This window comes from Streptomyces sp. NPDC018833 (genome assembly GCF_044390825.1).
In the GTDB taxonomy this organism is placed as follows: Bacteria; Actinomycetota; Actinomycetes; order Streptomycetales; family Streptomycetaceae; genus Streptomyces.
The window spans coordinates 55544-168582 of sequence record NZ_JBIRZM010000009.1 but is presented as its reverse complement, the minus strand read 5'-3'; the positions used below and the strand labels follow the sequence as shown (position 1 = coordinate 168582).

Here is a 113039-nt window from a genome sequence, read left to right as displayed (position 1 = left end):
GCGCGACCGGGTCCAGAAGAGGCTCGCCTCCGCCCCGTCGAAGCAGCCCCCGGCCCCGCCGCAGCCGGCCGCCCCGCGCTACCAGCGCTTCCCCGGCACGGCGTTCTTCAAGAGCAACCCCAGCTCCCCGATCGTCACCGCGATGGGCCGCCGGCTGGTCGCCGAGGGCTGCGGCCGCTACAAGGTCGGCCCGGGCCCCCGCTGGTCCGAGTCCGACCGCCAGTCGTACGCCGCCTGGCAGCGCAAGCTCGGCTTCCGCGGCGCCGACGCCGACGGCTGGCCGGGCGCCATCTCCTGGAACGCGCTCAAAGTCCCCCACACCCTCTGAGGAGCCCCCATGGCCCTGTCCGAGAACACCAAGCGGACCGCCCGCACCGTCGTGCAGACCGCGGTCGGCATCGCCGTCGTGCTTCCCGCGATCGTGGACGCCGCCGGCGTTCCGGCGACCCTCCCCTGGGTCGTCGGAGCGCTCGCCGTCGCCGGCGCGCTCACCCGGGTGATGGCCCTCCCGGCCGTCCAGCGCCTGCTCCCTGGCTGGCTGCGCACCACCCCGGGGGCGGCCGATGACCGAGTCTGATCCGAACGACCCGGTGGCGGTGGCGCTGGAACTGGAACGGCTGCGAGGCACGTTGGAGGCCGGGTTCGCCCGGGTCGACGGCTCACTCGCGCTGCTCGTCCAGCGCAGCGATCAGACCGACAAGCAGCTCGCCGACCACGAGGCCCGGCTCGACGCGCTGGAACGCGCCCGATGGCCGCTGGCCTCGATCGCCGCGCTCACCGCCACCTCCGGGCTCGGCCTCGCCCTGTGGGAGATGGCGAGCCGATGAAAGACCGAAGGGCGGTCACCCGTACGGGTGACCGCCCTTCGTTCGTCCTACTTACTGGTTGTACGGACCGTAGTCGTAGTCCTCCAGCGGAACGGCCTGGCCGGAGCCCGTGCCGAACGGCGAGTAGTCGATGTCGTCGTAGCCGACGGCCGAGTACATCGCGGCCTTGGCCTCCTCGGTCGGCTCGACCCGGATGTTGCGGTAGCGGGACAGGCCCGTACCGGCCGGGATGAGCTTACCGATGATGACGTTCTCCTTGAGGCCGATCAGGGAGTCCGACTTGGCGTTGATCGCCGCGTCGGTCAGGACCCTGGTCGTCTCCTGGAAGGACGCCGCCGACAGCCACGACTCGGTCGCCAGCGAGGCCTTGGTGATACCCATCAGCTGCGGACGGCCGGAGGCGGGGTGACCGCCCTCGGTGACCACACGACGGTTCTCGGTCTCGAACTTCGAGCGCTCGACCAGCTCGCCCGGCAGCAGCTCCGCGTCGCCGGACTCGATGATCGTCACACGGCGCAGCATCTGCCGGATGATGATCTCGATGTGCTTGTCGTGGATCGACACACCCTGCGAGTTGTAGACCTTCTGGACCTCGCCGACCAGGTGGACCTGGACGGCGCGCTGGCCGAGGATGCGCAGCACGTCGTGCGGGTTGGTGGCACCCACGGTGAGCTTCTGGCCCACCTCGACGTGGTCGCCCTCGCCGACCAGCAGACGGGCACGCTTGGAGATCGGGAACGCCGTCTCGTCGCTGCCGTCGTCCGGGGTGACGACGAGCTTCTTGGTCTTCTCGGTCTCCTCGATACGGACGCGGCCGGCCGCCTCCGAGATCGGGGCGACACCCTTGGGGGTACGAGCCTCGAAGAGCTCGACGACACGGGGCAGACCCTGGGTGATGTCGTCACCGGCCACACCACCGGTGTGGAAGGTACGCATCGTCAGCTGCGTGCCGGGCTCACCGATGGACTGGGCGGCGATGATGCCGACCGCCTCACCGATGTCGACCAGCTTGCCGGTCGCGAGCGAACGGCCGTAGCAGTACGCACAGGTGCCGACCGCGGACTCACAGGTCAGGACCGAGCGGGTCTTGACCTCCTCCACACCGGCCGCGACCAGCGCGTCGATGAGCACGTCACCGAGGTCGACGTTGGCAGGCGCGATGACCTTGCCGTCGACGACGACGTCCTCGGCGAGCATCCGGGCGTAGACGGAGGTCTCGACGTCCTCGGTCTTGCGCAGGCTGCCGTCGGCGCCACGCTCCGCGATCTTGAGCTTGAGGCCGCGGTCGGTGCCGCAGTCCTCTTCGCGGATGATGACGTCCTGCGAGACGTCCACCAGACGACGGGTCAGGTAACCCGAGTCGGCGGTACGCAGGGCGGTGTCCGCCAGACCCTTGCGGGCACCGTGCGTGGAGATGAAGTACTCCAGCACGGACAGACCCTCGCGGAACGACGCCTTGATCGGACGCGGGATCGTCTCGTTCTTGGCGTTGGACACCAGACCACGCATACCGGCGATCTGACGCATCTGCATCATGTTTCCACGAGCACCCGAGTTGACCATCATGAAGATGGGGTTGGTCTTCGGGAAGTTCTCGTTCATGGCCTCGGCAACCTCGTTGGTCGCCTTGGTCCAGATCGCGATGAGCTCCTGGGTGCGCTCGTCCTTGGTGATCAGACCGCGCTCGTACTGCTTCTGGACCTTCTCGTCCTGCTCCTCGTAACCCCTGACGATCGCCTTCTTCGCCTCGGGCACGACGACGTCGGAGATGGCCACGGTGACACCGGAACGGGTCGCCCAGTGGAAGCCCGCCGCCTTCAGGTTGTCGAGCGTCGCCGCCACGATGACCTTGGGGTAGCGCTCGGCCAGGTCGTTGACGATCTCGGAGAGCTGCTTCTTGCCCACCGAGTAGTCGACGAACGGGTAGTCCTCGGGAAGCAGCTCGTTGAAGAGCGCACGACCCAGGGTCGTCCGCAGGCGGAAGCTGTCACCCTGCTGCCACTCCGGCTCACCCTCCTCCGCGACCGGGGGAACCCAGCCGCGCGGCGGGATGGTGCCGACCGGGAAGCGGATGTCGACCTTCGCCTGGAGCGAGAGCTCCCGGGCGTCGAAGGCCATGACCGCCTCGGCGGTGGAGTTGAACGCACGGCCCTCGCCGCGCACCTCGCGCTCCTCCTCGTCCGTGGTGAGGAAGAAGAGGCCCAGCACCATGTCCTGGGTCGGCATGGTGACCGGACGGCCGTCGGCCGGCTTGAGGATGTTGTTCGAGGACAGCATCAGGATGCGGGCCTCGGCCTGCGCCTCCGCGGAGAGCGGCAGGTGCACGGCCATCTGGTCACCGTCGAAGTCCGCGTTGAACGCGGTGCAGACGAGCGGGTGGATCTGGATGGCCTTGCCCTCGACCAGCTGCGGCTCGAAGGCCTGGATGCCGAGGCGGTGCAGCGTGGGCGCACGGTTCAGCAGCACCGGGTGCTCGGCGATGACCTCTTCGAGGACGTCGTACACGACGGTGCGGCCGCGCTCGACCATGCGCTTGGCCGACTTGATGTTCTGCGCGTGGTTCAGGTCGACCAGGCGCTTCATCACGAACGGCTTGAAGAGTTCCAGCGCCATGGCCTTGGGCAGACCGCACTGGTGCAGCTTCAGCTGCGGGCCGACGACGATGACGGAACGCGCCGAGTAGTCGACTCGCTTGCCGAGCAGGTTCTGACGGAAGCGGCCCTGCTTGCCCTTGAGCATGTCGGACAGCGACTTCAGCGGACGGTTGCCGGGGCCCGTGACCGGGCGACCACGACGGCCGTTGTCGAAGAGCGCGTCCACGGCCTCCTGGAGCATGCGCTTCTCGTTGTTCACGATGATCTCGGGCGCGCCGAGGTCGAGAAGCCGCTTCAGGCGGTTGTTGCGGTTGATGACACGGCGGTACAGGTCGTTCAGGTCGGAGGTCGCGAAGCGGCCACCGTCCAGCTGCACCATCGGACGCAGGTCCGGCGGGATGACCGGCACGCAGTCGAGCACCATGCCCTTGGGGCTGTTGGACGTCTGCAGGAAGGCGGAGACGACCTTGAGGCGCTTGAGCGCACGGGTCTTCTTCTGGCCCTTGCCGGTGCGGATGATCTCGCGGAGGCGCTCGGCCTCCTCCTCGAGGTCGAAGGACTCCAGGCGCTTCTGCAGCGCCGCGGCACCCATCGAGCCGTCGAAGTACGTGCCGAAGCGGTCGCGCAGCTCGCGGTAGAGCAGCTCGTCGCCCTCGAGGTCCTGGACCTTGAGGTTCTTGAAGCGGTTCCACACCTCGTCGAGACGGTCGATCTCGCGCTGGGCGCGGTCGCGCAGCTGCTTCATCTCGCGCTCGGCGCCCTCGCGCACCTTGCGGCGCACGTCGGCCTTGGCGCCCTCGGCCTCGAGCTCGGCCAGGTCGGTCTCGAGCTTCTTGGCGCGGGCCTCGAGGTCGGCGTCGCGGCGGTTCTCGATCTGCTGGCGCTCGACGGAGACGTGGGCCTCCAGCGACGGCAGGTCGCGCGTGCGGCGCTCCTCGTCCACGAACGTGATCATGTACGCGGCGAAGTAGATGACCTTCTCGAGGTCCTTCGGCGCCAGGTCCAGCAGGTAGCCCAGTCGCGACGGGACGCCCTTGAAGTACCAGATGTGGGTGACGGGAGCGGCAAGCTCGATGTGGCCCATCCGCTCACGGCGCACCTTGGCGCGCGTGACCTCTACGCCACAGCGCTCACAGATGATGCCCTTGAAGCGGACACGCTTGTACTTGCCGCAGTAGCACTCCCAGTCCCGGGTCGGACCGAAGATCTTCTCGCAGAAGAGTCCGTCCTTCTCGGGCTTGAGCGTGCGGTAGTTGATGGTCTCCGGCTTCTTGACCTCGCCGTGGGACCAGGTCCGGATGTCGTCCGCGGTGGCGAGGCCGATCCGCAGCTCGTCGAAGAAGTTGACGTCGAGCACTTTTTCGTCAATCCCTCTTTCGGGGTTGTGCCCTCCGCGTCAGCGGAAAACGGGCTCTGTATCAGTGGTCTGTACGGTCCCGGGGGTCGGTGGGGGGCTCGTTGTGAGAGCCCCCCACCGGGCCCGTCAGACCTCTTCGACGCTGCTCGGCTCGCGCCGGGACAGGTCGATACCGAGCTCCTCCGCAGCGCGGAAGACGTCCTCGTCCGTGTCGCGCATCTCGATGGACATGCCGTCCGAGGACAGCACCTCCACGTTGAGGCAGAGCGACTGCATTTCCTTGATGAGCACCTTGAAGGACTCGGGAATGCCGGGCTCGGGGATGTTCTCGCCCTTGACGATGGCCTCGTAGACCTTCACGCGGCCGGTCACGTCGTCGGACTTGATCGTCAGCAGCTCCTGGAGCGCGTAGGCGGCGCCGTACGCCTCCAGCGCCCACACCTCCATCTCACCGAATCGCTGGCCACCGAACTGGGCCTTACCACCCAGCGGCTGCTGGGTGATCATCGAGTACGGACCGGTCGAACGGGCGTGGAGCTTGTCGTCGACCAGGTGGTGGAGCTTGAGGATGTACATGTACCCGACCGAGATCGGGTCCGGGAACGGCTCGCCGGAGCGGCCGTCGAACAGGCGCGCCTTACCGGTCGGGAGCACCATGCGCTCGCCGTCCCGGTTCGGGATCGTGTGCTGCAGCAGGCCGGCCAGCTCGTCCTCGCGGGCACCGTCGAAGACCGGGGTCGCGACGTTGGTGCCGGGCGCGACGTCGTCGGCGCCGATGGCCTGCAGACGCTGGGCCCACTCCTCGCTCAGGCCGGAGACGTCCCAGCCGCGGCTGGCGAGCCAGCCGAGGTGGATCTCCAGGACCTGTCCCGGGTTCATTCGGGACGGGACACCCAGCGGGTTGAGGATGATGTCGACCGGGGTGCCGTCCTCCAGGAACGGCATGTCCTCGATCGGCAGGATCTTGGAGATGACACCCTTGTTGCCGTGACGGCCGGCGAGCTTGTCACCGTCGGTGATCTTTCGCTTCTGGGCCACGTAGACGCGGACCAGCTGGTTGACGCCCGGGGGAAGCTCGTCGCCCTCCTCGCGATCGAAGACGCGCACGCCGATGACCTTGCCGGTCTCGCCGTGCGGCACCTTCAGCGAGGTGTCGCGCACCTCACGCGCCTTCTCACCGAAGATCGCGCGGAGCAGCCGCTCCTCCGGGGTCAGCTCGGTCTCACCCTTGGGCGTGACCTTGCCGACCAGGATGTCGCCGGCGACGACCTCGGCACCGATACGGATGATGCCGCGCTCGTCGAGGTCGGCGAGGACCTCCTCGGAGACGTTCGGGATGTCCCGGGTGATCTCCTCGGGGCCGAGCTTGGTGTCACGGGCGTCGACCTCGTGCTCCTCGATGTGGATCGAGGAGAGGACGTCGTCCTGCACGAGGCGCTGCGACAGGATGATCGCGTCCTCGTAGTTGTGACCCTCCCACGGCATGAACGCCACGAGCAGGTTCTTGCCGAGCGCCATCTCGCCGTTCTCCGTGGCGGGACCGTCGGCGAGGACCTGGCCCTCGATGACGCGGTCGCCCTCGGAGACGACGACCTTCTGGTTGACCGAGGTGCCCTGGTTGGAGCGGGAGAACTTCGCGACGCGGTACGTGGTGTACGTGCCGTCGTCGTTCGCCACGGTGACGTAGTCGGCCGAGACCTCCTGGATGACACCGTCCTTCTCGGCCTTGATGACGTCGCCGGCGTCGGTGGCACAGCGGTACTCCATGCCGGTGCCGACGAGCGGGGCCTCCGCCTTGATGAGCGGAACGGCCTGGCGCATCATGTTCGCGCCCATGAGGGCACGGTTGGCGTCGTCGTGCTCGAGGAACGGAATCATGGCGGTCGCGACCGACACCATCTGGCGCGGCGAGACGTCCATGTAGTCGACCTCGGTCGGCGGAACGTAGTCGACCTCGCCGCCACGACGGCGGACCAGCACGCGGGCCTCGGTGAAGCGCAGGTCCTCGGAGAGGGTCGCGTTCGCCTGCGCGATGACGAAGCGGTCCTCCTCGTCGGCGGTCAGGTAGTCCACCTCGTCGGTGACCTGGCCGTCGGTGACCTTGCGGTACGGGGTCTCAACGAAGCCGAACGCGTTGACGCGGCCGTAGGAGGCGAGCGAGCCGATCAGACCGATGTTCGGGCCTTCAGGGGTCTCGATCGGGCACATGCGGCCGTAGTGCGACGGGTGCACGTCACGGACCTCGAAGCCGGCCCGCTCACGGGAGAGACCACCCGGACCGAGCGCCGACAGACGGCGCTTGTGGGTGAGACCCGACAGCGGGTTGTTCTGGTCCATGAACTGCGACAGCTGGCTGGTGCCGAAGAACTCCTTGATGGAGGCGACGACCGGCCGGATGTTGATCAGGGTCTGCGGCGTGATCGCCTCGACGTCCTGAGTCGTCATGCGCTCGCGCACGACGCGCTCCATACGAGCCAGACCCGTACGGACCTGGTTCTGGATGAGCTCGCCGACGTTGCGCAGACGACGGTTGCCGAAGTGGTCGATGTCGTCGGTCTCGACGACGATCTGCGTGCCGTTCTCGCCGACCGTCTCGGTCTCGCCGGCGTGCAGCTTGACCAGGTACTTGATGGTGGCGATGACGTCGTCGGTGGTGAGGACACCCGCGTCCAGCGGCTCGTCGGCGCCGAGCTTCTTGTTCACCTTGTAGCGGCCGACCTTGGCGAGGTCGTAGCGCTTGGGGTTGAAGTAGAGGTTCTCGAGCAGCGTCTGAGCGGCCTCACGCGTCGGCGGCTCACCCGGGCGGAGCTTGCGGTAGATGTCGAGCAGCGCGTCGTCCTGGCCCTGGGTGTGGTCCTTCTCCAGGGTGGCGCGCATGGACTCGTACTCGCCGAACTCCTCGAGGATCTGCTCGGTGGTCCACCCGAGCGCCTTGAGCAGGACGGTCACGGACTGCTTGCGCTTGCGGTCGATGCGGACACCGACCATGTCGCGCTTGTCGATCTCCATCTCCAGCCAGGCACCCCGGGACGGGATGATCTTGGCCGTGAAGATGTCCTTGTCGGACGTCTTGTCGATGGAGGAGTCGAAGTAGACACCCGGCGAGCGCACCAGCTGCGACACGACGACACGCTCGGTGCCGTTGATGACGAAGGTGCCCTTGTTGGTCATGAGCGGGAAATCGCCCATGAAGACCGTCTGGGACTTGATCTCGCCGGTCTCGTTGTTGGTGAACTCGGCGGTGACGAAGAGCGGGGCGGCGTACGTGAAGTCGCGCTCCTTGCACTCGTCGATCGAGTTCTTCGGAGGCTCGAAGCGGTGGTCGCGGAAGGTCAGCGACATCGACCCGGAGAAGTCCTCGATCGGCGAGATCTCCTCGAAGATCTCTTCCAGACCGGACTTGGTGGGGACGTCCTGTCCGCTTTCGAGAGCCGCCTCGACACGAGCCTTCCACGCGGCATTGCCGAGCAGCCAGTCAAAGCTCTCGGTCTGCAGCGCGAGGAGGTTCGGAACCTCGAGGGGCTCCTTGATCTTTGCAAAGGAGATGCGCAGCGGGGCAGTGCTGGCGCCGTTGTTCGTATTCGCGGTCGAGGCGTTGCGCGAGGCGGCCAAGAGGGGGTCCTTCCGAGGGCTCGGACTCACTACGCGCGTACCGGTCCCATGCTGTGCACGGAGAGAGAAAGCCTGGTTAAGGGCGGATCTTCAACCGATGCTCAGGTATGGGCATGCCCCTGGTGACGGGCAGGGGGCAGCTAACAGGCAGCGCAAAGGGTCAGTGTAGCCACTTGGCACACTGATGTCCAGTGCGGGTTTTCGAGACCCTCGAGACCCTCGTTTTTCTCATCTCCGCGAACCCCATGCGCCGTGAGGCGCACATCGATACTGCCCGTTCGGTCGTCGATCCATGCCTCGGATACGGATCGTTGTGACGACGCGTCCTGAGAATTGCGCGCTGCGTGCGGTTCGTCAAGGCCCCCTGTCCCTGAGCTGCTGCTCCGGGTGCCGCACAGACCGCCGTGAGGGGGCGCACGGCGAAGATCACCATACTCGCCGGGAGGGGAAGAGCAAGGCAGCCGTCCCGCGCATGCCGAAGGGCGACCACCCAGTTGGGTGATCGCCCTTCAGTGTGCGTGCGTTACACGCGAAGAGTCAGCGACTCTACGAGGTCACTTGACCTCGACGGAGGCGCCGGCGCCCTTGAGGGCCTCAGCGGCCTTCTCAGCGGCGTCCTTGGCGACCTTCTCGAGGACCGGCTTCGGGGTGCCGTCGACGAGGTCCTTGGCCTCCTTCAGACCCAGGGAGGTCAGCTCACGCACGACCTTGATGACCTGGATCTTCTTCTCACCGGCGCCGGTGAGGATGACGTCGAACTCGTCCTGCTCGGCCTCGGCCTCGGCCGGGGCGGCAGCGGCGCCACCGGCGGCAACGGCGACCGGGGCAGCGGCGGTGACGTCGAACTTCGTCTCGAAGGCCTTCACGAACTCGGAGAGCTCGATGAGGGTCATCTCCTCGAACTGCGCAAGCAGGTCGTCCTGGGACAGCTTCGCCATGATGGCGTCCTTCCACTCATTCGGCGGGTGCCGTGTGTACATGTGAGGCGGGCGTACGTTCGGCCCGCTGCGACCGTCGCCTCAGGCGGCGGTCAATGCGCGAGCCGAATTACTCGGCACCGCCCTGCTCGGCCTGCTTGGCACGAAGCGCCTCCGCGGTGCGGACGAACTTCGAGGGAAGCGCCTGGAAGAGCGCGGCAGCCTGGGACTGCTTGCCCTTCATGGCACCCGCCAGCTTGGCGAGCAGAACCTCGCGGGACTCGAGGTCCGCAAGCTTCTTGATCTCATCGGCGGACAGCGCCTTGCCATCAAGGACACCGCCCTTGATGATCAGGTTCGGGTTGTCCTTGGCGAAGTCACGAAGACCCTTCGCCGACTCCACCGGGTCACCGGTGATGAAGGCAACCGCCGTCGGACCGGTGAACTGGTCGTCGAGCGAGTTGATCCCGGCCTCGTTGGCCGCAATCTTGGTCAGCGTGTTCTTCACCACGGCGTACTGGGCGTTCTCACCGAGCGAACGGCGCAGCTGCTTGAGCTGAGCCACGGTGAGACCCCGGTACTCGGTCAGCACGGCGGCGTTCGAGCTGCGGAACTGCTCCGCGAGCTCGGCTACCGCGGCAGCCTTGTCGGGCCTTGCCATGAGCATCGGCCTCCTTCCGGGTGATGAGGACCGCTCAGAAGGGGCTGAACAAAACGAAACGCCCCGGCGCAGGCGCACGGGGCGTAGCTCGACCGGAACGGAATCCGACCCGGGAGCTTTCCACAGTCACCTGCGCAGGACGTCCGCTGCTGAGCGGATCCTTCGGCCACCGGACCCTCGGAAGGAGAGCACGGCAACGACCAGCGGTCTTTGGCTTCTGTGGAAGAGTACGGGAACGGCTCGCGGTCAGGCAAATCGGGTCATCGTCGGCCGGGAGCCCGCCCGAACGGACGGGCCCGCAAGGCCGGTGCCGCGAGGCGTGCCCGGCGGCAGGTCGGACACGCGGCGCTGCCCCGCCGCAAGGCCAGGTGCCGCGAGGCGTGCCCGGCGCGACGTGACCGGCTAGGACGCGGCGGCGTCCGTCCCTTCGGCGTCGCCGGCTCCCGCGTCCTCTCCGAGGCCCTTGAGCATCTCCATCAGGTCCACGGTCTCGCTCGCCGGCGGTGCCTGGACGGACGCCTTGGCGCCGTAGTCCGAGTAGTCGGCGACCATCTTGACGGCACCCTGCGGGGTGTCCATGCCGACATCCATGCGTGCCGGGTAGCCGTCCTCGTTGACCCAGACCTCGATGTCGTAGCTCTCGATGCCGGACTTCTCGACCCCGGCGAGGAGATCCTTGCGCTCCTTGTCGGAGAGCACGTCCAGGGCCTTGTTGGCGTCCATCATCTCGGCCACGGTGAGCGAGCCCTTGTAGTGCTGGGTCGCGACCCCGTCGATCTTCTCGGCGCCGACGTGCTTCAGGTTCGGCGAGTCCAGCAGGATGGCGAGCTGCTGGGCCGGGTCCTGGTTCATGTTCTCCAGGCCGCCGGTCATCTGCTTCTGGAGGGCCTTGTCGCCGGACATCTCCGCGATGGCACCGAGGTCCATCTTCATCCAGCGCTTGCCGTCCATCTCCGCCGCCCGCTCGGCACCCACGTCCATGTACATGACGTTGTCGAGCCAGACCATGCGCATCTGCTCAGGAGAGTCGGGAGCGCTCTGGAACGCCTCGCCCTTCATCGTCATGTCCATCATCGTGGGGTCCCACCCCATGACCCCGGTCATCTCCATGTCGCCGCCGCCCTCGGCTCCGGCGGGCATCGACAAGGTCATCTGGACCTTGGCCGATTTGGCCTCGGCGGTCTTCTTGTAAGTGGCGGTGAGCACCTTCGTGACATCCGAGCGGGACGGCGACTTCGGCGCGTCCCCCGCCTTCGGCTCCCCGCCCTGACAGCCGGCCGCACCCACGAGTACGGCAACCGCCGTCACCGAAACGCCCACGCGCCTGATTGTGGACATGGTCATTCCCCACCCCTGTTGTCGTTCTGCGATCTCTGGAACCGTAACGCACAGCGCCGACAGGCCACCCACGAAAAAACCGGCCCCCGGGGCTCCGAAGAGCGCCGGGGGCCGGATTCAGACGCGAGACCCGCGACTGCCGTCAGACTCAGACGGCGGCCGGGTCCTCCTCGACGAGGAGGTTGCGGGTGCGGTTCGAGTCCAGCGGGATGCCGGGGCCCATCGTGGTGGTCAGGGTCGCCTTCTTGATGTAGCGGCCCTTCGCGGCGGACGGCTTCAGACGGAGGATCTCCTCCAGAGCCGCGGCGTAGTTCTCGACCAGCTTCGTCTCGTCGAAGGAGATCTTGCCGATGATGAAGTGCAGGTTCGAGTGCTTGTCGACGCGGAACTCGATCTTGCCGCCCTTGATCTCGTTGACGGCCTTGGCGACGTCCATCGTGACGGTGCCGGTCTTCGGGTTCGGCATCAGACCACGCGGACCGAGCACGCGGCCGAGGCGGCCGACCTTGCCCATGAGGTCCGGGGTGGCGACAACGGCGTCGAACTCGTTCAGGCGCTGGCCCTTGGAGATCTCGTCGATGAGCTCGTCGGAGCCGACGATGTCGGCGCCCGCGGCACGCGCGGCCTCGGCACGGTCACCGGTCGCGAAGACCAGGACCCGGGCGGTCTTACCGGTGCCGTGCGGAAGGTTCACGGTGCCACGGACCATCTGGTCGGCCTTGCGCGGGTCAACGCCCAGACGGAAGGCGACCTCGACAGTGCCGTCGAACTTGGTGGCGGCGGTGTCCTTGGCGAGACGGACGGCCTCGAGCGGGGCGTAGTTGCGCTCCCGGTCGATCTTGGCGTCCGCAGCGCGGAGAGTCTTGCTGCGCTTCACTTCTGCTCCTGATGTGTTGAGCGTGGAGTCGTGGTGCGGGCCAGCGCTTGGCCCTACCACTGAGGTCAGACGGGGACTGTCAGCCCTCGACCGTGATGCCCATGGAACGGGCGGTACCGGCGATGATCTTCTCGGCGGCGTCCAGGTCGTTGGCGTTCAGGTCGGGCATCTTGGTGGTGGCGATGTCACGGACCTGGTCGCGCGTCAGCTTGGCGACCTTGGTCTTGTGCGGCTCGCCGGAGCCCTTGTCCACACCCGCGGCCTTGAGGATCAGCTTGGCGGCCGGCGGAGTCTTGGTGACGAAGGTGAAGGAACGGTCCTCGTAGACCGTGATCTCCACCGGCACGACCATGCCACGCTGCGACTCGGTCGCGGCGTTGTAGGCCTTGCAGAACTCCATGATGTTGACGCCGTGCTGGCCCAGGGCGGGGCCGACCGGCGGAGCCGGGTTGGCCGCACCGGCCTGGATCTGGAGCTTGATAAGCCCCGTGACCTTCTTCTTCTTGGGAGGCATTGCTCTCTCCGGGTCCTAGTGAGAGTTTTCAGCACCCCAACCGATCATCCGGATGGAGGCATACCGCACAACGATAACGGGTATCTATGCGCGGCCAAAAACCGAGCAGGTCAGACAGCCTGCGAGAGGCGGTCTGACCTGTTCGGAAGCGGTGAGTCCGAAAAACGTCAGTTCTTCTGGATCTGGTCGAAGCTGAGCTCGACCGGCGTCTCGCGGCCGAAGATCTCGACAAGGCCCTTGACCTTCTTCGAGTCGGCGTTGATCTCGTTGATCGTGGCCTGCAGCGTGGCGAACGGGCCGTCGGTGACGGTGACCGAGTCGCCGACCTCGAAGTCCAGCACCTGGACCTCGACCTTGCGGGCCGGAGCGGGCTTGCCCTCGGCCTCGGCGGCCTCGCGGGCGGCCTTCTCCTCGGCCTCCGGGGCGAGCATCTTGACGATCTCGTCCAGGGTCAGCGGGTACGGGTCGTAGGCGTTGCCCACGAAGCCGGTGACGCCGGGGGTGTTGCGGACGACGCCCCAGGACTCGTTCGTCAGGTCCATGCGGACGAGCACATAGCCGGGCAGCTTGTTCTGCCGGACGTTCTTGCGCTCGCCGTTCTTGATCTGGACGATCTCTTCCTCGGGGACCTCGGCCTGGTAGATGAAGTCCTCGACGTTCAGCGAGACGGCGCGCTGCTCCAGGTTGGCCTTCACGCGCTTCTCGTAGCCCGCGTAGGTGTGGATGACGTACCACTCGCCGGGCAGGCCGCGCAGCTCGTCGCGCAGAGCGGCGACCGGGTCCGCGGGAGCCTCGGGCTCGGCCTCTTCGGCGTCCTCGGTCTCTTCGTCGGTCGCGACCTCGTCCGCAGCCTCGGCGTCGGTCTCGTCCTCCGTGTGCAGCGCGGCTTCCTCGGCCGGCTCGCCGGCGGTGTCGTCGGCAGCTTCGGCCTCGTCCGGGTCCACACCGTCTGCCGCCTCGACGATGTCGAGCTCGTCCTCGGCGGACTCGAAGCTCTCGCCGGACGTGGCGGAGTCGTTCAGGTTCGGGTCAGACACGGTGGCTGCTTCTTCCTGGATACAGATGGGGTGGAACAATGCGAAAGGGGCGCCGAGTCCGGCGCCCTCCGCGGATCAGCCGAAGACGTACTTGACTGCTTCCTGGAAGCCATAGTCAATCACGGTCACGAGGCCGATCATGATGACGACGAAGACGATCACCACGGTGGTGTAGGTCGTCAGCTGATTGCGCGTCGGCCAGACGACCTTGCGCAGCTCAGCGATGATCTGGCGATAGAAAAGCCCGAGACGGCCCAGCGGGCCCTTCTTGCCGCGCTTTCCGCCCTTACGGGACTTCTTCTTCGACTCCGGCGACTCGTCCTCGGCATCAGGCATGTCGATGGAGCCCACGGCGTCCGTCACGATCTCTCACCTGATTCCGGGTCGTGGCCGTGCCGCGCCCGGTGGAGCCGCACGGCGGTGCATAGAAGTACGTACATGCGCACACAGCCTGGCGAAGGTGTGTGTAGCAGGGCCGGAGGGACTTGAACCCCCAACCGCTGGTTTTGGAGACCAGTGCTCTACCAATTGAGCTACGACCCTTTGTGGTTCCCCCAACCTACCGCATCCGGCCGGGTGCACTAAGTGCCCGGTGCGGACGTGGCTGGTGAAGGCCAACGACGAGTGAGTGTACGTGTTCCCAGGCCCGTCGTCGAACACAATGCCCTCGGGTCCACTTCTGACCACTGTTGTCCGCTCCGCGAAACCTGTGTGCCGCCTCCGTACGCCGTCTGCGAGCATGGGCGCCATGAGCGCTGCAACCCCTCCCACCGAGCGCCGGGTCTCCGCCCGCATCGGCGCGATCTCCGAGTCCGCGACCCTCGCCGTCGACGCCAAGGCCAAGGCCCTCAAGGCCGCCGGGCGTCCGGTGATCGGCTTCGGCGCGGGTGAGCCCGACTTCCCGACGCCCGACTACATCGTCGAGGCCGCCGTCGAGGCCTGCCGCAACCCGAAGTACCACCGCTACACGCCGGCCGGCGGTCTGCCCGAGCTGAAGAAGGCCATCGCCGCCAAGACGCTGCGCGACTCCGGCTATGAGGTCGACCCCGCCGAGATCCTGGTGACCAACGGCGGCAAGCAGGCCATCTACGAGGCCTTCGCCGCGATCCTGGACCCGGGTGACGAGGTCATCGTCCCGGCGCCGTACTGGACGACGTACCCCGAGTCCATCCGCCTCGCGGGCGGCGTCCCGGTCGAGGTCGTCGCCGACGAGACCACCGGCTACCGCGTCTCGGTCGAGCAGCTGGAGGCCGCGCGTACGGAGCGGACCAAGGTCGTCCTCTTCGTCTCGCCGTCCAACCCGACCGGGGCCGTCTACAGCGAGGCCGACGCCCGCGCGATCGGCGAGTGGGCCGCCGAGCACGGCCTGTGGGTACTGACCGACGAGATCTACGAGCACCTGGTCTACGGCGACGCGACGTTCACCTCGCTCCCCCAGCTCGTGCCGGCGCTCCGCGAGAAGTGCATCGTCGTCAACGGTGTCGCCAAGACGTACGCCATGACCGGCTGGCGCGTCGGGTGGATCATCGGCCCGAAGGACGTCGTCAAGGCCGCGACCAATCTGCAGTCGCACGCCACGTCGAACGTCTCCAACGTGGCTCAGGTGGCCGCCCTCGCCGCCGTCTCCGGTGACCTGGACGCCGTCGCGGAGATGCGCAAGGCCTTCGACCGCCGCCGCCAGACCATCGTGAAGATGCTCAACGAGATCGACGGCGTGCTCTGTCCGACCCCGGAGGGCGCGTTCTACGCGTACCCGTCGATCAAGGGGCTGCTGGGCAAGGAGATCCGCGGGCGGCGTCCGCAGACCTCGGTGGAGCTCGCCGCTCTGATCCTCGACGAGGTCGAGGTCGCGGTCGTCCCGGGCGAGGCCTTCGGCACACCCGGCTACCTGCGTCTTTCGTACGCCCTCGGCGACGAGGACCTGGTCGAGGGCGTGTCCCGGATCCAGAAGCTGCTGGCCGAGGCCCGCGACTGACCCGGCCCCGCGCGGTACGGGCCCCCGGCTTCGGCCGCGGGCCCGTTTCTGTGTTCGGGCAAGAACCCGATCGGGGAAAAGGGCTGCCCAGGACCGGTTTCGTGCGGCAGGATCCCCGAATGGAGCACGTACGAGACGTCAGCCTGCTGCCCAAAGCCCATCTGCACCTGCACTTCACCGGGTCGATGCGGCACGCCACCCTCCTCGAACTCGCCGACAAGTACGGCGTGCACCTGCCCGAGGCGCTGACCGGCGGCGAGCCGCCCAAACTGCGCGCCACGGACGAGCGGGGCTGGTTCCGCTTCCAGCGGCTGTACGACATGGCCCGCTCCTGCCTGCGTGAGCCGGAGGACATCCGGCGGCTGGTGCGCGAGGCGGCCGAGGAGGACATCAGGGACGGCTCCGGCTGGCTGGAGATCCAGGTCGACCCGACGTCGTACGCGCCCCGGCTGGGGGGCCTGATCCCGGCGCTGGAGATCATCCTCGATGCGGTGGACAGCGCGTCGCGGGAGACCGGTCTGGGGATGCGCGTCCTGGTCGCGGCGAACCGGATGAAGCACCCGCTGGACGCCCGCACCCTCGCACGGCTCGCCGTTCGCTACGCGGACCGGGGCATCGTCGGGTTCGGGCTGTCCAACGACGAGCGCCGGGGCATGGCGCGGGACTTCGACCGCGCCTTCGCCATCGCCCGCGAGGGCGGCCTGCTGGCGGCCCCGCACGGCGGTGAGCTGACGGGTCCCGCCTCGGTACGGGACTGCCTCGACGATCTCCACGCCACCCGCATCGGCCACGGCGTGCGCGCGGCGGAGGACCCGCGGCTGCTGCGCAAGCTGGCCGAGCGCCGAGTGACCTGCGAGGTATGCCCGGCGTCGAACGTGGCGCTGGGCGTGTACGAGAAGCCGGAGGACGTACCGCTGCGGACGCTGTACGACGCCGGGGTCCCCATGGCGCTGGGTGCGGACGACCCGCTGCTGTTCGGCTCGCGGCTGGCGGACCAGTACGAGCTTGCGCGCCGCCATCACGGCTTCACGGACGCGGAGCTCGCGGAGCTGGCCCGCCAGTCCGTGCGCGGCTCGGCGGCGCCGGAGGAGGTCAAGGAGAAGCTGCTCGCCGGGATCGACGACTGGCTGGCCGGCCCCGGGGGGCTGAAGTCGCGGTAGGACGGGTACGCCTGGCAGCCGACGTCGACCTCGGTGGGCCGCCAGGTCCGTTTCGGTTCGAGGTCCAGATGCCCCCAAGAGGGTCGCGCCACGCGCCCCTTGCCGGCCCGAAGCCCCGCCGCGTACGAGGGGACGTGGAGGCGTACGCGAGGGCATCACGGCTGCCGAAGAGGAACAGGGTGTCCGCGTGAACGGCCGGGAGCAGCCGGCTGGGACCGGCCGTCGTGGCCGGGTAGAGGTCCCCGTCACGGCGCGAACGGGATCGGGGGCACACCCCCCACGCCGGAGGCCGTGGGGGGGAAGGCGTCGCGGCCAGGCGACACTTCGCGGGACACGGCCTGGCTAGAGGCTCACGCCGACCGTCACGGGCTCGTTGACGAGGGTCACACCGAAGGCGTCCCGCACCCCGGCCACCACTTCGCGGGCCAGCGCCAGCAGGTCCTCGGTGGTGGCCTCGCCCCGGTTGGTGAGCGCGAGGGCGTGCTTGGTGGAGATCCGCGCCGGGCCGGAGCCGTAGCCCTTGGTGAAGCCCGCCCGGTCGATCAGCCAGGCGGCGGAGGTCTTGGTGCGGCCGTCGCCCACCGGGTAGGCGGGCGGGGCGACGCCGTCGCCGAGCCGGTCGCGTACGCGGCCGAGGAAGGTCTCGTACTCGGCCGCCGTGAGGATCGGGTTGGTGAAGAACGAGCCCGCCGACCAGGTGTCGTGGTCCTCCGGGTCCAGCACCATGCCCTTGCCGGCGCGCAGCCGCAGCACGGTCTCACGGGCGTGCGCCGCGGGGACCCGGTCACCGACCTCGACGCCGAGGGCCTTGGCGGTCTCGGCGTACCTGACGGGGGCGGACAGGCCGGCCGCGTCCTCCAGCGCGAACCGTACGCGCAGCACCACGTAGCGCTCCGGGTGCTGCTTGAAGCGGCTGTGCCGGTAGGAGAAGGCGCACTCGTCGTTGGCGAGCGTCACGGTCTGCCCGGTGGTGCGGTCGTAGGCGACGACCTCGGTGATCGTGCCGGACACCTCCTGGCCGTACGCGCCGACGTTCTGGATCGGGGTGGCGCCCGCCGATCCGGGGATTCCGGCGAGGCACTCGATCCCGGCGAGACCCGCTTCGACGGTGCGGGCGACCGCGTCGGTCCAGACCTCGCCCGCGGCCAGCTCCAGCCGCGTCCCGTCGAGCGCGAAGCCTCGGGTGGCGATGCGCAGGGCGGTGCCGTCGAAGCCCTTGTCGCCGATGACCAGATTGCTGCCGCCGCCGATGATCAGCAGCGGGGTGCCGCTGTCGTCGGCCTCGCGGACGGCGGCGATCACCTCGTCGTCGGTGGTGGCCACCACCAGGCGGGTCGCGGGACCGCCGAGCCGGAAGGTGGTCAGGGGGGCGAGGGGGGCGTCATGAAGTTCCTGCACGGGCACAAGGGTACGGTCCGTGGCCGCGGCGCTCGGGCGGGGCCACGGACCGGGGGCGTGCGGGACGGGGTCGTAGCAGGCGGGGCGGGGCGCGGTCAGACGACGATCCGCTCCGGCTCGGCGACCGCGGCGCTCTTGGCCGGAGGCTCACTCTCCGGGGAGTCGCTTCCTGGTGAGTCGGGCGTCGTCCGACCGCGCGGGATCATCAGCGCGACGAGGGCGGCCACGGCCACCACCGCAGCGCCGATCCAGAGCGCGGGAACGGTGCCGTCGGTGAACGCTTGGGCCGACTCATAGCCTCCTCGGGCCGCGAAGACCGCGCCGAGCACGGCGATGCCGAGGGCGCCGCCGACCTCGCGCAGCGCGTTGTTGGCACCTGAGGCAATGCCCTGTTCGGCGGGCCGGACGCTGGACATCACGACGCTGGCGGCCGGGGCGAAGTACAGGGCCATGCCGACGCCGCCGAGGACCAGTGCCGGCAACTGCGCCACGTACGAGACCCCGGGCTCGACGACCAGGGCGAACAGCCCGAGGCCCACGGCCTGCAGTGCGAGGCCGGCGGCGACGACGGGGCGGCCGCCGATCCGGTCGGACAGGTAGCCCGCGACGGGTGCGACGAGCAGCGGCATCCCCGTCCAGGGCAGCATCCGCAGGCCCGCCTCGGTGGGCGAGTAGCCCACGACGCTCTGCAGGAACTGGCTGAGGAGGAAGATCGACCCGAACATGCCCAGGAACATCAGCAGACTCGCGATGTTGATCCCGAAGAAGGCACGGTTGCGGAACAGCCGCATCGGGAGCATGGGCTTGGCGGCCGCATGACCGTGCCACACGAAGGAGACCAGCAGCACGGTGCCGGCTATCAGGCCGAACAGGACGCGGGTACTGGTCCAGCCGTGGGCGTTGCCGTTGACGAGGCCGTAGACGATGCCGAAGAGGCCGCCGCTGACCAGCAGCGTGCCGGGGACGTCCAGGCGGGCGTCGGGGGCGTACGACTCGGCGAGCCGCAGACGGGCGAGGGGCAGCAGGGCCAGGCCGATCGGCACGTTCAGCCAGAAGATCCACTGCCAGGCGATGTGTTCGGTGAGGCCGCCGCCGATGAGCGGACCGCTGGCGACGGCGAGGCCAGTGACGGCGCCGAAGATCCCGAGTGCCGCGCCTCTGCGGGCGGCCGGTACGGCGGCGGTCAGGATGGTCAGCGTGAGCGGCATCATGATCGCGGCCCCGACGCCCTGGACCGCGCGGGCGGCGACGAGGGCATCGATGCCCGGGGCGAGTGCGGCGGCGGCGGACGCGCCGGTGAAGATCGTCAGGCCCGCGAGGAACATCCTGCGCCGGCCGAAGCGGTCGCCGAGGGCGGCGCCCAGCATCAGCAGGACGGCGAAGGTGAGCGTGTAGGCGTTCACCGTCCATTCCAGGTCTTCGAGCGCGCCGCCCAGGTCCTCCCGGATGGAGGGGAGGGCGGTGGTGACGACGAGGTTGTCCAGGGCCGCCATGAAGCCGGCGACGCTGGTGATCACGAGGGCCCAGGCGGCACTGCCGCGGGATACGGACGGATTCTGGTTCACTGCTCCCCCATAGGGTTAGTTATCGATGACTAACTTTCACGGGCAGAGAAGAGCGCTGATCGCGCTTGGTGCGGATCACTCCCCGGCAGGGCGTGCGATGTGGAAACCCGACCAGATGCGGTGATCGGCGGGAAAGCCCATGGACACCAGAACGTTGATCAGCATCCCGTAGGCCATGAACGTGGTCGTCTCCTTCACGTCCGCACCGAGGTGCAGGTGAACCGCGTCCCACAGCTCCAGCCACCCGGCCCGCACCTGCTCACCGAACGCGTGGTCACCGGCGGCCTCGGCCGCCGCCACCGCGACGTGCGTCTGCATCTGCATCAGCAGCTTGTCGGGGTCGTCGGCGATCAGATGCCGATAGGCACCCGCCATCGCGTCCAGGGCCTCCTCCCCCGCGAGCCCCTCGGCGGCCTCGTCGAAGACACGGCGGGTGTCGGCGAGGCACCGCGCGGACGCCGCGAGGAAGATCGCCTGCTTGTTCGGGAAGAGACGGAACAGATAGGGCTGGGACACACCGACCCGCTTGGCGATGACCTCGGTCGACGTCCCCTGGTAACCGGAGCGGGCGAACTCGGTGATCGCCGCCTGCACGACGCTCTCGCGCCGCTCCTCCGCACTCATCCTGACCATGAAAGCTAAGTTAGTGACCAATTACTAATCGGGTCAACCCGGAGGCACGTACCACCGGAGGCACATACAAAAGGGGCGCTCCCAGGAGGGGCGCCCCTGCCGTAAGGGGCGCCCTCCACGGAGAAGCGCCCCTTACCTCTGTTGTGCCGCTCAGGCGAGCTGGACCACCGCGCGGGACATGCCGAGCACCTTCTGCCCACCGCTCGTGGCCGTCAGGTCGACCCGCACCCGCTTGTCGTCCAGGAGCGCCGCGACCTTGCCGCTGACCTCGATGACCGCACCCTCGTCGTCGTTCGGCACGACGACCGGCTTGGTGAAGCGCACTCCGTACTCCACCACCGCGCCCGGATCGCCCAGCCAGTCCGTCACCACACGGGCCGCCTCGGCCATCGTGAACATGCCGTGCGCGATCACGTCCGGCAGCCCGACCTCGACGGCGAACTTCTCGTTCCAGTGGATCGGGTTGAAGTCGCCGGAGGCACCCGCGTACTGCACGAGCGTGGCACGGGTCACGGGGAAGCTCTGCGCCGGCAACTCCGTGCCGACCTCGACGTCCGCGTAAGCGATCTTCGCTGCCATCACGCCTCCTCGGCGGCGCGCGCCACCAGCTTGGTCCAGGCGGTCACGACGTGCTCGCCCGTCTCGTCGTACACCTCGCCGCGGATGTCGAGAACGTCGTTGCCCGCGAGGGACTTGATCGACTCGATGGTCGAGGTGACCGTCAGCCGGTCCCCCGCCCGCACGGGGCGCCGGTAGGCGAACTTCTGGTCGCCGTGCACCACTCGGCTGTAGTCCAGTCCGAGCTGCGGGTCCTGCACGACGTCGCCGGCCGCCTTGAACGTGATGGCGAACACGAAGGTCGGCGGGGCGATCACATCGGCGTGCCCGAGCGCGGCGGCCGCCTCCCGGTCGGTGTACACGGGGTTCGCGTCACCCACCGCCTCGGCGAACTCACGGATCTTCTCCCGGCCCACCTCGTACGGCGCGGTGGGCGGATAGGTCCGCCCGACAAAGGACTGGTCGAGCGCCATGGACTGGCTCCCTCCTACTTCGATCCCACTACTGGTGATCCCACTACTACGTGACCGCCGCGTGATCCCGCTGAGCTGCTGCGTGATCCCACTGCCGGAGTGCCGACGTGACGGCGACAAACGACACGAGGCCGCCCCCAGCGGGGACGGCCTCGTGTACGAGCCTGATTCAGCGCGTTTCGCGGTGCGCCGTGTGCGAGTTGCAGCGCGGGCAGTGCTTCTTCATCTCAAGACGGTCCGGGTTGTTGCGCCGGTTCTTCTTGGTGATGTAGTTCCGCTCCTTGCACTCCACGCAGGCCAGCGTGATCTTCGGGCGGACGTCGGTGGCAGCCACGTGAGTGCTCCTTGACGGACGGATGGACGGATGAACGCAGAAAAGAGTAGCCGATCGAAGGACCGACCCCACAATCGGCTACTGTGTGTAGCGGTGACCGGACTTGAACCGGTGACACAGCGATTATGAGCCGCTTGCTCTACCGACTGAGCTACACCGCTTTGATACGGAGTCCCTCACCCGAAGGTGAGGGCTACCGCACCAGAGCCCCAATACGGAATCGAACCGTAGACCTTCTCCTTACCATGGAGACGCTCTGCCGACTGAGCTATTGGGGCGAGCGATGAAGACATTACACGGTCGCCCGCCGATCGCCCAAATCCGTTTCCCGGGCCTCTGTCCGGGCCCTCGGCCGCGCGGTGCCTCCGGTCGGCACTCCCGCCCCACGCCTCACCGACGTCCCCTGTCCACCCGGCCGGCACCCCGGGGCCACGCCCGCGTTGCCCCGCTTGCCCCTCCGCGGCACACGCCCCGGTTGCCCCCGCTTGCTCCCCAGCGCCCCGGACGTCCCGTACGACACTTGCGACCACACCGGTACGACTATTGCGCTCTTCCTCGAAGCCCACTGCGAGCCGCCCTAGGCTCGACTCACGCTGCGTGATCCTCTCCGTTCCTCCGGCCCCGGTCCCCGGCCCCGACCCCTGGAAAAGCCGATCCCCGCCGGTGCCTACGCCCAGAGCCCGACCGCCCCCCACAGGAGCGCGATGCCCGACAGCCAGCCGCAGCCCCCCGACGGCGCGACCGCGGACTCCACAGCGCTGCTGCTCTGCGGCGCCCGGCTCACGGACGGCCGCACCGTCGACGTACGGCTCGGCGGCGGCCTCATCGAGGCGGTGGGCACCGCCGGCAGCCTGCCCCTTCACGCCGCCCGCCTCGACCTGCGGGGCTTCCTGCTGCTCCCGGCGCCCGCCGAGCCGCACACCCACGGCGACACAGCGCTCAGTGCGGAGCACCCGGGCCCCGTTTCGTACGACCCCGACGACATCCAGCGGCGCGCCACCGAGGCCGCTCTGCTGCAACTCGGGCACGGGGCGACCGCGCTGCGCTCCCATGTGCGTATCGGGGACGTGCAGGGGCTCGGCGCCCTGGAGGCGGTGCTGCAGGCGAGGTCTTCGCTGCGTGGCCTCGCCGATCTGACCACGGTCGCCGTGCCCCGGCTGCTGACGGGCGTCGCGGGCTCCGAGGGCCTGGCCGTGCTGCGCGACGCGATGAAGATGGGCGCCGGGGTCGTCGGCGGCTGCCCGGACGCCGATCCCGACCCCACCGGCTACACCGAGACGGTCCTGGAGGTCGCCGCCGAACACGGCTGCCCGGTCGACCTGCACACCCATGGCGACGACCCGGCCCGCCTCGCCCGGCTGGCCGCCATGGCCGGCGGGCTGCGCCCGGGAGTGACGATCGGCCCCTGCGCCGGACTCGCCAGGCTGCCGCGCGACGTCGCCGCCCGTGCCGCCGACCAATTGGCCGCCGCCGGCGTCACGGTGGTCTCACTCCCCCAGGGCGGCTGCGCGGGCGTCGAACAGCGGGGCAACGCGCCCGTGCGGCTGCTGCGCGCCGCCGGCGTCACCGTCGCCGCGGGCAGCGGCGCCCTGCGCGACATCGTCGCCAACCCGGTGGGGCGGGGAGATCCGCTGGAAGCCGCCTACCTGCTCGCCTCACAGGGCGGGATGCGGCCGACGGACGCGTACGACCGCGTGGCCGGCACCGCCCGCAGGGTGATGGGCCTGCCCGAGGTACGGGTCGAGGCGGGATTCCCCGCGGAGCTGCTCGCCGTGCGCGGTGAGCGGATCTCGGGCGTGCTGTCCCTCGCGTACAGCCGGATCGTCATCCACCGCGGCCGCGTGGTGGCCCGCACCAGCGCCGTACGCGAGTACTGCGACTCGGCGGCGGCCGTCGCGCTCGAACTGCCGCGTCAGGGGCGGCCGGACGGCTGTCCCTGAGCGCAGGCCGCGTTTCGGACGTACGGTCGTAGGCATGCGCATTGTCATCGCTGGTGGACACGGTCAGATCGCGCGCCGGCTCGAGCGGCTGCTCGCCGCGGGCGGTCACGAGGTGGCGGGCATCATCCGCAACCGGGAGCAGGGCGACGACCTGCGGGAAGCGGGAGCCGAACCGGTACTGCTCGATCTGGAGTCGGCTTCCGTCGAAGAGGCCGCCGCGGTGCTCCAGGGCGCCGGCGCGGCGGTCTTCGCGGCCGGCGCGGGCCCCGGCAGCGGCGCCGCACGCAAGGACACGGTGGACCGCGGCGCCGCGGTACTCTTCGCCGACGCGGCGGAACGGGCAGGCGTACGGCGGTACATCGTCGTCTCCACGATGGGCGCGGACGCGCGACACGAGGGCGACGAGGTGTTCGACGCGTATCTGCGGGCCAAGGGCGCCGCGGACGACTACGTACGCGCCAAGGCCGGCCTCGACTGGACGATCCTGCGCCCCGGAACGCTCACGAACGACGCCGGCAAGGGGCTGGTGCGACTGGAGGCGTCCACGGGACGGGGCTCGGTACCGCGGGACGATGTCGCGGCGGTGCTCGCCGAGATGACGGAGTCGGCGGCAACGGCGGGGCTGACGCTCGAACTCGTCAGCGGCTCGGTCCCGGTGACGGTGGCCGTGAAGGACGTCGCCGGCAACTGACGCACTATCTACCGGTCCCGGCCGATGAATTCCCTCCAACCGCAAGGTGATTGAAGTCATGGGTCGGCAGACACCAGAGATCAGCCCCACGATCGTCGAACGCGGCGAACAGCTCTACGCCTACATCCGCGGTGCCGTCCGGATGGACGACTTCGCCGTGATCGCCGACCGCCTGCCCGAACTGGTCGGCTGGTTGAGCGCCCGGGGGGCCGGCTTCGCGGGCGCGCCGTTCTTCCGCTTCGACACCGTCGCCATGGATGCGGAGTCGGTGGTGGAGGCGGGCATGCCGGTCACCTCGATGCCGGAGCCGGAGGGCGACATCGGCATGGCCCTGCTCCCGGCGGGCCGCTATGCGACGGTCCACCACCTCGGCCACCCGGACCAGCTGTTCGACGTGGTCACGGCCCTGCGCGCGTGGGCGGCCCGGGAGGGCCTGACCTGGGACATGACCGAGGTCGACGGCGTGGAGCACTGGGCGTGCCGCCTGGAGTCGTACCTGACCGATCCCCGTGTGGAGCCGGACCCGTCGAAGTGGGAGATCGAACTGGCCTTCCGCCTGGCGGACAGCGCGGACCAGGGGGACGGCGCGGACCAGGGGGACGGCGCGGACTGAGTGGGCGGAGTGCACCGAGCCGGGGCGGCGTCTGCATGCGCGGCCGCCGCCGGCGAGACGGCCAGAGCCCGGTTCACGAACCCGGCCCCTGGCCGAGCTGCGCTCCCAGCGCTCCCACTCGGCCGCGAGCCGCGCCCGGAGGCCATCCGTCGTGTCGGGGTCGTCGACGGGCGGCAGCCGCGGACCCTGCGGCCCGGCGCAGTACCCCATGCCGGCGCTCGCTTCACAGGGCACCGCGCGGTACACGTGAACGTGCACCACGCGCGAGGGCCGACCGTGCGGGAGTGTCATGGAGCGGCGTTGCCGCCTCGGCCGAGATCGTTCAGGAACTGTCGCTGGTCGTCCAGGAATCCGTCCGCGAAGAGCGAGCGGGGGGAGAAGAGCGCGGTGAGCGTGGTCTTGGCGTCCGAGTGCTCGATGGACTGTTTGAGCAGTGAATGGGTCGCGTCCGGGTAGCGCATGACTTTCAGAGCACCGCCTGCGTCCAGCACCTTGCGGTAGACGCGCTCCGTGTCGGCGGTGTCCACGTTGACGTCATGGCCCGCGAGGGTCAGCAGCACTGGTACCCCGCGCAGGGTGCGGAGGTCCTGCGTGGCGTCCGCGGTGTAGTTCCTGGAGATGAAGCCCCAGCGGCCGGCGGTCATGCCGTCCGCGTCGCCGCGCATGGCCTCGACGTACTCCTCGAAGGTCGCGCGGCGTGCCAGCAGCCGGCGGGTGGTGTCGCTCTTGGCGATCTCGGCCTTGGTCCGGGCCGGCGACGCGCCGTCGGCGCGCAGCTCGGCGAGCAGGTTGTAGCGGCTCTGCTGGAGCCAGTTGATCGCGGGCGAGACGGCGATGACGAAGCTCACCGGCGTCTTGGCGGCGACCTTCGGCAGGACCCAGCCCGCCTGGCTCGCGCCCCAGAGCCCGATCCGCTCGCCGTCGATGTCCTGGCGGGCGCGCGCCCAGGCGATGGCGGCGGATGCCTCGTCGGCCCGGTCGTCCATGGACTGGTCGAGCCAGTCGCCGGGTGCGCCGGCGACGCCGGGCTTGTCCCAGGACAGGGAGGCGTACCCGGCCTTGGCATTCGCTTCCCACAGGGGCTTGTAGCCGTCGTCGTGGGTGGCGTCGACGGGGCCGTCACCGTGGACGTACACGACCAGGCCGTGGCGCTCGCGGCCGTCCTTGGGGGTGGCCAGTACGCCGTTGAGGGTATGGCCGCCGTGGCGGATCGAGACCCGCTGCTCGTGCATGTCGTAGGAGTGCTGCCACAGCACCACACCGATGAGGCCGGCGGCCACGACCAGGGCGGTGACGAGTGCCCACACGGCGATCGCGAGCCCCCGCCGACGGGGCTGGGTCTTTGGACACATGGAATCTGACCGCCTCTGCTCGGGTCTACGCCACACTAAAACTATCATTGATTGAACGGTCGTTGCGAGAGTGATAGTTTTGGAGGAAGGTTGCAGCGAGAAGGGGGCACGGCATGGGACTGGACGTGACGGGTATCGGCACGGGACCGGTGACGGTCCGGCGGGGCGTTCCGGTCGGCGCCGAGCGGCAGGCGGCCGAGCTGTACTGGGGCGCCTTCGGCCGCAAACTCGGCCCCGCCCTGAACCCGCCGGACAAGGCGGTGTCCTTCATCGCCGCCCACCTGAACGCCGACCGCGCGGTCTGCGCGCTCCTCGGCGGACAGCTCGTCGGCCTCGCCGGCTACCAGCTCGACGGCCGGGCCCTCACCGGCGGATCGGCCTCTGCCGTGCTGCGCGCGTACGGACACCTGCGAGGACTGCACCGACTCCTGCTCCTCGCCCTGTTCGAACGCCACCCGGCCACCGGGCAACTCGTCATGGACGGCATCGCGGTGGACGCGTGCCTGCGCGGCCGCGGCGTCGGGAGTCTGCTCATCGAGGAAGTGGCCGCCGTCGCGGCGGAGCAGGACTGCCGGGAGATCAGACTGGACGTGATCGACACCAATCCGCGTGCCAAAGCCCTCTACGAGCGGCGCGGCTTCACGGCCGTACGGACCGAGCACACGCCCTACCTGCGCAGGCTGCTGGGATTCGGCGCGGTGACCACCATGCACCGCCCCGTCGAGACGAAGGGGCCGAGAGGACTGAGCACACCGTGAGCGACCACATCGAGATCCCCACCCGCATGCTCGTCCACGCACTGATCCGCGAGGACGGCACGGTCAGCGCGGACGAGCTCTACACCGTCGCCGCGACCCTCGGCATGAGCGACCAGCAGGTGCGGCTGTGCGTCAAACGCCTCGTGGCCGAGAGCCGGTTCACCCACGAAGGCCGCGGCCGCAAAGCGCTGCTGCACGCCACCGAAGACACCACACACGCCCTGACCCCCAACGCGGACTTCCTGCGGCACGCATTCCGCCAGGACGCCGGGCTCGCCCCTTGGGACGGCGTCTGGCACCTGGCCGCCTTCGCCGTGCCCGAATCGGCACGCACGGCCCGCGACGCCCTGCGCGAGACGCTCGTCCACCTCGGCGGCGCCCCGCTCCAGGGCGGACTGTACGTCTGCGCCAACACCTGGGAACCGTACGTCGAAGACGCGGCCCACCGCCTCGGCGCTCACGGCGCGCTCACCCTCCTCACCACGACGGACCTGCGCAGGGGCGGCATCCGAGAGCCTGCCGAACTGGCCCGCCACCTGTGGCCCCTGCAGGAGATCGCCGACCGCTACCACCGCCTCAGCGGCATCGCCCAGCCCCGCCTCGACCGGCTCACCGACGGCGCCGGACTCTGCCCGTCCGCACTCCTCACCATCGCGGTCGAGCTGGCCGCCGAACTCACCCGCGCCATGGAGCCCGACCCGCTGCTGCCGCCTCAGCTCCTGCCCCAGCCCTGGCCCGGCACCGAGGCCCGGGAGCTCATCGCCCGGTGCTGGGCGGCCCTGCACGAACGCGACCATGGCGAAGCCCGCCCGGCCCTCTTCCGCCTCTACGCCGACATCACCCGCGAAGCGGCGGACCGGGCCACGCGCTGAGGACGGAACGCAAGGCGCAGGTCACACCTGCGGGGCGAAGGTACCGAAATCTTGTTGCACAGGGCATGTTCGGCATGCCAGTCATGATCCGGCGGCCACCCGGGGGCGACACCGGGTGCACCGGGACGAACGCCGGCGGTTCGAGCGCCCTATGCGCGTGCACCTGGCGCGCGCTCTCGCTTCCTGGGCGCCTACCAGGCGCGACGGCCGCGCATCGGGGCCTGGGTGCTCAACGCGGAACGCCGCCGCGCCGACTCAAGCCCTCGCATCGGGCATTGGGCTACTGAATTAAATCGAACAGGCGTATGATTGTGGTCATGGCCGGAACCGACTTCCCCGACGACCTGCGCGCTGCGCAGATCCGCCTTCACCAGGCGACTTCCGAGCTGGCCACCCTCTGCCGCACTCTGCCGTGGAGCGTGGAACCCATGGCCGGCTGGCCCGGCACCGAGCACCCGCACACCGGCGAGGTCACGGGCGGCCGGGAGAGCAGCCCCGGCTGGAGCAAGGAGCAGAAGCAGGCGGTGAAGCGGCTGCGGATGGAGTGCACCGACCTGTCGATCCGGATCGCCGCCCATCCGTACTGGCAGACGGTGGACGGCGAGGAGCGGGTGAAGGCCCGCAGCGTACTCAGGGCCGAGACACGGCCGTCGGCGGTGCCGACGGTCGACGTCGACACCGCCGCCTGACCGCGCGTCTGCTGGTAACGGCCATGTCGGATCTGCCGCCTGATCTGCCCCGGCTACGCACCTTGGAGACGTGGCTCGTCATGACTCTCCAGCGGGTGCGAGAGCGGATCACCGCGGTCGAGCAGCATGAGAGCGAGCGGCAGCGTGGTGCCACTCACCGGCCAAGGCCACCGGACTGGGCCCTCGAGATGGGCATCGGCCGCGATCACCTGCCCGTATACGTGCACGTCGGCGGCTGCCACATGACGGGCGGGCGCAGCACAGGCGTGCCGCGGCAGACGGCGGTACGGGCGCTCACCGAGGGTGTCGAGGCCTGCCCGCACTGCCGACCGGACACGGAACTCGGCGTACTGGACTAGGACGCAGACTTCCGCCGGCTGCTCGTCTTCTTGGCCGCGGTCTTCTTCACCGCCGCGGTCTTCTTCACCGCCGCGGTCTTCTTCGCGGCCGTCTTCTGCGCGGGGGCCTTCGTCGTCTTCTTCGCCGCCTTCTTCTTGGGCATGTCGTGCACCGTGGCGTCCTCGCCCCTCGACTCCCGTGCCGCCTTCACGCTCGCGTTCAGGGCGGCCATCAGGTCGACGACCTGCCCGCCCGCCGCCGGCACCTCCTCGGGCTGCGGCGGCTTCTTCCCCTCCGCCTTCGCGGAGATGACGTCTTCGAGGGCCTGGCGGTATTGGTCGGTGTAGGCGGGCATGTGGTCCTCGGACATCGCGTCCATGAGTCTCATCGCCTCGTCGACCTCCAAGTCACCCAGTTCGACGGGCGGCGGAGCGACCTCGCCGGAGTCCCGGATCTCGTCGGGCCAGTGCATGGAGTGCAGAACGAGCGCGTCCTCTTTGACCCGCAGGAGCCCCAGCCGCTCGCGGCCGCGGAGCGCGAACTTCGCGACGGCCACCTTGGAGCTGCGCTGGAGTGCCTGGCGCAGGAGCTTGTACGGCTTGGCCGCGACCTGCCCGTCGCCGGCCAGGTAGTAGCTGTCGCCGATCCGTACGGGGTCGATCGATTCAGCGGGTACGAACGCCACGATCTCGATCGCCTTCGCGGTCGGCAGCGGCATCTCCTCGAGGTCCTCGTCCCGCACGGGCACGAGGGTGTCCTTGGAGACCTCGTAACCGCGGATGATCTCCTCGTCGGACAGCTGCTTGCCGTCCAGCTCGCAGATCTTCCGGTAGCGGATGCGGCCGCCGTCTTCGAGGTGGATCTGCCGGAAGGAGATGTTGTGGCTCTCGGTGGCGGGCACGACCTTGATCGGGATGGTGACCAACCCGAAGCTGATCGCGCCGGTCCAGATGGGACGGGGCATGACGAGACCTCCACGATGAGCCCCGAGCATGGCCAGACTACGATGATCGGCAGCGCGAGGCAGGCCATCGGACCGTGGTGATCGGACACGTGGCAGACGCGCGGGGTGTGCGACGCGTGGCTCTCCCGCCCTCGGACACCCCGGCACTGTCCGGCGCCGACCGTGCTCTGGCAGCCACCATTCCATCCGCTACGGGGCTTCGAGTCGGCGTCTCCACCACGGGTCTCGAGGCGAGGCGAACGGGTCGTTGAGCGTGCGGGCGAGGAAGCGCTCATCGAGCGGCTTGAGCAGCGTGCGGAACTCACGTGCCGAACTCCGGGAGAGGCTGGCGCACAGCTCTTCCAGGAACGCGCGGACGTCGGCGCCGGTGAAGGGATCACAGCACTCGCAGCCGTCGCCCTCCGGCGCGGCATACATCACCCACGGCCCGGGCTTGTACGCCATGGCCCGCCATCGCACCCAAGCTCGGTGCGCATCACCGGACCAGTACCGGCGCCGCTCGATCAGGACAATTTCCGCGAGCGCCCGGGCGGAGAGCCCAGGTATCACCGCTCTGCGGTCCCACGGCCGTGGAGCGCGTGGCAGGTCCAGTCTGACCTGTGAGGGAGCCCTACGCGGCATAGGCCTTTCGTGCGTTGGTCATGCGGCAATCATGCACGGCTCAGCGCCTCCTGCCCATCCAATTTCCGCCGGCACTCCCATCTGGCCTGGGCTGAGGTGGATGGACGTGGCCTCATGGGGGCGATCGACCGCATGGCGAGGAGACGAGGCAAGACGAGGGGTGAAGACGGAGGCCGGCCGCCCGGTCGACATCGAGCTTCCGCGGATTCTGATCGCTCTCCAACTCAACGTGTATTGCGCTCGCTTGAAGCTGGCCGGGCATGTTCGCGAGAACGGCGCCGTATCTGATCCGAGTGGAGCTCTGACGCCGATGCTGAGGCGGCCGGACTGCAGCTGGCTTGTGAGGCAGGTAAGGCAGCACTTCGCAAAGCGATCGATGAGAGCGGCCTGAGCGAGAGCATGGCCGGCGTGCGCTTCGCCGAGCGCTCATGGCAGGAGCCTCGCGAGAGATGTCAGGTCCGCGACCCTAACGGCCACCAGGAGAGGGGAATCCCGCGCGACTCCGCCAATACGAGGGGTCGCACGGTTCCTCGCGCCAAAACGACATCTGCTCGACCGCCCTCTCGAAAGCGGCTCCTAGAGAGACATCGGTACCGACAACCAGGTCGAGCGAGTCCGTGTCATGCGTCGCGTGATCCACTTCGCACCAGCAGGCAGCGTTGACCGCCGCGGTCACCCGCAGGCGACCCTCCGGCCCCCAGGCGACGTCAAGGACCAGCGACAGGGAGTCACCCGCCTCATCGTGCTGCACCATCTCAGCCAGCAGGATCTGAGCGATACCTACGACCTGCCGCCCTGGGAACCCGGCATGCTGAGGAAACCAGTACCACGCTGGCCCACGGCGGTTCCCCTCGGAGCTGTCCAGCGAGCGGCCAGCCTCGCGAATCCGATCTATCTCGGCAATGCCAACGTGGTGAAACAGCGCAGCGAGAGGAACGTCTGCCAGGGACCCGGTACTCCCGATCATGCTCAGGATCCTGACTGAACTGGGGGACACCGACAAGGCCCTGCGCCCTGGCGGGAAGCCCGAAATCCCGTCCACGTCTCGTCCAGAACGGCTGGTGGAGAGCGGGACAGAGCGAGACGGTCGGCCCGCCCGACGGCTCAAACGACGATGGCCCCTGAGCCTGCGTTTCCGCAGATCAGGGGCCATCGTCATCGCGTGGCGGCGCCAGGATTCGAACCTGGGTAGGCTAAGCCGACGGATTTACAGTCCGCTCCCATTGGCCACTCGGGCACACCGCCATGGGATGTCGCCCGGAAGTCTCCGCTGTGGGGCGGGTGCTCCGTGGCAACGACGTAAACGATACCTGATGCGCAGGGGTGCTCCGCCACTGGATTGATCAGCGTTCGGGCGGGCGCGGATGGCTAGGCTTGGCGGAGCGGTCCGGGCCGTTCCGGACACGCTCCACGCACCCGATACAAGGAGCCACAGGACATGGCCGACTCCAGTTTCGACATCGTCTCGAAGGTCGAGCGGCAGGAGGTCGACAACGCCCTCAACCAGGCCGCCAAGGAGATCTCCCAGCGCTACGACTTCAAGAACGTCGGCGCCTCGATCGCCTGGTCCGGCGAGAAGATCCTGATGCAGGCGAACTCCGAGGACCGCGTCGCCGCGATCCTGGACGTCTTCCAGACGAAGCTGGTCAAGCGCGGAATCTCTCTGAAGGCGCTGGACGCGGGGGAGCCGCAGCTCTCCGGCAAGGAGTACAAGATCTTCGCCTCGATCCAGGAGGGCATCTCCCAGGAGAACGCCAAGAAGGTGGCGAAGATCATCCGTGATGAGGGCCCGAAGGGCGTCAAGGCGCAGGTCCAGGGCGAGGAGCTGCGCGTGAGCTCCAAGAGCCGCGACGACCTGCAGGCCGTGCAGGCGCTGCTCAAGGGGCAGGACTTCGACTTCGCGCTGCAGTTCGTGAACTACCGGTGACCACCTGATAGGGCAGTGCGCCCAGGCCGGGCGACAGGGGGTGTAGCGGCTAGGCCACTGCGCCCCCGCCCCGTTGAAGGGCCGCGTCCGATTTCCGCCAGCAGCGGGCGGCTCCGGGTCGCAGACTCGTAGAGGAACGGAGGCAGGGGCCCCCGCGAGGACCCCGCACCGACATCCCGCAAGGAGGGACGCGCGTCATGATCACCCTGTACGAGGTCGTCGACAGCCCGCTCGGCGATCTGCTGCTGGTCGGCGAGTTCTCGGCCACGGCGGAGGGCGGCACCGCGCTCGCTTCGCTGTCGTTGCCCGGCCAGAAGGGCGGCGCGGTCGTCCAGGACGGCTGGCGGCGCGACCCGGCGGCCTTCGAGGAGATCGGCAGCCAGCTGTCCGCGTACTTCGCCGGGCGGCTGACCCGCTTCGAGATCGAGTACGCCGACAGCGGGACCGCCTTCCAGCGTCGGGTCTGGCGCGCACTGGAGAGCGTCCCGTACGGGCGGACGACGACCTACAAGGAGATCGCCGAGCAGGTCGGCACCTCGGCGGTCGGGGTACGCGCCGTCGGGACGGCGATCGGACGCAATCCGCTGCTCGTCGTCCGCCCGTGTCATCGCGTGATCGGTGCGGACGGTGCCCTGCGGGGGTACGCCGGCGGCCTGGAGTCCAAGGAGCGGCTCCTCGGTCTCGAGGGCGCACTCGTGTCGTGAACGACACGCTGTTCCCGCGGGATCGGACCGTCGTGGCCCCCGGTGCCGTCCATGTGCCCGGCTGGCTGTCGCCGGCCGGGCAGCGGGAACTGGTCGAGGCCTGCCGGTCCTGGGCCCGCGGCCCGGTGACCCTACGGCACACCGCGCTCCCGGGCGGAGGCGTGATGTCCGTGCGGACGGTGTGCCTGGGCTGGCACTGGCAGCCGTACCGCTACTCCCGCACCGCGGACGACGTGAACGGCCAACGTGTCGCCCCGTTCCCCGAGTGGCTGGTCGACCTGGGCCGGGAGGCGCTGGTCGCGGCGTACGGGGAGGGCCGGACGTACGGCGATGCCACCGCGTACACCCCGGACGCGGCGCTGATCAACTTCTACGACGGCGCGGCGCGGATGGGCATGCACCAGGACAAGGAGGAGCGCTCCGGCGCTCCCGTGGTGTCGCTGAGCATCGGTGACACCTGTGTGTTCCGCCTCGGGAACACCGAGAACCGTGGGCGGCCCTACACGGATGTGGAACTGCTCTCCGGAGACCTGTTCGTCTTCGGCGGTCCCTCCCGCTTCGCGTACCACGGCGTGCCCCGGGTCCAGGCGGGCACCGCCGACCCGGCGTCCGGGATGGCCACCGGGCGGCTGAACATCACGCTGCGGGAGACCGGCCTCTAGCGGGTGCCGCTCATCGCCGCGTCCGACCGCGTGGTGCTCAGCGCGAGCGGGAGTGGCCGAACAGGATGCGGTAGGCGATCAGCAGCACGAGCGATCCGCCGATGGCCGCCGCCCAGGTCGGACCGTCGTAGAAGTCGTTGGTGATCGGCCGGTCCAGAAATCGCGCCGACAGCCACCCTCCGGTGAACGCGCCGGCGATGCCGATGACCGTGGTGCCGATCAGCCCGCCCGGGTCCCTGCCTGGCAGCAGGATCTTGGCTATGGCGCCGGCGAGCAGCCCGAGGACGATCCAGCTGATGACGCTCATGCCATGAACCTGCCTTTCGTTCGCTGTTGTGTCCGAGGACGAACCGGAGGCGGGCGCGGTTGCGCCGATCAGTAAGGTGCGACGCATGACATGGGAGTTGCGGCGCTCGCTCGGGGTGTTCGACGCGGTGGTGATCGGTCTGGGATCGATGATCGGCGCAGGCGTTTTCGCGGCACTCGCGCCCGCCGCGCGCGCGGCCGGTACGGGGCTGCTGATCGGCCTGGCGCTGGCTGCCGCGGTCGCCTACTGCAACGCCATGTCGTCGGCGCGGCTCGCCGCGCTGTATCCGGCGTCGGGCGGCACCTATGTGTACGGCCGGGAGCGGCTGGGCGATTTCTGGGGCTACTTGGCGGGGTGGGCGTTCGTCGTCGGCAAGACCGCCTCGTGCGCTGCGATGGCGCTGACCGTCGGGGCGTACGCCTGGCCGGATCAGGCGCATGCCGTCGCGGTCGCCGCGGTGGTGGCGCTGACCGCCGTGAACTACGGAGGCGTTCATAAGTCGGCACTGCTGACCAGGGCGATCGTGGCCGTGGTGCTGGCTGTGCTTGTCGCGGTGGTGGTCTCCTCTCTGGTGTCGCGGGAAGCGGATCCGGGGCGGCTGGCATTCGGCGGGGACGTCTCGGCGGGCGGAGTGCTGGAAGCCGCCGGCCTGTTGTTCTTCGCGTTCGCGGGGTACGCCCGGATCGCGACGCTGGGCGAGGAGGTGCGGGATCCCGCCCGTACGATCCCTCGGGCCGTACCACTGGCCCTCGGTATCGCGCTCGTCGTCTATGTGTGTGTCGCCGTCGCCGTCCTTTCGGTGCTGGGCGCCGACGAGTTGGGCAGGGCCGCGGCTCCGCTGGCCGATGCCGTGGAGGCGGCGGGGGCCGGCGGGCTCGGGCCCGTCGTGCGGGTGGGCGCCGTCGTGGCGGCGCTCGGCTCGCTGCTCGCGCTGATTCTCGGCGTCTCGCGGACGACGCTGGCGATGGCCCGGGACGGCCATCTGCCGGGAGCACTGGCCGCCGTACATCCGCGGTTCCAGGTGCCGCACCGCGCGGAGCTGGTCGTGGGGGCCGTCGTCGCGGTGGTGGCGGCGACGGTGGACCTGCGCGGGGCGATCGGCTTCTCGTCGTTCGGAGTGCTGGTGTACTACGCCATTGCCAACGTCTCGGCCTGGACGCTGAGTTCCCGTCCGGCGCAATGGACGGCGGCGTGTGGTGTGGTGGGCTGTCTGGCCCTCGCCCTCTCACTTCCCGCGGTGTCGGCGATCGCGGGACTGGGCGTACTGGCCGTGGGGGCCGTGCTCTACGCGCTGCGCCGGCCGGGGCGGAACGGATCGGCCGATGGCTGAGCCGCGTACGCGCCTGCCCGTGGCACAGCGGTGAGCGCAAGCCGGACGGTCCCTAGCTGCTCGCGAACGGCCGGTCCGTCGGGACGATTTCCCGGCCGAGCGGCATCAGCGAGACGGGAATCAGCTTGAAGTTCGCGACACCGAACGGGATCCCGATGATCGTCAGGCAGAGCGCGATACCCGTGAGGATGTGGCCGAGCGCCAGCCACCAGCCGGCCAGGATCACCCACAGCACGTTGCCGACCAGCGACGGCGCCCCGGAGTCGCGGCGGTCGACGGTCGTGTAACCGAAGGGCCAGAGGGCGTAGACGCCGATGCGGAAGGCCGCGAGGCCGAACGGGATGCCAATGATCGTGATGCAGAGGATGAGGCCCGCGACCAGGTATCCCAGGAAGAGCCAGAGGCCGCTCAGGACCAGCCATATGACATTCAGAACTGTCTTCACGGGCGGTAACCTGCCATCTGTTCGAGTCGGGTGATTCGTTCCGCCATGGGCGGGTGGGTGGAGAACATCTTGGAGAGGCCGCGGCCCGGTCCGAACGGGTTCGCGATCATCATGTGACTCGCCGTCTCCAGCCGGGGCTCCGGGGGCAGCGGCAGTTGCTTGGTGCCGGCGTCCAGCTTCCGCAGGGCGCTCGCCAGTGCCAGCGGGTCGCCGGTGAGCTGGGCTCCCGAAGCGTCCGCCTCGTACTCCCGCGAGCGGCTGACCGCGAGCTGGATCACCGAGGCCGCCAGCGGCCCCAGGATCATGATCAGCAGCATACCGACGAGGCCGGGGCCGTCGTCGTCGTCCGAGCGGCCGACGGGGACGAGCCAGGCGAAGTTGACCAGGAACATCACGACCGAGGCCAGGGCTCCGGCGACCGACGAGATCAGGATGTCACGGTTGTAGACATGGCTCAGCTCGTGGCCGATGACGCCGCGCAACTCCTGCTCGTTGAGGATGCGCAGGATCCCTTCGGTGCAGCACACGGCCGCGTTGCGCGGGTTGCGGCCGGTGGCAAAGGCGTTGGGCGCCTGGGTCGGGGAGATGTAGAGGCGCGGCATGGGTTGGCGGGCGGCGGTGGAGAGCTCGCGGACCATGCGGTACAGCGCCGGCGCCTCGAACTCGCTGACCGGGCGGGCGCGCATCGCACGCAGCGCCAGCTTGTCGCTGTTCCAGTAGGCGTAGGCATTGGTGCCGAGGGCGACGACGAGCGCGACGAACAGCCCCGTCCGGCCGAAGAAGCTGCCGATGACGAGGATGAGTGCGGACAGTCCGCCGAGGAGTACGGCGGTCTTCAGCCCGTTGTGCCGGCGGTGCACGGTACGCCCTCCAAGCGGTGCGGCAGGGGAACCCTGTGCGTGGTGGTGCTCCACTCACCAGTGGACCCTTCTGTACTGGTCAACGCCAGGCGAAGGACGCTGGTTCCCTGGTGCCTCCGGCCCCGCCGTGGGCCGTTCGGGTGGCGCTCAGAACAGGGTGTCCGCTGCGAAGCGCAGCACCAGTTGGGGGTAGCCGGACAGGACGGCACCGCCGGCGGCCGTCAGAGCGATGGCCACGGTGACGGGCGCGGGGGCGCGCCGGCGCACCGGCTCGGCCTCCGCACCTGTCACGGCACCTTCGGGGGCGGCGCGGAAGAGGAGCGCCGTCCACTGGAGGTAGTAGTAGAGCGCGATCACGACATTGACGCCCATGACGACGGCGAGCCAGCCCAGACCGGCGTCCACGGCCGACGAGAACACGGTCACCTTGGCGAACAGACCGATGATGCCGGGCGGCAGGCCGGCGAGGCAGAGCAGGAAGAAACCCATGGCGAGGGCTGCGGCCGGGCGGGTCGCGTACAAGCCGCGGTAGTCCGAGATCCGGTTCTGCGGGTGGGTCCGTGCGACGAGCGCCGCGACCGCGAAGGCTCCGAGGTTCACGACGGCGTACATCAGGGCGTAGGCGACGGTGGCGCCGATCTGGTCGTCGCTGGAGTACGCGGCGGCGGCGATCGGCACCAGGAGGTATCCGGCCTGTCCGACGGAGGACCAGGCCAGCAGTCGTACCGCGCTCCACGCGCGCGTGGCCTGCTGTCGCAGGGCCGCGACGTTTCCGGCGGTCATGGTCAGAGCGGCGAGGACGGCGAGCGCCGGGCCCCAGATGTCGGCGTACCCGGGGAAGGCGATGACCGTCACCAGGATGAGGCCGGTGAATCCGACGGCCTTGCCGACGACCGAGAGGTAGCCGGCGATCGGCAGCGGCGCGCCCACGTAGGTGTCGGGGACCCAGAAGTGGAACGGCACGGCAGCGGTCTTGAACGCGAAGCCGACGAGCGTCAGGGCGACGCCCGCCTTCGCGAGCGTGTCCAGCTGGCCGGGGACGTTCTCCAGGCCTGCGGCGACCTGGGTCAGGTGCAGGGTGCCGGTCGCGGCGTAGACGAAGCTGACGCCGAGCAGCGTGACGGCCGTCGCCGCCACGGAGGACAGGAAGAACTTCAGGGCCGCTTCGCTGGAGAGCCGGTCCCCGCGCCTGAGGCCCACGAGGGCGAACGCGGGCAGCGAGGCGACCTCGAGCGCGACGACGAGGGTGGCGAGGTCGCGGGAGGCCGGCAGCAGGGCGGCGCCCGCCGCCGAGGACAGGAGCAGGAACCAGAACTCTCCGGCGGGAAGCTCCTTGCGGGTGTAGGTGAGCGAGAGCACCGCGGTCAGCAGCGCACCACCGAGGACCAGGAACTGGATGGCCAGGGTGAAGTGGTCGGCGGTGTAGCTGCACGCGTCCGTGCCGTTCGTCAGGCAGAACGTCGAACGGTCGCCCTTGCGCAGCGGAAGGAGAGACACGATCGCGGCGGCCAGACCGGCGATCGCGAGGGCGCCCAGCAGCGGCTTGCGCCGCTCCTCGATGAAGAGGTCCACCACCAGGATGATCAGCCCCACGACGGCCGTGATGGTCGGGGGCGCGATCGCGAGCCAGTCGACCGACTGGACCAGGCTGGTGACGCTGTCGGCTGCCACGGTCACGACTTGCCTCCTGCGAGGAGCTTCTGCACTGCTGGGTCGGTGAGGCCGAGGAGGACCGCGGGCCACAGTCCGGCGATGACGGTGAGGGCCACGAGCGGTGTCCAGGCGGCGAACTCGTATCCGCGGACATCGGTGAGCGGGGCGAACCGCGGCCCGTCCGGATCGCTCACGCCGCCCTGTCGCGGTGCCCCCATGCAGACGCGGCGCACGACGACCAGCAGATACGCGGCGGTCAGCAGCGTGCCGAAAGCGGCGATCGCCATGAAGGTGAGGAACGCGGGGCGGCTGAGCCCGTCGGCGGGGTCGAAGGCGGCGAACAGCGCGAGCATCTCTCCCCAGAAACCGGCCAGACCCGGCAGTCCGAGGGACGCGACGGCCGCGAAGGCGAGCAGACCGCCGAGGCGGGGGGCGCGTCCGTACAGCGCCGCGCCGGTGGCTCCGGCGAGGGTGTCGATATCCGCGGTGCCGTAGCGGTCTTTGATCGCGCCGACCAGGAAGAACAGCAGGCCGGTGATGAGGCCGTGGGCGACGTTGGCGAAGAGCGCACCGTTGATGCCGGTGGGCGTCATGGTCGCGATGCCGAGCAGGACGAAGCCCATGTGGCCCACGGACGAGTAGGCGATCAGGCGCTTCAGGTCACCGCCCGCTCCCTGCCGGGCGAGGGCGAGACAGGCGAGCGATCCGTAGACGATGCCGGCGACGGCGAACGCGGCGAGGTACGGGGCGAACGTCTGCATGCCGTCGGGCGCGATCGGCACCACGATGCGGACCAGGCCGTACGTGCCCATCTTGAGCAGGACACCGGCGAGCAGCACCGAGCCGATGGTCGGGGCCGCGGTGTGGGCGTCGGGCAGCCAGCTGTGCAGCGGCCACATGGGCGTCTTGACCGCGAGCCCGATTCCGATGGCCAGAACGGCGATGACCTGCACGGATGTGGTGAGGTCACGGCCGTTGTCAGTGGCGAGTGCCACCATGTCGAATGTGCCGGCCTTCAGCCCGATGAGCAGGAGGCCGAGCAGCATGACGACCGAGCCGAGCAATGTGTAGAGGATGAACTTCCAGGCGGCGGCCTGCCGTCCTGCACCGCCCCAGCGGGCGATGAGGAAGTACATCGGGATGAGCACCATCTCGAAGGCCAGGAAGAACAGCACGAGGTCGAGGACCGCGAAGGTCGCGAGAGTGCCGGATTCGAGGACGAGCAGCAGAGCGACGAATGCCTTCGGCGAGGGGCCGGCAGGCATCTTGAAGTAGCCGTGCAGCGCGCAGAGGAAGGTCAGCAACGCCGTCAGCAGGAGAAGGGGGAGCGAAATGCCGTCGACACCGAGGTGGATCCGCACGTCGAGCGCCGGGATCCAGCTGATGTCGGTCGTGGCCTGCATCGTCGAGGGGTGGTCGTGGTCGAAGCCGAGTGCGAGGACCACGGCGGCTACCAGGACCGCGCCGGTGATGGTCACGCCGTGCCGGAGGACCGCCTGGTCCGGGCCCGATCCGCGCAGTCCGGGCGGTGCGGGCAGGAGCGCCGCGGCGGCGCCGAGGAGCGGGCCGACGACGAGGAACGCGAGAAGGAACTGCATCACGGACTCGCTGATATCGATCACTGCTCACGACCCCGCGTTGACGTTGGACATGATGACGGCGGCGACGGCCAGGACGACGGAGCCCGCGAGGAGCGCGCCGAGGTAGGTCTGCACGTTGCCGGTCTGCGCGCGGCGCACGGCGGTGCCGAGCAGGCGTGTGCCGGTACCGGATCCGCTGACGTAGGTGTCGACGACCTCACGGTCCAGGAAGCGGACGAGCTGCGCGGCGGCGCGTACCGGCCGGACGAAGAGGGCGGAGTAGACGGCGTCGACGTGGAACCCCGCGGCGGCATGCCGGTGGAGCGGGCCGAGGAGCAGCCGGGCGGGGTCCGACGGGTCGGGGGCGGCGGCGATGGATCCGTAGGCGGGGGTGTGGGCCGCGATCGCCTCGGCCTCGGACACGGCCGGTTCGGCGTCGGGGTGTGCGGCGACGGCACCGAGGGGAGGACGGACGGCGACCCCAGTGGTGTGCCGCCAGGTGCCGTAGGTGACCAGGCCGCCGACGAGGGCGACGCCGGTGCCGAGGACGGCGGTGGTGACGGTGGGGGTGAGGGCTTGGCCGTCGAACCATCCGGGCAGCCGGTCGAAGGTCAGGCCGAAGGCGAGTGACGGGACGGTGAGGACCCAGAGCACGGTGGTCATGGCGACAGGCTCCCTCCCGTGGTCGGGTGCCTCACCGCCCCGGCCGCGGAAGGCGAGCAGCCACAGCCGCATCGCGTACGCGGCGGTGAGGACCGCGGTCAGCAGCCCGGCGACCAGCACGGTCCAGCCGGCGCCGGTGGGTGCGACGGCGGAGTCGCCGAGCGCCGTGTGTTCGGCGGCTACCAGGACGGCTTCCTTGGAGAAGAAGCCGGCGAAGGGAGGGATCGCGGCGAGCGCGAGCAGCGCGACGGTCATCGTCCAGTAGGCGTCGGGAACGCGCTTGGCGAGGCCACTCATACGGGACATGGCGGCCAGCGAGTTGGTGCCGGCGGCATGGATGATCACGCCGGCGGCGAGGAAGAGCAGCGCCTTGAAAGCACCGTGGGACAGGAGGTGGAAGACGGCGGCACCGCGATCGCCGACGGCCAGCGCACCCGACATGTAGCCGAGTTGGCCGATGGTCGAGTAGGCGAGGACCCGCTTGATGTCGTCCTGGGCGAGCGCGGCCAGCGCCGAGCCGACCATCGTGATCGCCGCCATGACGGCGAGGACGGTCATGGCCGCGGCGGACGCGGCGAAGACAGGAAGGAGCCGGGCCACGAAGTAGACACCGGCCGCGACCATCGTCGCGGCGTGGATCAGCGCGGAGACGGGTGTGGGGCCCGCCATCGCGTCGGGGAGCCAGGTGTGCAGCGGGAACTGCGCCGACTTGCCCGCCACGCCCGCGAGCAGCAGGAGGGCCACCAGAGTGGGGTGGTCGATGGCGTCGGCGGCGACGGCCCCGAGGATGCCGCTGATGCGGAAGGTGCCGGCGTCGGCGGCGAGGGCGAACAGACCGATCAGAAAGGGGACATCACCGAGCTTGGTGACCAGGAAGGCCTTGAGGGAGGCGGCCCGCGCCTCGGGCGTCTCCCAGTAGTGGCCGACGAGGAAGTACGAGCAGATGCCCATGATCTCCCAGCCCACCAGGAGCACCATCAGGTCGCCGGAGTAGACGACCAGCAGCATCGCGGAGGTGAACAGGGAGACGAGCGCCGCGTACGAGGGGTAGCGGGAGTCGTCCCGGAGATAGGCGGTCGAGTAGATCTGCACACAGGACGCGACGACGCCGACCAGGACGGCCACGAGGGCGGCGAAGCCGTCGATGTGCAGGGCCAGGTCGATCGGGACCGAACCGGTGGGCGTGAGCTCCGTCGACGCGGTGATGGTCCGCCCGCCGTCCTGGCGTGCCGCGACGACGACGGCGAGAGCGGCTGCGGCGAGCGTGGGCAGGACGGCCAGCGGCCGTACGAAGCCGGGGAGTGTGCGGCCGAGCAGGAGGCCGGCTACTGCGCCGAGGAACGGAAGAAGGGGGACGAGAACGGCGAGGGTCGTGGTGGTCACGCGGTGGCCTCGGCCTTCTCCTCGCGGTCTGCGGGTGAGTCGCTGTCGTCGGGTCCGTCGCTGTCGTCGGGTCCGGTCGGCTCGGCCGTGTCACGCAGGCGGTCGACGTCGGAGCTGCCGCGATTGCGGTAGACCATGAGCACGATCGCCAGGCCGATCCCGATCTCGGCGGCGGCGATGGCGATGATGAACAGGGTGAACGCCTGGCCGGCGTGAAGGGTGTCGCGCAGCCATACGTCGAAGGCGACCAGGTTGAGGTTGACCGCGTTGAGCATCAGCTCGACGGACATCAGGACGAGGATCGCGTTGCGGCGTGCGAGGACGCCGTACAGCCCGGCGCAGAACAGGAGGGCGGCGAGCACGGCGGGATAGGCGAGGTGCATCAGCTCTTCTCCTCTCGGGCCGTACGGTCGGCCGCGCCGTTCACGGCGGGTGTGGCGGGTGCTTGGGGCTTTTCCGGGTCCTTGCGGGAGAGGACGATCGCGCCGACGAGCGCGGCGAGCAGCAGTACGGACAGCGCCTCGAAGGGCAGCACCCAGTGCCGGAAGAGGATCTCGCCGGACACCTTCGTGGATCCCTGGACCGGTCCGTCGAGGTCGATCCAGGTGGCGCGGAACGCGTCCACGACGACCCACACCAGAGCGGCCGCGGCGGCGAGGGCCACCGGGAGGGCGACCCACCGGTTGCCCGAATCGGCGTCCGGGGAGCGACCGATGGGGGCCTTGGTGAGCATCAGTCCGAAGAGAAGGAGGACGACCACGGAGCCGACGTAGATCAGGACCTGCACCCATGCGATGAACTCGGCGGTGAGCAGGAGGTATTCAACGGCGAGCCCGCCGAGTGTCACGACCAGCCACAGGGCGGCGTGCACCAGTTGCCTGGTCGTGACGGTGATGAGGGCAGCACCCAGCGTGGCGAGGCCGACGAGAAGAAAGGCGATCTCGACACCGGTCGGCGAGAGGAAGCCCTGGGGCGCGGCTGCGGCGAGCGTCATGAGGAACCTCCCTGCCCGGACCCGGCACCGGGCTCGGTACCCGGCTCGGCGTCGGCCTGGGCGTCGGCCTGAGCCTGGGCCGCCGCGACCTCCTCGGCGGCCGCGAGCTTCTCGGCGGCCTTGCGGGCCGTCGCGACCTCCTTCGGCTCCTCGGCACCCGGGTCGAGTGCGGGCGGTGCGGGCACCGTCCACATCCACTCGCGCAGCTTGTCGCGCTCATGGGTGAGTTCGTGGATGTCGGTCTCGGCGTACTCGAACTCGGGCGACCAGAACAGCGCGTCGAAAGGACACACCTCGATGCAGATACCGCAGTACATGCAGAGCGAGAAGTCGATGGCGAACCGGTCGAGGACGTTCCGGCTGCGTTCCCGGCCTCCCGGGGCGGCGGCCGGGACGGTCTCCTTGTGGGAGTCGATGTAGATGCACCAGTCGGGGCACTCACGGGCGCAGAGCATGCAGACCGTGCAGTTCTCCTCGAACAGGCCGATCACGCCGCGGCTGCGCGGCGGGAGTTCGGGCAGGACGTCCGGGTACTGCGCGGTGACGTGCTTCTTCGTCATCGTCCGCAGGGTGACGGCAAGGCCCTTGGCGAGGCCGCTGCCGGGGATGGGGCTCATTACTGGATCACCACCTTGACGATGCCGGTGAGGGCGATCTGGGCGAGGGCGAGGGGGATGAGGGCCGTCCAGGCGAGCTTCTGCAACTGGTCCTCACGCAGCCGTGGATAGCTCACGCGCAGCCAGATGACGAGGAAGGCGAGCGCCGCGGTCTTCAGGAGGGTCCACACCCAGCCGAGCCCTTCCGCCCCGAACGGACCGTGCCAGCCGCCGAGGAAGAGGACGGTGGTCAGACCGCACAGGATGACGATGCCCGCGTATTCGGCGAGCAGGAACAACGCGAAACGGAGGCCGGTGTACTCGGTGTACGCACCGAAGATGATCTCGGAATCGGCGACCGGCATGTCGAAGGGAGGACGCTGGAGTTCGGCGAGGCCGGCGACGAAGAAGACGATGGCGCCCACGATCTGCCAAGGCAGCCACCACCACTCGAAGGCGTTCAGAATGCCGGGCAGCGAGACCGTGCCGGCCGCCATGGCGACGGAGGCGGCGGTGAGCAGCATCGGCAGTTCGTACGCGAGCAGCTGAGCGGCGGTACGCAGGCCGCCGAGAAGGGAGTACTTGTTGGCCGAAGCCCAGCCCGCCATGAGCGAGCCGAGCACGCCGACGCCCATGACGGCGAGTACGAAGAAGATGCCGGCGTCGACCACCTGGCCGACCGCGCCCTCACTCGGACCGATGGGGATCGCGACCAGTACGAGGAGGTAGGGCAGCAGGGCGACAGCGGGGGCGAGCTGGAAGATACGCCGATCGGCCTCTGCGGGGACCACGTCCTCCTTCTGCGCGAACTTCACGCCGTCGGCGACGAGTTGGGCCCACCCGTGGAAGCCGCCGGCGTACATGGGTCCGAGGCGTCCCTGCATATGGGCCATGACCTTGTGCTCGGTCTGCCCGATGATCAGCGGGAGGACCATGAACACGGCGAAGACGACGATGAGCCGGAGGGCGACGTCGAGAGCGTCGTTCACGCGGGATCGCCTCCGGCAGGTCGGTTCGGCTCGTGGTGGTCGGCGGTGCGGTCGGAGCGGGTGCCGGTTCCGGGCTCGGGACCGGGCTCGCCGCTGGGAGCAGGCTCGGGAGCGGGCTCGCGAGCGGGCTCGGCACTGGGAGCAGGCTCGCGAGCGGGCTCGGCACTGGGAGCAGGCTCGCGAGCGGGCTCGGGATCGGGATCGGGCTCGCGAGCGGGCTCGGGATCGGGCTCAGCACCGGGGCCGGGCTCGCCGCTGGGAGCGGGCTCAGCACCGGGGCCGGGCTCACGTTTGGTCGCGCCGCCGGGGGCTTCCGCAGACGACTGCTCCTCACCAGATGCGGCACCGAGGGCCTCCGGGGACGACTGCTCGTCACCAGGTGCGGCGACGGGGGCCTCCCTCGACTGGTCGGGGCCGGGCGCGGCGCCAGGCGGGCTCGTGGGCGGCTCGTCGTCGCCGAAAGCCGGGCGGGCGTGGTGCCAGGGGGCGTCGGAGCTGCGGGGGCGCGGGGCGGGCGGGGCCTCCGCCGGCTCCTGGGCACCAGCCTCCGGTCGGCGCTGGGTCGCCGAGCCCTCGGAGGCGCTGCGGGAGCGGCGGGCAGGACGGGGCTCGCCTGCAGCCGGGGCCTCCGCACCCGGGGCGGCCTGCGACGCCGAGCCCTCGGAGGCACTGCGGGAGCGGCGGGGTGGGCGGTCACCCGTCGCCGCGGCCGCGCGCGGGGTGCGGGCGGGGCGGGCCGGGGCAGGTGGGAGCTGGCCCTTCAGCGGGCCCCACTCGTTCGGGTCGGGGACGCCGGGCGGCAGCATCTGGCGGCGCTTGGGTCCGCCGTGCTCGGACTCCCCCGGCTCCTTGGCGCCCGGCCATGCCTTGGCCACCCGGGCGGCCAGGACGAAGTCCTTGCGCAGTGGGTGGCCTTCGAAGCCTTCGGGAAGGAGCAGCGGATCGAGTTGCGGATGCCCGGTGAACTCGACGCCGAACATCTCGTGCGTCTCGCGCTCGTGCCAGCTCGCGCCCGCGTAGACCTCGACCGCGGTCGCCAGCGAGGGGGCACTGTGCGGGACGGTGGTGCGCAGGAGCAGCCGGCGGACCGTGCGGCCCTCCAGCGAGACGACGTGCGCGCACACGCGGAAGCCGATGCCCGGTTCGTCGACCGCGCTCAGCCAGTCGAAGTAGGTGCAGCCCAGCTCGTCGCGGGCGGTCTTCAGAGCGGGGATCCACTTGTCGGCGGGGACGTCGACGGTGAGGAGTTCGTAAGAGCGCTCGGCGGTCGCCTCCTCGCCGAAGATCTCGGTGACGGCTTCCGGGAGGGTGTCGTACGGGTTCACCGCTCGCCCCCCGATCCGGACGCGGACGACGTCCCCGTCCGCGTGGTCCCGTCTGTTCCCGCCTCCGGAGTCGCGGTACCGCCCGGCGCCTGGGGCGGGGTGACCAGGCCACTGCGCAGGGCCGCGGTGGACGGGCGGGCACCGCCGTATCCGTAGCGCTCGCCGAGCGACTCGCGCGCGATCTTCTCCTGCAGCTTGAGAATGCCCTGGAGCAATGCTTCCGGACGTGGCGGGCAGCCGGGCACGTAGACGTCGACGGGGATGATCTGGTCGACGCCCTTGGTGACCGAGTACGAGTCCCAGTACGGGCCTCCGCAGTTGGAACAGGCGCCGAAGGAGATGACGTACTTGGGCTCGGGCATCTGCTCGTAGAGACGTTTCACGGCAGGGGCCATCTTGTCGGTCACCGTGCCGGAGACGATCATGAGGTCCGCCTGGCGGGGGCCCGGCGCGAAGGGGATCACGCCGAGCCGAATGAAGTCGTGGCGGGCCATGGAGGCCGCGATGAACTCGATGGCGCAGCAGGCGAGCCCGAAGTTGAAGACCCACAGGCTGTAGCGGCGGCCCCAGTTGAGGACGACCTTCATCGGTTCGGGGGCGAGGCGCGCCAGTGCGCCAAGCCTCCGGGGCTCGGGAAGGTCCACAGGAGTCACGCCCATGTCAGGACGCCCTTCTTGTACGCGTAGAGCAGTCCCACGGCCAGGAAGCCGAGGAAGAGGAACATTTCGACGAGTGTCGTCGCGCCGTAGCCCCCGGCGGCGAAGACGGTCGCCCACGGAAAGAGGAAGATCGAGTCGACGGCGAAGATCACGTACAGGAAGGCGTAGACGTAGTACCGGACCTGGGTGTGGGCCCAGCCCTCGCCGACGGGGTCGACACCGCACTCGTAGGTGAGCAGCTTCTCCGGGGTGGGCACCACGGGCCGCAGCAGCCGCCCGGCGCCGAAGGCCACGGCGACGAACAGCACGCCGATCAGCGCGAGCAGTCCGACGACCGAGTAGCTCTGGAAGTAGTCCGCCGCGATGACGACCACGGTCGTTTCCGGCACGTCCGCCCCTCGCTCCCTGACTTCGTTGACCTCGTCCGACCTCGTCGGCGTCGTGTTCGACGTCGTCGATCCCCTACGCACCGGAGTCTAGGCCCTGCTAAAGGGAGCGTAAGCAGTCGCGTCATGGATCAGGCGGGAGCGGGCGGGGATCAGCTGGGGACAAGGTGGGCAACAGGTGGGGTTATCCCCACCCGATCCCACCCAGGTATCCCATGGCGTGCGGCGGTCGTGCCCGGCAGGCTTGCCCGCATGACCGCGATCAACACCACCCCGGACAACGCAGCACCGCCGCGCGTGCGCTTCGCCTTCGACCGGCGCACCTGGAAGGAGGTCGGGCATCTTCTGGCCAACTTCCCGCTGGCACTGCTCGCCTTCGTCTACGTCGCGGTCACGGTGCTCGTCGGCGTGGGGCTGTCGGTGACGGTGATCGGGCTCCCTCTGCTGGCCCTCGGACTCGCAGGGGCACGCGGTGTCGGCCGGGCGGAGCGGGCGAGGGCCCGCGCGCTGCTCGGCGTGGAGGTCGACGAGCCGAGCCCGCTCGGGCCGCCCAGGGGCGGCGGTCTCGTTTCCTGGGTCTGGTCGCGGCTGAAGGACCCGGTGGCATGGCGGACGGTGCTGTACTCGTTCGTCCGGCTGCCGTGGGGAGTGCTGACGTTCGCCGTCACGCTCGTGGGGCTGATCGTGCTGTGGCCGGTGCTGCCGTTCCTGGTCCGGGCGATGGCGGGCGCGGACCGGGCGATGGTGCGCGGCCTGCTGTCGCCGTCCGACGAACTGGAGCGGCGCATCGCGGAGCTGGAGTCCGACCGCGGGGTCGTCGTCGACAAAGCCGCGGCCGATCTGCGCCGTATCGAGCGGGACCTTCATGACGGCGCGCAGGCCAGGCTGGTCGCGCTCGCCATGGGACTCGGGCTCGCGAAGGAGAAGCTCCTGGAGGACCCCGACGCCGCGGCGGCGATGGTGGACGAGGCGCACGGCGAGGTGAAGCTCGCGCTCCAGGAGCTTCGCGACCTGGCCCGCGGCATCCACCCCGCCGTGCTGACCGACCGCGGCCTGGACGCCGCACTGTCGTCGATCGCATCCCGCTGCACGGCCCCTGTGACCGTCACGGTGGACCTGACGGAACGGCCCGCGGAGGCAATCGAGGGCATCGCCTACTTCACCGTCTCCGAACTGCTCCAGAACATCAGCAAGCACGCGCACGCCACCCACGCCTCGGTCGACGTATGGCGCTCGCAGGACCGGCTGATGCTCCAGGTCGTGGACAACGGCAGAGGCGGGGCGCGGCTGGACGGCGGCACCGGGATGGCGGGTCTGGCGGAACGGCTGGGGGCGGTGGACGGGGTGTTCGCGCTGGACTCGCCGTTGGGCGGCCCGACGACCGTCACCGCCGAGCTGCCCTGGCGCGGACGGGGAGCGCGCGCGCCACGCTGATGCGCCTGGGCGAAAGACGGACAGCAGACGCGAGACGCTGACAGATGACAGGACAGCTGACGGTGAGACGCGCGGGGCGAACGCAGACAGCGGACGCCGACCCCCCGCGGGGCCAAGCCCGCACCGCCCACGCCGAGGCGCACACGGCCAGCCCGCACCGCCCACGCCGAGGCACCCCACCCGGCGCCCGCGGAAGCCACCGCCGACCGCTCGGGGTGGGGAAAACCCCCCTTCGGAACGGCTACCGCCCTCATGGTGCGCGAGACGCCCGGTCAGCAGGCTTGAGCAATGACAGCCCGCATCTCAGAACGGACGACGTCGATGGCCATGGACCACGGATACGGCGCAGTGCCCCGGGCACGCGCCCACCTGCTGCCTCCCGTGCTGCGCGCGCCGCTGGAGGGCAGGACCTGGCGGGAGTTCGGATGGATTGTGCTCAGCCTGCCGATGAGCGTCCTCCTCTTCTCCTTCGCCGTCTCCATGACCGCCGTCAGCGCCGGACTGCTCGTCACCTTCCTCGGTGTGCCGCTGCTCGCCGGGTCGTTCGCGGCGCTGCGCGGGTTCGGCGCGGTGGAGCGGGTGCGGGCCAGGGCTCTGCTGGACGTGGGCGTCGCCGCGCCCGAGCCCGTGTGCGTCAGCAGGAGCGGCGCGGCAGGCTGGATCGGCGGGATGCTCAAGAGCGGGGCTTCCTGGCGGCACCTGCTCTACGCGGTCTTCCACTTCCCCTGGGCGGTGTTCGGCTTCTGCCTCGCGGTGCCGCTGTGGGCGACGGGCTGGGCGCTGCTGCTCTACCCGCTGTGGCAGTGGGTCTTTCCGATGTACGCCGGTATCGACGGCCTGCAGCTCTACGGCGACGGAACGCACAACTTCTACCTCGACTCGGCCTTCGAGATCGCCGTCACCAGCGTCGTCGGCCTGCTGCTCACGCTGGCCACCCCGTGGATCATCCGGGGGCTGGCCGGGGTCGACCGGCTGATGGTGGCCGGGCTGCTCGGCCCCTCCCGGCTGGCCAGCCGCGTCGTCGAGCTGGAGTCGGACCGGGGCGTGGTCGTCGACACGGCCGCGGCCGATCTGCGCCGTATCGAGCGGGACCTTCATGACGGCGCGCAGGCCAGGCTGGTCGCGCTCGCGATGGACCTCGGGCTCGCCAGAGAGAAGCTGGCCGAGGACCCCGACGCCGCGGCGGCGATGGTGGACGAGGCGCACGGCGAGGTGAAGCTCGCGCTCCAGGAGCTTCGCGACCTGGCCCGCGGCATCCACCCCGCCGTGCTGACCGACCGCGGCCTGGACGCCGCACTGTCGTCGATCGCATCCCGCTGCACGGCCCCTGTGACCGTCACGGTGGACCTGACGGAACGGCCCGCGGAGGCAATCGAGGGCATCGCCTACTTCACCGTCTCCGAACTGCTCCAGAACATCAGCAAGCACGCGCACGCCACCCACGCCTCGGTCGACGTATGGCGCTCGAGGGACCGGCTGATGCTCCAGGTCGTGGACAACGGCAGAGGCGGCGCGGACCAGGCGGTGGGCAGCGGTCTCGCGAGGCTCGCGGAACGGCTGGGCGCGGTGGACGGCATCCTTGCCGTCGACTCCCCCGCCGGCGGCCCGACGACCGTCACCGCCGAGCTGCCCTGGCGCGGCTGACCCGACACCCCTCTCCCCCGCCCGGAACCCGACGCACCTCGCTCGAGCCCGCTCCGGAACCCGACGCCGACACCCCCACCGGCGCGGCCCCCGGCCTCCCCTCCCTCAGCCTCCCCTCCCTCAGCCTCCCCTCCCTCAGCTCCCCTCCCCCGCCCTCAACCTTGTCGCCCCCCGCTGCGTCCCTCTGGACGGCGGCCGGGACACGCCCGCCCCGCCCCTGCGCCCACGGCGGCCGACAGCGCCGCGACAGCGGCACCGATGCGGCACCGATGCGGCAAAAGCAGCAGCCTGGGCCCGATTTCGCGACGATCCTGGAATGCTGGGCACCGCAGGGGGCGGAAGGCTCATCGACAGGGGGGACGCAGGGCTGTGGAGGACAGGGTGCGGGTGGTCATCGCCGAGGACTCGGTACTGCTTCGGGAGGGGCTGACCCGGCTGCTGACCGACCGCGGGCACGACGTCGTGGCGGGTGTCGGGGACGCGCAGGCGCTGATCAAGACGGTTGCCGAGCTGGCCGGTCAGGCCGCCCTGCCGGATGTCGTGGTCGCCGACGTACGGATGCCGCCCACGCATACGGACGAGGGTGTCCGCGCCGCGGTGCAGTTGCGCCGCGAATACCCGGAAATCGGGGTACTGGTCCTGTCCCAGTACGTGGAGGAGCAGTACGCGACCGAGCTGCTCGCGGGCAGCAGCCGCGGGGTGGGCTATCTGCTGAAGGACCGGGTAGCCGAAGTGCGAGAGTTCGTGGACGCCGTGGTCCGGGTGGCCCGCGGAGGGACCGCGCTGGACCCGGAGGTCGTGGCGCAGCTGCTCGGCCGGAGCCGCAGGCAGGACGTCCTCGCCGGGCTCACGCCACGGGAACGGGAGGTCTTGGGCCTGATGGCCGAGGGCCGGACGAACTCGGCGATCGCAAAGCAGCTCGTCGTGAGCGACGGCGCGGTGGAGAAGCACGTGAGCAACATCTTCCTCAAGCTCGGCCTCTCCCCAAGTGAGGGGGACCACCGGCGCGTGCTGGCCGTGCTGACGTACCTGAATTCGTGAATCTCGGCGGCCGCCGGGCGGAATTTCCCGCCGCCGCCGACGACGGCGGCGACACCGGGCGCAGGATCGGACAATGACGAGGGGGCGAGGTACGGAAGGGGATCCTGGGGCGGGTGAAGCATGACAAACCAGGGCGACACGACGTCTCATGGGGGCGTCCGACATATGAGCGGTCCAGGGAAGGGCACCCTTACCGTCGTAGGGTTGCCAATGGGACGGTCGGTCGACCGGCCGCCCCGAGGAACCGCCTCGAGGGAGGTCCAGTTCAGTGACCAGCCAGGTCAGTAGCCCGGCCGGACAGGCCGACGAGGTCAACGGGGGCCATGAGGCCGTCGTCGGTGAGCCACGCAGGCCTGCGGGCGACAAGGAAATCCGCCGACTGGACCGGGTGATCATCCGTTTCGCGGGTGACTCCGGTGACGGCATGCAGCTGACGGGTGACAGGTTCACCTCGGAGACGGCGTCGTTCGGCAACGACCTGTCCACGCTGCCGAACTTCCCCGCGGAGATCCGGGCCCCCGCCGGGACCCTTCCGGGTGTCTCCAGCTTCCAGCTGCACTTCGCGGACCACGACATTCTCACTCCGGGCGACGCGCCGAACGTGCTGGTCGCCATGAACCCGGCGGCACTCAAGGCCAACATCGGCGACGTGCCCCACGGCGGCGAGATCATCGTCAACACCGACGAGTTCGCCAAGCGCGCGATGGCCAAGGTCGGCTACGAGACGTCTCCGCTGGAGGACGGCTCGCTGAACGCGTACCACGTCCACCCGGTGCCGCTGACGACGCTGACGATCGAGGCGCTCAAGGACTTCGGCCTGTCCCGCAAGGAGGCCGAGCGCAGCAAGAACATGTTCGCGCTGGGGCTGCTCAGCTGGATGTACCACCGGCCCACCGAGGGCACGGAGTCCTTCCTGCGGACGAAGTTCGCGAAGAAGCCGACCATCGCGGAGGCGAACATCACCGCCTTCCGCGCCGGCTGGAACTTCGGCGAGACGACCGAGGACTTCGCGGTCTCCTACGAGGTCGCCCCCGCCACCAGCGCATTCCCCACGGGCACGTACCGCAACATCTCCGGCAACCTCGCCCTGTCCTACGGCCTGATCGCCGCGAGCAAGCAGGCCGATCTGCCGCTGTACCTGGGGTCGTACCCGATCACCCCGGCGTCGGACATCCTGCACGAGCTGTCCAAGCACAAGAACTTCGGCGTGCGCACCTTCCAGGCCGAGGACGAGATCGCCGGCATCGGCGCGGCGCTGGGCGCGGCGTTCGGCGGTGCGCTGGCGGTGACCACCACCTCCGGTCCCGGTGTGGCGCTGAAGTCGGAGACGATCGGGCTCGCGGTGTCGCTGGAGCTGCCGCTGCTGGTGGTGGACATCCAGCGCGGCGGCCCCTCGACCGGTCTGCCGACCAAGACCGAGCAGGCGGACCTGCTGCAGGCCATGTACGGGCGCAACGGCGAGGCTCCCGTGCCGATCGTCGCCCCGCGCACCCCGGCCGACTGCTTCGACGCGGCCCTCGACGCAGCCCGTATCGCCCTGACCTACCGGACGCCGGTGTTCCTGCTGTCCGACGGGTACCTCGCCAACGGCTCCGAGCCGTGGCGCATCCCGGAGACCGATGAGCTGCCGGACCTGCGCGTCCAGTTCGCCACCGGTCCGAACCACACGCTGGCGGACGGCACCGAGGCTTTCTGGCCCTACAAGCGCGATCCGCGCACGCTCGCCCGCCCGTGGGCGGTGCCCGGCACGCCCGGCCTGGAGCACCGCATCGGCGGCATCGAGAAGCAGGACGGCACCGGCAACATCTCCTACGACCCGGCCAACCACGACTTCATGGTCCGCACCCGCCAGGCCAAGATCGACGGCATCGAGGTCCCCGACATCGACGTCGACGACCCGGACGGCGCACACACCCTGGTGCTGGGCTGGGGCTCGACGTACGGGCCGATCACCGCCGCCGTGCGCCGTCTGCGCGCCGCGGGACTGCCCGTCGCGCAGGCCCATCTGCGCCACCTGAACCCCTTCCCGGGGAATCTCGGGGAGGCCCTTCAGCGTTACCGCAAGGTAGTGGTACCGGAGATGAACCTCGGCCAGCTCGCCACCCTGATCCGGGCGAAGTACCTGGTCGACGCGCACAGCTACACCCAGGTGAACGGCATGCCGTTCAAGGCGGAGCAGCTCGCAGAAGCTCTCAAGGAGGCCATCAATGACTGAGGCGCTGTCGCTGGTGCCCAAGGCCGAGGCCAAGCAGTCCATGAAGGACTTCAAGTCCGATCAGGAAGTGCGCTGGTGCCCCGGTTGCGGTGACTACGCGATCCTCGCCGCCGTGCAGGGCTTCATGCCCGAGCTCGGCCTCGCGAAGGAGAACATCGTCTTCGTCTCCGGCATCGGCTGCTCCTCGCGCTTCCCGTACTACATGAACACCTACGGGATGCACTCCATCCACGGCCGCGCCCCCGCCATCGCCACCGGGCTGGCCTCCTCCCGCCGCGACCTGTCCGTCTGGGTCGTCACCGGGGACGGCGACGCGCTGTCCATCGGCGGCAACCACCTGATCCACGTCCTGCGCCGCAACGTGAACCTCAAGATCCTGCTGTTCAACAACCGGATCTACGGTCTCACCAAGGGCCAGTACAGCCCAACCTCCGAGCTCGGCAAGATCACCAAGTCCACGCCGATGGGCTCGCTCGACGCGCCCTTCAACCCGGTCTCCCTGGCCCTCGGTGCCGAGGCGTCGTTCGTCGCCCGCACCATCGACTCCGACCGCAGGCACCTCACCGAGATCCTGCGGCAGGCCGCCGACCACCAGGGCACCGCGCTCATCGAGATCTACCAGAACTGCAACATCTTCAACGACGGCGCCTTCGAGATCCTCAAGGACAAGGAGCAGGCGGAGGACGCGGTGATCCGGCTGGAGCACGGCAAGCCGATCCGGTTCGGCCCCGAGCTGTCCAAGGGCGTGGTCCGCGACGAGCAGACCGGTGATCTCGAGGTGGTGCGGGTGACCGCGGAGAACGAGTCCAGGATCCTCGTGCACGACGCCCACAGTCCGAGCCCCACGACGGCGTTCGCGCTCTCCCGTCTCGCCGACGCCGACACGCTGCACCACACCCCCATCGGTGTCCTGCGCAGCGTCGAACGGCCGGTGTACGACACGCTCATGTCGGACCAGCTCGAAACGGCGGTCGAGAGAGACGGCAAGGGTGACCTCGCGGCGCTCCTCGCCGGCAACGACACCTGGACCGTCGTCGGCTGACACCCCGCGTCCGTACGAAGGGGTCGGGAGCAGCGCTCCCGGCCCCTTCGTCTGCGCAGGTCAGCGTCACGCCGAGGCCGCGGCGCGCGCCTTCGCGTCGTCGTACGCCGCTCGGGCCGCCTGCACCTCGGCGACCCGCTGCTGCCGTACACATTCCTGCGCAACGGCTGGCACACCGAGAACTACACCGCCGGCCTGGCCACCGTCCTGGAGCACGGCACCGTCGTCGGGAGCGCCGGCGAAGGCCGGATCGCCTCGGCCGCGCGCGCCGACTACGCGGCCGCGGCCGCAGCGGTGCTGACGGGCGACGCCCACCTGGGCGCGGCGTACGAGCTGAGCGGCGACACCGCGTGGTCGCCGGCCGAGTACGCCGCCGAGCTGTCACGCCAGACCGGCCGGACCATGTCGTACACCGAGGTCCCGGCCGAGACACACCTCGGCATCCTCACCGGCGCGGGCGTGCCCGAGCCGTTCGCCCGCATCCTCGTCGACGTCGACCGCGCCATCGGGCGCGGGCTGCTGGGACGCACCACCGGCGACCTGGCGCGGCTGGCCGGGCGGCCCCACCACACCGCTCGCCAAGACGGTCGCGGGCGGCGCTGGCCAACGCCTGACCTCACCCCTGGGACCTCACCCCTGGACGGACACGATCCGTCATGACCGTATGGCGATACGGGCATGACATCCCGCCCTCGCGCGCGTACCTTCTTCAGGGAACGCGTGCACAGGGCAGGAGGGGCAGTGACGTCGGAGAACGACCAGCGGACAGGGCTGCTGTACGGGATCGGTGCCTACGGAATGTGGGGCCTGGTCCCCCTTTTCTGGCCGCTGCTCAAGCCCTCCGGAGCACTGGAGATCCTCGCCCACCGGATGGTGTGGTCGCTGGCCGTCGTGGCAGTCGCGCTGCTGGCCCTGAAGCAGTGGGGCTGGGTCCGCGAACTGGTCAGGCAGCCCGGCAAGCTGGCGCTGATCTCCCTCGCGGCGGCGGTGATCACCGTCAACTGGGGCCTCTACATCTGGGCCGTGAACGCCGGCCAAGTCGTCGAGGCCTCGCTCGGCTACTTCATCAACCCCCTGGTCACCATCGCCATGGGCGTCGTACTGCTGAAGGAACGGCTGCGGCCGGCGCAGTGGGCCGCCGTCGGGATCGGCTTCGCCGCGGTGCTGGTGCTGGCGGTCGGCTACGGCAGGCCGCCGTGGATCTCGCTGACGCTGGCGTTCACCTTCGCCACGTACGGGCTGGTGAAGAAGAAGGTGAACATCGGCGGCCTGGAGTCGCTGGCGGCCGAGACGGCGATCCAGTTCCTGCCGGCGCTCGGCTTCCTGCTGTGGCTGGGGGCGAACGGCACCTTGACCTTCGGCTTCCACGGCGGGGGCCATGCGGCGCTGCTCGCCGCGACGGGCGTGGTGACGGCCGCGCCGCTGGTCTGCTTCGGGGCCGCGGCCATCCGGGTGCCGCTGTCGACGCTGGGGCTGCTGCAGTATCTGGCGCCGATGTTCCAGTTCCTGCTCGGCATCCTGTACTTCCACGAGGCGATGCCCGCCGAGCGGTGGGCCGGGTTCGCGCTGGTGTGGCTCGCCCTGACGTGCCTGACGTGGGACGCGCTGAGGACCGCCCACCGGACGAAGGCGCGTGCCCTGCGCCTCGCGGCCGAGGTCGCGCAGTCCGCCCGGCGGTCACCCGCGGCCGACGGCGGTCCCGCCAGGACAACCGGTCCGGCCACGACTGCCGGCCCCGATGCCTCGACTGCCGGCCCCGCCACGACCACCGGCCCCGTCCCCTCGACTGCCGGCCCCGCCACGACCACCGGCCCCGTCCCCTCGACTGCCGGCCCCGCCACGACCACCGGCCCGGTCGAGGCACCCGCCCCCGCGGGCACCGCGACCGCCGCGGTCGCGCCCTGCCCCGAGCCGCGGCCCGAGCGGACCACCTGAGCCGATCCCGGCCGGGCCATGGCAACAGGACACGCCCAGCAGAACGCAATCAGCACTCGAACGGCTCAGCTCCGCTTCTGGGCGCGGGCCGCCCCCGGTGAACCGGTGCTACCGGAACCATTCGCAGTCCTCCGCCCTTCAGGGCGGAGGTGAGGCGATTCCCTGGCCCGCTCTGGCCTTGGCCCTAAGCACGGGTCCGCGCTGTTGGCCCTCGGCAAACCAAGGCTGATTCTGTTGCTCGATGTACTGCTTCACGATCGACAGCGGTGCCCCGCCGACCGACTCGACGACGCAGGACCCCGGCCACAGCTTGTTATGCCCGGCCTTCATCCACCCCCAGCGCCGCCATCACCTCGGTGGCCACCGCCTGCCAGTGCGCCCTGCGGCGCTCGCGCTCCTCCGCGCCGGCCAGGCGCTCCTGGTGGAAGCGGAGCACCGCCCCGTTCCCCGACCGGGCGGCGGAGACCGCGACCTGCACGGTGCTCGTGCCGTAGGTCACGCGGATGCGGTCGCCGGGACGGTAGGAGCGGACCTCGCCCGTGATGCCGTCGGTCGTCTCGTACGCCGCTCCCTTCCGCGTGGGCAGCCGGACGCCGTCGCCCAGCCACAGCGCCACCCCCTCGGCGCTCGCGATGAAGTCCCATACGGCGGCGGGCGCCAGGGGCAGCGTCCTGGAGACGCCGATCTCCCAGCCCGCGTCCTTGGTCAGCCCGGTGGTCATGATCCGTCTCCCTTCGCGTGACGGGAGCGGTGCGCCCTGACCTTGTTGCGGTTGCCGCAGTGCTCCATCGCGCACCAGCGGCGGCGGCCCGGGCGCGAGGTGTCGACGAAGAGCAGATAGCAGTCGGGCGTCGCACACTCGCGGACCCGGTGCGCGTACGGCCCGGTGAACAGCTCCACGGCGTCGCGCGCGACGGTCGACAGCAGTTGGGACACAGGGGCCGGGCCCGGTGCCCACTGCCGTGATCCGTCGGCGGCGATACCGAAGGCCAGGGACGGCTCGGCGGCGGCCGCGTTGACCGTCGCCACATCGGCCGGGTCGGGTTCCCGGGAGTGCGCCCGGGCGCAGGCCATCCGCCACAGCGCGTCCCTCAGCCGCCTGATCTCGGCGATCGCGGCGTCGTCGACGTCCAGGCGAAGACCCCCGGTCAGGCGGCTGGCCGCCACCCAGTGCAGCAGGCCGCCCGGCTCGTCGAGCACCTCGTAGCGCGCGAACTCCCCCGGTCCCCCGGTGGTCAGCAGCTCCAGGCACAGCGCTCCCGCGTCGAAGCGGTAGGGGCGTCCCTCCGCTGTCCGCAGGAGCAGTCCCGGCGTTTCCGTTGCAGCGTCACCCACGTAACCACTATAACCGGTTGCCATGACACTGCACTGGAAACTCGTGATCGACGCCGCGGACCCGCACGCGCAGGCGGACTTCTGGGCCGACGCCCTCGGCTATCTCGTCGAGGACAACAGCCGGCTGATCGAGCAGGTCCTCGCGCACGGGGGCGCGCCGGTCGAGGCCACCGTGGAACGGCGCGGCCGACGAGCATGGCGCGATCTGGCCGCCGTCCGCCATCCGGACGACCCCTGCGACGAGAACAGCGGCGCCGGACTGGGGCGGCGCATCCTCTTCCAGCGCGTCCCGGAGGCGAAGACCGGGAAGAACAGGGTCCACATCGACGTGCACGCCGCGCCCGGCACGAGGGACGCGGAGACGGAGCGGCTGCGGCGGCTGGGGGCGACCGTCGTACGGGAGGTGAGGGAGCAGGGTGGGGAGTGGGTGGTGATGGCCGACCCGGAAGGCAATGAATTCTGCGTCCAGTGAGGGGAGTCGGAGGGGCCGGGAAGGCGATTGACGGGCGCTTGAGGGGCATTCAACCGTTCGCCATGCGAACATACGTGTCGGATTCCCGCCCTTGACGGTATGTCAGCCCCTCGCTGACCATTCAGCACGCACAGCACACGCGCAGCGCACATCCAGCTCCAGCGCCCCGGACCCCGCCGGTCCGGGGCGTCACGCACGTTCCGTCCCATCCCCGTACGGAATCCGGAGCCCCCACATGAACCTCTCCGTTCCCAGACGCACGCTCGCGGCCACCGCGTTCGCCCTCGCCGGGCTGCTCGCCGCCGGCGCGCCGGCGGCGACCGCCGCACCGAGCGGACCCGCAGCCGCCCAGGCCGCGCCGGACATACCGCTCGCCAACGTCAAGGCGCATCTCACCGAACTCCAGTCCATCGCCACCGCCAACGGCGGCAACCGGGCACACGGCAGGCCCGGTTACAAGGCCTCCGTCGACTTCGTGAAGGCGAAGCTGGACGCGGCCGGATTCACCACGTCCATCCAGCAGTTCACGTACAACGGCACGACGGGCTACAACCTGATCGCCGACTGGCCCGGCGGCGACGCCAACAAGACGGTCATGGCCGGCGCCCACCTCGACTCGGTCAGCTCGGGCGCGGGCATCAACGACAACGGCTCCGGCTCGGCCGCCGTGCTGGAGACCGCGCTCGCCGTCTCCCGCGCACAGCTCCAGCCCGCGAAACACCTGCGCTTCGGCTGGTGGGGTGCGGAGGAGCTGGGCCTTGTCGGCTCACGGCACTACGTGAACAACCTGCCCGCGACGGAGCGTTCGAAGATCTCCGGCTACCTGAACTTCGACATGATCGGCTCACCGAACCCCGGCTACTTCGTCTACGACGACGACCCGGTGATCGAGCAGACCTTCAAGGACTACTTCACCGGGCTCGGCGTCCCGACGGAGATCGAGACCGAAGGCGACGGCCGCTCCGACCACGCGTCGTTCAAGAACGCGGGCATACCGGTCGGCGGCCTGTTCACCGGCGCGAGCAGGACGAAGACGAGCGCCCAGGCGCAGAAGTGGGGCGGCACCGCCGGCCAGGCCTTCGACCGCTGCTACCACTCCTCCTGCGACACGACGTCGAACATCAACGACACCGCACTGGACCGCAACAGCGACGCCGTCGCCCACGCGATCTGGGCCCTGTCGGCCGGCACGACCGTCCCGCCCGGTGACTTCTACGAGAGCACAGCCGACGTGGCCGTCCCGGACGCGGGAGCCGCCGTCACCTCGACCGTGACCGTCTCGGGCCGCTCGGGCAACGCCCCGGCCGGGCTCAAGGTCGGCGTGGACATCAAGCACACCTGGCGAGGCGACCTGGTGATCGACCTCGTCGCGCCGGACGGGACCGCGTACCGGCTGAAGAACTCCAGCAGCAGCGACTCGGCCGACGACGTCATCACGACCTACACGGTGGACGCCTCCTCCGAGGCGGCCAACGGCGCCTGGAAGCTGCGGGTGCAGGACGTGGCCCGGTACGACACGGGCTACATCGACAGCTGGAGGCTCACCTTCTGACGGCACTGGGCCGAGGCACACGACCCCGAGGCGGTCCGGAGAAGCGAGGCCGGAGAAGCGAGGCCCCGCGCCGACGTCCTCGCCGGTGGCAGGCACCCCGCCGTACGCGGCGTACGGCGGGGCTCACCACTCCCTTCGGTTCAGCTGTCCTCGTTGGCGGCCTTCACCAGGGCGTCCTTGGTGACCGCGCCGACGTAGACCGTGCCGTCGTCCGTCATCAGGGCGTTCACCAGGCGGGTGCTGAAGACCGTGCCCGAGCCGAACTTGCCGGTGACCTTGTCGCCGAGCGCGTCCATGAACTGCTGGGCCTCGGCCGGGACATCGCCCTTCTCCGGAGCCTTGGCGTCCGCTCCGCCGGGTGCCTCGATTTTGGCGATGGACGTCCAGCCCTCACCGATGACCTGCGGTCCGGCGAAGTGCTCCAGGCCGCCCTCGAACTCCTCGCGGGCGTGCTTCTCGCCCACCGTCTCGTCGGCCTTGTCCTCCGTCACCTTCGCCCCCTTGGGCGGGGTGAAGTCGAAGGTCGACGCGGCGGGCCGGGAGAAGTCGACCTTGGTGAAGCCCGCGTCGACAACGGCCTTGCCGCCGCTGCTCGGCGTCAGGGTGAACTTCAGCGGAGTGCCGGTCCTCGCGTCCACCGCGATGGTGACCGCACCGACCGTCGAGCCCTTCTGCTCCGGCTTGACGACCAACTTGTACGCGTCCCGGCCGGCCACCTTGGCGGTGCCGCCGACGGTGATCGACGTGGTGCCCTCCGAGGCCTTCAGCACCTCGTCCGCGAGTACCTTCGGCGTGGCCGGCAGGTCCTCGGGACGCTTCTCCTGCTCACCGGAGCCCCTGCGCGTGCCGTTGCCCTCGGCGTGGAATACCTCGTTCGAGGCGCTGTCGTAGCCCCACATCTCGTCACCGTTGCGGATGAGACTGTACTCGTCCGAGTCCTTCAGGACGGAGATCTTCTGCCGGTCGGGACCGTCGGCGGCGATCCGCAGCGTGTGTGTGCCCGACGCGAGTTCGGCCAGCTGGGCCTGCGGGTCGGCGGAGGATCCCGCGCCGCCCTCGCCGCCGGCCGCTCCCGCCAGGGAGCCGCCCAGCGCGTCGAGCGCGGGGAGCCCGAGGTCGGTGGTGATCTTCACGGTGCCGGAGAGCTGCTCGGTGTCGGACGCGGCGATCTTCTCGATCAGCTCCTGCGCGGTGATCTTCGGCAGATCGGGGTCACCGGAGTCGGCGAGCGCCGGGACGAGCCCGATGGTCCCCGCCGCGACCCCGGCCACCACGAAGGGGACGAGATAGCGGGAGGCCTTGCGGCGCCCCACGGCGAGGCCCTCGGCCTCATCGGTGGAGTGTGCGCTGTCGTTCGGTGCCATGGTGTGCCCTACCTCCGTGGTTGGCCGTGTGGTCATCACCATCTGACCAAAACGGCCGGGCGGAAGCGTCAACCCGCGGGCGCAAAACCGTGTACCCCTCCGGTATGACACCGCCGGCCCCCAAGTCCCCCGACCCGTAGGGGTCGAGGGAACCGGACGGCGGGGGTAGAGGGCTGGACGACAAGGGGCGAGCAGGCGTCGAGGAAACCCGACCACAGGGGTCGGGAGCCGGACGGCAGGGGTCGAGGAAACCGGACCGCACCGGGTCCAGGAGTCCGGGCCCGTCAGCCGGCGCGGTGGACCACCGCGTCGCACAGCTCCTCGAGCGCCGCCTTCGCGAAGCAGTCGGGCAGCGGGCCCAGCATTGCCCGCGCCTCCTCGGCGTAGCGGACGGAGTCCTGCCGGGCCTGCTCCAGCGCCGGGTGCTCGCGCAGCCGGCGCAGCACCTCTGCGTGCCGCTCGTCGTCGCTGAGGTCGCCGTCGAGCAGGGCGAGGAGCTCCAGGTCCTCGGGACGGCCGTGCGCCTCGGCCGCGGCCCGCAGGTGCAGCACCGGCAGCGTCGGGATGCCCTCGCGCAGGTCGGTGCCGGGCGACTTGCCGGACTCGTGCGAGTCGGAAGCGATGTCGAGGACGTCGTCGGCGAGCTGGAAGGCGACGCCGAGCCGCTCTCCGTACTGGGTGAGGACGTCGACGACGCGCTCGTCGGCGCCGGACATCATCGCGCCGAAGCGGCAGGACACGGCGACCAGCGAGCCGGTCTTGCCGGCCAGCACGTCGAGGTAGTGCTCCACCGGGTCGCGGCCGTCGCGCGGGCCCGCCGTCTCCAGGATCTGCCCGGTGACCAGCCGCTCGAACGCCTCCGCCTGGATGCGCACGGCCTCCGGGCCGAGGTCGGCCAGGATGTGCGAGGCGCGGGCGAACAGGAAGTCGCCGGTGAGGACGGCCACGGAGTTGCCCCAGCGGGTGTTCGCGCTGGGCACGCCGCGCCGCACGTCGGCCTCGTCCATCACGTCGTCGTGGTACAGCGTCGCGAGGTGGGTGAGCTCGACGACGACGGCCGAGGGCACGACACCCGGCGCATGCGGGTCGCCGAACTGGGCGGTCAGCATCACGAGCAGCGGGCGGAAACGCTTCCCGCCGGCCCGTACGAGGTGCTGCGCGGCCTCCGTGATGAACGGAACCTCGCTCTTGGTGGCATCGAGCAGGCCCGCCTCGACAGCCGACAATCCGGTCTGGACATCGGCCTCAAGAGCCTGGTCCCGCACGCTCAGCCCGAACGGCCCGACGACGGTCACGAGGGGGTCTCCTGTCTGCTGACGATCACACGGATTGTCGATGTGTCGCTGGATTCACTCAAGTCAGCGTATCCGGTCGCCTTTCGATCACCATGAGCGCCTTCCCGCCACCCCCGGTATGTTCGTGATCAGCCGCAATGACCTGGAACAGGGGCATTCGCCCGTACCCGTGATGGTCCCCGCCGACCCCTCGGCGGGGCCGCGCCACCGAGGTTCAGCCATGCGTATCCGCACAGACTTCCCGTTCGAGACGGCTCACGAGGACGTCCGCGTCCGCCTGCCCGACGGCATCGCGCTGTACGCGCGGATGTGGCGGCCGGTGACGGACGAGCCCGTGCCCGCCCTGCTCGAGTACGCCGCGGACCGGCTCAGCGACGCGACGGTTGTCCGCGACGGCGAGCGCCACCCGTGGTACGCGGGCCACGGCTACGCCTCCGTCCGGGTCGATGTGCGCGGACACGGGAACAGCGAGGGGGCGCCGGGCGGCGAGAGCGACGCGGCCGAGCTCGCGGACGGTGTCGCGGTGGTCGAGTGGCTGGCCGGGCAGCCGTGGTGCACCGGCCGGGTCGGCATGATCGGCATCGGCCCGGCCGGCCGGACCGCGCTGCAGATCGCGGCGCTCGCACCGCCGCCGCTGCGGGCCGTGGTCGCGGTGTGCGCGAGCGACGACCCGTACGAGACCGACGGGCCCTTCCTGGGCGGATCGCTCACCTGCCGGTCGCTGCACTCACGCTCCGCCGCCCGGCTCGCGCAGGCCGCCCGGCCGCCGGACCCGCTGCACACCGGCGACGCGTGGCGCACCATGTGGCTGCGCCGGCTGGAGGCGATCCGGCCCGCCGTTCCCGACTGGTCGGAGCATCCGCTGCGCGACGTGTACTGGCGGAGCGCCGGGATCCGCGACGACACCGACGCGGTGCGGGCGGCGGTACTGGCGGTGAGCGGTCTGCACGACCCCGCCCGCGACACCGTGCTGCGGCTCGTGGAGCAACTGCCGGCGGACCGGGTCCGTGGACTGCTCGGTCCGTGGCCGCGCCAGTACCCGGACCGGGACCCCGAGCGGGGGATCGGCTTCCTGCAGGAGACGCTGCGCTGGTGGGACCAGTGGCTGAGGGACCGGGACACGGGCGTGCTGGCCGAGCCCCTGCTGCGCTGCCGGCTCGGGCCGTCCGCACCGGGTCCTGGCCGGTGGACCGGGGACGACGTCTGGCCGTCGCCGCACGTCACCGTCGTTCCGCACACACCGGCCGGCGACCCCGTGCCGGTGCGCTCCCCGCAGCACACGGGGACGGACGCGGGCGGGCCGTGCCCGGTGGGCCACCCCGCCGACCTGCCGCCCGACCAGCGGGAGGAGGACGCCCGGTCGGTCTGCTTCGATTTCCCGGTCGGCGGCACACCGGTCGTCGTTCTCGGACGGCCACGGGTCACCCTGTGGTTGCGCCTGGAGGCACCGCACGGACACGTGGTGGCCCGGCTCTGCGACATCGCACCGGACGGCGCCTCCACACTCGTCACCCGCGGTGCCCTGGACCTCGCCGCGCCGGCGGGCCGTCGGCGGGCGCTCGCGTGGCGCCCCGGCACGGCGGAGGACGTGTCCTTCGACCTGTCGCTCGCCGGGCACACCTTCGCGCCTGGCCACCGCATCCGGCTCGCGGTCTCCTCGGCGTACTGGCCGTGGCTCTGGCCGGATCCGGAGGCGGCGGGCTTCACCCTCGACCCGGCGGGCTCGCGCCTCGACCTGCCGGTCCGCGAACCGACCGGCGTGAGCGGCGTGTTCGCGGAACCCGAGCACAGTGAGCCGGCCGCGGTCGCGGTCCCGCAGACCCTCGACGGCGACCCTCCGCGCCTGCTGCTCACCCGTGACGTGACGGCCGGGCTCTGGACCCTCGACGCGACGCCCCACAGCGGCGGCACCCATGTGCACCCGGACGGCCTCGAACACACGGAGGAGGCCCACGAGACGTACGCGATCCAGCAGGACGATCCGCTCTCCGCCCTGGCGGAGACCACCTGGTGGATCCGCCTCCACCGGCCGGAACTCGGCTGGGACGTCCGCATCGAGGCCCGCTCGGCCGCCGCCTGCGACGTGACCGGCTTCACGGCAACGGACGAACTGGTGTGCCGCGACGGCGACGAGATCGTGTTCCACCGCACCTGGGAGAAGCACGTGCCGCGCCCGGCGCGCTGATGGCGCGACGGCCCGCGCCGCAGTGCGCGGGGCGTGATCCATTGGGCCCTGCCGCGGCGGGCGGGCGGGGACGTAACGTGTCACCCACACCCGTGGAAAGCGAGGCAGGCACCGATGTCCGAGCAGAGCCCGCTCGATCTGGCCGAGGGCGATCCCTTCGGCCCGCACAACCTCCCCTACGGCGTCTTCAGCACGGCCGACGAGCCGGAGCGCCGCAGGCTCGGCGTCCGGATCGGTGGGCATGTGCTCGACGCCGGGGCCGCCGCCATCGTGCTCGGCTCCCCGTACGCCGAGGTGCTGGCGCAGCCGAGCCTCAACCCGCTGCTCGCCGCCGGGCGCACCGCCTGGCGCGACGTGCGGCGCGCCCTGACCGCATGGGTCACCGTCCCCGCGCACCGTCCCGACATCGAGCCGCTGCTCCACCCCGTGGACGCGGTGACGATGCATCTGCCGTACGAGGTCGCGGACTACGTCGACTTCTACGCGAGCGAGCACCACGCCACCAACGTCGGAAAGATCTTCCGGCCCGACGGCGACGCGCTCACCCCCAACTGGAAGCACCTGCCGATCGGCTACCACGGCAGGTCGGGCACCGTCGTCGTCTCCGGTACGGACGTCGTCCGGCCGTCCGGGCAGCGCAAGGCACCGGCGGACGCGACACCCGTCTTCGGCCCGTCCGTGAAGCTCGACATCGAGGCCGAGGTCGGTTTCCTCGTCGGCACGCCGTCCGAGCACGGCAGGCCGGTCCCGCTCGATGGCTTCCGCGAGCACGTCTTCGGCCTCTTCCTGCTGAACGACTGGTCCGCGCGCGACATCCAGGCGTGGGAGTACGTGCCGCTCGGCCCGTTCCTCGGCAAGTCCTTCGCCACCTCGGTGGCCGCCTGGGTCACCCCGCTGGAGGCGCTGGAGGCGGCCAGGATCACGCCGCCCGCACGGGACTTCCCGCTGCTGCCGTATCTCGACGACTCGGCCGAGGAGGAGCCCGGCGGCTTCGACCTGCACATCTCGGTCGCGCTCAACGGCCATGTGGTGGCCGAGCCGCCGTTCGCCACGATGTACTGGACGGCCGCGCAGCAGCTCGCCCATATGACGGTCAACGGCGCATCGCTGCGTACGGGCGACCTGTACGGCTCCGGCACCGTCAGCGGCCCCGAGGTGAACCAGCGCGGCTCGCTGCTGGAACTCACCTGGAACGGCCGCGACGCGATCGAATTCCCCGATGGCAAGCGCACGTTCCTCGAGGACGGCGACGTGGTGACGATGACGGCCTGGGCCCCCGGCCCGGACGGCGTGCGTGTCGGACTGGGCGAGGTCACGGGCCGGATCGCGCCCTCGGCCTGACGCCGGCCGCCGCCGCGGTGAGGGCCCGGTGCCCCCGACGGGGTACCGGGCCATGCGGCCCCCTGCACGGCCGGCCGGGTCAACACGACGGATTCGTTCACACGTGCGTGGGGCGTTGATCCCTTTCCGCCCAATACGCTGGACAGACCCGCGAGACTCCGTCCCATGGGAGCACTGATGAGCGTGGAACCGACGGCAAAGAAGGCCGACTGGCCGGTCCCGCCCGTGGGCGGCTGGATCGCCGACGACCTGGACAGGCTTCCCAACCTGCCTCCCCACACGGAGCTGATCGACGGGAGCCTCGTCTTCGTGAGTCCGCAGACCCTTTTCCACTCGCGCGCGGTGAGTTTCTTCGAGTGGCAGCTGCAGTCGCTGGCGCCCGATGACTTCGAGGTGGTCCGCGAGTTCACCATCGACGTCGACCGGCAGAACCGACCGGGGCCCGATGTGATCGTCGTGCCCGAGCACGTGGTCCAGGACCCGGGGCAGACCCGGTTCCCGGCGGAGACCGTGCGGCTCGCCATCGAGGTCGTCTCCGAGGAGTCGGTGTCCCGGGACCGGGAGACCAAGCCGCTGAAGTACGCACGCGCGGGCATTCCCGCCTACTGGCGCGTGGAGAACGACAACGGCCGCGCCGTCGTCTACGTCTTCGAGCTGGAGCCGAACACCGGCCAGTACACCCCCACGGGGATCTTCCGGGACCGGCTCAAAGCGGATGTCCCGTTCCCCGTCGACCTGGATCTGACCGCGATCACCACGAAGCGCTCCCGGCCACGCCCGGAGTGACCGCCGCCTCACGGCGAAGGTCCGGCCTCTCCCCCGAGGAGACGCCGGACCTTCGCCGTGAGGCGGGACGTCAGCGTACGAACACCCCCGCCTGGCTCGCCAGGTCCAGGAAGTACTGCGGTGCCACGCCGAGCACCAGCGTGACCGCCACGCCGACCGCGATCGTCGTCGTGGTCAGCGGCGAGGGCACGGCGACCGTCGGGCCCTCGGGCTTCGGCTCGCTGAAGAACATCAGCACGATGACCCGGATGTAGAAGAACGCCGCGATCGCCGACGAGATCACACCCACCACGACCAGCGCCCCCGCGCCGCCCTCCGCCGCCGCCTTGAAGACCGCGAACTTGCCGGCGAAGCCCGACGTCAGCGGGATGCCGGCGAAGGCGAGGAGGAACACCGCGAAGACCGCCGCCACGAGCGGCGAACGCCGCCCGAGGCCCGCCCACTTGGACAGGTGCGTCGCCTCGCCGCCCGCGTCCCGGACGAGGGTGACGACCGCGAACGCGCCGATCGTCACGAAGGAGTAAGCGAGCAGGTAGAAGAGGACGGACGAGATGCCGTCGGGCGTCGTGGCGATCACACCGGCGAGGATGAAGCCGGCGTGCGCGATCGACGAGTACGCCAGGAGCCGCTTGATGTCGGTCTGAGTGATCGCGACGATCGCGCCGCCCAGCATCGTCACGATGGCGATGGCCCACATGACCGGCCGCCAGTCCCAGTTCAGGCCCGGCAGGACCACGTACAGCAGCCGCAGCAGCGCGCCGAACGCGGCGACCTTGGTGGCCGCGGCCATGAAGCCGGTCACCGGGGTCGGCGCGCCCTGGTAGACGTCCGGCGTCCACATGTGGAACGGCACCGCGCCGACCTTGAACAGCAGGCCCATGAGGATCATCGCGCCGCCGATGAGCAGCAGCGCGTCGTTGCCCATGGTGTCGGCGAGCGCCGGGTCGATGGTGCGGATGCTGCCGTCGACGACATCGGCGATGCGGGCGTACGACACGGAGCCCGCGTAGCCGTAGAGGAGGGCGATGCCGAAGAGCAGGAACGCGGAGGAGAACGCGCCGAGCAGGAAGTACTTCACGGCCGCTTCCTGCGACATGAGCCGCTTGCGGCGGGCCAGCGCGCACAGGAGGTACAGCGGGAGGGAGAAGACCTCCAGCGCGATGAACAGCGTCAGCAGATCGTTGGCGGCCGGGAAGACCAGCATGCCGGTGATCGCGAACAGGACGATCGGGAACACCTCGGTGGTGGTGAACCCGGCCTTGACCGCGGCCTTCTCGTGGTCGCTGCCGGGTACCGCTGCGGCCTCGGCGGCGAACGAGTCGATCCGGCTGCCGTGCAGTGCCGGGTCGAGGCGGCGTTCGGCGAAGGTGAACACGGCGACCAGCGACGCCAGCAGGATGGTGCCCTGCAGGAACAGCGCGGGGCCGTCGACGGCGATCGCGCCCATGGCGGCGATGTGCGCCTTGGTGGTGCCGTATCCGCCGGCGGCGAGCCCGACGACCGCCGCGAAGGCGGCCGCGAGCGCGACGACGGTCAGGAACACCTGTGTGTGGTAACGGGCCTTGCGCGGGACGAAGGCCTCCACAAGCACACCCAGAATGGCCGCGCCAACGATGATCAGCACGGGTGCGAGCTGGGCGTACTCGATGTGCGGCGCGGGGATCTTGCCGAGCGGCTCGACCTCCGCCGCCGTTGTCCACAGGCTGTGGACAGCTGTAGCGCTCACTTGGCCGCCTCCACCTCGGGCCGGGGGTCCTGCTTCTGTACGTCGGACATCGTGTGCTCCACTGCCGGGTTGACGATGTCCGTCAGCGGCTTCGGGAAGACGCCGAGGAAGAGCAGCAGCGCGATCAGCGGTGCGACGACCACCAGTTCGCGCGCCTTGAGGTCCGGCAGGGCACTGACTTCCGCCTTGACCGGACCGGTCATCGTGCGCTGGTAGAGCACGAGGGTGTAGAGCGCGGCGAGCACGATGCCGAAGGTCGCGATGATCCCGGCCACCGGATACGCGGCGAACGTGCCGACCAGGACCAGGAACTCACTGACGAACGGAGCCAGCCCGGGCAGCGACAGGGTGGCGAGGCCGCCGATCAGGAACGTGCCCGCGAGCACCGGGGCGACCTTCTGCACCCCGCCGTAGTCGGCGATGAGCCGCGAACCGCGCCGCGAGATCAGGAAGCCCGCCACCAGCATCAGCGCGGCGGTCGAGATACCGTGGTTGACCATGTACAGCGTCGCGCCCGACTGGCCCTGGCTGGTCATCGCGAAGATGCCCAGGACGATGAAGCCGAAGTGCGAGATCGACGCGTACGCCACCAGGCGCTTGATGTCCCGCTGGCCGACCGCGAGCAGGGCGCCGTAGACGATGCTGATCAGCGCCAGTGTGATGATCACCGGTGTTGCCCACTTCGACGCCTCCGGGAAGAGCTGGAGACAGAAGCGCAGCATCGCGAAGGTGCCGACCTTGTCGACGACTGCCGTGATCAGCACGGCGACCGGGGCGGTCGCCTCGCCCATCGCGTTGGGCAGCCAGGTGTGCAGCGGCCACAGCGGGGCCTTCACCGCGAAGGCGAAGAAGAAGCCGAGGAACAGCAGCCGCTCGGTGGTGGTCGCCATCTCCAGCTGACCGGACGCCCTGGCCTCGGCGATCTCGGAGAGCGAGAAGCTGCCCGCGACCACGTACAGACCGATGACGGCGGCCAGCATGATCAGTCCGCCGACCAGGTTGTACAGCAGGAACTTCACCGCCGCGTACGACCGCTGGGCAGCCGCGTGCTCGTCCGTGCCCGCGTGGGCGCGGTCGCCGAAGCCGCCGATGAGGAAGTACATCGGGATGAGCATGGCTTCGAACAGGATGTAGAAGAGGAAGACGTCGGTGGCCTCGAAGGAGAGGATCACCATCGCCTCGACCATCAGGATCAGCGCGAAGAAGCCCTGGGTGGGCCGCCACCTCTTGCTGCCGGTCTCCTGCACGTCGGCGTCGTTCCAGCCGGCGAGGATCACGAACGGGATCAGCAGGGCGGTCAGCGCGATGAGCGCGACACCGATGCCGTCCACGCCCAGCTCGTAGCGGACGCCGAAGTCCTTGATCCAGGCGTGCGATTCGGCGAGCTGGTAGCGGTCGCCGCCGGGCTCGAACCGGACGAGCACGATCGCCGCGAGCACCAGAGTGCCCAAGGAGACGAGCAGGGCCAGCCACTTGGCGGCCGTCCGGCGCACGGCGGGCACGGCCGCCGTGGCGATCGCACCGAGCGCCGGGAGCACGGCCGTTGCCGTCAGCAGAGGAAAGCCTGCGTTCACTACTTCGGACATACCGATCAGACCGCCCTCATCAGCAGGGTCGCGGCGATCAGGATCGCCGTACCGCCGAACATCGAGACCGCGTAGCTGCGGGCGTAGCCGTTCTGCAGCTTGCGCAGTCGGCCGGAGAGCCCGCCGAACGTGGCCGCCGTGCCGTTGACCACGCCGTCGACCAGGGTGTGGTCGACGTAGACCAGCGAACGTGTGAGGTGCTCACCGCCTCGGACCAGGACCACATGGTTGAAGTCGTCCTGAAGCAGGTCGCGGCGAGCGGCGCGGGTGAGCAGGGAGCCGCGCGGGGCCGTGACGGGGACCGGACGCCGCCCGTAGATCAGATACGCCAGTCCCGCGCCGAGCAGCAGCACGACGATCGTCGAGGTCGTGATGGCCGGGACGCTGATGACGGGGTGCGGGTGCTCGAACTGCGTGACCGGCTCCAGCCAGTGGACGAAGGACTCGTTTAGGCTGAACAGGCCGCCCGCGAAGACCGACCCGAAGGCGAGCACGATCATCGGGATCGTCATCGACTTGGGCGACTCGTGCGGGTGCGGCATCTCCCCGGGACGCACTTCGACGCCCGGCTCGACGCTGGGCACCTTGTCCGGGTCGGGAGCGGGCTGCCAGCGCTTCTCGCCGAAGAAGGTCATGATCATCACGCGGGTCATGTAGAACGCGGTGATGCCGGCACCCAGCAGCGCCACGCCGCCGAAGATCCAGCCGCGGATCCCGTCGTCGTACGCGAACGCCGCCTCGATGATCTTGTCCTTGGACCAGAAGCCCGACAGGCCCGGGAAGCCGATGATGGCCAGATAGCCGAGGCCGAAGGTGACGAAGGTGACCGGCATGTACTTCCGCAGGCCGCCGTACTTGCGCATGTCCACCTCGTCGTTCATGCCGTGCATGACCGAACCGGCACCGAGGAACAGCCCGGCCTTGAAGAAGCCGTGCGTGACCAGGTGCATGATCGCGAAGGCGTATCCGATGGGGCCGAGACCGGCCGCCAGGATCATGTAGCCGATCTGCGACATGGTCGAGCCGGCCAGCGCCTTCTTGATGTCGTCCTTGGCGCAACCGACGATCGCACCGAAGAGGAGCGTGACCGCGCCGACGATCACGACCGCCAGCTGGGCGTCGGGCGCGGCGTTGAAGACGGCACCGGAGCGGACGATCAGGTAGACGCCGGCAGTCACCATGGTGGCCGCGTGGATCAGGGCCGAGACCGGGGTCGGGCCCTCCATCGCGTCCCCGAGCCAGGACTGCAGCGGCACCTGGGCGGACTTGCCGCACGCGGCGAGCAGCAGCATCAGGCCGATGGCCGTCAGCATGCCCTCGGACGTCTCACCCGTCGCCTGAAGCACCGGCCCGAAGGCGAAGGTGCCGAAGGTGGTGAACATCAACATGATCGCGATCGACAGGCCCATGTCGCCCACGCGGTTGACCAGGAAGGCCTTCTTCGCCGCGGTGGCCGCGCTGGGCTTGTGCTGCCAGAACCCGATGAGCAGGTACGAGGCGAGACCGACACCCTCCCAGCCGACGTACAGCAGGAGGTAGTTGTCGGCGAGGACCAGCAGCAGCATGGCCGCGAGGAACAGGTTCAGATAGCCGAAGAAGCGGCGGCGGCGCTCGTCGTGCTCCATGTACCCGACGGAGTAGAGGTGGATCAGGGTGCCCACACCGGTGATCAGCAGTACGAAGGTCATCGACAGCTGGTCGAGCTGGAAGGCGATGTCCGCCTGGAACCCTTCGACGGGGACCCAGCTGAACAGCCTGCTGTGCAGGGCGCGTTCGTCCGCTTCCTTGCCGAGCATGTCGGCGAAGAGCACGGTGCCGATGGCGAAGGACGTGGCCGCGAGCAGGGTGCCCAGCCAGTGGCCGGTGCGGTCGAGCCGACGGCCGCCGCACAGCAGCAACGCCGCTCCGAGCAGGGGCGCCGCGACGAGCAGCGCAATGAGGTTCTCCACGATTCGTCCGTCCCCTTACAGCTTCATCAGGCTGGCGTCGTCGACCGAGGCCGAGTGGCGGGAACGGAACACCGCCACGATGATCGCGAGTCCGACCACGACCTCCGCTGCGGCGACGACCATCGTGAAGAACGCGATGATCTGGCCGTCGAGATTGCCGTGCATCCGGGAGAAGGTGACGAACGCGAGGTTGCAGGCGTTCAGCATCAGCTCGACGCACATGAAGACCACGATCGCGTTCCGCCGGATCAGCACGCCGGCCGCGCCGATGGTGAACAACAGCGCTGCCAGATACAGATAGTTGACCGGATTCACCGTGTGGCCTCCTGTCCGTCCCGGTCGTGCTCGTCCTTGTCGCGGCCGAGGCGCTCCTCGGCGCGCTGTTCGAGCGCCTTGAGATCGCCCAGCGCGTCGCTCGACACATCGCGGACCTGGCCGCGCTCGACCAGCGTCTTGCTGACGGTGAGCTCGGACGTGGTGCCGTCGGGCAGCAGACCGGGGATGTCCACCGCGTTGTGCCGGGCATAGACGCCGGGCGCGGGCAGGGGCGGCAGCTGCTTGCCTTCCCGTACGCGCTGCTCGGACAGCTCCCGCTGGGTCCTCGCCCGCTCGGTGCGCTCGCGGTGCGTGAGGACCATCGCGCCGACGGCGGCCGTGATCAGCAGGGCGCCGGTGATCTCGAAGGCGAAGACGTACTTGGTGAAGATCAGGGCGGCAAGGCCCTCGACGTTGCCGCCGTTCGCGGTGTTGGCGACGCCCAGTCCGTTGAAGTTCTCCAGTGAGGCATGGCCGATGCCGGCGATCAGCAGGATGCCGAAGCCGAGTCCGCAGGCGGCGGCCAGCCAGCGCTGCCCCTTCAGCGTCTCCTTCAGCGAGTCGGCCGCCGTGACACCGACCAGCATGACGACGAAGAGGAACAGCATCATGATCGCGCCGGTGTAGACGATGATCTGGACGACGCCGAGGAAGTACGCCCCGTTGGCGAGGTAGAAGACCGCCAGGACGATCATGGTCCCGGCGAGGCTGAGCGCGCTGTGCACGGCCCGCTTCATCAGGATCGTGCCGAGGGCCCCGACGACCGCGATGGTGCCGAGCACCCAGAACTGGACGGCCTCGCCCGTGGAGGTGGCGGAGGCTGCGAGCAGGTTCATGCCCCGATCACCTTCTTCGAGGCCGGTTCGCTCTCGCCGAACGTCGACTCGGCCTCCTGGACGTTCTCGCCCTTGGAGTGGGCCACCTGCTGGACCGTGCCGGGCGCGGCCTCCGTGATCAGCCCCCGGTAGTAGTCCTGTTCGTCCATGCCGGGGTAGATGGCGTGCGGGCTGTCGACCATGCCCTCCTCCAGACCGGCGAGCAGCTGCTCCTTGGTGAAGATGAGGTTCGCCCGGCTGCTGTCGGCCAGCTCGAACTCGTTGGTCATCGTCAGCGCGCGGGTGGGGCAGGCCTCGATGCACAGTCCGCAGAAAATGCACCGGGCGTAGTTGATCTGGTAGACGCGGCCGTACCGCTCGCCCGGGGAGTAGCGCTCCTCGTCGGTGTTGTCCGCGCCCTCCACGTAGATCGCGTCGGCCGGACAGGCCCAGGCGCACAGCTCGCAACCGACGCACTTCTCGAGTCCGTCCGGATGGCGGTTGAGCTGGTGCCTGCCGTGGAAGCGCGGCGCCGTGACCTTCTGCTGCTCCGGATACTGCTCGGTCAGCCGCTTCTTGAACATGGCCTTGAAGGTCACGCCGAAGCCGGCGACCGGATTCTGGAACGTGCTCTCGGATTCCTCAGACACCGTCAGCCTCCTTTCCGTCCCGAGGACCATCACTGTCGGTTTGCGATCCGCCGCTGGCGATCAGTTCACGGTCGCGGCGGGGGCGCCTGCGCGGCACCGGCGGCAACTCCTGTCCGGGCAGCGGCGGTACGGGGAATCCGCCCGCCATCGGGTCGAACGGACCGGGCTTGGCAGCCCGGGCCTCCTCCTCCTTGTCCTTCTTGCCGCGGAAGACGTCGGCGACGAAGGACAGGAGCAGGACCGCGATCACCGCGCCGGCGACGTACAGCACGATCTGCTGGAAGTCGTAGTTCTCGTTCCGCAGCGCCCGCACGGTCGCGACCAGCATCAGCCAGACGACGGAGACCGGGATCAGGACCTTCCAGCCGAGCTTCATCAGCTGGTCGTAGCGCACCCGCGGAAGCGTGCCGCGCAGCCAGATGAAGAAGAAGAGGAGGAGCTGGACCTTGACGACGAACCAGAGCATCGGCCACCAGCCGTGGTTCGCGCCCTCCCAGAAGGCGGAGATCGGGTACGGCGCCCGCCAGCCGCCGAGGAACAGGGTGACCGAGACGGCGGCGACGGTGACCATGTTGACGTACTCGGCCAGCATGAACATCGCGAACTTGATGGAGCTGTACTCGGTGTTGAAGCCGCCGACGAGGTCGCCCTCGGACTCCGGCATGTCGAACGGCGCCCGGTTGGTCTCACCGACCATCGTGACGACATAGATGATGAAGGAGACCGGCAGCAGCAGGATGTACCAGCGGTCCGCCTGGGCCTCCACGATCGCCGACGTCGACATCGACCCGGAGTAGAGGAAGACGGAGGCGAACGCCGCGCCCATCGCGATCTCGTACGAGATCATCTGCGCGCAGGAACGCAGTCCGCCGAGCAGCGGATACGTCGAGCCGGACGACCAGCCGGCGAGCACGATGCCGTAGATGCCGATCGAGGCGACCGCGAGGATGTAGAGCATCGCGATCGGCAGGTCGGTGAGCTGCATCGTGGTGCGGTGGCCGAAGATGGAGACCTCGTTGCCGGCCGGGCCGAACGGGATCACGGCGATCGCCATGAAGGCCGGGATCGCGGCGACAATCGGCGCAAGGATGTAGACCACCTTGTCCGCGCGCTTGACGATCACGTCTTCCTTGAGCATCAGCTTGACACCGTCGGCGAGCGACTGGAGAAGTCCCCAGGGGCCGTGCCGGTTGGGGCCGATGCGCAACTGCATCCAGGCGACGACCTTGCGCTCCCACACGATGGAGAAGAGCACGGTCACCATCAGGAACGCGAAGCAGAACACGGCCTTGACGACGACGAGCCACCAGGGGTCCCGCCCGAACATGGACAGGTCCTCAAGGGCCAGGCTGGTCATTGCGGTCACGCCTCCACCTCCGTCGCACCCGTCGCCGCCGTGATGCGGACCAGCTCACCGGGGCGTGCCCCGGTGTCGGCGGCGACGCCGCCGCCCACGGAGTTCAGGGGCAGCCACACCACCCGGTCGGGCATCTCGCTCACCTGGAGCGGCAACCGCACCGATCCGGCGGGGCCGGCGACCTGCAGTTCGTCGCCGTCCTTGACGCCCGTCTCGGCCGCGGTCGCCGCCGACAGCCGGGCCACGGCGGCGTGCCGGGTACCGGCCAGCGCCTCGTCGCCCTGCTGGAGCACGCCCTGGTCGAGCAGGAGCCGGTGACCGGCGAGGACCGCCTCGCCCGCGCCCGGTCGGGGCAGCGGCCGGGCGGACTCGGCGGGTACGCCGGCGCGGGGGCCGTCCCAGCGGCCGAGCCGGTCCATCTCGGCGCGTACGGACTTCAGGTCCGGCAGGCCGAAGGGGATGTCGAGCGCGTCGGCGAGCATGTGCAGCACCCGGGCGTCGGTCGGCGCGAGGGGGCGGGTCATCTGCTCGGGCTTGAGTGCGGCCTCGAACATCCGGACCCGGCCTTCCCAGTTGAGGAAGGTGCCGGGCTTCTCCGCCACGGCCGCCACCGGGAAGACGACGTCCGCCCGCTCGGTGACCTCGCCGGGCCGCAGCTCCAGCGAGACCAGGAAGCCCACCGCGTCCAGCGCCTCCCGCGCGCGTGCCACATCGGGCAGATCCGTGACCTCGACGCCGGCGACGACGAGTGCGCCCAGTTCACCGGTGGCCGCGGCCTCGACGATCTGGCCGGTGTCGCGGCCGTAGCGGTGCGGAAGTTCACGCACCCGCCAGACCCCGGCGGTCTCCTCGCGGGCCCGCGGGTCGGTGGCCGGGCGGCCGCCGGGCAGCAGCGACGGCAGCGCGCCCGCCTCGACCGCGCCACGGTCGCCCGCCCGGCGCGGGATCCACACCAGACGGGCCCCGGTGGCGGCCTGGGCACGCAGGGCGGCGGTGAGACCGCCGGGCACGGCCGCGAGCCGCTCGCCCACGACGATCAACGCGCCCTCGGCGCGCAGCGCCTCGGCCGCCTTCGCGCCGTCCGGGTCCAGGCCCGTGCCGGAGGCGAGGGCGTCGAGCCACTCGGTCTCGGTGCCGGGGGCCGCGCGCAGCAGCGTGCCGCCCGCCTTGGTGAGCCCCCGGGTGGCGTGGGTGGCCAGGGAGAAGGTGCGCTGACCGTGCTTGCGGTGGGCCTTGCGCAGCCGCAGGAAGACGCCGGGCGCCTCCTCCTCCGACTCGAATCCGGCGAGCAGGACCGCGGGGGCCTTCTCCAGCGAGGTGTAGGTGACTCCGGTCCCGGCCAGGTCCCGGCCGCGGCCGGCGACGTGGGCCGCCAGGAAGTCGGCCTCCTCGGCGGAGTGGACCCGCGCGCGGAAGTCGATGTCGTTGGTTGCGAGGGCGACCCGGGCGAACTTGGCGTACGCGTAGGAGTCCTCGACGGTCAGACGGCCGCCGGTGAGCACACCGGCCCGGCCGCGTGCGGCCCGCAGGCCCTCCGCGGCCGCCTCCAGCGCCTCCGGCCAGCTCGCCGGCTCCAGCTCACCGGTGTCCTTGTTGCGCACCAGGGGGGTGGTGAGGCGGTCGCGCTGCTGGGCGTAGCGGAAGGCGAACCGCCCCTTGTCGCACAGCCACTCCTCGTTGACCTCCGGGTCCTCGGCGGCCATGCGGCGCATGACCTTGCCCCGCCGGTGGTCGGTGCGGGTGGCACAGCCGCCCGCACAGTGCTCGCACACGCTCGGCGAGGAGACCAGGTCGAAGGGGCGGGAGCGGAAGCGGTACGCGGCCGAAGTGAGCGCGCCCACCGGGCAGATCTGAATGGTGTTGCCGGAGAAGTACGACGCGAAGGGGTCGCCCTCGCCGGTGCCGACCTGCTGCAGCGCACCGCGCTCGAGGAGTTCGATCATCGGGTCGCCCGCGATCTGCTGGGAGAAGCGGGTGCAGCGGGCGCACAGCACGCACCGCTCGCGGTCGAGCAGCACCTGTGTGGAGATCGGCACGGGCTTTTCGTAGGTGCGCTTCTTTCCCTCGAAGCGGGAATCCGCCTGGCCGTGCGAGACCGCCTGGTTCTGCAGCGGGCACTCGCCGCCCTTGTCGCAGACCGGGCAGTCCAGCGGATGGTTGATCAACAGCAGCTCCATCACGCCCTTCTGCGCCTTCTCGGCGACGGGCGAGGTGAGCTGCGTCCTGACGACCATGCCGTCGGTGCAGGTGATGGTGCAGGAGGCCATCGGCTTGCGCTGGCCCTCGACCTCGACGATGCACTGGCGGCAGGCGCCGGCGGGGTCGAGAAGCGGGTGGTCGCAGAAGCGCGGGATCTCGATGCCGAGGATCTCGGCGGCCCGGATCACCAGGGTCCCCTTGGGAACCGAGAGCTCGATGCCGTCGATGGTCAGCGAGACTGTGTCCTGGCCGACGGCCTTCGACGGTCCGGCAGCCTCCCCGCCACCGGAGGGCGCACTTGTCGTGACGGTCATGCGTTCACCTCCAGATGCGACGACTCGAATCGCCTTGCGTGACCCGACCCGGTGGGCAGGGCCGACGGGGCCGGCCGCCCGGGACGGCTCGCGGCGTGGCCGCGGACGACCGGGGCCGGGAGCGAGGACCCGCCGGTTTCGGCCCGCCCGCCGGGGCGGACCGGGGCGAAGCCGCGGCCGGTGCCGGGCGCGTGCGCCGGACTCATGCGGACACCTCCGTGCTGTGTCGGTCGGCCCAGACCGTCGACTTGGCCGGGTCGAAGGGGCAGCCCCCGCCCGTGATGTGCTGCTCGTACTCGTCGCGGAAGTACTTGAGCGAGGAGAAGATCGGCGATGCGGCGCCGTCGCCGAGGGCGCAGAAGGACTTGCCGTTGATGTTGTCGGCGATGTCGTTCAGCTTGTCGAGGTCGCTCATGACGCCGTTGCCGGCCTCGATGTCCCTCAGCAACTGCACCAGCCAGTACGTCCCTTCACGGCACGGCGTGCACTTGCCGCAGGACTCGTGGGCGTAGAACTCGGTCCATCGCGTCACGGCCCGCACCACGCAGGTCGTCTCGTCGAAGCACTGGAGCGCCTTGGTGCCCAGCATCGAACCGGCGGCGCCCACGCCCTCGTAGTCCAGCGGGACGTCGAGGTGCTCGTCGGTGAACATCGGGGTCGAGGAACCGCCCGGCGTCCAGAACTTGAGCCGGTGGCCCGGCCGCATGCCGCCGCTCATGTCGAGCAGCTGGCGCAGGGTGATGCCGAGCGGGGCCTCGTACTGGCCGGGGCCCGCGACATGGCCGCTGAGCGAGTAGAGCGTGAAGCCGGGGGACTTCTCGCTGCCCATGGACCTGAACCAGTCCTTGCCCTTGTTCAGGATCGCGGGAACCGAGGCGATGGACTCGACGTTGTTCACCACCGTGGGGCACGCGTACAGACCGGCCACCGCGGGGAAGGGGGGCCTGAGCCGGGGCTGGCCCCGGCGGCCTTCCAGGGAGTCCAGCAGCGCGGTCTCCTCACCGCAGATGTACGCGCCGGCGCCCGCGTGCACGGTGACCTCGAGGTCGAGTCCGCTGCCCAGGATGTCCTTGCCGAGGAAGCCTGCTTCGTACGCCTCGCGCACGGCCTCGTGCAGCCTCCGCAGCACGGGGACGACCTCGCCGCGCAGGTAGATGAAGGCGTGGTTGGACCGGATCGCGTAGCAGGCGATCACGATGCCCTCGATGAGGGAGTGCGGGTTGGCGAAGAGGAGCGGGATGTCCTTGCAGGTGCCCGGCTCCGACTCGTCGGCGTTGACCACGAGGTAGTGGGGCTTGCCGTCGCCCTGCGGGATGAACTGCCACTTCATCCCGGTGGGGAAGCCCGCGCCGCCGCGGCCGCGCAGGCCCGAGTCCTTGACGTAGGCGATGAGGTCGTCGGGCGACATCGCGAGTGCCTTGCGCAGCCCCTCGTAGCCCTCGTGCCTGCGGTACGTCGCCAGGGTCCAGGACTCCGGTTCGTCCCAGAAGGCCGAGAGCACCGGGGCGAGCAGCTTCTCGGGGCTTGCCTCTCCGCGGGCCTGCGGCTGGGAGGGGCCTTCGTATTCGGTGGACAAGGTCATCACTCCCCCTCCTCGGCCACGGGTCCGGCCGGGTGGTCCGGGTCGGACGCGGATGTCTGCTGGGGCGCGTCGTGCGAGCTGAGGTGCTCGCCGGGCGACGGCTCGTGCGGCGGCGTGTCCCGTGGCGCCTCGCCGCGAGGGTGGACCACCCGCGCCGGGGCGGCCTCGCCCCTGGCCAGGCGGAGCCCGATCAGCGACGCGGGCCCGGCGCCGCCGCTCGCCTCGACCACACCGGGGCGCTCGTCGGGGAAGCCGGCCAGGATGCGGGCGGTCTCCTTGTACGTGCACAGCGGTGCTCCGCGGGTGGGGCTGACCTGCTCGCCCGCCCGCAGATCGTCGACCAGTTTCTTCGCCGTCTGAGGCGTCTGGTTGTCGAAGAACTCCCAGTTGACCATCACGACGGGTGCGAAGTCGCAGGCCGCGTTGCACTCGATGTGTTCGAGCGTGACCTTGCCGTCCTCGGTCGTCTCGTTGTTGCCGACGCCGAGATGCTCCTTGAGCTCCTCGAAGATCGCGTCGCCCCCCATCACCGCGCACAGGGTGTTGGTGCAGACGCCCACCTGGTAGTCGCCCGACGGCTTGCGCCGGTACATGGTGTAGAAGGTGGCGACCGCGCTGACCTCGGCGGTGGTCAGCTCCAGCATCTCCCCGCAGAACCGCATGCCCGTACGGGACACATAGCCCTCCTCCGACTGCACCAGGTGCAGCAGCGGCAGCAGCGCGGAGCGGGAGTCGGGGTAGCGGGCGATGACCTCCCGGGCATCCGCCTCCAGCCGGGCGCGCACATCGGCCGGATAGTCGGGGGCGGGCAGTTGCGGCATGCCCAGACTGGTCGCAGTAACGTCAGTCACCGGTCGACGCCTCCCATCACGGGGTCGATGGACGCGACGGCGACGATGACGTCGGCGACCTGGCCGCCTTCGCACATGGCCGCCATGGCCTGCAGGTTGGTGAAGGACGGGTCGCGGAAGTGGACCCGGAAGGGGCGGGTGCCGCCGTCGGAGACGACGTGGGCGCCCAGTTCGCCCCTGGGGGACTCGACCGCGGCGTAGGTCTGCCCGGCAGGCACGCGGAAGCCCTCGGTCACCAGCTTGAAGTGGTGGATCAGGGCCTCCATGGAGGTGCCCATGATCTTCTTGATGTGGTCGAGGGAGTTGCCGAGACCGTCGGGGCCGAGTGCGAGCTGCGCGGGCCATGCGATCTTCTTGTCGGCGACCATGACCGGCCCCGGCTCCAGGCGGTCGAGGCACTGCTCGACGATGCGCAGGGACTGCCGCATCTCCTCGAGGCGGATGAGGAAGCGGCCGTAGGAGTCGCAGGTGTCGGCGGTCGGGACGTCGAAGTCGTACGTCTCGTAGCCGCAGTACGGGTCGGTCTTGCGCAGGTCGTGGGCGAGGCCCGCGGAGCGCAGGATCGGTCCTGTGACGCCGAGCGCCATGCAGCCCGTCAGGTCGAGGTACCCGGTGTTCTGCAGACGTGCCTTGAAGATGGGGTTGCCGGTGGCGAGCTTGTCGTACTCCGGCAGGTTCTTCTTCATCGTTCTCACGAACTCGCGCATCTGGTCCACCGCGCCGGGCGGCAGGTCCTGCGCGAGTCCGCCCGGCCGGATGTACGCGTGATTCATGCGCAGACCGGTGATCAGCTCGAAGATGTCGAGAATCAGTTCACGGTCGCGGAATCCGTAGATCATGACCGTGGTCGCACCGAGTTCCATTCCGCCGGTGGCGATGGCGACCAGGTGCGAGGCGATCCGGTTGAGCTCCATCAGCAGGACGCGGACGGTCGTCGCCCGGTCCGGGATCTGCTCCTCGATGCCGAGGAGCCGCTCCACCCCCAGGCAGTACGCCGCCTCGTTGAAGAACGGCGTCAGGTAGTCCATGCGCGTCACGAACGTGGTCCCCTGCGTCCACGTGCGGTACTCGAGGTTCTTCTCGATGCCCGTGTGCAGATAGCCGATGCCGCAGCGGGCCTCGGTGACGGTCTCGCCGTCGATCTCCAGGATCAGGCGGAGGACACCGTGCGTGGAGGGGTGCTGGGGACCCATGTTGACGACGATGCGCTGGTCGTCGGCCTTGGCCGCCGACTGGACGACCTCGTCCCAGTCGCCGCCGGTGACCGTGTAGACGATGCCCTCGGTGGTCTCGCGGGGGGAAGCAGTGGTCATTGGAGCCTCCCGAAGGGAGTCGATGAGGGGCGGTGGTCGGGTGGCGGGGCGCTCACGAGTACGACCTCCGCTGGTCCGGAGCCGGGATCTGGGCGCCCTTGTACTCGACGGGGATGCCGCCGAGCGGATAGTCCTTGCGCTGAGGGAAGCCCTGCCAGTCGTCCGGCATCATGATCCGGGTGAGGGCGGGGTGGCCGTCGAAGACGAGACCGAAGAAGTCGTACGTCTCGCGCTCGTGCCAGTCGTTGGTCGGGTAGACCGACACCAGCGACGGGATGTGCGGGTCGCGGTCGGGGGCCGAGACCTCCAGCCGGATCAGCCTGCCGTGGGTGAGCGAGCGCAGGTGGTAGACGGCGTGCAGCTCCCGGCCCTTGTCCTCGGGGTAGTGCACCCCGCTCACGCCGGTGCACAGCTCGAAGCGCAGCGCGGGGTCGTCGCGCAGGGTCCTCGCCACGTGCGGCAGGTGTTCCCGCGCGATGTGGAAGGTCAGTTCGCCTCGGTCGACGACCGTCTTCTCGATGACGTTCTCGGGTACGAGGCCCTGTTCCTCCAGGGCTCCTTCGAGCTCGTCGGCGACCTCGTCGAAGTACCCGCCGTAGGGGCGGGTGGCGGGACCCGGAAGGCGTACGGAGCGTACGAGCCCGCTGTAACCGGACGTATCCCCTCCGTCATTCGCGCCGAACATGCCGCGCTGGAGGCGGATCTCCTCGCCGTGCTCACCGCGCTGGCCGGGCAGGTTCTGCGCGGAGAGCTCCTTCTCCGGATTGGGCTGATCGGTCATCGCAGCAGCCCCTTCATCTCGATCGTCGGGAGCGCCTTGAGGGCCGCCTCCTCCGCTTCGCGGGCCGCTTCCTGCGCGTTCACACCGAGCTTGGAGCCCTGGATCTTCTGGTGGAGCTTGAGAATCGCGTCCATCAGCATCTCGGGTCGCGGCGGACAGCCGGGCAAATAAATGTCGACGGGGACAACGTGATCAACACCCTGCACAATCGCGTAATTGTTGAACATTCCGCCCGATGAGGCGCAAACCCCCATGGAGATCACCCACTTGGGGCTGGGCATCTGGTCGTAGACCTGGCGCAGGACGGGCGCCATTTTCTGGCTCACCCGCCCGGCCACGATCATCAGGTCGGCCTGACGCGGCGAGCCGCGGAAGACCTCCATGCCGAACCGGGCCAGGTCGTACCGCCCGGCGCCCGTCGTCATCATCTCGATGGCGCAGCAGGCCAGGCCGAAGGTCGCCGGGAAGACCGACGACTTGCGCACCCAGCCCGCGGCCTGTTCGACGGTGGTCAGCAGAAAGCCGCTCGGCAGCTTCTCTTCGAGTCCCATAAGAGTGCCCCTTCGCCCCTCAGTCCCATTCCAGGCCGCCGCGCCGCCACACATACGCGTAGGCGACGAAGACGGTGAGCACGAAGAGCAGCATCTCCACGAGCCCGAAGATCCCCAGGGCGTCGAACGTGACGGCCCAGGGATAGAGGAAGACGATCTCGATATCGAAAATGATGAAGAGCATCGCCGTCAGGTAGTACTTGATCGGGAAGCGGCCGCCTCCGGCCGGCGTCGGCGTGGGCTCGATGCCGCACTCGTACGCTTCAAGCTTCGCCCGGTTGTACCGCTTTGGGCCGATAAGCGTGGCCATGACCACGGAGAAGATCGCAAACCCTGCCCCGAGGGCGCCGAGCACAAGGATGGGCACGTAAGCATTCACCCTCCCCGCTCCTTCCAGTCGTCCTTGACCGTTGGACCGCACCGGGCCTATCGCCTCGCCGCCTCGCGAAGATCGTGTACATGTGAGGCAGTTCACAAGCCCGACTGCTCCGCATCCTATGCCTGTCGGTCTGTGATCTGCGACACGGGGTCGGGCATCGCGTTTGTGATCTCCACCACCGGACGAACGATCATGAACGAGGATGAGCGGTGATCTTCACACGTGAAGCTCCCGAGTGATCACCAGACGTGACATCCGGTGCGGTTACCGCTGGTCAACGGTGTGCCGCTCTATCAAGCACCGAGCCGTGCAGGCAAATTGGCAATGGACCGCAATGGGTGATAGAGGACATCCGCTCACTCGACCGTGGGACAGGGCGGACGACGGTGGACGCATGCGGGCGTTCACGCGGTCCGGGACGCCCGGGCGTTGACCATTCTGTGACCTGCGCCACTCACTCAAGAGTTCAACAAAAGCGGGCTTGGCCATCCATGCGGTGGAGTGATACGCCGACGGCAATTCGGACCTTTTACGGGAAGCCCATGATCACAGCCATGATCACGCATGCCCGTTTTGCCCGTTACGGCGTCAATAAGGATCCGTACAGAGCGGATTCACTGATTCCGTTCATAACTGTGGCGCAACCCACGTTTCTTGAAGGGAACCGTCACGCCCTGATAGCGGTTGTACTCATGTCCCACACCGCTCACATACCCAGCCACCGGAAGCCCCGCCGCGGAGCGTCGAAAGTCGCGATCCGAGCCGGAGTTGCCGGTGGCTTCCTCAGCACCATCGCGGTGGCCGGAGCTGCCGGGCCGGCGAATGCCGAGCCGGTGACCGCGACCATCGAGATGCCCGTCCTCACGTCCGCCGACCTTTCGGCCGCGGTCGGTCAGTCGGCCCAGGCCACGCAGCAGGTCGCGCTCGACCTCGAACTGCAGGCCCAGGAGGACGCCGCCGCGGAGCAGGCGGCGAAGGCCGCCAAGAAGGCCAAGGCCGAGGCGGAACGCGAGGCCGAGGCCAAGGCGAAGGCCGAAGCGAAGGCCCGCGCCGAGGCGGAGGCCAAGGAGCGCGCCTCCCGCACCGCCGAGCGCACCACACTCTCCGCCACCGCCCCCGCGAGCGGCTCGGCCGCCACCGTCGTCGCGTTCCTCAAGGCGCAGCTCGGTGACGCGTACATCATGGGCGCCACCGGTCCCAACGCCTGGGACTGCTCCAGCCTCGTCCAGGCCGCGTTCCGCCAGGTCGGCATCGACCTGCCGCGCGTCTCGCAGGACCAGTCGGTCGCCGGCACCCAGGTCGGCACGTCCAACCTCCAGGTCGGCGACATCCTGTACTGGGGCGGCGCAGGCTCCGCGTACCACACCGGTGTGTACATCGGTGACGGCAAGTACCTCGACGCCGCGAACCCGAGCAAGGGCGTCGTGATCCAGGACCTCTCCGGCTACCCGGCGAGCGGCGCTGTCCGCGTGCTCTGAGGTATCTGAGGTATTCGACACCGACGAAGGGCCGCCGCCCCGCACAGGGGCGGCGGCTCTTCGCGCGTACGCGGGTGGCCTCACGGCTCCCCGTGCGCTCAGGAACGACCGGACGCCTCCACCCGACCCGCTGCCTGGTCGGGTGGAGGCGTCCGTCGCCCGTCGCTCGTCGCTAACGGCTTCCCGAGCGGCGCCCCTGCGTGCCCGGCCGGATCGGCCCGCGCTGCCGCGTCAGCCACGCGTCGACGTCTGCGTCCCCCCGCGGGGCCCGGGGCCCCCGGCCCGGAGGGAGCACGCCGCCGGTCGCCCTCGCGTCGCGGCCCGCCGCGCCCGGGAAGCGGACCCGGCAGCGCCCAGCGGCACCGGCCGGGTCGGGGAGCAGGGCGGCGGACCATGTCGTCGTGCGCCTCCTCGCGGGGGTCCGCCGGCTCCGGGGCGACGCGTCTCTCCGGTCCGGGGTCCGGGCGGGCGGTCGGCGGACGGACGCTCCGCCCGTGAGCCCGTCGGCGGTCGTCCGGCCGTCGGGTACGCACACCGGTCAGGCGGCGTGGGTGACGCGGAGTTTGGACTGGCCGTGCGGCAGCCGTTCCCAGTCGTCCATGAAGCGGGCGGCGAGGCCGTGCCGCGCGGCCAGGGAGATCAGGGTCTGGGTGCGGTAGTAGAAGTCCTCGCCCAGCACCTGGTGCTCGCGCGCCTCGGTCCGGTCGTAGGTGAAGTCGAAGAAGCCGCCGGGGGCGAGGATCCGCCCGACGTTCGCCAGGCATTCGTCGATGATCTCGAGCGGCGAGTGCGAGAAGACGCTGTGCGCGTGCACGACCGTGAAGGAGGCGTCGGGAAGGAAGTCCAGCGTCAGGTTGTCCACAGGCGTCAGGTACGGAAGCTTGTGCTGGAGGCCGTAGCGGACGAGGGTCTTCTTGGCCTCGATGAGGATGTCGGGCGAGATGTCGATCCCGTAGTAGTGGCCGGGCTCCAGATAGTCGATGAACCGCCAGCCGGCCCGCAGGTTGCCGCAGCCGATCTCTAGCATCCGATCGTGCGGGCCCAGCCCGTGCTCCCGCAGGTAGTCGAACTGCATCTGACCGATGGCGAGCCAGCGCTCGTACGAGGGCCCGCCGCCGACCGCCGCTTCCGGGCTCCTCGCGGTGTCCGAGGCCATCACCGCCCGGTAGTACGCGACATGGCCGCCGCGGTGGCGCAGCCGCAGCCAGGTGTCCCGGCCCGCCCGGCGCAGGTAGGGCACCACGCGCCCCGGATGCCGGAGCGCGTAGCGCACCTTGTGTCCGAGGCGTGCGCGGTTCGTCGACAGGCGGGATGCGGGTCGTTGCGGCATGACGGCCTCCGTGCCATCGGTGGGCGGTCCCTTTTCGGATGCTAACCACGAGGGGCCCGGCCCGGCGCGGGCTCACCCGTTGGGAACGCTCTTTGGGCCGAGTGCCGGACCGGCACGCGCACCGGACCGCGGCCGGCGGCAGCGTGACTTCCATGCGGAAAACAGACGTGATCGGCGAGACGCCGGTCGGTGCGGTGGTCGCGGCACGGCAGGGCACGGTGGCCGCGGCCGCCTCCGGGAGTCCCCTGCCGTGGCTCGCGGCCGTCTCCGCCGCCTTCACGCTCGTCCACCTCGCCCTGGTCGCGCCGGGGCTCGGGCTCGGCTGGGACGAGTCGGTGTACGTCAGCCAGGTGAGCCCGCAGGCCCCCGCGGCGTTCTTCAGCGCGCCGCGCGCCCGGGGCATCACCTACCTTGTCGCCCCCGTCGCGGCGCTGACCACCTCCGTGACGGCGCTGCGCGTGTTCATGGCAGTGCTGGCCGGCTGCGGGCTGTTCCTCGCCCTGTGGGTGTGGCGCCGACTGCTGCCCGCTCCCGTACTGGCCATGGCCGGAGCGCTGTTCGCGAGCCTGTGGATCACCATGTTCTACGCCTCGCAGGCGATGCCCAACCTTTGGGTCGCCTACGGTTCGCTCGTCGCGGTCGGCTGCTTCCTGCGCGCCGCCCAGCAGCCGAGCGACCGATGGGCGCCGGCCGGCATGGCCGCCGGGGTGGCGTTCGCCGCGCTGATGCGGCCCACGGACGCGGTGTGGCTGGCCCTGCCGCTCGCGGTGGCGGCAGTGGTGATGCGGGCCTGGCGGTGGCCGCTGCTGCTCGTCCTGCTCGCGGCGGGCGTGGCCGCCGGCTGTGCCCAATGGATCGCCGAAGCGTACGTCTCGTACGGCGGTCTCGGGACACGGCTGGACCGGGCCAGCGAGATCCAGGGCCGGCTCGGCTGGTACTTCTCCGTCGACGACCATGTGCGCGCCCTCGACGGGCGCATACTGTGCCGCCCCTGCGACGTGCCCTGGCGGCGTCCTGCCACCGCGCTGTGGTTCTTCGCGCTGCCGCTGCTCGTGGCGGCCGGCCTGTGGGCCGCCTCCCGCGCCCGCCGCCACCACGCGGAGCTGGTCGTGGCGACCGTGGCCGGCGCTGCCCTGGCCGCGCCCTACCTGTTCACCGTCGGCTACGCGGCGCCGCGCTTCCTGCTGCCCGCCTACGCGCTGCTCGCCCTGCCCGTCGCGTACGGCCTGGTCCGGGCGTGCCGTCCCCGGCCGTGGGGACGCCGGATCGCCGTCGGGTTCGTCGCCGCGGCCCTGGCCGCGCATCTGGCGGTGCAGTACCGGGTGGTCGACAGCGCGGCGGACCGGGTGCGCCGCGACACCGCCGAGCTCGGGCGCATCGCCGCCGAACTGAACGCCCTCGGCGTGCGCCCGCCCTGCGTGGTCAGCGGCACGGACGCGATCCGCATCGCGTTCCGGGCGGGCTGCGCCTCACGGCAGCGCAGCGGCCACGACGAGAGCATCACGCCGGAGGAACTCGCTGCCATGGCGCGCCACCGGCCGGTCGCGGTCCTGGTGGGCGAGGAGGGACGTCCTCCTGCCTGGGCCCGCGCATGGCCGGCCCATCCGCTGCCGGGTCTGGGCAAGCGGACCGGGCTGCGTGCCTATGTCATGGGCGCGCCGCCCGCGGACACGAGCCGCTGAGGCGACCGGACCGGGCGGCCGACGGCGACCGCCGCCGGCCGCCCGGGGAGTCCTGCACGAGCCGGCCCCGGCGGGGTGCCGGCGTAGGTGAGTCCCGCGGCTCCCGGAGGTGACGCGGCCCGCGAGCGCGGCCCGCTCCGCCCGGTCGACGGCTCAGCGGTGGATGTTCGTCTGATCGCCGCCTGCCTGGTAGATGTGGCTGCCGCCCGAGGCTCTTGCCTCTTGTACCAGCGTGCCGCGGTGTGACCGGTCCTCCGCCATCGGCAGGAGCGGGGTCAGCTCCTCGTCGAGCACACGGCGGAGTTCACGTGCCAGGTCGGGATCGTCCCGCAGCAACCGCTGGAGCCTCCGCTGCCAGTCAGAAGCGAGATGGCCTTCGGTTTCGGGGTCGTTGGTCTGTCGCGCCTCCAGCACCTCGGCACGTACCTCCGCCAGCTCGGCCTCGACGGCCGGGACCCGCTCGGGGTGGACGCGCCGCCACAACTCCACGGCGGAGGTGCGCGCCTGCTGCCAGGCGTCGGTGGCCATCGCACCGACCAGGGCGGTCGCGGCGGCCGCTGCCAGTGGATCCATGTCAACCTCCAGGAATGACATTTCTGCATGGTCGTCGATGGGGCTCATGTGGAGAGGCGTGGTAGGCGGGCTGCACCGTGTCCGGCCGGTTCAGCGGTCCGCGGACGCGCCGGGTGGAGGACCCCAGACGACCGCGTCGAACTCCACGGTGGGCATGACCCCTTCCGGGGTCCGCGTCGCCCGGAGGCGGGCGACCCGGCCGCCGTCGGTCTTCACGCACAGGACGGTGCCCGGTCGCACGGGGACGGAGGAGGCGGCGGCGGCTTCGACCGTGCCGGCGCAGCTCCCGTAATCCGGTAGTTCTCCGTCGGTCCGCCACAGCGACACGGCCCCGGCGCTGCCCGGTAATACATCGAGACCGCCGCTGGCGCGCGACCCGAGACCGAGACCGAGATCGCCGTAGTCGAACTGCGACGGCTTGGTGGGCTGGCCGTCGTCCAGCTCCTTGCCCTCCAGGCCGAGCACCATGATGCCGCTCCATTGGACCGAGGGCTCGGGGCGCGCGGAGGACGGGCTCGGAGCGCCGGTCTCTTCCTCCGGTTCGGCGGTGGGACCGGTTGCCCGCGGTCGGTCGCCACCCACCTGCGGGCCGCCGCCCGGCGTGCCGTCGGGTGAGGAGTCGGGCTGACGGCTGGTGCCACTCGGGATCCGGCCATCGATCACCGCGTAAGTGGCCACCGCGCCGACGATCGCGGCGATGGCCGCTGCCAGCACGATGTGTCTCCTGCGGTGGGCCCGGGACCGGTCGGCGGCAGCGCCGTCGGCGGCTGCCGCGGCTGCGGAGTGGCCGGGTGGGGGGAGGTAGAAGACGTTGTTGTTGCTGCTGTTGAGGTTGAGTTGTCCGCCCCCGGCCTGGTGCACGGAGCCCGACGTCTCTGCTCTCCCCCGCATGCTGACGGCGGAATCGGACTCCTCCGGCCGTCGCTCGCCGCTCGCGCTCTGGTTGCCAGACATCCCCCGCCTCGGCAGTTGCTTCCCCCGCTGTCCCCGTGGGGCAAGCGTATGCCGTCGCCTCGACCGGCCATCGGACTTTCGTCGAATTCCCCGCCTGCACCGGCGACGGGCGGGGTGGCGGTTCCCCGATGCCCCGAAGCACCCGAGGCCGGCTACGAACGCGAACGAGAGCGCCAGTCAGCGGGACCGCAGGACAGCCGCAGTGCTCGCCGAGTCACGCAGGAGTACCAACTGCTCCCGCTGTACGCGGCTCACGTCTGCGCCCGTCGCCGCGCAACGGCAGCCCGGACCAGCGGAGTTCCCCGTGATCCCGGTTGAAGGATCACGAACGCGGAGCCACCTTCGACAGGCCGTTGATGATGCGGTCCATCGCGTCGCCGCCCGTCGGGTCCGTCAGGTTCGCCAGCATCTTCAGCGTGAACTTCATCAGCAGCGGGTGCGTCAGGCCGCGCTGGGTGGCGACCTTCATGACCTTCGGGTTGCCGATCAGCTTCACGAACGCGCGGCCCAGCGTGTAGTAGCCGCCGTAGGTGTCCTTGAGGACCTTCGGGTAGCGGTGCAGGGCCAGTTCGCGCTGGGCGGGGGTCCGGCGCGCGTGGGCCTGGACGATGACGTCCGCCGCGATCTGGCCGGACTCCATCGCATACGCGATGCCCTCGCCGTTGAACGGGTTGACCAGGCCGCCCGCGTCGCCGACGAGCAGCAGGCCCTTGGTGTAGTGCGGCTGGCGATTGAACGCCATCGGCAGGGCCGCCCCGCGGATCGGGCCGGTCATGTTCTCCTCGGTGTAGCCCCAGTCCGCCGGCATCGAGGCGCACCACGCCTTCAGCACCTCGCGCCAGTCCAGCTCCTTGAAGGACGCGGAGGTGTTGAGCACGCCCAGGCCCACGTTGGACGTGCCGTCGCCCATGCCGAAGATCCAGCCGTAGCCGGGCAGCAGCCGGTCCTCGCCCGGGCCGCGCCGGTCCCACAGCTCCAGCCACGACTCCAGGTAGTCGTCGTCGTGGCGCGGGGAGGTGAAGTACGTACGGACCGCGACGCCCATGGGGCGGTCCTCACGGCGGTGCAGGCCCATAGCGAGGGAGATGCGCGAGGAGTTGCCGTCGGCGGCGACGACCAGGGGGGCGTGGAAGGTGACCGGGGTCTTGTCCTCGCCGAGCCTGGCCTGCACGCCGGTGATCCGGCCGGTGCGGTCGTCGATGACCGGCGCGCCCACGTTGCAGCGCTCGTACAGCCGCGCGCCCGCCTTCTGCGCCTGCCGTGCCAGCTGCTCGTCGAAGTCGTCGCGCTTGCGGACCAGTCCGTAGTCCGGGTACGAGGCGAGCTCCGGCCAGTCCAGCTGGAGGCGCACCCCGCCGCCGATGATCCGCAGGCCCTTGTTGCGCAGCCAGCCGGCCTCTTCCGAGATGTCGATGCCCATCGAGACGAGCTGCTTGGTGGCGCGCGGGGTGAGGCCGTCGCCGCAGACCTTCTCGCGCGGGAACGCGGTCTTCTCCAGCAGCAGGACGTCGAGTCCGGCCTTGGCGAGGTGGTACGCGGTCGTGGAGCCGGCCGGGCCTGCCCCGACGACGATCACATCGGCAGTGTGCTCGGTGAGGGCTTCGGTCACGGCGGGATCTCCCGAGGATTCGATTCGATATTGCGTACCGAACGGCACAGGACAGGGGCAGTCTATGGGGGCGAACAGATCCGCCGACCGAAGGGCTCCTTACATGAGCAGCAGGCCGCTCCCCGTCGTACAGCTGCGCGTCCCCACCGACGAGGACGCCCTGGCCTGGCACCGGGTGTTCGACGACCCGGAGGTCATGGAGTTCCACGGGGGCAGGTCGGCCGAGCTGTCGGAGTACGAAGAGCTCACGGCCCGGCAGCGCAAGCACGACGCCGAGCGCGGTTTCTGCTTCTGGACGATCCTCGACGAGGACGGCGAGGTCATCGGTTTCACCGGGGCACAGCCGTGGCCGCACGAGAGTTTCGGCCCGGTCGGCGAGATCGAGATCGGCTGGCGGCTGGCCCGTTCCGCCTGGGGCAAGGGCTGTGCGACGGCCGCCGCCCGCACCACGGTGGAGCGGGTACGGGCGGCGGGGGTGGAGCGGGTGGTGGCGATGGTGAACTCCCGCAACGAGCGGTCCATCACGCTGGCCCGGCGGCTCGGCATGGAGCTCACCGAGACGTTCACGACTCCGGTGTCCAAGCAGCAGGCACTCTGCTTCCGGCTGGAGCTTGCCTCAGTCAGCCGGCCCTGAACGTGTCGATGGCCGTCGCGAACACCACGTCCTTCTCCGGGTCCCAGCGGTCGGCCCGGCCGGCGACGAGGACGGCGTACTCGGTGCCGTCCTCGTCGACGAAGGCCTGATCGATGACATGGCGCACGAGGCCCCCCTCGTCGGGCTCGGGAACATGGGTGAACTCCCAGATCGCGCCGGGGCGGCCCTGGAAGGTGTTCCGCTCCAGCCGCAGGCGACGGTAGTCGCTCTCGGCGTTCGCCAGGTGCTTCTTCTCCAGGCCGGTGAAGTTCTCGTACGAGCTCATCGGGGTGTTCGGGACGACACCGATCTGGAGGTAGTCGCCGCCGGTCGGCGCCTCGTAGAAGACCTGGCTGCCCGCCGGCCGGCGCGTCCAGCCCTCCATGACCGCCACGGTGAACCCGGCGGGGTCCTGACGCAGCGTGAACCCGGCCGGGAGCGTGCCGTCGCCGCCGGGGGCGGCCGACGGGGAGCCGGTGGCCGCATCGGTGGGTGCGGCGGAGGGCGTGGCGGACGGTGTGGCGGAGGGTGTGGCCTTCGGCTTGGCGTCGGGGGTCTTCGCCGGTGGCGTGCCCTGCGCCGCGGGCACAGTGCCGCCCTTGTCCTGCTTGTTCTGCTTGTCCTGCCAGATCAGCGCTCCGGCCATGGCGCCTCCGCCGACCACGAACGCGGCGACGAGCGTGACCGTCCACACGAGGACGACCCGGCGCCGGCGCGCGCCGTCCGGCCCCGGGGTGGATGCGTCGGGCGCCGCCGCAGACGCACCGAGTTGCACGGTGTACGGGTCGTGCGCGGCGGCCGTGGCGACGTACGGCGCGGGCGGGGCGGGCGGGGCGGCGGCCGGGTCGTGGGCCGGGGCGACGTACGGCGCGGGCGGGGTGGTCGTCGGCGTGGGCGGGGCAGTGGCCTGGTCATGCGACGGGGCGGTGTACGGCGTGGGCGGGGTGGTCGTCGGCATGCCAGGGACGACCGGGGTGTACGGCGGCGCACCGTACGGGGTCGCGGGCGGGACCGTGGCCTGCTGCCCCACCAGCCGCAGAACGTACGGGCCCAGGAAGGTCGCACCGCCCACCCACAGCAGCCCGAACAGCAGCGCGTCCGGCACGCTCGGCGCGATCTCGCTGACGCCTTGGCCACTGAAGTCCGCGAGCGCGCCCGCCAGTCGGGTCGAGACACCGCTGACCCCGGTGAACAGCAGTACCAGCCCCAGAGCGAACGCTCCCGCCAACAACTGCTCGCGCCGGTCGGCCGAGCGGCGCGCCGTCCAGACGCCGAGGATCAGCGCCGATACGACGCCGAGCCCCACCACGCCCGCCACCGCGCCGCCGCCCCACACCTCGGAGATCTCACCGAGGCCGAAGCCGCCGTGCTCGGCGCCCGAGCCGAACATGCCGACATCGCCCCGGACGTCGTACGTCACGGGCACTCCCCAGCTCAGGCCGAGCACCGTGAAGCCGACGTTCGGCAGGAGCGGCAGCGCGATCAGCAGGGCCGTTCCGTCCACGTCGTCGTTGCTCGCGTAGACGGTGAAACCCACCAGCGCGCACAGCGCGATCACGACCGCGAGCGCGCGGACCGCCGTGCCGAAGGCACGGACCGTGGACCGGGCCGCCGGGCGCTGCGCCAGCCAGCCGGCGAGGTCGTCGCGCTGGAGCACCCCGGCGGTCACGGCCGCCGAGAGCACCAGCGCGCCGAGCGCCGCGAGCAGCGGGGACGAGGAGACCTCGATGCCCGCGATCTCGGGCTGCGCGAACAGGCCGAGCACCAGGACGGCGGCGGTGACCGACAGGGAGACGCGTACGGCGGCGTCGAGCCCCGCGCCTTGTGAGCGGAGCATCCGCGCGCCCAGGTAGAGCGCGGCGATCCACAGCACGGTCACGGTCAGTGGGACGAGCGAGAGCGACGCGCTGCCCTGCGCGACCGCGTCCGTACCGGGGAATCCGGAGCCGTCACCGTAACCGTCCGAGCTCCGGCCCCAGGAGAAGCGTCCGCCGTCCGACGACGAGCCGCCGGTGCCGAATCCGGCCCCGTCGGCCGCCGTCAGCTCGAACCCGCCGCCGAGGCCCTGCATCAGCAGCGCGAGGGCGATCCGCAGCCGGTCGCTCCAGCCGACGACGACCTCGTCCTCCTGCCCGTACGACGGCACCGCCAGCGCGGTCGCGAGCACCAGCAGCAGCCCGGTCGGCCAGAGCGCCGCCCGTACCGATGCCGCCCAGTCGCCGCGCAGGGCCCGCCCGGCGAAGGCGGCGACGGGTGAGGGGGCGATGGATGAGGGGGCGACCGGTAAAGCGGCAGCAGGAGCGGGTCCGTACGCCGGCGGGGGCGGCACGGGTGCCGGGGGCGGGGCAACCGGCGGCGGGGCGGTCTCGGGCACGCGCTCCTTTCCGCACTTCATGCAGAAACGGGCCTCATCCGGGGATGGGGCACCGCAGTGGCCGCAGTACGACGCCATGGGGAGACTCCGAAAACGGTGAGCGGGAACGGAAGTTGACTCGCGACAGGGAAGACGTAAGCAACTGACTCATCCTGCCACCCGCCCGGTTCCCCGCTCAGAAGACCGACAGCCCGGTCAGCGTCGTGAACCTGTCCAGCGCCGCCACCCCGGCCACCGAGTTGCCCCGCGCGTCGAGCCCGGGGCTCCACACGCACAGCGTGCAGCGCCCCGGCACGACCGCCACGATCCCACCGCCGACCCCGCTCTTGCCGGGGAGACCGACGCGATAGGCGAAGTCGCCGGCCGCGTCGTACGTACCGCAGGTGAGCATCACCGCGTTGATCTGCTTGGCCTCGCTGCGGGTGAGCAGCCGCGAGCCGTCCGCGCGCAGTCCGTGCCGGGCCAGGAAGCGGGCGGCGCGCGTGAGATCGGCGCAGCTCATCTCGATGGAGCACTGCCAGAAGTAGTGGTCGAGGAGGGCCGGGACGGGGTTGGTGATGTTGCCATACGAGGCCATGAAGTGGGCGAGCGCGGCGTTGCGGTCGCCGTGCGCGGACTCCGACTCGGCGACCTCCGGGTCGAAGGCGAGGTCCTTGTTGCCGCTCTCCTCCCGCAGGAATCCGAGCAGTTCGCTGCTGGCGTCGCCGGTGAGGGTCTGGAGCGCGTCGGTGACGACGAGGGCGCCCGCGTTGATGAACGGGTTGCGCGGGATGCCGTTCTCGTACTCCAGCTGCACCAGCGAGTTGAAGGGGTTGCCCGAGGGCTCGAGGCCCACCCGCTGCCACAGGCTGTCGCCGCCGGCGGCCAGCGCGAGCGCGAGGGTGAAGACCTTGGTGATCGACTGCACGGAGAAGGGGTGCCGCCAGTCCCCCACCCCGTACACATTGCCCTGGAGGTCGGCGACGGCCATGCCGAAGCGGTGCGGTTCGACATCGGCGAGGGCCGGGATGTACTCCGCGGGCCGACCGCTGCCGACGAGCGGGGCGATGTCCTGCGCGATCTGCTCCAGGACCGCCTGGTAGTCCACGGCGATCGACTGGTGGTCCACGTCGGCGGCCTACAGCGGCTTGGTGCCGCGGTGCAGCGTGACGATGCCGCCGGAGAGATTGCGCCAGGCGACCTTCGTCCAGCCGGCCTGCTGGAGCCTGCGGGCGAGTGCGCGCTGGTCGGGCCAGCTGCGGATCGACTCGGCGAGGTAGACGTACGCGTCCGGGTTGGAGGACACGGCGCGGGCGATGGGCGGCAGGGCCCGCATCAGGTACTCCTCGTACACGGTGCGCAGCGGCGCCCATGTCGGGTGCGAGAACTCGCAGATGACCACCCGGCCGCCCGGCTTGGTGACGCGCTGGAGTTCGCGCAGCGCCTGGTCGGTGTCCTGCACGTTGCGCAGCCCGAAGGAGATCGTCACGGCGTCGAAGACGTCGTCGGCGAACGGCAGCCTCGTCGCGTCGCCCGCGGTCAGCGGCAGCCAGGGGTGGCGCTTCTTGCCCTCGCGGAGCATGCCGAGGGAGAAGTCGCACGGGACGACGTACGCGCCGGTGGCGGTGAACGGCAGGGAGGAGGTGCCGGTGCCGGCCGCGAGGTCGAGGACCTTCTGCGCCGGGCGCGCGTCCACGGCCTTGGCGACCTCCTTGCGCCAGCGCCGGTCCTGGCCGAGCGAGAGCACGTCGTTGGTGAGGTCGTAGTTCGCCGCCACGTCGTCGAACATCTTGGCGACTTCGTGCGGCTGCTTGTCCAGGGTTGCTCGGATCACGGCCCCATTCAAGCAGCCCGCCCCGGCGAACGGCCCGGCGGACGCCCCGTGCCCGCCTCCCGGGGCCGGGCGCACCCTTGCGCAAGGTGATCACGGCGGACGCCGTCGACCCCAGCCGGTCGTGCGCCAACGCGAGCAGCACCTCGGGTCCGCCCTCGTACGGGCCTGCCGCGTCATGACCGAGCCGGGCGACGACCACGTACGCCGGCGCCTTCGAGCCGCGGATCCGCTCGCTCGGCCACTCCCGTACGGAGGCGTCGAGCGCCGCCGCGCCGGCGGTTCAGCGGGCGTGGTGGACGGGAGGGGCGCCGACGACTCAGCGGGCGCGGTGCACCAGAGGGGCCGACGACTCAGCGGGCGCGGTGCACCAGAGGGCCGTCGGCTCAGCGGGCGCGGTGCACCAGGCGGCCGCCGAGGACCGTCGCCACGCAGCTGCCCGTACCCCGCAACCGCAGTGCGTGGTCCGGGAGTTCGCCCACCGGAACGTCGAAGACGGCGAACGCGGCGGGGGCACCGACGCTCAGGTCGCCGTCCAGCAGCGCGTTCAGCGGGAAGTGCACGAGGGGATCGAGGGCGAGGGCCGTCACCTCGTGGCGGCTGCCCTTCAGCGGGACACGCACCCCCAGCCCCGACCGCGCCACCGCCGTCCGCACGGCCGGATGCGTGAACGGCCCGTCGAGTGCGGTGACACCGTGCGCCATCAGCCGCTGCAGACCGCGCCGGGCGCTCGCGCCCCAGCGCGTGTCGTCCATCGCGAGCGCTTCCAGGGCATCGCCCGTCAGCGGCTCGGTGCCCAGCTCGCCGGCCTCCCGCGGGTCCGGGTGGTAGGCGCCCTCCAGCAGCGGGACGGCCTGCGGATGGCGCAGCCCGGGCAGCAGCAGCCCGGGCCAGCGGCGCACCCGCGCCTGCGGACGCTCAGCGACCAGCCGTTCGTACGGGCCGGCCGCGACGATCAGCCCGCCGTCCACGGCCACGGCGTCCGCGTCCGCGCCCTCGGGGCGGTCGAGGACCCGGTCGGCTGCGTGGATCGTCTGCAAGGCGGCCTCAGTTGGCGCTGAGCAGCTTCAGCTCCGGATGCGCCGTCCCGCCCTCGATCGCCGTGGACGACAAGTGCGAGACCACACGCTCGTCGACCGGGTCGTCCGCGGGGTCCTCGTGCACGACGATGTGCTCGTACGTCGTCGTCCGCTGCGCCGGGACACGGCCGGACCTGCGGATCAGGTCGATGATCTCCATGCGGTTGGAGCGGTGTTTTGCGCCCGCCGAGGAGACGACGTTCTCCTCCAGCATGATCGAGCCGAGGTCGTCGGCGCCGTAGTGCAGCGACAGCTGGCCGACCTCCTTGCCCGTAGTCAGCCAGGAGCCCTGGATGTGGGCGACGTTGTCGAGGAAGAGCCGCGCGATGGCGATCATGCGCAGGTACTCGAACAGGGTCGCCTGCGTACGGCCCTTCAGGTGGTTGTTCTCGGGCTGGTAGGTATACGGGATGAAGGCGCGGAAGCCGCCCGTGCGGTCCTGCACTTCGCGGATCATCCGCAGGTGCTCGATCCGCTCGGCGTTGGTCTCGCCCGTGCCCATGAGCATCGTGGAGGTCGACTCGACCCCGAGGCCGTGCGCGATCTCCATGATCTCCAGCCACCGCTCGCCGGACTCCTTGAGCGGGGCGATCGCCTTGCGCGGACGCTCCGGCAGCAACTCGGCGCCGGCGCCGGCGAAGGAGTCGAGACCGGCCGCGTGGATGCGGGAGATCGCCTCCTCCACCGACACCCCGGAGATCCGCGCCATGTGCTCCACCTCGGACGCGCCGAGGGAGTGGATCACCAGCTGCGGGAAGTCCTTCTTGATGGCCGCGAAGTGCTTCTCGTAGTACTCGACGCCGTAGTCGGGGTGGTGGCCGCCCTGGAACATGATCTGTGTGCCGCCGAGCTCGACGGTCTCCGCACAGCGGCGCAGGATGTCGTCGAGGTCGCGGGTCCAGCCCCTGGCGGTGTCCTTCGGCGGGGCGTAGAAGGCGCAGAACTTACAGGCCGTGACGCAGACATTGGTGTAGTTGATGTTGCGTTCGATGATGTACGTCGCGATGTGCTCCGTGCCGGCGTACCGGCGGCGGCGCACGGCGTCCGCGGCGGCGCCCAGCGCGTGCAGGGGCGCGGAGCGGTAGAGGTCGAGCGCTTCCTCGGCTGTGATCCGCCCGCCTGCGGCGGCACGGTCCAGGACGGACTGAACGTCGGCCTTCTCGGTCACCGGGCGTCACCCTTCGGCGGTCTTTCTGCGGATCAACGGACCGATCCAGGCTACGCCACGGCCCCGGTGCCCGGCCGCGGGCCTCCCCGTCCCGTGGCCGGTCGGCGTCCCGTGGCCGGGCGGCCCCTCACCTCGGTGGGCGTCACGACGGGCGGTCAGCGCACCCGCTTCGTGAGCGTCGCGGTAGGCGGTCAGCGCTCCAGCTCCGTGAGCGTCGCGGTAGGCGGTCAGCGCACCCGCTTCGTGAGCGTCGCGGTAGGCGGTCAGCGCACCCGCTTCGCGAGCGTCGCGGTAGGCGGTCAGCGCTCCAGCTCCGTGAGCGCCGCGGTAGGCAGTCAGCGCTCCAGCTTCGTGAGCGTCGCGGTGGGCGTGCCCGCGGCCTCCTCCTGGGAGCGGTAGCGCAGGGTGCCGTCGTCGGCGAGCGTGAACACCAACAGCGCCTTGCCGCCGGTGCACTTGCCGGCCGTGCCCTTGCGCTTGGGATCGGTGCGCTCCTCGACGCGCAGCATCCGGGAGGTGCCGGACACCAGCCGGCCGACGCCGTAGCACTCCACGCTCACGTCCAGGATCGAGATGGAGTTGGTGCTGTGGACGACGTCCTGGCCTTTCCTGCCCGGGGTGAAGGTCACGGTCACGGTGCCGTGCGGCAGGCCGGACCGCTCGGTGGCGGGGCCGCTCCAGGTGCCGACGAACTCCGCGGGCACCGCGTCCACCTGCCCCGGGGACGAGGGGGCGGTCGCGGCGGGCGGCGGCTGGGCCGCGTCGTTCGAGCCCTCGCTGCCGTCGGCGCCGCGGCCCGGCCAGAGGTCGAGGACGAAGCCGCCGGCGACGGTGACGGCTGCGAGCGCGCCCGCCACTGTGAGGGCGAGCGTGCAGCTGATCCGGCGGCCCTTGCGGCCGCCGGCCGCCGAGACGGAGAAGCCTCCGCCCTGAGGCGGGCCCTGCGTGCCGGACGACGTGGCGGCGTCGGGGCCGGCCGAGGGCATGCCCCACTGCGCGGCGGCCCGGTCGGGTTCGACCGGCGGGCCGAAGACGCCGAGGGCGGGGCTGGAGAAGGCGACCGGGCCCGAGACGGCCGGGTCGGATGCCACCGGTGCGGCCGGCGCGGCTGGGTCGGCCGCCGCCACGGGCTCCATGAGCTCTGAGGGCTCCACGGGGAAGGACTCCAGGTGCAGCAGGTCCACCGCCGCGCGGCTGATCTCCTCCACGACCGGGCCCGGCAGCCAGCCGGTCCCGCCGCCGGCATCGAGCCGGTCCGCGACCTCGGCGGGCGTCGGCCGGGCGGCCGGGTCCTTGGCCAGGCAGGCGCTCACCAGCTCCCGTATGCCGCCGTCCAGAGCGCCCAGTTCGGGCTCCTCGTGCACGACCTTGTAGAGCAGCGCGGCCGAGGAGTCGCCGGCGAAGGGGGCCTCGCCCGTCGCCGCGTAGACGAGGACCGCACCGAGCGAGAACACGTCGGCAGCGCCCGTGACGCCCTTGCCGAGGATCTGCTCGGGCGACATGTAGCCCGGCGAGCCCACCGAGACGCCGGTGGAGGTGAGCGACGCCGTGCCGTCGGTGGCACGGGCGATCCCGAAGTCGATGAGCCGCGGCCCCTCCAGGGTGAGGAGCACGTTCGACGGCTTCACGTCCCGGTGCACGAGGTCCAGGGCGTGCACGGCGACCAGCGCCCTGGCCAGCCCCGCGCCCAGCACGCGCACCGAGGACGTACGCAGCGGTCCGTGGTCGGTGACCGCCCGGGAAAGAGGAGGACCCGCGATGTATCCGGTCGCGACCCAGGGCACGGGTGCGTCGGGGTCGGCGTCCAGCACGGGAGCGGTCCACTCACCGCCGACCCTGCGTGCGGCCGCCACCTCGCGCCGGAAGCGCGCGCGGAACTCGTCGTCGAGCGCGAAATGCGGATGGACGACCTTCACCGCGACCGTGCGGCCACCGGCGCTGCGCCCCAGGTAGACGCGGCCCATCCCGCCCGCGCCCAGTCTGCCGAGCAGCCGGTACGCACCGATGACGCGCGGCTCACCCGGATCCAGCGGCTGCATCTCGACTCCCCCGTCAGTCCTGGCGCCAGGGCCCTGGCAGAGACCGTCGGCCAACAGCCTAGGGGGTGGGCGGTGGCCTTCAAGGAGGCCGACCTGAGCGGCGCAGCGGTCACCGGCCGAGCAGCCACCGGGAGGTAGGGGCATCGGCACCGGTCGAGGAGCCCACGGTGAGGTGGGTCAGCGGTGGCCGTCGAGCAGTTCCACGTGCACATCGGCCGGGAAGCCGGTCGTCGGTCCCGTCCTGCGCGCGAACTCCCGTACGCCCGCGAGCTGATCGGGGCCGAAGCGGAAGTCCAGCGTCGTGAAGTAGCGCTCCAGCAGCTCCGCGTCGAAGCTCTCCCAGCGCGCCGCCTGCTCGGCGACCTTCCCGACCTCTTCCAGGGACAGGTCGCGCGAGGCGAGGAAGGCCTCGTGGACCTGGTGCACGACGCCGGGCTCGCGGGCCAGATAGTCCTTGCGGGCCGCCCACACGGCGAAGACGAACGGCAGCCCGGTCCAGTCCTTCCACATCTGCCCGAGGTCGTGGACCTTCAGCCCGAGACGGGGCGCGTCGTGCAGCGAGGCACGCAGGGCGGCGTCGCCGATGAGGACGGCGGCGTCCGCCTCCTGCATCATCACGCCGAGGTCCGGCGGGCAGGTGAAGTAGTCGGGCGCCACCTGGTACTGCTCGGCGAGCAGCAGCTGGGCGAGGCGCACGGAGGTGCGGGAGGTGGACCCGAGCGCGACCCGTGCCCCGTCCAGCTGCTCCAGCGGCAGCTGGGAGACGATCACGCAGGACATCACGGGGCCGTCGCAGCCGACCGCGAGGTCGGGAAATGCGACGAGCTCGCCGGCATTGCGAAGGAATTCCACGAGCGTGATCGGCGCGATGTCGAGTTCACCGCGCACAAGGCTCTCGCTGAGCTTCTCCGGGGTGTCCTTCGTCAGCTCCAGGTCGAGAAGAGTTCCCGTTCTCGCAAGGCCCCAGTAAAGAGGCAGACAGTTCAGGAACTGGATGTGGCCGACCCGCGGCCGGCTGCGACGGCTGGCGGTTGTTGCTGTGCTTTCACCGTGACTGTCCACGTCGTGAGGCTAGCCCCCGGGTCCGGGGGCGGTACCCGCCGGGGCCGCGCGATGGCGTCCGTGCGGCCGGTCCGAGCTGCGGTTCGTCAGCGCAGCGGGCCGGAATCAAACGTCCGGGTGACGTGATCTTTCCCTCTACCGCTGCGCGCACGCTGCGTGCTAGGCTCAACGCAAGTTGCAGTTTGGTTTCCCTTGCAGTACAGAGCCTGCGGAGCATGTAACCCGCAGGCTTTTGTAGTTTTCAGACTTCTTGCAGGTTCTGGAGCAGGGCAACCCTTTGGCCCATAGGAGGGCTTATGGCTACCGGAACCGTCAAGTGGTTCAACGCTGAAAAGGGCTTCGGCTTCATCGCCCAGGACGGCGGCGGCCCGGATGTCTTCGTCCACTACTCCGCGATCAACGCGTCCGGGTTCCGCTCCCTCGAGGAGAACCAGGTCGTGAACTTCGACGTCACCCAGGGCCCGAAGGGCCCGCAGGCGGAGAACGTCACCCCGGCCTAGTCAGCCAGGGTCGGCGATCGCGCACGACTCAGCAGTACCCAAGGAGCCCCGTTCCGTACGGACCGGGGCTCCTGCCCTTTCCGGAGCGGGCGCTACCGCCTGGTCGGCGGCTTCGTGAACAGCGCGTCGATCTCCGCCGCGCGATCCCGTTCGATCTCTGCGCGTACACGTCACGCCATGACGTACGGAGGGTGAGGCTGTCACCCGAACGCGCGTGCCGCCTTGCCTGCTGTGCGAACCGGCCGTCGCATGGAGCCATGTTCGTTCGTACGACGTATGCGACAGGTGATCCGGCCACGCTCGACGAGGCCGTGCAGGCACTGACCACGGAAGGCAGGCAGCAGCTCACCGGGGAGCCCGGCTTCCGGGGCGCGGGCATGTTCGCGGACCGTGAGCTCGGCAAGCTGGTGACCGGAACGTGGTGGGAAGACGAAGCGGCCATGCAGGCGAGCGCCGACCGCATGGGGAAGGTGCGCGCCCAGGTGCTGTCGTCGTTCGCGACGACCGTGACGGTCGACAACTGGGAGGCCGCGGTCGCCGCCCGCGCGGAGTCGGTCCCCGAGGGCGCCCGTTTCCGGCTGGTCCGGCTGGATTTCGCCCCGTCCGACGCGGACACCCTGGTCGACGCCTTCGAGAACGGCGTCCTGCCGCGGCTGCGGACCATGACCGGCTTCCTCGGCGGATCGCTCCTCGTCGACCGCGCTGCCGGGCGCGGCGCGGTGGGCACGCTCTACGCCGACAAGGACAGCCTCGCGGCCTCGCGCAGTCCCGTCGCCGCGCTGCGGGGGGAAGCCACGAGCAGGGCGCGGGCGACCCTGCGGTCGCTGGAGGAGTTCGAGGTGGTCATGGTGGAGAGCCCGCCGCCGTCCTGACGCCGCGGAACGCCGACCGGACGGGGGCGACGGCGGGCCGGGCCCCAGGGAACGTCACCGCGGACTCCAGCGCTCCCCGCGCATCAGGCGGTCGAGGCCCGTCCAGGCGAAGTTCATCAGCAGGCCCGCGGACTCCTTGGCCGAGACACCGCCCGTCTCGTTCGCCCACGCGGCGAGCGACTCGGCGGCGCCCACCAGTGCCTGGGCCAGGCCGGCCACGTCCCGCTCGGCCAGTTCGGCTTCGCGGTGCGCGGCGGGCGGCATGCCCTGGCGGGCGGCGACCGCGATCAGCCCCGTCACGAACGCCGCGATCTCCTCGCGCATCTTCGCCACTTCGGCAGCGAACGGCTCGCCGTGCGTACACGCCTGGTGGTGCAGTACGGACCATCCGTCGGGGTTCTCGGCGGTGTGCCGGAAGAACGCCTCGAGCCCTGCCCACATCTGCCGGTCGGCCGATAGGCCCGGCTCGACGGCCGCCTGCACGGCCTCCGTCAGAGCCTTGGCCTCCCGCCGTATGCAGGCGGTGAACAGCTCTTCCTTGGAATTCAGATACAGATAGACGAGCGGCTTGGACACCCCGGCGAGCTCGGCGATCTCGTCCATCGAGGCGGCCCGGTAGCCCCGCTGCCCGAAGGTCTGCACGGCGGCGTCCATCATCTGCTGCTCGCGCACGGCCCGCGGCATGCGCTTGGCCCTCACGCCCTTCACCGCACCCATTGTCGACGTTCCTCCCCCGCCCCGTCCCCTTGCTCAGCCGTAAGACTACGACCCGACAGAAGCACCGACCGAACGCCGCAGGACGGCGAAGAGAAAGATCGTCCTGATGTGATCGGTGCCACTCATCCCCGGCCGCCGGCCCCCGCTAGCGCGCGAGCGCCCCGGATCCCTGCGGTTCCGGGGCGCTGCGACCTGTGGGGCTTCGTCCTGCGGGACCCCTCGCTACACGGCGACCGGGACCGCGGCCTCACGGCCGGCGTCGCTCACCTCGGCGTCGCTCACCTCGGCTCGTCGATCGGCTAGGACGTCGCCGTCCGGTACGCGTGACGGTCGAGGATGTTCTCGCGGGCGGCGAAGAGGACCGGGACCAGCGCCTGGCCGGCACGTTCGTGACGGTCCGCATCATGTCGAGGCCGGGTCGATCGTCATCAGCAGACCCACGCCCTCCAGCGGAGGCCCAGCGTCGACAGGGTCAGGGTGAGCATCACGGTCGCGCCGGTCAGGCCCGCCGTGGCGACCGAGACGACGACCGAGACGAACGCGATCAGCACGTACTCCTTGATGCCCAGCTGCGCGTCGAAGATCTGCGCGATGAAGACCGCGGCGAGTGCCGGGCAGATCGCGGCGCAGCCGTCCATCTTGGCGGTGGCGCCGAACGGGACGGCGAAGGAGGGGAACAAGGGTGCGGCGCCCGTGCGCGAATGCGCGGCGCCGCTGTGATGCCGGGTCAGAACCTCAACGCTCCCCCTTGGGGACCCCCACGGCCCCGGCGGGCCACGCGCAGGCGACGTGGCCCCGCGTACGGCGCACGCGCTACTGCGTGACGCCGTCCTCCTGCGATCGGTTGGCCTCCAGGCGCGCCTTGGCCTTGTCCACCTTGGTGACGATCTGCTCGGACATGGCGTCGCGCTGCTTGCGCAGGAGCACGAAGCTCAGCGGTGCGGACAGTACCAGGGCGAGCAGGACCACCCAGGCGAAGTTGGCGTCGCCGAGCCCCTTGGGCAGGGCGCCGACCTGGACGAGAGCGGCGACGACGACGAAGCAGCCGACGAAGATCGCGAGCCGCATCGCGGTGTACCGGATGGCGGCGCTCGACTTTCCTGCGGACACGGCGGGCCTTCTTCCTTGGTACGACTTCGGGTGCCTGTCCAGTGAAGCATGCGGCCCGCAAGATCAGTTCAGCGGCAGGAGCATGATGACATCGTCGCGGTCGTCGCCCTCCGCGACGCGGATCGCGCCCGGCACGCGGCCGACCTCCTTGTACCCGCAGGCGGCATAGAAGCGGTCGGCACCGGTGCCGCCGCGGCAGGTGAGGCGTATCGCCTCCACGCCTTCGAGGCCGCGGGCGACGTCCGCGGCCTCGGCCATCAGCCCGCGCCCGTAGCCCTTGCCCTGGTGACAGGGGTGGACCATGACGGTGTAGAGCCAGATCCAGTGCCTCATCAGGCGGTGATCGTTGTGTGCGAGGAAGGCGGTGGCCGCGATCTCGCCGTCCTCGTCGCGTCCGACGAGGAGCCGCATCCGTCCCTCGGCCATGGCGGTGAGGTGTTTCACCCACTCCGGCCGGATGTCGTCGACCGTGACGGGCGGCACGAATCCCACGGAACCGCCCGCGTTGCTGACGTCGGCCCACAGGGAGAGGACGCCGTCGCGCAGGGCGGGCCCGCCGGGCGGGTCCAGTTCGAAGGTGAGGGCCATGGGGCCCAGCGTAGGAAAACTTCCGCCGGGCCCCCGAGCATTCCGCTGGGCGAGACGCGCCGCCCGACACACGCCCACCGCAACGCGCCTCGGGCCGAGCGCCCGAGCCGGTCAGACGCGCATCGGCTGCGGAGACTCGCGGCGGTCGGCGTCCGGGCCCGGGTACTCACGGATGATCTCGTAGCGCGTGTTGCGCTCGACCGGGCGGAACCCGGCGTCGCGGATCAGGTCGAGCAGATCGTCACGGGTCAGCTTGTTGGGCGTCCCGTAGTTGTCCGCGTCGTGCGTGATCTTGTACTCGACGACCGAGCCGTCCATGTCGTCGGCCCCGTGCTGGAGGGCGAGTTGGGCGGTCTGCACACCGTGCATCACCCAGAAGACCTTGACGTGCTGGACGTTGTCGAACAGCAGGCGGGAGACCGCGAACGTCTTGAGCGCCTCGGCGCCCGTCGCCATGGTCGTGCGCGCCTGGAGCCTGTTGCGGACCTTGCCGTCCTGCATGTCGACGAAGTCGTGCTGGTAGCGCAGCGGGATGAAGACCTGGAAACCGCCGGTCTCGTCCTGGAGTTCACGCAGCCGCAGCACGTGATCGACGCGGTGGCGCGGCTCCTCGATGTGCCCGTACAGCATGGTGCACGGGGTCTTGAGCCCCTTCTCGTGCGCCAGGCGGTGGATGCGCGACCAGTCCTCCCAGTGGGTGCGGTGGTCGACGATGTGCTGCCGGACCTCCCAGTCGAAGATCTCGGCGCCGCCACCGGTCAGCGACTCCAGACCGGCCTCGATGAGCTCGTCGAGGATCTCGGAGGCGCTGAGGCCGGAGATGGTCTCGAAGTGGTGGATCTCGGTGGCGGTGAACGCCTTGAGGGAGACGTTGGGCAGGGCCTTCTTCAGCTCGGAGAGCGAGCGGGGGTAGTAGCGCCACGGCAGGTTGGGGTGGAGGCCGTTGACGATGTGCAGCTCGGTGAGGTTCTCGTTCTCCATCGCCTTGGCGAGGCGGACGGCCTCCTCGATGCGCATGGTGTACGCGTCCTTCTCGCCCGGCTTGCGCTGGAACGAGCAGTAGGCGCACGACGCGGTGCACACGTTGGTCATGTTGAGGTGGCGGTTGACGTTGAAGTGGACGACGTCACCGTTCTTGCGCGTGCGCACCTCGTGGGCGAGACCGCCGAGCCAGGCCAGGTCGTCCGACTCGTAGAGGGCGATGCCGTCCTCGCGGGTCAGCCGCTCACCGGCCCGGACCTTCTCCTCCAGCTCGCGCTTGAGACCCACATCCTGAATAGATGCAGTCATCCGGGCGCCTCCCATATCTCCACGTAAAACAGGCTCCGCCCACCGTACTCCCCCGCCCTCGCGTCACTTCACGGGCGGGGCGGCACGGCGGGGGGGTGCTGCGGCGGGCGGAGTTCAGGCCTCGTCGGGCAGGTCGCCGACGCGGTTCTCCCACTTGGTGGACAGGACGATGGTGGTGCGCGTGCGCGAGACGCCGCGGGTGCCGGAGAGCCGGCGGATGGTCTTCTCCAGACCGTCGACGTCGCTGGCGCGCACCTTGAGCATGTACGAGTCGTCGCCCGCGATGAACCAGCAGTCCTCGATCTCGGCGAGGTCCCGGAGCCGGCGCGCCACATCCTCGTGGTCAGCGGCGTCGGAGAGCGAGATGCCGATGAGCGCCGTGACCCCGAGGCCGAGCGAGGCCGCGTCCACCGTGGCGCGGTAGCCGGTGATGACCCCCGCCGCCTCCAGGCGGTTGATGCGGTCGGTCACGGAGGGGCCGGAGAGCCCCACGAGCCGGCCGAGCTCGGCGTACGAGGCCCTGCCGTTCTCGCGCAGGGCCTGGATGAGCTGCCTGTCCACGGCGTCCATATGCCTGTGCCTTCCATTATTCAGCGATACCACAAGTTTACGTATAGAATCTAAGGCACGCAGGGACGACACCCTGCGAATCACTCAAATGATCACAGCTGATCCCACAAGGATCCGGATCCATACAGGAGATGACACTCACCGTGTACACGATCGAGATGGCCTACGCCCACATGCGACAGCTGCAGGAGCTGGCCAACCGCTCGCGTGCCCACCGGCCCTCTGCCGCCCGCCAGGTCGACCGGACCCGCGCACCGCGCCGCGGCAAGAAGCGCTAATCGTCTGCGGAGCCACCACCGAGCTCCCCCTTCCAGCGGCGGTACAGGCTGTGCGGCACCCCTGCCGCGTCCAGCACCCGCCCGGCGACGAAGTCCACCAGATCCTGGATGTGCGTCGCCCCCGCGTAGAACGCCGGAGAGGCGGGCAGCACCACGGCGCCCGCCTCGTCCAGCGTCACCAGATGCTTCAGCGTCTGCCCGTTCAGCGGGGTCTCCCGCACGGCGACCACCAGCCTGCGCCGCTCCTTGAGCGTCACGCTCGCCGCCCGCTGGAGAAGGTCCTTCGAAAGCCCCAGCGCCACACCCGCCACGCACGCGGTCGACGCGGGCACGATCAGCATCCCCTTGACCGGGTACGAGCCCGACGACGGTCCGGCCGCGAGGTCCCCCGCGGCCCAGTGCCGCACATCGTCCACATCGACGTCGAATGCGTCCGGCTTGCCGTCCGCGCCCCTCGCCAGCCACTGACGCAGGTCGTCCCGCCAGTGCGCGTCCCGGAACGCGATTCCCGTCTCGTCGAGCAGTGTCAGCCGCGAGGCTCGGCTGACGACGAGGTCCACGCTCTCGCCGGCGGCGAGCAGCGCCCGCAGCACGGCGGCGGCGTACGGCGTGCCGGAGGCACCCGACACCCCCACGACCCACGGCCGACGACTGTTCCATTCCTGCGGCTCCACACGGGTGAGCCTATCCGGCCGCGCGGGCACGGAACTGCGCCAGGTGCGCCGGACGTTCCGGTGGGTGTCAGACGTAGGACCCGAGGGGGATCGCGATGGCAGACACTCACCTCGCAGGGCGCCGGAGTGATCGCGCCCGAGCGGCGGTCAAGCTGATGCTGGCCTGGGTCGCCCTGCTGTGGCTGCTCGAAGCGGTCGACGTGGCAACGGGCCACGCGCTCGACGCGTACGGAGTCGTGTCGCGCGAGCCCGGCGAGCTGATCGACATCGTCCCGTCGGCATTCATGCACTTCGGTTTCGGTCATGTCGCGGCGAACAGCGTCCCCCTGCTGATCTTCGGCTTCCTCGCCGCACTCGGCGGCATCCGCCGCTTCCTCGCCGTGTCCCTGCTGATCATCCTGATCGACGGCGTCGGCGTCTGGCTGTTCTCCCCCGCTGACGTCAACACGGCGGGCGCGTCGGGCCTGGTCTTCGGCCTCTTCGGCTACCTGGTGACCCGAGGCTTCGTCGAGCGCCGGATGCGGGACGCGGTGGTGGGCCTGGTAGTCGGCGCGGTCTGGGGCAGCTCGATCCTGGCCGGCATATCCCCGGCGAACACGGGGGTCAGCTGGCAGGGCCACCTGTTCGGCCTGCTGGCGGGCGTGGCGGCGGCGTTCGTCTTCCGCGGCTCCCGTCCGCCCCGGACGAGGTGAGCCGGCCGGGGTGCGTCAGGAGCGCGGGTCCACCGGCAGCTTGGACGTGTCCACCGAGAACGTGCCGATGCCCGTCTCCACGGTGATGGTCTTGCCATAAGGAATGGTGTCCCGGCCGAGGTACCCGTCCGGTCCCGGGTTCCACAGCGTCACGCAGTGCTGCTCGTACGGGTCGAAGATCAGGTAGTGCGGGATGCCGCGCCGGGCGTACGCCCGGTCCTTGACCTCGTAGTCGTTGCGCACGCTGCTCGGCGAGACGACCTCGACAGCGAGCTCGATGAGCTCGGGGGAGTACGCGCTGAGGTTCTTGGCGACCTCGGCGGCGGGGATCACGGCGAGGTCGGGGCAGAATTCGTTCGCGTCGTCGACGGGGATCGCCACGTCGGAGATGAATCCCCAACCCGCAGGCACCTGCGATCTCAGAGTGCGCCACAGGCTGTGGACCGTGTGACCGCAGGTCGGCCGTCTTCCACTCAGCACCTGTTCACCGCCGACAATCTCGACCTGGTGCCCTGGGTACGCATCCTCGAGCGACGCGAGTCGCGAGCGAGGACAGTCGCTGTCTGTTCCGGACACAACCGCCTCCCCATCCCCGCAGGGGCGGGGAGCACTTCACCGTGAACGGTTTCCTGGGCATCGCCTTCGGAACATCCCCAGCGGGGAGCAACGCGTCACACGCTACGACGTCCCATCACGCCGTACGGCGACTCGACCGCCGACCACCCGATCGGGCTAGAAGGTGAGACCCCGAGCGATAAGGTCCACCGAGGCGCAGACGAAGAGCGAGATCCCGATGAAGCCGTTGGTCGTGAAGAACGCCCTGTTCAGGCGCGACAGGTCGTGCGGGCGCACGATCGAGTGCTCGTAGAGGAACGCCGCCGCCACGACCGCCAGGCCCAGCCACAGGAACACGCCCGCGTCCGTCGCCAGCGCGTACCAGACGAACAGGGCCATCGTCACGACATGGCAACCGCGCGCCCCGTACAGCGCCGCCGGGACGCCGAAACGGGCCGGGACCGACAGCACGCCGTGGGCCCGGTCCGCCTGGACGTCCTGGCAGGCGAAGATCAGGTCGAAGCCGCCGATCCACACCCCCACCGCGAGCCCGAGGAGCACCGCCTCCCACGACCACGCGCCCGTGATCGCGATCCACGCGCCGACCGGGCCCATGGCCTGGGCGAGACCGAGGATGGCGTGCGGGAAGTTGGTGAACCGCTTGCCGTACGGATAGACCACCATCGGCACCACGGCGACCGGCGCGAGCGCCAGGCACAGCGGGTTGAGCAGGGCCGCGGCCCCGAGGAAGACGACGAGGGCGACGAGCGCGCCCGTCCAGGCCGAGCGGACGGACACCGCGCCGGTGACCAGCTCGCGCGAGGCCGTGCGCGGATTGCGGGCGTCGATCTCGCGGTCGATGATCCGGTTGCACGCCATCGCGAAGGTCCGCAGGCCGACCATCGCGACGGTGACGAGCAGGAGCTTCACCCAGTGGACGTTCCGGTCGAGCTGGAACATCGCGGTGAGCGAGGCGATGTAGGCGAACGGCAGCGCGAACACCGAGTGCTCGATCATCACCAGGCGCAGGAACGCCTTGGTACGGCCGGGCCGCTCCGCCGGGCCCGGACCCACGACCCCGTCGGCGGTCGTCATCATGCGAGGCTCCCGAGGAACGCGTCGAGGTCGGCCAGCAGCCCGGCGACGGGCAGGGGGCCCGTCACCACGGTGAGCGGTGTCGCGGCGTCGTCGGGCGGCGTGAGGTGCGCCATGAAGGCGTACGCGTCCGGGCCGGCCGGTTGGGCGTCCAGACGCAGCACGGCGCCGCCGTCGACCGTGAACGGCCCGGCCGCCGCGTCGAGCTCGGCGCGCAGCCGCTCCGCGAAGCCGGCCGGCTCCGCGTCGCGTACACCGGGCAGCTCGAAGCCGTCGCCCTCACCGTCGGTCTCGAAGAGGACCGTCCAGGTGTCGCCGGCGCCCGCGAACTCCTCGGGCGCGACGCCCGCCTGCTCGGCGGCCAGCCGGACGCCCGGGTCGGTGGGGTCGAGCTCGGGCCGCACGAGGGCCACGTAATCGGTGTCGGTGCCGATGAAGAGGGCCGGACCGCCCACGGCGATGGGACTCACAGTCCGTACTCCTTCCAGCGGCGGTCCACGAGCGCCGCCGTATCGGGGTCCGACACGACCATCTCCGGCCAGCCGCCGTCCCGGGTGTAGCCCTCCTCGGGGAGCTTCCTCGTCGCGTCGATGCCCGCCTTGCCGCCCCAGAACTGCTGGTAGGAGGCGTGGTCGAGGTGGTCGACGGGGCCCTCGACGACGGTGAGGTCGCGGGCGTAGTCCGTGTTGCCCAGCGCCCGCCAGGAGACTTCGTGCAGGTCGTGGACGTCGCAGTCGGCGTCGACGACCACGATCAGCTTGGTCAGCGACATCATGTGCGCGCCCCAGATGGCGTGCATGACCTTCTGCGCGTGCTTCGGGTACTTCTTGTCGATCGAGACGATCGCGCAGTTGTGGAAACCACCCGACTCCGGCAGGTGATGGTCCACGATGTCCGGCACGATGATCTTGAGCAGGGGCAGGAAGAACCGCTCCGTCGCGCGGCCCAGCGGGCCGTCCTCCGTCGGCGGCCGGCCCACCACGATCGACTGCAGCAGCGGCCGCTTGCGCATCGTGACGCAGTCGATGGTCAGCGCCGGGAACGGCTCCTGCGGCGTGTAGAAGCCGGTGTGGTCGCCGAAGGGGCCCTCGGGCAGCATCTTCCCCGGCTCCAGCCAGCCCTCCAGTACGACCTCCGCGTTCGCCGGGACCTGGAGCGGCACGGTCTTGCAGTCGACCATCTCGATCCGCTTGCCCGCGACGAACCCCGCGAACAGGTACTCGTCGATGTCGCCGGGCAGCGGCGCGGTCGACGCGTACGTCACGGCCGGCGGGCAGCCGAAGGCGATCGCGACCGGCAGCCGCTCGCCCCGCTTGGCGGCGACCTGGTAGTGGTTGCGGCTGTCCTTGTGGATCTGCCAGTGCATGCCGATGGTGCGCCTGTCGTGGCGCTGGAGGCGGTAGAGACCGAGGTTGCGCACGCCGGACTCCGGGTCCTTGGTGTGCGTGAGACCCAGGTTGAAGAACGAGCCGCCGTCCTCGGGCCAGGTGAACAGCGCGGGCAGGGCGTCCAGGTCGACGTCGTCGCCGGTGCGGACGACCTCCTGCACGGGCGCGTCCTTCACCTTCTTCGGCGGCACGTGCACCATCGAGCCGAGCTTGCCGAACGCCTCGCGCACCCCGACGAACCCGTGCGGCAGTTCCGGCTTGAGCAGGCCGCCGATCTTGTCGCTGATGTCCTCGTAGGACGTCAGGCCGAGCGACTTCAGCAGCCGGCGGTCGGTGCCGAACACGTTCATCGCGAGCGGCATCGCCGAGCCGCGCACGTTCTCGAAGAGGAGGGCGGGGCCGCCGGCCTTGTTCACCCGGTCGACGATCTCCCCGACCTCCAGATACGGGTCGACTTCGGCCTTGATGCGCTTGAGGTCGCCCTCGCGCTCCAGCGCCCGGAGGAAGGAGCGAAGATCGTCGTAAGCCATGGGGTCAAGTATCGGCCAAGGGCTACCCTGGGCCCGTCACCGGGGCCGGGGAACACGGCCCCGCCTATGTCTTCAGGGGGCTGTCCCACATGCTCAGGGCACTGATGTACATCCTGCCGCTGGCGCTGACGATCTACGCGTTCATCGACTGTCTGAACACCCCCGAGGACGAGGCGAAGCACCTGCCCAAACTCGCCTGGATCTTCATCATCCTGCTGTTCTGGGTCGTCGGGCCGATCGTCTGGTTCGCCGCGGGGAAGATGCGGCACGCACCCGCCGGCGGCCGCACCCCTTCCGAGTGGCACCGCAACCACCGCACGCAGTGGGTCGCGCCGGACGACAATCCGGAGTTCCTGAAGTCCATCAAGGAAGAGAACAAGAAGGACGAGTCGCTGCTCAAGGACTGGGAGGCCGACCTGCGCCGCCGCGAGGAGGAGCTGAAGCGCCGCGAGCATGGCGAGGACGAGGACAGCTGATGGAGCTCCGGCTCCTGGTGACCTTCGAGAAGGTCGCCACCGTCCTCAGCTTCACGCGGGCCGCCGCCGAGCTGACGTACGCCACGTCCTGCCGATGGGGTCATCGGGCGCGCCGATGAGGTGATGCCGGGGCCCGTCGGGGAAGAGTGCGGTCATGAACGAAGCAGAGGCCCGCAGGTGGCTCGCCACCGCCGTCGCCGAGGCGCGGGCGGGGCTCGCCGAGGGAGGCATCCCGATCGGTGCGGCGCTGTACGGGGCCGACGGCCGCCTGCTGGGGTGCGGCCGCAACCGGCGTGTGCAGGACGGCGATCCGTCGACGCACGCGGAGACGGCGGCGTTCCGCGCGGCGGGCAGGCAGCGGTCGTACCGGGGCACCACCATGGTGACCACGCTCTCGCCGTGCTGGTACTGCAGCGGTCTGGTGCGGCAGTTCCGGATCTCCCGGGTGGTGATCGGCGAAGCGCGGACCTTCCACGGCGGCCACGACTGGCTGGCGGAGCACGGCGTGGAGGTCGTGCTGCTGGACGACGCCGGGTGCGCGGCGATGATGCGCGCCTTCATCGAGGAGCACCCCGACCTGTGGAACGAGGACATCGGCGAGTGAGCCCCGCGCCGCTCCGTGATCCCGCGCAGCCCCGTGATACCGCCCGGCTCCGGGGCCACGGCGACCTGGCGACGGCTCCGGCAACGGCGCGTAACAGACTGAACACGAAAACGTGAGAATTCCTCGGCCCAGCTGCCCGACAGGCCATATCATGGTTGACAACTGGA

At 70.2% G+C, this 113039-nt stretch carries 107 protein-coding genes, 4 tRNA genes and 2 pseudogenes (1 of these 113 cut by a window edge); 38 read left to right on the top strand and 75 right to left on the bottom strand.

Translation table 11 applies throughout. The features are described from left to right. The 3 genes in view from ACH5AF_RS19920 to ACH5AF_RS19910 are tightly spaced (at most 15 nt apart) and all read left to right on the top strand, a layout consistent with a single transcriptional unit that may run on beyond the window. Positions 1-328 carry the 3' end of a peptidoglycan-binding protein gene (locus tag ACH5AF_RS19920; protein WP_398902943.1) on the top strand. Its footprint begins 584 nt before the window's first position, so only the last 328 of its 912 coding nucleotides appear in the window; its start codon lies beyond the left edge, outside the window; the stop codon is at positions 326-328. A gap of 15 nt (positions 329-343) precedes the next feature. Next, positions 344-577, top strand: a complete 234-nt coding sequence (locus tag ACH5AF_RS19915) for a hypothetical protein (RefSeq protein WP_398903038.1) — start codon at positions 344-346, stop codon at positions 575-577. Then, positions 564-827, top strand: a complete 264-nt coding sequence (locus tag ACH5AF_RS19910; RefSeq protein ID WP_307713985.1) for a hypothetical protein — start codon at positions 564-566, stop codon at positions 825-827. Before ACH5AF_RS19915 ends, ACH5AF_RS19910 begins: the two co-directional genes overlap by 14 nt. A 51-nt stretch (positions 828-878) precedes the next feature. Here the strand turns inward: ACH5AF_RS19910 and ACH5AF_RS19905 are convergent, their stop codons facing one another. From ACH5AF_RS19905 to ACH5AF_RS19860, 10 genes are all read right to left on the bottom strand, one after another. Then, positions 879-4778, bottom strand: coding sequence for a DNA-directed RNA polymerase subunit beta' (locus tag ACH5AF_RS19905; RefSeq protein WP_398902942.1), 3900 nt, complete (start codon positions 4776-4778; stop codon positions 879-881). A gap of 126 nt (positions 4779-4904) precedes the next feature. Next, positions 4905-8390: a DNA-directed RNA polymerase subunit beta gene (gene rpoB, locus ACH5AF_RS19900; protein ID WP_215183683.1), complete on the bottom strand. Its 3486-nt coding sequence runs from the start codon at positions 8388-8390 to the stop codon at positions 4905-4907. A gap of 554 nt (positions 8391-8944) precedes the next feature. Further along, complete coding sequence (gene rplL, locus ACH5AF_RS19895) at positions 8945-9328, bottom strand: 50S ribosomal protein L7/L12 (protein ID WP_398902941.1); 384 nt, start codon at positions 9326-9328, stop codon at positions 8945-8947. A 109-nt stretch (positions 9329-9437) separates the two neighbouring features. Continuing rightward, positions 9438-9968, bottom strand: coding sequence for a 50S ribosomal protein L10 (gene rplJ, locus ACH5AF_RS19890; RefSeq protein ID WP_215183685.1), 531 nt, complete (start codon positions 9966-9968; stop codon positions 9438-9440). A 402-nt stretch (positions 9969-10370) separates the two neighbouring features. Further along, complete coding sequence (locus ACH5AF_RS19885; RefSeq protein ID WP_398902940.1) at positions 10371-11312, bottom strand: hypothetical protein; 942 nt, start codon at positions 11310-11312, stop codon at positions 10371-10373. A 142-nt stretch (positions 11313-11454) separates the two neighbouring features. Then, a complete protein-coding gene (rplA, locus tag ACH5AF_RS19880) occupies positions 11455-12183 on the bottom strand; it encodes a 50S ribosomal protein L1 (RefSeq protein WP_398902939.1) in 729 nt (242 codons plus the stop codon). A 79-nt stretch (positions 12184-12262) separates the two neighbouring features. Next, positions 12263-12697 carry a 50S ribosomal protein L11 gene (rplK, locus tag ACH5AF_RS19875; RefSeq protein WP_003956479.1) on the bottom strand — a complete coding sequence of 145 codons (435 nt, stop codon included), beginning with the start codon at positions 12695-12697 and terminating at the stop codon, positions 12263-12265. Between the two features lie 167 nt (positions 12698-12864). Continuing rightward, the gene (nusG, locus tag ACH5AF_RS19870) at positions 12865-13734 is read right to left on the bottom strand and encodes a transcription termination/antitermination protein NusG (protein ID WP_398902938.1); all 870 of its coding nucleotides are present in this window, start codon (positions 13732-13734) and stop codon (positions 12865-12867) included. A gap of 75 nt (positions 13735-13809) precedes the next feature. After that, the gene (gene secE, locus ACH5AF_RS19865; protein WP_215183693.1) at positions 13810-14097 is read right to left on the bottom strand and encodes a preprotein translocase subunit SecE; all 288 of its coding nucleotides are present in this window, start codon (positions 14095-14097) and stop codon (positions 13810-13812) included. Positions 14098-14204: 107 nt separating this feature from the next. Beyond that, a tRNA-Trp gene (locus ACH5AF_RS19860) sits at positions 14205-14277 on the bottom strand. A gap of 205 nt (positions 14278-14482) precedes the next feature. Between ACH5AF_RS19860 and ACH5AF_RS19855 the strand changes: the two genes are divergently transcribed. Both ACH5AF_RS19855 and ACH5AF_RS19850 read left to right on the top strand, forming a co-directional pair. Continuing rightward, the gene (locus tag ACH5AF_RS19855) at positions 14483-15709 is read left to right on the top strand and encodes a pyridoxal phosphate-dependent aminotransferase (protein ID WP_398902937.1); all 1227 of its coding nucleotides are present in this window, start codon (positions 14483-14485) and stop codon (positions 15707-15709) included. A 119-nt stretch (positions 15710-15828) separates the two neighbouring features. Beyond that, positions 15829-16869 (top strand): adenosine deaminase, encoded by a 1041-nt coding sequence (locus ACH5AF_RS19850; protein WP_398902936.1) that lies wholly within the window; start codon positions 15829-15831, stop codon positions 16867-16869. 342 nt (positions 16870-17211) lie between these two features. On the opposite strand, the gene ACH5AF_RS19845 is transcribed toward ACH5AF_RS19850, so the two are convergent. From ACH5AF_RS19845 to ACH5AF_RS19810, 8 genes are all read right to left on the bottom strand, one after another. After that, positions 17212-18273, bottom strand: a complete 1062-nt coding sequence (locus tag ACH5AF_RS19845) for a UDP-N-acetylmuramate dehydrogenase (protein ID WP_398902935.1) — start codon at positions 18271-18273, stop codon at positions 17212-17214. 89 nt (positions 18274-18362) lie between these two features. Next, a complete protein-coding gene (locus tag ACH5AF_RS19840; protein ID WP_398902934.1) occupies positions 18363-19832 on the bottom strand; it encodes an MFS transporter in 1470 nt (489 codons plus the stop codon). 75 nt (positions 19833-19907) lie between these two features. Next, positions 19908-20465, bottom strand: a complete 558-nt coding sequence (locus ACH5AF_RS19835; protein ID WP_398902933.1) for a TetR/AcrR family transcriptional regulator — start codon at positions 20463-20465, stop codon at positions 19908-19910. 150 nt (positions 20466-20615) lie between these two features. Then, entirely contained in the window at positions 20616-21044 is a 429-nt protein-coding gene (locus ACH5AF_RS19830; RefSeq protein ID WP_398902932.1) for a MaoC family dehydratase, read from the bottom strand. Then, positions 21044-21496: a MaoC family dehydratase N-terminal domain-containing protein gene (locus ACH5AF_RS19825; protein WP_398902931.1), complete on the bottom strand. Its 453-nt coding sequence runs from the start codon at positions 21494-21496 to the stop codon at positions 21044-21046. The genes ACH5AF_RS19830 and ACH5AF_RS19825 overlap by 1 nt, the downstream gene beginning before the upstream one ends. Positions 21497-21665: 169 nt before the next feature. Beyond that, positions 21666-21830 carry a 50S ribosomal protein L33 gene (gene rpmG / locus ACH5AF_RS19820; RefSeq protein WP_003956487.1) on the bottom strand — a complete coding sequence of 55 codons (165 nt, stop codon included), beginning with the start codon at positions 21828-21830 and terminating at the stop codon, positions 21666-21668. A gap of 88 nt (positions 21831-21918) precedes the next feature. Further along, positions 21919-21991 (bottom strand) — tRNA-Met (locus tag ACH5AF_RS19815). Between the two features lie 44 nt (positions 21992-22035). Beyond that, positions 22036-22108 (bottom strand) — tRNA-Thr (locus tag ACH5AF_RS19810). 426 nt (positions 22109-22534) lie between these two features. Here ACH5AF_RS19810 and ACH5AF_RS19805 point away from each other — a divergent pair. From ACH5AF_RS19805 to ACH5AF_RS19795, 3 genes are read left to right on the top strand one after another with little or no spacing between them, the layout of a single operon-like run. Beyond that, complete coding sequence (locus ACH5AF_RS19805) at positions 22535-23770, top strand: amidohydrolase family protein (protein WP_398902930.1); 1236 nt, start codon at positions 22535-22537, stop codon at positions 23768-23770. 34 nt (positions 23771-23804) lie between these two features. Continuing rightward, the gene (locus tag ACH5AF_RS19800) at positions 23805-24461 is read left to right on the top strand and encodes an SDR family oxidoreductase (protein WP_398902929.1); all 657 of its coding nucleotides are present in this window, start codon (positions 23805-23807) and stop codon (positions 24459-24461) included. A gap of 58 nt (positions 24462-24519) precedes the next feature. Then, entirely contained in the window at positions 24520-25074 is a 555-nt protein-coding gene (locus ACH5AF_RS19795; protein WP_398902928.1) for a GyrI-like domain-containing protein, read from the top strand. Positions 25075-25361: 287 nt separating this feature from the next. On the opposite strand, the gene ACH5AF_RS19790 is transcribed toward ACH5AF_RS19795, so the two are convergent. After that, positions 25362-26426 (bottom strand): alpha/beta hydrolase family protein, encoded by a 1065-nt coding sequence (locus ACH5AF_RS19790; RefSeq protein WP_398902927.1) that lies wholly within the window; start codon positions 26424-26426, stop codon positions 25362-25364. A 113-nt stretch (positions 26427-26539) separates the two neighbouring features. Here ACH5AF_RS19790 and ACH5AF_RS19785 point away from each other — a divergent pair, with 113 nt between their 5' ends. The 4 genes from ACH5AF_RS19785 (at position 26540) to ACH5AF_RS19770 (ending at position 29104) form a co-directional block, all read left to right on the top strand. Continuing rightward, positions 26540-27184: a GNAT family N-acetyltransferase gene (locus ACH5AF_RS19785; RefSeq protein ID WP_398902926.1), complete on the top strand. Its 645-nt coding sequence runs from the start codon at positions 26540-26542 to the stop codon at positions 27182-27184. Continuing rightward, a complete protein-coding gene (locus ACH5AF_RS19780; protein ID WP_398902925.1) occupies positions 27181-28056 on the top strand; it encodes a PaaX family transcriptional regulator C-terminal domain-containing protein in 876 nt (291 codons plus the stop codon). Before ACH5AF_RS19785 ends, ACH5AF_RS19780 begins: the two co-directional genes overlap by 4 nt. Before the next feature lie 317 nt (positions 28057-28373). After that, the gene (locus ACH5AF_RS19775) at positions 28374-28745 is read left to right on the top strand and encodes a hypothetical protein (RefSeq protein WP_398902924.1); all 372 of its coding nucleotides are present in this window, start codon (positions 28374-28376) and stop codon (positions 28743-28745) included. Between the two features lie 23 nt (positions 28746-28768). Then, positions 28769-29104: a DUF6233 domain-containing protein gene (locus ACH5AF_RS19770; RefSeq protein WP_398902923.1), complete on the top strand. Its 336-nt coding sequence runs from the start codon at positions 28769-28771 to the stop codon at positions 29102-29104. Here the strand turns inward: ACH5AF_RS19770 and ACH5AF_RS19765 are convergent. Beyond that, positions 29101-30048, bottom strand: a complete 948-nt coding sequence (locus ACH5AF_RS19765) for a Ku protein (protein WP_398902922.1) — start codon at positions 30046-30048, stop codon at positions 29101-29103. The two genes, ACH5AF_RS19770 and ACH5AF_RS19765, sit on opposite strands and share 4 nt — an antisense overlap. Positions 30049-30237: 189 nt before the next feature. Then, positions 30238-30492, bottom strand: a complete 255-nt coding sequence (locus ACH5AF_RS19760; protein WP_398902921.1) for a hypothetical protein — start codon at positions 30490-30492, stop codon at positions 30238-30240. 808 nt (positions 30493-31300) lie between these two features. Between ACH5AF_RS19760 and ACH5AF_RS19755 the strand changes: the two genes are divergently transcribed. After that, complete coding sequence (locus ACH5AF_RS19755; RefSeq protein ID WP_398902920.1) at positions 31301-31654, top strand: hypothetical protein; 354 nt, start codon at positions 31301-31303, stop codon at positions 31652-31654. 178 nt (positions 31655-31832) lie between these two features. Here ACH5AF_RS19755 and ACH5AF_RS19750 read toward each other — a convergent pair. Further along, positions 31833-31914: transfer RNA gene (locus ACH5AF_RS19750), tRNA-Tyr, on the bottom strand. 193 nt (positions 31915-32107) lie between these two features. Between ACH5AF_RS19750 and ACH5AF_RS19745 the strand changes: the two genes are divergently transcribed. The 3 genes from ACH5AF_RS19745 (at position 32108) to ACH5AF_RS19735 (ending at position 33962) form a co-directional block, all read left to right on the top strand. Further along, positions 32108-32596 carry a YajQ family cyclic di-GMP-binding protein gene (locus ACH5AF_RS19745; protein ID WP_398902919.1) on the top strand — a complete coding sequence of 163 codons (489 nt, stop codon included), beginning with the start codon at positions 32108-32110 and terminating at the stop codon, positions 32594-32596. 200 nt (positions 32597-32796) lie between these two features. Next, positions 32797-33300: a methylated-DNA--[protein]-cysteine S-methyltransferase gene (locus ACH5AF_RS19740; RefSeq protein WP_398903037.1), complete on the top strand. Its 504-nt coding sequence runs from the start codon at positions 32797-32799 to the stop codon at positions 33298-33300. Beyond that, positions 33297-33962 carry an alpha-ketoglutarate-dependent dioxygenase AlkB family protein gene (locus ACH5AF_RS19735; protein ID WP_398902918.1) on the top strand — a complete coding sequence of 222 codons (666 nt, stop codon included), beginning with the start codon at positions 33297-33299 and terminating at the stop codon, positions 33960-33962. The genes ACH5AF_RS19740 and ACH5AF_RS19735 overlap by 4 nt, the downstream gene beginning before the upstream one ends. A 37-nt stretch (positions 33963-33999) precedes the next feature. Here the strand turns inward: ACH5AF_RS19735 and ACH5AF_RS19730 are convergent, their stop codons facing one another. Next, on the bottom strand, positions 34000-34269 hold the full coding sequence (locus tag ACH5AF_RS19730; RefSeq protein ID WP_398902916.1) for a GlsB/YeaQ/YmgE family stress response membrane protein: 270 nt from the start codon (positions 34267-34269) through the stop codon (positions 34000-34002). Between the two features lie 85 nt (positions 34270-34354). Between ACH5AF_RS19730 and ACH5AF_RS19725 the strand changes: the two genes are divergently transcribed. After that, positions 34355-35599 carry an APC family permease gene (locus ACH5AF_RS19725; protein ID WP_398902915.1) on the top strand — a complete coding sequence of 415 codons (1245 nt, stop codon included), beginning with the start codon at positions 34355-34357 and terminating at the stop codon, positions 35597-35599. A 52-nt stretch (positions 35600-35651) separates the two neighbouring features. Here the strand turns inward: ACH5AF_RS19725 and ACH5AF_RS19720 are convergent, their stop codons facing one another. The 12 genes from ACH5AF_RS19720 to ACH5AF_RS19665 form a co-directional block, all read right to left on the bottom strand. After that, positions 35652-36044 carry a YccF domain-containing protein gene (locus ACH5AF_RS19720; protein ID WP_398902914.1) on the bottom strand — a complete coding sequence of 131 codons (393 nt, stop codon included), beginning with the start codon at positions 36042-36044 and terminating at the stop codon, positions 35652-35654. After that, on the bottom strand, positions 36041-36904 hold the full coding sequence (htpX, locus tag ACH5AF_RS19715) for a zinc metalloprotease HtpX (protein ID WP_398902913.1): 864 nt from the start codon (positions 36902-36904) through the stop codon (positions 36041-36043). The genes ACH5AF_RS19720 and htpX overlap by 4 nt, the downstream gene beginning before the upstream one ends. 147 nt (positions 36905-37051) lie before the next feature. Further along, on the bottom strand, positions 37052-38581 hold the full coding sequence (locus tag ACH5AF_RS19710) for an NADH-quinone oxidoreductase subunit N (protein ID WP_398902912.1): 1530 nt from the start codon (positions 38579-38581) through the stop codon (positions 37052-37054). Further along, the gene (locus ACH5AF_RS19705; RefSeq protein ID WP_398903036.1) at positions 38578-40155 is read right to left on the bottom strand and encodes a NuoM family protein; all 1578 of its coding nucleotides are present in this window, start codon (positions 40153-40155) and stop codon (positions 38578-38580) included. Before ACH5AF_RS19705 ends, ACH5AF_RS19710 begins: the two co-directional genes overlap by 4 nt. Positions 40156-40182: 27 nt before the next feature. After that, positions 40183-42183 (bottom strand): NADH-quinone oxidoreductase subunit L, encoded by a 2001-nt coding sequence (locus ACH5AF_RS19700; RefSeq protein WP_398902911.1) that lies wholly within the window; start codon positions 42181-42183, stop codon positions 40183-40185. Next, positions 42180-42566, bottom strand: coding sequence for an NADH-quinone oxidoreductase subunit NuoK (gene nuoK, locus ACH5AF_RS19695; RefSeq protein WP_398902910.1), 387 nt, complete (start codon positions 42564-42566; stop codon positions 42180-42182). The genes ACH5AF_RS19700 and nuoK (ACH5AF_RS19695) overlap by 4 nt, the downstream gene beginning before the upstream one ends. Then, positions 42566-43177 carry an NADH-quinone oxidoreductase subunit J gene (locus ACH5AF_RS19690; RefSeq protein ID WP_398902908.1) on the bottom strand — a complete coding sequence of 204 codons (612 nt, stop codon included), beginning with the start codon at positions 43175-43177 and terminating at the stop codon, positions 42566-42568. The genes nuoK (ACH5AF_RS19695) and ACH5AF_RS19690 overlap by 1 nt, the downstream gene beginning before the upstream one ends. Next, entirely contained in the window at positions 43174-43794 is a 621-nt protein-coding gene (locus ACH5AF_RS19685) for a NuoI/complex I 23 kDa subunit family protein (protein ID WP_398902907.1), read from the bottom strand. The genes ACH5AF_RS19690 and ACH5AF_RS19685 overlap by 4 nt, the downstream gene beginning before the upstream one ends. After that, the gene (locus tag ACH5AF_RS19680; RefSeq protein WP_398902906.1) at positions 43794-44762 is read right to left on the bottom strand and encodes an NADH-quinone oxidoreductase subunit H; all 969 of its coding nucleotides are present in this window, start codon (positions 44760-44762) and stop codon (positions 43794-43796) included. The genes ACH5AF_RS19685 and ACH5AF_RS19680 overlap by 1 nt, the downstream gene beginning before the upstream one ends. Then, positions 44759-46087: an NADH-quinone oxidoreductase subunit C gene (locus ACH5AF_RS19675; protein ID WP_398902905.1), complete on the bottom strand. Its 1329-nt coding sequence runs from the start codon at positions 46085-46087 to the stop codon at positions 44759-44761. Before ACH5AF_RS19675 ends, ACH5AF_RS19680 begins: the two co-directional genes overlap by 4 nt. Then, entirely contained in the window at positions 46084-46746 is a 663-nt protein-coding gene (locus ACH5AF_RS19670; RefSeq protein ID WP_398902904.1) for an NADH-quinone oxidoreductase subunit B, read from the bottom strand. Before ACH5AF_RS19670 ends, ACH5AF_RS19675 begins: the two co-directional genes overlap by 4 nt. Next, entirely contained in the window at positions 46737-47135 is a 399-nt protein-coding gene (locus ACH5AF_RS19665; RefSeq protein WP_398902903.1) for an NADH-quinone oxidoreductase subunit A, read from the bottom strand. Before ACH5AF_RS19665 ends, ACH5AF_RS19670 begins: the two co-directional genes overlap by 10 nt. A 249-nt stretch (positions 47136-47384) precedes the next feature. On the opposite strand from ACH5AF_RS19665, the gene ACH5AF_RS19660 reads away from it, so the two are divergent. The 7 genes and pseudogenes from ACH5AF_RS19660 to rarD all read left to right on the top strand — a co-directional run bounded on the left by ACH5AF_RS19660 (position 47385) and on the right by rarD (position 56443). Next, complete coding sequence (locus ACH5AF_RS19660) at positions 47385-48566, top strand: sensor histidine kinase (protein WP_398902902.1); 1182 nt, start codon at positions 47385-47387, stop codon at positions 48564-48566. Between the two features lie 321 nt (positions 48567-48887). After that, complete coding sequence (locus ACH5AF_RS19655) at positions 48888-50210, top strand: sensor histidine kinase (RefSeq protein WP_398903035.1); 1323 nt, start codon at positions 48888-48890, stop codon at positions 50208-50210. A 381-nt stretch (positions 50211-50591) separates the two neighbouring features. After that, the gene (locus ACH5AF_RS19650) at positions 50592-51251 is read left to right on the top strand and encodes a LuxR C-terminal-related transcriptional regulator (RefSeq protein ID WP_398903034.1); all 660 of its coding nucleotides are present in this window, start codon (positions 50592-50594) and stop codon (positions 51249-51251) included. A 268-nt stretch (positions 51252-51519) separates the two neighbouring features. Next, on the top strand, positions 51520-53466 hold the full coding sequence (locus ACH5AF_RS19645) for a 2-oxoacid:acceptor oxidoreductase subunit alpha (protein WP_398902901.1): 1947 nt from the start codon (positions 51520-51522) through the stop codon (positions 53464-53466). After that, on the top strand, positions 53459-54508 hold the full coding sequence (locus tag ACH5AF_RS19640) for a 2-oxoacid:ferredoxin oxidoreductase subunit beta (RefSeq protein WP_398902900.1): 1050 nt from the start codon (positions 53459-53461) through the stop codon (positions 54506-54508). The genes ACH5AF_RS19645 and ACH5AF_RS19640 overlap by 8 nt, the downstream gene beginning before the upstream one ends. 132 nt (positions 54509-54640) lie before the next feature. Continuing rightward, positions 54641-55100 (top strand): annotated as a pseudogene (locus ACH5AF_RS19635) (KR domain-containing protein); the annotation flags it as partial. 149 nt (positions 55101-55249) lie between these two features. Continuing rightward, positions 55250-56443 carry an EamA family transporter RarD gene (rarD, locus tag ACH5AF_RS19630; RefSeq protein WP_398902899.1) on the top strand — a complete coding sequence of 398 codons (1194 nt, stop codon included), beginning with the start codon at positions 55250-55252 and terminating at the stop codon, positions 56441-56443. 313 nt (positions 56444-56756) lie between these two features. Here rarD and ACH5AF_RS19625 read toward each other — a convergent pair whose 3' ends face one another. Together ACH5AF_RS19625 and ACH5AF_RS19620 are read right to left on the bottom strand one after the other, a co-directional pair. Continuing rightward, positions 56757-57164, bottom strand: a complete 408-nt coding sequence (locus ACH5AF_RS19625) for an SRPBCC domain-containing protein (protein ID WP_398902898.1) — start codon at positions 57162-57164, stop codon at positions 56757-56759. Beyond that, positions 57161-57802 (bottom strand): CGNR zinc finger domain-containing protein, encoded by a 642-nt coding sequence (locus ACH5AF_RS19620; RefSeq protein ID WP_398902897.1) that lies wholly within the window; start codon positions 57800-57802, stop codon positions 57161-57163. Before ACH5AF_RS19620 ends, ACH5AF_RS19625 begins: the two co-directional genes overlap by 4 nt. Here ACH5AF_RS19620 and ACH5AF_RS19615 point away from each other — a divergent pair. Together ACH5AF_RS19615 and ACH5AF_RS19610 are read left to right on the top strand one after the other, a co-directional pair. Further along, a complete protein-coding gene (locus tag ACH5AF_RS19615) occupies positions 57801-58250 on the top strand; it encodes a VOC family protein (protein ID WP_398902896.1) in 450 nt (149 codons plus the stop codon). The genes ACH5AF_RS19620 and ACH5AF_RS19615 overlap by 2 nt on opposite strands. A 235-nt stretch (positions 58251-58485) precedes the next feature. Beyond that, a complete protein-coding gene (locus tag ACH5AF_RS19610; RefSeq protein ID WP_398902895.1) occupies positions 58486-59802 on the top strand; it encodes a M28 family peptidase in 1317 nt (438 codons plus the stop codon). A gap of 140 nt (positions 59803-59942) precedes the next feature. Here the strand turns inward: ACH5AF_RS19610 and ACH5AF_RS19605 are convergent, their stop codons facing one another. Beyond that, positions 59943-61166, bottom strand: a complete 1224-nt coding sequence (locus ACH5AF_RS19605; protein WP_398902894.1) for an outer membrane lipoprotein carrier protein LolA — start codon at positions 61164-61166, stop codon at positions 59943-59945. A gap of 284 nt (positions 61167-61450) precedes the next feature. Further along, positions 61451-62461, bottom strand: coding sequence for a polyprenyl synthetase family protein (locus ACH5AF_RS19600; RefSeq protein WP_398902893.1), 1011 nt, complete (start codon positions 62459-62461; stop codon positions 61451-61453). Between the two features lie 220 nt (positions 62462-62681). On the opposite strand from ACH5AF_RS19600, the gene ACH5AF_RS19595 reads away from it, so the two are divergent. From ACH5AF_RS19595 to ACH5AF_RS19585, 3 genes are all read left to right on the top strand, one after another. Then, positions 62682-64646 (top strand): CocE/NonD family hydrolase, encoded by a 1965-nt coding sequence (locus ACH5AF_RS19595; RefSeq protein WP_398902892.1) that lies wholly within the window; start codon positions 62682-62684, stop codon positions 64644-64646. A 114-nt stretch (positions 64647-64760) separates the two neighbouring features. Beyond that, positions 64761-65987: a fumarylacetoacetase gene (fahA, locus tag ACH5AF_RS19590; protein WP_398902891.1), complete on the top strand. Its 1227-nt coding sequence runs from the start codon at positions 64761-64763 to the stop codon at positions 65985-65987. A 177-nt stretch (positions 65988-66164) separates the two neighbouring features. Next, positions 66165-66773, top strand: a complete 609-nt coding sequence (locus ACH5AF_RS19585) for a Uma2 family endonuclease (RefSeq protein WP_398903033.1) — start codon at positions 66165-66167, stop codon at positions 66771-66773. Positions 66774-66843: 70 nt separating this feature from the next. On the opposite strand, the gene nuoN is transcribed toward ACH5AF_RS19585, so the two are convergent. From nuoN to ACH5AF_RS19515, 14 genes are all read right to left on the bottom strand, one after another. Continuing rightward, the gene (nuoN, locus tag ACH5AF_RS19580; protein WP_398902890.1) at positions 66844-68499 is read right to left on the bottom strand and encodes an NADH-quinone oxidoreductase subunit NuoN; all 1656 of its coding nucleotides are present in this window, start codon (positions 68497-68499) and stop codon (positions 66844-66846) included. Continuing rightward, complete coding sequence (locus ACH5AF_RS19575; RefSeq protein ID WP_398902889.1) at positions 68496-70085, bottom strand: NADH-quinone oxidoreductase subunit M; 1590 nt, start codon at positions 70083-70085, stop codon at positions 68496-68498. Before ACH5AF_RS19575 ends, nuoN begins: the two co-directional genes overlap by 4 nt. Positions 70086-70090: 5 nt before the next feature. Beyond that, positions 70091-72034: an NADH-quinone oxidoreductase subunit L gene (gene nuoL / locus ACH5AF_RS19570; protein WP_398902888.1), complete on the bottom strand. Its 1944-nt coding sequence runs from the start codon at positions 72032-72034 to the stop codon at positions 70091-70093. A 15-nt stretch (positions 72035-72049) separates the two neighbouring features. Beyond that, complete coding sequence (gene nuoK / locus ACH5AF_RS19565) at positions 72050-72349, bottom strand: NADH-quinone oxidoreductase subunit NuoK (protein ID WP_398902887.1); 300 nt, start codon at positions 72347-72349, stop codon at positions 72050-72052. Further along, a complete protein-coding gene (locus tag ACH5AF_RS19560; RefSeq protein WP_398902886.1) occupies positions 72346-73185 on the bottom strand; it encodes an NADH-quinone oxidoreductase subunit J in 840 nt (279 codons plus the stop codon). Before ACH5AF_RS19560 ends, nuoK (ACH5AF_RS19565) begins: the two co-directional genes overlap by 4 nt. Then, on the bottom strand, positions 73182-73844 hold the full coding sequence (gene nuoI / locus ACH5AF_RS19555) for an NADH-quinone oxidoreductase subunit NuoI (RefSeq protein ID WP_398902885.1): 663 nt from the start codon (positions 73842-73844) through the stop codon (positions 73182-73184). The genes ACH5AF_RS19560 and nuoI overlap by 4 nt, the downstream gene beginning before the upstream one ends. Beyond that, entirely contained in the window at positions 73807-75171 is a 1365-nt protein-coding gene (nuoH, locus tag ACH5AF_RS19550) for an NADH-quinone oxidoreductase subunit NuoH (protein ID WP_398903032.1), read from the bottom strand. Before nuoH ends, nuoI begins: the two co-directional genes overlap by 38 nt. A 5-nt stretch (positions 75172-75176) precedes the next feature. Beyond that, complete coding sequence (locus ACH5AF_RS19545; RefSeq protein ID WP_398902884.1) at positions 75177-77684, bottom strand: NADH-quinone oxidoreductase subunit G; 2508 nt, start codon at positions 77682-77684, stop codon at positions 75177-75179. Positions 77685-77886: 202 nt separating this feature from the next. Next, entirely contained in the window at positions 77887-79266 is a 1380-nt protein-coding gene (gene nuoF, locus ACH5AF_RS19540; RefSeq protein WP_398902883.1) for an NADH-quinone oxidoreductase subunit NuoF, read from the bottom strand. Beyond that, a complete protein-coding gene (nuoE, locus tag ACH5AF_RS19535) occupies positions 79266-80087 on the bottom strand; it encodes an NADH-quinone oxidoreductase subunit NuoE (RefSeq protein WP_398903031.1) in 822 nt (273 codons plus the stop codon). The genes nuoF and nuoE overlap by 1 nt, the downstream gene beginning before the upstream one ends. Positions 80088-80113: 26 nt before the next feature. Then, the gene (locus ACH5AF_RS19530; protein ID WP_398902882.1) at positions 80114-81430 is read right to left on the bottom strand and encodes an NADH-quinone oxidoreductase subunit D; all 1317 of its coding nucleotides are present in this window, start codon (positions 81428-81430) and stop codon (positions 80114-80116) included. Between the two features lie 52 nt (positions 81431-81482). Beyond that, complete coding sequence (locus tag ACH5AF_RS19525) at positions 81483-82211, bottom strand: NADH-quinone oxidoreductase subunit C (protein WP_398902881.1); 729 nt, start codon at positions 82209-82211, stop codon at positions 81483-81485. Continuing rightward, positions 82208-82762: a NuoB/complex I 20 kDa subunit family protein gene (locus tag ACH5AF_RS19520; protein ID WP_398902880.1), complete on the bottom strand. Its 555-nt coding sequence runs from the start codon at positions 82760-82762 to the stop codon at positions 82208-82210. Before ACH5AF_RS19520 ends, ACH5AF_RS19525 begins: the two co-directional genes overlap by 4 nt. Positions 82763-82781: 19 nt before the next feature. Continuing rightward, the gene (locus ACH5AF_RS19515; protein ID WP_398902879.1) at positions 82782-83141 is read right to left on the bottom strand and encodes an NADH-quinone oxidoreductase subunit A; all 360 of its coding nucleotides are present in this window, start codon (positions 83139-83141) and stop codon (positions 82782-82784) included. Positions 83142-83833: 692 nt separating this feature from the next. Between ACH5AF_RS19515 and ACH5AF_RS19510 the strand changes: the two genes are divergently transcribed. Beyond that, complete coding sequence (locus ACH5AF_RS19510) at positions 83834-84619, top strand: C40 family peptidase (RefSeq protein ID WP_398902878.1); 786 nt, start codon at positions 83834-83836, stop codon at positions 84617-84619. A gap of 538 nt (positions 84620-85157) precedes the next feature. Here ACH5AF_RS19510 and ACH5AF_RS19505 read toward each other — a convergent pair. Next, the gene (locus ACH5AF_RS19505) at positions 85158-85949 is read right to left on the bottom strand and encodes a class I SAM-dependent methyltransferase (protein ID WP_398902876.1); all 792 of its coding nucleotides are present in this window, start codon (positions 85947-85949) and stop codon (positions 85158-85160) included. Between the two features lie 152 nt (positions 85950-86101). On the opposite strand from ACH5AF_RS19505, the gene ACH5AF_RS19500 reads away from it, so the two are divergent. Beyond that, complete coding sequence (locus ACH5AF_RS19500; RefSeq protein ID WP_398902875.1) at positions 86102-87631, top strand: hypothetical protein; 1530 nt, start codon at positions 86102-86104, stop codon at positions 87629-87631. A gap of 153 nt (positions 87632-87784) precedes the next feature. Here the strand turns inward: ACH5AF_RS19500 and ACH5AF_RS19495 are convergent, their stop codons facing one another. From ACH5AF_RS19495 to ACH5AF_RS19485, 3 genes are all read right to left on the bottom strand, one after another. Then, a complete protein-coding gene (locus tag ACH5AF_RS19495) occupies positions 87785-88204 on the bottom strand; it encodes a hypothetical protein (RefSeq protein WP_398902874.1) in 420 nt (139 codons plus the stop codon). Between the two features lie 90 nt (positions 88205-88294). Then, entirely contained in the window at positions 88295-89095 is an 801-nt protein-coding gene (locus tag ACH5AF_RS19490) for a hypothetical protein (protein ID WP_398902873.1), read from the bottom strand. Between the two features lie 385 nt (positions 89096-89480). Then, positions 89481-90767, bottom strand: coding sequence for a geranylgeranyl reductase family protein (locus ACH5AF_RS19485; RefSeq protein ID WP_398902872.1), 1287 nt, complete (start codon positions 90765-90767; stop codon positions 89481-89483). Positions 90768-90870: 103 nt separating this feature from the next. Between ACH5AF_RS19485 and ACH5AF_RS19480 the strand changes: the two genes are divergently transcribed. Then, complete coding sequence (locus tag ACH5AF_RS19480; protein WP_398902871.1) at positions 90871-91401, top strand: GNAT family N-acetyltransferase; 531 nt, start codon at positions 90871-90873, stop codon at positions 91399-91401. On the opposite strand, the gene ACH5AF_RS19475 is transcribed toward ACH5AF_RS19480, so the two are convergent. The 7 genes from ACH5AF_RS19475 to ACH5AF_RS19445 all read right to left on the bottom strand — a co-directional run bounded on the left by ACH5AF_RS19475 (position 91388) and on the right by ACH5AF_RS19445 (position 100933). Further along, on the bottom strand, positions 91388-93775 hold the full coding sequence (locus tag ACH5AF_RS19475) for a hypothetical protein (RefSeq protein WP_398902870.1): 2388 nt from the start codon (positions 93773-93775) through the stop codon (positions 91388-91390). The genes ACH5AF_RS19480 and ACH5AF_RS19475 overlap by 14 nt on opposite strands. 175 nt (positions 93776-93950) lie before the next feature. Then, positions 93951-94862, bottom strand: coding sequence for a glutaminase (locus ACH5AF_RS19470; RefSeq protein ID WP_398903030.1), 912 nt, complete (start codon positions 94860-94862; stop codon positions 93951-93953). Between the two features lie 30 nt (positions 94863-94892). Next, positions 94893-95588: a demethylmenaquinone methyltransferase gene (locus tag ACH5AF_RS19465; protein WP_398902869.1), complete on the bottom strand. Its 696-nt coding sequence runs from the start codon at positions 95586-95588 to the stop codon at positions 94893-94895. A 383-nt stretch (positions 95589-95971) separates the two neighbouring features. Continuing rightward, positions 95972-96625 carry a hypothetical protein gene (locus ACH5AF_RS19460; RefSeq protein ID WP_398902868.1) on the bottom strand — a complete coding sequence of 218 codons (654 nt, stop codon included), beginning with the start codon at positions 96623-96625 and terminating at the stop codon, positions 95972-95974. A gap of 7 nt (positions 96626-96632) precedes the next feature. Beyond that, the gene (gene mqnC / locus ACH5AF_RS19455; RefSeq protein ID WP_398902867.1) at positions 96633-97832 is read right to left on the bottom strand and encodes a cyclic dehypoxanthinyl futalosine synthase; all 1200 of its coding nucleotides are present in this window, start codon (positions 97830-97832) and stop codon (positions 96633-96635) included. A gap of 335 nt (positions 97833-98167) precedes the next feature. Further along, a complete protein-coding gene (locus ACH5AF_RS19450; RefSeq protein ID WP_398902866.1) occupies positions 98168-99871 on the bottom strand; it encodes a serine/threonine-protein kinase in 1704 nt (567 codons plus the stop codon). Positions 99872-100048: 177 nt separating this feature from the next. After that, positions 100049-100933 carry a menaquinone biosynthetic enzyme MqnA/MqnD family protein gene (locus ACH5AF_RS19445; RefSeq protein WP_398902865.1) on the bottom strand — a complete coding sequence of 295 codons (885 nt, stop codon included), beginning with the start codon at positions 100931-100933 and terminating at the stop codon, positions 100049-100051. Between the two features lie 296 nt (positions 100934-101229). Between ACH5AF_RS19445 and ACH5AF_RS19440 the strand changes: the two genes are divergently transcribed. Then, on the top strand, positions 101230-101433 hold the full coding sequence (locus tag ACH5AF_RS19440; protein ID WP_003967102.1) for a cold-shock protein: 204 nt from the start codon (positions 101230-101232) through the stop codon (positions 101431-101433). Positions 101434-101690: 257 nt separating this feature from the next. Then, on the top strand, positions 101691-102305 hold the full coding sequence (locus ACH5AF_RS19435; RefSeq protein ID WP_398902864.1) for an antibiotic biosynthesis monooxygenase: 615 nt from the start codon (positions 101691-101693) through the stop codon (positions 102303-102305). 54 nt (positions 102306-102359) lie between these two features. On the opposite strand, the gene ACH5AF_RS19430 is transcribed toward ACH5AF_RS19435, so the two are convergent. The 6 genes and pseudogenes from ACH5AF_RS19430 to ACH5AF_RS19405 form a co-directional block, all read right to left on the bottom strand. Continuing rightward, positions 102360-103022: a TetR/AcrR family transcriptional regulator gene (locus ACH5AF_RS19430; RefSeq protein WP_398902863.1), complete on the bottom strand. Its 663-nt coding sequence runs from the start codon at positions 103020-103022 to the stop codon at positions 102360-102362. A gap of 299 nt (positions 103023-103321) precedes the next feature. Further along, a pseudogene (locus tag ACH5AF_RS19425) lies at positions 103322-103696 on the bottom strand (cation:dicarboxylate symporter family transporter); the annotation flags it as partial. A gap of 139 nt (positions 103697-103835) precedes the next feature. After that, entirely contained in the window at positions 103836-104132 is a 297-nt protein-coding gene (locus tag ACH5AF_RS19420; RefSeq protein ID WP_398902862.1) for a DUF4229 domain-containing protein, read from the bottom strand. Between the two features lie 63 nt (positions 104133-104195). Continuing rightward, the gene (locus ACH5AF_RS19415) at positions 104196-104720 is read right to left on the bottom strand and encodes a GNAT family N-acetyltransferase (RefSeq protein WP_398902861.1); all 525 of its coding nucleotides are present in this window, start codon (positions 104718-104720) and stop codon (positions 104196-104198) included. 111 nt (positions 104721-104831) lie between these two features. Next, entirely contained in the window at positions 104832-106010 is a 1179-nt protein-coding gene (gene mqnE / locus ACH5AF_RS19410) for an aminofutalosine synthase MqnE (protein ID WP_398902860.1), read from the bottom strand. 114 nt (positions 106011-106124) lie between these two features. Continuing rightward, on the bottom strand, positions 106125-106580 hold the full coding sequence (locus tag ACH5AF_RS19405) for an Lrp/AsnC family transcriptional regulator (protein WP_177148502.1): 456 nt from the start codon (positions 106578-106580) through the stop codon (positions 106125-106127). Positions 106581-106711: 131 nt separating this feature from the next. Here ACH5AF_RS19405 and ACH5AF_RS19400 point away from each other — a divergent pair, with 131 nt between their 5' ends. Further along, positions 106712-106858, top strand: coding sequence for a hypothetical protein (locus tag ACH5AF_RS19400; RefSeq protein ID WP_215185353.1), 147 nt, complete (start codon positions 106712-106714; stop codon positions 106856-106858). Here the strand turns inward: ACH5AF_RS19400 and ACH5AF_RS19395 are convergent. Next, entirely contained in the window at positions 106855-107532 is a 678-nt protein-coding gene (locus ACH5AF_RS19395; RefSeq protein ID WP_215185352.1) for a UbiX family flavin prenyltransferase, read from the bottom strand. The genes ACH5AF_RS19400 and ACH5AF_RS19395 overlap by 4 nt on opposite strands. Positions 107533-107627: 95 nt before the next feature. On the opposite strand from ACH5AF_RS19395, the gene ACH5AF_RS19390 reads away from it, so the two are divergent. After that, positions 107628-108224, top strand: a complete 597-nt coding sequence (locus tag ACH5AF_RS19390) for a rhomboid family intramembrane serine protease (protein ID WP_398902859.1) — start codon at positions 107628-107630, stop codon at positions 108222-108224. Between the two features lie 15 nt (positions 108225-108239). On the opposite strand, the gene ACH5AF_RS19385 is transcribed toward ACH5AF_RS19390, so the two are convergent. The 4 genes from ACH5AF_RS19385 to ACH5AF_RS19370 form a co-directional block, all read right to left on the bottom strand. Then, on the bottom strand, positions 108240-108800 hold the full coding sequence (locus ACH5AF_RS19385; RefSeq protein WP_398902858.1) for a Uma2 family endonuclease: 561 nt from the start codon (positions 108798-108800) through the stop codon (positions 108240-108242). A 156-nt stretch (positions 108801-108956) separates the two neighbouring features. After that, positions 108957-109874, bottom strand: a complete 918-nt coding sequence (gene mqnP, locus ACH5AF_RS19380) for a menaquinone biosynthesis prenyltransferase MqnP (RefSeq protein WP_398903029.1) — start codon at positions 109872-109874, stop codon at positions 108957-108959. Then, positions 109874-110344: a hypothetical protein gene (locus ACH5AF_RS19375; RefSeq protein WP_398902857.1), complete on the bottom strand. Its 471-nt coding sequence runs from the start codon at positions 110342-110344 to the stop codon at positions 109874-109876. Before ACH5AF_RS19375 ends, mqnP begins: the two co-directional genes overlap by 1 nt. Continuing rightward, positions 110341-111792: a menaquinone biosynthesis decarboxylase gene (locus tag ACH5AF_RS19370; RefSeq protein WP_398902856.1), complete on the bottom strand. Its 1452-nt coding sequence runs from the start codon at positions 111790-111792 to the stop codon at positions 110341-110343. The genes ACH5AF_RS19375 and ACH5AF_RS19370 overlap by 4 nt, the downstream gene beginning before the upstream one ends. An 89-nt stretch (positions 111793-111881) precedes the next feature. Between ACH5AF_RS19370 and ACH5AF_RS19365 the strand changes: the two genes are divergently transcribed. After that, positions 111882-112268 (top strand): PLD nuclease N-terminal domain-containing protein, encoded by a 387-nt coding sequence (locus ACH5AF_RS19365; protein WP_398902855.1) that lies wholly within the window; start codon positions 111882-111884, stop codon positions 112266-112268. Between the two features lie 154 nt (positions 112269-112422). After that, positions 112423-112872, top strand: a complete 450-nt coding sequence (locus tag ACH5AF_RS19360; protein WP_398902854.1) for a nucleoside deaminase — start codon at positions 112423-112425, stop codon at positions 112870-112872. Positions 112873-113039: the final 167 nt, after the last annotated feature.

Coding starts and splice junctions, on each gene's coding strand:
- ACH5AF_RS19910 (WP_307713985.1), top strand. CDS start 564: ATGACCGAGTCTGATCCGAACGACCCGGTGGCGGTGGCGCTGGAACTG.
- rplL (WP_398902941.1), bottom strand. CDS start 9,328: ATGGCGAAGCTGTCCCAGGACGACCTGCTTGCGCAGTTCGAGGAGATG.
- rplJ (WP_215183685.1), bottom strand. CDS start 9,968: ATGGCAAGGCCCGACAAGGCTGCCGCGGTAGCCGAGCTCGCGGAGCAG.
- ACH5AF_RS19885 (WP_398902940.1), bottom strand. CDS start 11,312: ATGACCATGTCCACAATCAGGCGCGTGGGCGTTTCGGTGACGGCGGTT.
- rplK (WP_003956479.1), bottom strand. CDS start 12,697: ATGCCTCCCAAGAAGAAGAAGGTCACGGGGCTTATCAAGCTCCAGATC.
- ACH5AF_RS19855 (WP_398902937.1), top strand. CDS start 14,483: ATGAGCGCTGCAACCCCTCCCACCGAGCGCCGGGTCTCCGCCCGCATC.
- ACH5AF_RS19850 (WP_398902936.1), top strand. CDS start 15,829: ATGGAGCACGTACGAGACGTCAGCCTGCTGCCCAAAGCCCATCTGCAC.
- ACH5AF_RS19835 (WP_398902933.1), bottom strand. CDS start 20,465: ATGGTCAGGATGAGTGCGGAGGAGCGGCGCGAGAGCGTCGTGCAGGCG.
- ACH5AF_RS19830 (WP_398902932.1), bottom strand. CDS start 21,044: ATGGCAGCGAAGATCGCTTACGCGGACGTCGAGGTCGGCACGGAGTTG.
- ACH5AF_RS19825 (WP_398902931.1), bottom strand. CDS start 21,496: ATGGCGCTCGACCAGTCCTTTGTCGGGCGGACCTATCCGCCCACCGCG.
- ACH5AF_RS19805 (WP_398902930.1), top strand. CDS start 22,535: ATGCCCGACAGCCAGCCGCAGCCCCCCGACGGCGCGACCGCGGACTCC.
- ACH5AF_RS19800 (WP_398902929.1), top strand. CDS start 23,805: ATGCGCATTGTCATCGCTGGTGGACACGGTCAGATCGCGCGCCGGCTC.
- ACH5AF_RS19795 (WP_398902928.1), top strand. CDS start 24,520: ATGGGTCGGCAGACACCAGAGATCAGCCCCACGATCGTCGAACGCGGC.
- ACH5AF_RS19790 (WP_398902927.1), bottom strand. CDS start 26,426: ATGTGTCCAAAGACCCAGCCCCGTCGGCGGGGGCTCGCGATCGCCGTG.
- ACH5AF_RS19785 (WP_398902926.1), top strand. CDS start 26,540: ATGGGACTGGACGTGACGGGTATCGGCACGGGACCGGTGACGGTCCGG.
- ACH5AF_RS19775 (WP_398902924.1), top strand. CDS start 28,374: ATGGCCGGAACCGACTTCCCCGACGACCTGCGCGCTGCGCAGATCCGC.
- ACH5AF_RS19770 (WP_398902923.1), top strand. CDS start 28,769: ATGTCGGATCTGCCGCCTGATCTGCCCCGGCTACGCACCTTGGAGACG.
- ACH5AF_RS19765 (WP_398902922.1), bottom strand. CDS start 30,048: ATGCCCCGTCCCATCTGGACCGGCGCGATCAGCTTCGGGTTGGTCACC.
- ACH5AF_RS19760 (WP_398902921.1), bottom strand. CDS start 30,492: ATGGCGTACAAGCCCGGGCCGTGGGTGATGTATGCCGCGCCGGAGGGC.
- ACH5AF_RS19745 (WP_398902919.1), top strand. CDS start 32,108: ATGGCCGACTCCAGTTTCGACATCGTCTCGAAGGTCGAGCGGCAGGAG.
- ACH5AF_RS19730 (WP_398902916.1), bottom strand. CDS start 34,269: ATGAGCGTCATCAGCTGGATCGTCCTCGGGCTGCTCGCCGGCGCCATA.
- ACH5AF_RS19725 (WP_398902915.1), top strand. CDS start 34,355: ATGACATGGGAGTTGCGGCGCTCGCTCGGGGTGTTCGACGCGGTGGTG.
- ACH5AF_RS19705 (WP_398903036.1), bottom strand. CDS start 40,155: ATGCAGTTCCTTCTCGCGTTCCTCGTCGTCGGCCCGCTCCTCGGCGCC.
- nuoK (WP_398902910.1), bottom strand. CDS start 42,566: ATGCACCTCGCCTATCCCGCCGTGCTCGCCGCCCTCCTGTTCTGCGCC.
- ACH5AF_RS19690 (WP_398902908.1), bottom strand. CDS start 43,177: ATGACGCTCGCCGCAGCCGCGCCCCAGGGCTTCCTCTCGCCGACCGGT.
- ACH5AF_RS19685 (WP_398902907.1), bottom strand. CDS start 43,794: ATGAGCCCCATCCCCGGCAGCGGCCTCGCCAAGGGCCTTGCCGTCACC.
- ACH5AF_RS19670 (WP_398902904.1), bottom strand. CDS start 46,746: ATGGGCGTGACTCCTGTGGACCTTCCCGAGCCCCGGAGGCTTGGCGCA.
- ACH5AF_RS19660 (WP_398902902.1), top strand. CDS start 47,385: ATGACCGCGATCAACACCACCCCGGACAACGCAGCACCGCCGCGCGTG.
- ACH5AF_RS19655 (WP_398903035.1), top strand. CDS start 48,888: ATGGCCATGGACCACGGATACGGCGCAGTGCCCCGGGCACGCGCCCAC.
- ACH5AF_RS19640 (WP_398902900.1), top strand. CDS start 53,459: ATGACTGAGGCGCTGTCGCTGGTGCCCAAGGCCGAGGCCAAGCAGTCC.
- ACH5AF_RS19625 (WP_398902898.1), bottom strand. CDS start 57,164: ATGACCACCGGGCTGACCAAGGACGCGGGCTGGGAGATCGGCGTCTCC.
- ACH5AF_RS19615 (WP_398902896.1), top strand. CDS start 57,801: ATGACACTGCACTGGAAACTCGTGATCGACGCCGCGGACCCGCACGCG.
- ACH5AF_RS19620 (WP_398902897.1), bottom strand. CDS start 57,802: ATGGCAACCGGTTATAGTGGTTACGTGGGTGACGCTGCAACGGAAACG.
- ACH5AF_RS19610 (WP_398902895.1), top strand. CDS start 58,486: ATGAACCTCTCCGTTCCCAGACGCACGCTCGCGGCCACCGCGTTCGCC.
- ACH5AF_RS19605 (WP_398902894.1), bottom strand. CDS start 61,166: ATGGCACCGAACGACAGCGCACACTCCACCGATGAGGCCGAGGGCCTC.
- ACH5AF_RS19595 (WP_398902892.1), top strand. CDS start 62,682: ATGCGTATCCGCACAGACTTCCCGTTCGAGACGGCTCACGAGGACGTC.
- fahA (WP_398902891.1), top strand. CDS start 64,761: ATGTCCGAGCAGAGCCCGCTCGATCTGGCCGAGGGCGATCCCTTCGGC.
- ACH5AF_RS19585 (WP_398903033.1), top strand. CDS start 66,165: ATGAGCGTGGAACCGACGGCAAAGAAGGCCGACTGGCCGGTCCCGCCC.
- ACH5AF_RS19575 (WP_398902889.1), bottom strand. CDS start 70,085: ATGTCCGAAGTAGTGAACGCAGGCTTTCCTCTGCTGACGGCAACGGCC.
- ACH5AF_RS19560 (WP_398902886.1), bottom strand. CDS start 73,185: ATGAACCTGCTCGCAGCCTCCGCCACCTCCACGGGCGAGGCCGTCCAG.
- nuoI (WP_398902885.1), bottom strand. CDS start 73,844: ATGGTCCTCGGGACGGAAAGGAGGCTGACGGTGTCTGAGGAATCCGAG.
- nuoH (WP_398903032.1), bottom strand. CDS start 75,171: ATGACCAGCCTGGCCCTTGAGGACCTGTCCATGTTCGGGCGGGACCCC.
- ACH5AF_RS19545 (WP_398902884.1), bottom strand. CDS start 77,684: ATGACCGTCACGACAAGTGCGCCCTCCGGTGGCGGGGAGGCTGCCGGA.
- nuoF (WP_398902883.1), bottom strand. CDS start 79,266: ATGACCTTGTCCACCGAATACGAAGGCCCCTCCCAGCCGCAGGCCCGC.
- nuoE (WP_398903031.1), bottom strand. CDS start 80,087: ATGCCGCAACTGCCCGCCCCCGACTATCCGGCCGATGTGCGCGCCCGG.
- ACH5AF_RS19530 (WP_398902882.1), bottom strand. CDS start 81,430: ATGACCACTGCTTCCCCCCGCGAGACCACCGAGGGCATCGTCTACACG.
- ACH5AF_RS19525 (WP_398902881.1), bottom strand. CDS start 82,211: ATGACCGATCAGCCCAATCCGGAGAAGGAGCTCTCCGCGCAGAACCTG.
- ACH5AF_RS19520 (WP_398902880.1), bottom strand. CDS start 82,762: ATGGGACTCGAAGAGAAGCTGCCGAGCGGCTTTCTGCTGACCACCGTC.
- ACH5AF_RS19510 (WP_398902878.1), top strand. CDS start 83,834: ATGTCCCACACCGCTCACATACCCAGCCACCGGAAGCCCCGCCGCGGA.
- ACH5AF_RS19505 (WP_398902876.1), bottom strand. CDS start 85,949: ATGCCGCAACGACCCGCATCCCGCCTGTCGACGAACCGCGCACGCCTC.
- ACH5AF_RS19500 (WP_398902875.1), top strand. CDS start 86,102: ATGCGGAAAACAGACGTGATCGGCGAGACGCCGGTCGGTGCGGTGGTC.
- ACH5AF_RS19495 (WP_398902874.1), bottom strand. CDS start 88,204: ATGGATCCACTGGCAGCGGCCGCCGCGACCGCCCTGGTCGGTGCGATG.
- ACH5AF_RS19490 (WP_398902873.1), bottom strand. CDS start 89,095: ATGCGGGGGAGAGCAGAGACGTCGGGCTCCGTGCACCAGGCCGGGGGC.
- ACH5AF_RS19480 (WP_398902871.1), top strand. CDS start 90,871: ATGAGCAGCAGGCCGCTCCCCGTCGTACAGCTGCGCGTCCCCACCGAC.
- ACH5AF_RS19450 (WP_398902866.1), bottom strand. CDS start 99,871: ATGCAGCCGCTGGATCCGGGTGAGCCGCGCGTCATCGGTGCGTACCGG.
- ACH5AF_RS19440 (WP_003967102.1), top strand. CDS start 101,230: ATGGCTACCGGAACCGTCAAGTGGTTCAACGCTGAAAAGGGCTTCGGC.
- ACH5AF_RS19435 (WP_398902864.1), top strand. CDS start 101,691: ATGTTCGTTCGTACGACGTATGCGACAGGTGATCCGGCCACGCTCGAC.
- ACH5AF_RS19430 (WP_398902863.1), bottom strand. CDS start 103,022: ATGGGTGCGGTGAAGGGCGTGAGGGCCAAGCGCATGCCGCGGGCCGTG.
- ACH5AF_RS19415 (WP_398902861.1), bottom strand. CDS start 104,720: ATGGCCCTCACCTTCGAACTGGACCCGCCCGGCGGGCCCGCCCTGCGC.
- mqnE (WP_398902860.1), bottom strand. CDS start 106,010: ATGACTGCATCTATTCAGGATGTGGGTCTCAAGCGCGAGCTGGAGGAG.
- ACH5AF_RS19405 (WP_177148502.1), bottom strand. CDS start 106,580: ATGGACGCCGTGGACAGGCAGCTCATCCAGGCCCTGCGCGAGAACGGC.
- ACH5AF_RS19400 (WP_215185353.1), top strand. CDS start 106,712: ATGACACTCACCGTGTACACGATCGAGATGGCCTACGCCCACATGCGA.
- ACH5AF_RS19390 (WP_398902859.1), top strand. CDS start 107,628: ATGGCAGACACTCACCTCGCAGGGCGCCGGAGTGATCGCGCCCGAGCG.
- mqnP (WP_398903029.1), bottom strand. CDS start 109,874: ATGACGACCGCCGACGGGGTCGTGGGTCCGGGCCCGGCGGAGCGGCCC.
- ACH5AF_RS19370 (WP_398902856.1), bottom strand. CDS start 111,792: ATGGCTTACGACGATCTTCGCTCCTTCCTCCGGGCGCTGGAGCGCGAG.
- ACH5AF_RS19365 (WP_398902855.1), top strand. CDS start 111,882: ATGCTCAGGGCACTGATGTACATCCTGCCGCTGGCGCTGACGATCTAC.
- ACH5AF_RS19360 (WP_398902854.1), top strand. CDS start 112,423: ATGAACGAAGCAGAGGCCCGCAGGTGGCTCGCCACCGCCGTCGCCGAG.